Origin of the sequence: Agrobacterium fabrum str. C58, from assembly GCF_000092025.1 — a bacterium.
Lineage (GTDB): Bacteria > Pseudomonadota > Alphaproteobacteria > Rhizobiales > Rhizobiaceae > Agrobacterium > Agrobacterium fabrum.
The window spans coordinates 1418891-1531019 of sequence record NC_003062.2 but is presented as its reverse complement, the minus strand read 5'-3'; the positions used below and the strand labels follow the sequence as shown (position 1 = coordinate 1531019).

Below are 112129 nucleotides of genomic sequence, written 5' to 3'. Positions count from 1 at the left end.
ATGCGTCGTCAAAGGAGTCGCTGAGGAGATCACGATCGATTCGTCGTCTCAGAAAATCGGCCCAGCCGAATTCGGAGAAGGGAATAATGACTTTCGCGTAACCGCCGGCCATGCGCAGGGCTCCGGCAAGCGATCGAAAAGGATCATCCTCGAGATCGTGTATGTTTTTCGGGATGTCGCCGGATTGCCGCCGCAGGCCCTGAGCATCAAAGGGATAGATCAGGTTGCGATGGTCCATCACCGACCAGAACTCATCCTTGCCAAGGTGGGAAAACTTGGCAACCTCGCTTGTCAGCACATGTTCCACGCCCTCCTTGGAGAGTGCGAGAACGAGGTGATGGTGGTCGATGAGATAAGCCCTATCCTTGGGGCCGGCCACGACCGGAACGATGTGGTTTCCCAGAAAATCGTCTCCGTCTTTTTTCCTGGTTTCACGCCACTCCTTTCTTTTCAGTTCGACCTCGCGGAAGCCCACCGCGATCTGCGTCGGTCGTAACTTGTCGATGGCAATACGAGACAGACGAGGCTCATAAATATGCGTCATTTTTCCTCCTTGAGGCCGTCCATCGCGGCAACGGCATCGTCAACGCTGTAGTTTGCCCGACGCAAAAGATCGTCTCCGCCACCGGCGGCGACAACGTCGCGCACCGCATCGTGCATTGGGGCGTAGCGAATTCCGATGTTGCGCCCGCGCAGGCTGGCGTCGAATTCCAGCAGCGCCTCAAGGGCTGTCGTATCGAGTTCAAATGTCTCCTCGAGGCTGATGATGACGGCGTTGATGTCAGGGCTCGCGAGTATGCGGCGGGTGATTTCCGCGAATGTCGGCTCGGCATTTCCGAAGAAAAGCGGTTGCGCCGGGCGCAGGACGAGCATGCCGGCCGGCTCCGCGGCATCCGGATGCCGCTTCACATCCACGAAGTCGTGGCTCGCGCCGAGGCGGCCGAGCATCACGATGCGCGGGGAGGAAAGTCTTTGCAGGAATACGGCGAAAGACAGCACGATTGCTGCCAGCATTCCGTTGAGGACGCCAAGGAAAAGCACGCCGGCGGTTGCCGCCAGGGCAAGCACGAGGTCCTGTCGCAGCCGCCACAGCCTCAAAAACGGAGAGGGATCCAGCGCGTGAAGCAGCGCCACGATGATGATGGCGGAAAGCGCGGCATGCGGAATATAGGCAAACCAGTCGGCCGCGGCAAAGGTGAAGCCGGCAAGCCCGATCGCGGCGATGGCCGAGGCCATTCTCGTGCGCGGATTGGCCGCTTCGCTTGCAGCACCCGCGGAAAACCCGGCCCCGACGGGCATTCCCTGTAATGCGGCGCTTGCGACATTGGCAATACCAAGCGTTTTCAGTTCACGATTGGCATCCACGTCTTCCCCGTGCCGTAGCGACAGGCCCCGTATCGTTCCCCAGGATTCGGCAAACAGGATCAGCACCAGAGGCGGGGCGAAACGCGCCACATGCGCCAGTTCATCGAGCGAGAGCGTGGTGACACTTCCCCATATGCCGGACAGATCGATTGGGCCGACGACATCGACACCGCGTTGCTGCAAATCGAACATGACGGAGATGGGGATCGCCAGCGCTATGATGATGAGGCTTCCGGGAATCTGGGGATAACGTCTTGCGAAAAGCAGAAGGATAAGGGCGGCGATGCCGATCGACAGGCTGAACCCGTTCCACTGGCCGGGATTGGTCAATATCTGCAAGATCGCCTCGAATGTGCCGGCTCCCGCTTGCGGCATGCCGAAGATCGCGGGAAACTGTTTGAGCGAAATGAGGATCGCCAGTCCGAATGCAAAGCCGCGCAGCACGGGCCTCGAAATGATGCTCGACAGGGCGCCCAGCCGCAATGTGCCGGCGGCAAGGAAAAACAGCCCGACAAGAAACACCGCGACGGCGACCAGCAGCATCTTCTGTCCGGGCTGCGGCACGAGCGCGGCCAGCATGGCTGCAAGGATCGCGGCGGATGATGAGGTTGGCGAGATGATGGCGAAACGGCTCTGGCCAAGAAGGGCATAAACAAGACAACCTGCCATTGCCGCATATAATGCATGCTGGGGCGGAACGCCGGCGATGCCGGAATAAGCGATCGCCTCCGGTAACATCAGCCCGGCGACGGAAAGCCCTGCGAGAATATCCCGCCCGTTGTTACCCATGCCGCACCGTGATCCTCACCGGAGTTCTCGCGCCAAACACGACAATATCAGGATTAGCGTGAAGTCTCGATGGAAATCCAGTGGCTTGGCAGCGCGGATCGATGAGCTCCGGGGCCGGCGAAAGAGGTCGAGCCAAACGCAGGAGGTTTTTGTTCTTCCGCAATTCCTTTCATGAAGCCGAACCCTGTTTTGCCGGGGCTGCGACAGCTTGGCTTTCTTGATCTGGATCAAGGTGGCGCTGCCCTGCCGGTGGCAATGCTCCAACCGACGCAAAGGCGCGTTTGCGCTCTCCCAGGCGCATATCTGCCTTTCGTCGGTCGGCTTGCACGTTGGGGGAAACCAACAATGAATTACACGTTAGAAACCGCGATCGTGGCCCTCGGGGCCTTTCTCGCGTTGCTCGGGGCCGCTTTTGCCCATGACAGTCTTTTTGCCGCCCATATGTGGGTGCTGTTCTTTACACTTGTGGTCAGCACGGTGCTTCTGTTGCGCCGTGTTTCCTTCGCGCCTGTCGATCCGGCCGCGCGTGCTCGCCGCAACTCCGAATATTTCGATGAGGTGGTGAAATACGGCGTCATCGCCACCGTGTTCTGGGGTGTTGTCGGTTTTCTGGTCGGGGTGGTTGTGGCGTTGCAGCTCGCCTTTCCCGATCTCAATATTGCACCTTATTTCAATTTCGGCCGCATGAGGCCGCTGCACACCTCGGCGGTGATCTTCGCTTTCGGGGGAAATGCGCTGATCGCCACATCCTTCTACGTGGTGCAGAGAACGTGTCGCGCCCGCCTGTTCGGCGGCAATCTCGGCTGGTTCGTGTTCTGGGGCTATAATCTCTTCATTATCATGGCCGCCACCGGTTATCTACTGGGCATCACCCAGGGCCGTGAATATGCCGAGCCGGAATGGTATGTGGACATCTGGCTGACCATCGTCTGGGTCGCCTATCTCGCCACTTTCCTCGGCACCATCCTCACGCGCAAGGAGCCACATATCTATGTGGCCAACTGGTTCTATCTCAGCTTCATCGTCACGATTGCCATGCTGCATATCGTCAATAATCTGGCGGTGCCCGTGTCCTTCCTCGGGGTCAAGAGCTACTCGGCATTTTCGGGCGTGCAGGATGCGCTGACGCAATGGTGGTACGGCCATAACGCCGTCGGCTTCTTCCTTACCGCCGGCTTCCTCGGCATGATGTATTATTTCATTCCCAAGCAGGTGAACCGCCCGGTCTATTCCTATCGCCTGTCGATCATCCACTTCTGGGCGCTGATCTTCATGTATATCTGGGCCGGCCCGCACCATCTGCACTACACGGCGCTGCCCGACTGGGCGCAGACACTGGGCATGGTGTTCTCGATCATGCTGTGGATGCCCTCCTGGGGCGGGATGATCAACGGCCTGATGACGCTTTCGGGCGCATGGGACAAGATCCGTACAGACCCCATCGTGCGCATGATGGTGATGGCGGTGGCCTTCTACGGCATGGCGACCTTCGAAGGTCCGATGATGTCGATCAAGGCCGTCAACTCGCTCAGCCACTATACCGACTGGACCATCGGCCACGTTCATTCCGGCGCGCTCGGCTGGAACGGCATGATCACCTTCGGCGCGATCTATTACCTGACACCGAAACTGTGGGGCAGGGACCGTCTCTATAGCCTGCAACTGGTCAATTGGCACTTCTGGCTCGCCACGCTCGGCATCGTCGTCTACGCCGCCGTGATGTGGGTAGCCGGCATCCAGCAGGCCTTGATGTGGCGCGAATATGATAGCCAGGGCTTCCTCGTCTATTCCTTCGCGGAATCGGTCGCGGCACTGTTCCCCTATTACGTGATGCGTGCATTGGGCGGCCTGATGTTCCTCAGCGGCGCGCTGATCATGGCCTACAACGTCACCATGACCATCCTCGGTCATCAACGCGAGGAGGGCGCCAGCAAGGGCGCGGCTCCTTCGCTGCAGCCTGCTGAATAAGGAGGGGCCGATGTCCATACTCGATAAACACGGCGTCATCGAACGCAACGCCACTCTGCTTCTGGTCGGCTCGCTGCTGGTGGTGTCGATCGGCGGTATCGTTGAAATCGCACCGCTTTTTTATCTCGAAAACACCATTGAGAAGGTGGAGGGCATGCGACCCTACTCGCCGCTGGAACTGGCCGGGCGCAACATCTACATCCGCGAGGGATGTTATGTCTGCCACAGCCAGATGATCCGGCCGTTCCGCGACGAGGTGGAGCGTTACGGGCATTACAGCCTGGCGGCGGAATCCATGTACGACCACCCGTTCCAATGGGGTTCCAAGCGCACGGGGCCTGACCTCGCGCGTGTCGGTGACCGCTATTCGAATGAATGGCATGTGCAGCACCTGGCCAATCCGCGCTCGGTGGTGCCGGAATCGATCATGCCGTCCTATGCGTTCCTGAAGACCACGCCGCTCAAGATCACGGATGTCTCCATGGAGCTGAAGGCCAATCGCGCCGTCGGTGTGCCCTACAGCGACGAGATGATCGAGAAGTCCGCGACCGATCTTCACGCGCAGGCCGATCCTAACGCTGATACGAGCGAGCTACTTGAGCGTTATCCGAAGGCGAAGGTCGGCGATTTCGATGGCGATCCGGCCAAGCTTACCGAAATGGATGCACTGGTTGCCTATCTGCAGATGCTCGGCACGCTGGTCGATTTCTCGACCTATGACGATGCCGCCGGATACCGGTGAGGAGGCGACACGATGGAAACCTACACGGCCATGCGCCACTTCGCCGACAGCTGGGGCCTGCTTGCCATGACCCTGTTCTTCGCCGGCGTCGTCGTTTTCACCCTTCGCCCCGGCTCCAAAAAAGCCGCGGACGATGCCGCCAGCATTCCGCTCAGGGAGGACTAGGATATGTCCGAAAAACACATTGATGAGATCAGCGGCGTCGAAACCACCGGCCATGAATGGGACGGTATTCGCGAGTTGAACAATCCCATGCCGCGCTGGTGGGTCTGGACCTTCTATTTCACGATCCTCTGGGCCATCGGCTATACCATTGCCTATCCGGCATGGCCGCTGATCAATGGCGCAACCCAAGGATTGCTCGGCTGGAGCAGCCGCGGCGAGATCGCCGCCGAGATTGCGGATGCGAAACAGTCGCAGAGCGTTTATGTCGATAAAATCGCCAATTCGTCGCTTGCTGAAATCCAGGCGGATCCGACCCTGATGCAATTTGCCCTTTCCGGCGGCGCTGCCGCTTTCAAGGTCAATTGCATTCAGTGTCACGGTTCGGGCGCGGAAGGCGGGCAGGGTTATCCCAACCTCAATGACGACGACTGGATGTGGGGCGGCAGCGTCGATGATATTTATACGACGGTAAAGCACGGCATTCGTTTTGCCGACGATGCGGATACACGCGCTTCAGAAATGCCTGCTTTCGGCGACATTCTGAAATCGGATGAAATCCGCGCGGTCGCCGCCTATGTCGTTAGCCTCACCGGCACCCCATCCAACCCGGCGCTGGTGGAGCCCGGCAAGCAGCTCTTTGCCGACAATTGCGCCTCGTGCCACGGGGAAGACGCCAAGGGCAATCGCGAATTCGGCGCGCCCAATCTGGCCGACGCGATCTGGCTCAAAGCGCATGGGGAAGAGGGTATCGTTGCGCAGATCCGTTCGCCGAAGCACGGGGTCATGCCCGCCTGGGGCGAGCGTCTTGGCGATACGACTGTCAAACAGCTGGCGATCTTCGTGCATTCGCTTGGTGGGGGCGAATGAGGCAAGTAGAATGTAAAGAAGGGGCGCCGGCGAGGCGCCCTTTTCAGATCAGGCGTTTTCCGCCCGTCCGTCCGGATATTCGGCTGGTCCCTTCAACTCGATCTTGTTGCCGAAGGGATCACGGAAATAGAACGAATATCCCATTCCTCTCGCGCCGCCGTGAAAGGCTTCCTGTTCTATCGTGACGTTAAATTTCGCCAGATGTGCGCGAAGCGCGTCATGGTTCAGAGGACCGGTCGCTATGCAGATGTGATCGACATTACGTCCTCCGGCGACGGGCGGAGCAGCCTTTGTGCCACCGGGGTGCGTGACATCCCACAGAACGATCAAGGCGTTTCCGCACCAGACTTGTTCCATCCCCAGAGCAGGGTAGGAGTATCCATCCGTACACCCCAGTACGTTCCGGTAAAAATCGAGCGCCCGCGTCATGTCGTCGACGATGAAGACGACATGATCGATACCGACCAACGAAAAAGGCGGCGTTGTCAAAGTCATGGCGGGCTCCTGCCGATCAGTTTTTCGACCAGACGGCCAGTTCATATCCATCCGGATCGGTGAAATGGAAACGCCGGCCACCGGGAAAGGCGAAGATCGCGACGCTGATCTGGCCGCCGGCGGCTTCGATGCGCCGCTGCACGTCCTCGATATCGGCGGCGTAGAGAATAACGAGCGGTCCGCCCTTGGCCGAAACCGGCGCGGTGGTGGTGAAGCCGCCCGTTAGGCGGCCATCGGAAAACTCGCAATATTGCGGGCCGTAATCCTTGAAGGTCCAGCCGAACGCCCCGCCGTAAAATTCCTTGCTGCGCTCGATATCGGAGACATTGAATTCGACATAGTCGATGCGCCGTTCGTTGGTATTTTCTGTCATCATTTACTCCATCAATCCGCTTCAAGCAGGGATTTCAGCATTTCGAGATCGGCCGTGATCGCGCTCGCGTCCTGCTCGAAATCCTCATCCGTCATCCCTTCGAGTCGGAGCAGCGTGAAGCTGACCTCCGTGCCGCTGCCATTCGGGGTGACCCTTAGCGCGTTATAGACCTTCAGTCCGTCAGGCAATGTGACGACATGATCTATGACGCCAAATTCATTGTGGGGTGCGAAATTCACGCGAACCTCACCGAGCGGCCCGCCTTTCGCGATCCAGTCTTCGCCATCGGCTTCGAGGCCGCCTGCAAGGCCTGCGGCCCAGCGAGGCATGTTTCCTGGATTGGCGGCGAAGTCGTAGACCTCTGCCCACGGTTTTTCGACAGACAGATGAATGATTCTCGACTGCATGACAGGCATTTCATCCTCCCTTGGCGGCGCTTTCCCCGGACTGCGCCACTTTGTCGTCACTTGATGTAAGTCAAGGATGTTTCACCGCGGAGGTGGGAGAAAGCAAGGAGATAAAAATGGACTCCTATCATGAACATCTATCGCGCCGGACAGGATCGCCCGCAACAGCCCGTTGAAAGGCTGGAGGCGGAAGCCGTCAATTCCGCAAAAACGCGCAAACCGCTCTACGAAGCGCGCAAGAAGATTTTTCCCAAGCGCGCCGAGGGCCGGTTCCGGCGGTTCAAATGGCTGGTGATGCTGATCACGCTCGGCATTTATTATCTGACGCCGTTCCTGCGCTGGGACCGCGGGCCTTATGCGCCGGATCAGGCGGTGCTGATCGATATCGCCAACCGGCGCTTTTATTTCTTCTTCATTGAAATCTGGCCGCAGGAGTTCTTTTTCGTTGCGGGTCTGTTGGTCATGGCGGGGCTGGGGCTGTTTCTCGTGACCTCCGCCGTCGGGCGCGCATGGTGCGGGTATACCTGTCCGCAGACCGTCTGGGTCGACCTGTTTCTTGTCGTTGAACGGGCAATCGAGGGCGACAGGAACGCCCGCATGAAGCTGGATGCGGCACCCTTCACATTCGGCAAATTGCGCAAGCGGGTGTTGAAACATGCAATCTGGCTGGTGATCGGCGTTTTGACCGGTGGTGCCTGGATTTTCTATTTCGCCGATGCGCCGACGCTGGCGATGCAGTTCATGACCGGGCAGGCGCCGATGATCGCCTACTCGACCGTCGCCACGCTGACCGCCACCACCTATGTCTTCGGCGGGCTGATGCGGGAGCAGGTCTGCACCTATATGTGTCCCTGGCCGCGCATCCAGGCGGCGATGCTGGATGAGAATTCGCTTGTCGTCACCTATAATGACTGGCGCGGCGAACCGCGCTCGCGTCACGCCAAGAAGGCTGCGGCCGCCGGGGAGAGCATCGGCGATTGCGTCGATTGCAATGCCTGCGTCGCGGTCTGTCCCATGGGCATCGACATCAGGGACGGACAGCAGCTGGAATGCATTACCTGCGCACTGTGCATCGATGCCTGCGACGGGGTGATGGACAAGATCGGCAAGCCGCGCGGGCTGATCGCTTATGCGACGCTGTCGGAATATCAGTCCAACATGGCGCTGGCGACCGGCAACGGCGAATACGCCATCCGCCCCGCCAATGTGCGCGAGGAGGACGGCAGCTTCAGCAAGCGCGTCCGCCACTTCAACTGGCGCATCATCTTCCGGCCGCGCACGCTGCTTTATACGGCCATCTGGACGGCCGTCGGCATCGGCCTATTGGTTGCTCTGGTGACGCGTGAGCGGCTGGCGCTTAATGTCCTGCACGACCGTAATCCGCAATATGTGCTGGAATCGAATGGTTCGATCCGCAACGGCTACACCGTCCGCATCCTCAACATGGTGCCGCAGCCGCGCATAATGAACCTGACGATAGAAGGCCTTCCGAATGCAGTGATGAAGATAAACGGCATGCCGGACACGGCTGCGCGCGCCTTCGAGGTGACGGTGGAGCCGGATGAGGCGACGACGTTGAAGGTCTTCGTCACCCTGCCGGGCGAGGATGTCGCGCGGACGGCGGAAAATTTCGAATTCATCGTCAGCGATACGGCCGGCCACGAAACGGCCCGTTACGATGCGGTCTTCAATGCTCCGGGAGTGAAAAAATGACAGTGAACAATCAACGCGCTTCCGGGTTTGTTTTCACCGGCTGGCACATGCTCGGCGTGATGGTGCTGTTCTTCGGCACCGTCATTACCGTCAACATGATCATGGCCTGGAACGCGGTCCACAGCTGGAGCGGGCTTGTCGTGCCCAACACCTATGTGGCCAGCCAGCAGTTCAACGCCAAGGCGGAAGCCGCCAAGGCAAGGGCTGCAACCGGCATCAAGGGCCGGCTCGTGGTGGATGAAAAGACCGTGCGCTATGAGGTGTTTCATCCCGAAACCGGCCCCGTCGACACGGATACGGTGACGGCGCATTTCCGCCGGCCTGTTGGTGAGAGCCAGAATTTCGACATGGAGCTTACCCCGGTTTCGACGGGTGTCTTCACCGCTGCGCATGACATGTTGCCCGGTCAGTGGATCGTCGAGGTCACCGCCGTCAAGGAAGGCAGGATCATCGTGCATGAGGGCACGCGGATCGCCGTCATCAGGGGACGCAAATGAGCTGCTGCGCACCGGGAACGGAAGGTTCGCTGGAGCTCGGCGAACCGCTTAATCCGCCATCGTCGGAGGAGTTGCTGCTGGCGAGCCGCGATCTGGGGCAGGGGTTGCGCCAGACCGATCTTAGCGTGCCCGGTGTTTATTGCGGCGCCTGCATCACCACCATCGAGACCGCGCTCGGCCGTCTCGGCCAAGTGGAGCGGGCGCGGGTGAACCTGTCTTCGAAACGTGTGGCGGTTGTCTGGAAAGAAGAGGTCAATGGCGTCAGGACCGATCCCGCCGACATTGCCCGCGCCATCCTTGCGACGGGATATCGCATACATCTTTTCGCCAGCGGGCAGGATGCTTCATACGCCTTGCGCTCGCAGCTGATCAGGGCGGTGGCGCTGTGCGGCTTTGCTTCCGCCAATATCATGCTTCTGTCGGTCTCCGTCTGGTCGGGGGCGGATGCCGCGACGCGTGACATGTTCCACTGGATATCGGCGATGATCGCCGCGCCGGCGCTGATCTATGGCGGGCGTTTCTTTTACCAGTCGGCCTGGAACGCGCTGAAACACGGCCGCACCAACATGGATGTGCCGATTGCGCTCGCCATCACGCTCTCCTATGCCGTTTCGCTGTGGGAGACCATTCATCACGGCGAACATGCGTGGTTCGATGCGACCGTGTCGCTGCTGTTCTTCCTGCTGATCGGCCGCACGCTGGACCATATCATGCGCGACAAGGCGCGCTCCGCCATTGCCGGATTGGCCCGGCTTTCGCCGCGAGGGGCAACGGTGATCGATGCAGACGGGGTCCGGGACTACCGGCCGCTTGCGGATATCGAACCTGGAATGTCGATTGCGATTGCGGCGGGTGACCGGGTGGCGGTGGATGCCGTGGTGGTCTGCGGCAGCAGCGATCTCGACATGTCCATCGTCAATGGTGAAAGCGCGCCGCGCCGCGTCGTGGCCGGCGACAGCCTGCAGGCCGGCACGCTCAATCTCACCGGGTCGCTTGTCGCCCGGGTAACCGCGTCCGCAAAGGATTCTTTCCTGTCGGAAGTGATCGGGTTGATGGAGGCGGCCGAAGGCGGGCGCGCGCGTTACCGGCGTATCGCCGACCGTGCCGCGAGCTATTATTCGCCCGTGGTGCATCTTCTGGCGCTGGTGACGTTTCTCGGCTGGGGCATTTTCGGCGGTGACTGGAAACAGGCGATGCTGATCGCCATTGCTGTTCTCATCATAACCTGCCCCTGCGCGCTCGGCCTTGCTGTTCCAGTCGTGCAGGTGGTGGCCGCAGGAAGGCTTTTTCGGCGTGGCATCATGGTCAAGGAAGGCTCGGCCATGGAGCGTCTTTCGGAGATCGATACCGTGCTGTTCGACAAGACCGGGACCTTGACCGTCGGCAAGCCTAGGCTGGTCGAGACCGCAGATGTGAAGCCGGCCATCATGGCGATTGCGGCGGGGCTCGCTGCCCATTCGCGCCATCCTCTCTCGAAAGCCCTGCATGCCGCCTATAATGGTGCCTTGCCAGCCTATGAGGCGGTGCGGGAAATTCCGGGGTCGGGTGTCGAGGCCGAGACGGAAGCCGGCACTTACCGGCTCGGCAATCGCCGTTTCGCCTGCCCGGATGAGACACGGATCAACAATGGCGATGCGCGGTCGGAAGTGGTGCTGTCTCTCGACGGCCGGCATCTGGCGAGCTTCGGCTTCGAGGACAATCCGCGCGCGGGTGCTATTGCGGCATTGCGCAGCCTGTCTGTGCGGGGCCTTGCGCAGGAAATCGTCTCGGGTGACCGGGCCGCCGCCGTCAGTGCGATGGCGCAGCGGCTGGGGATCGGCAACTGGCGCGCGGACCTGTCGCCGAAGGACAAGGCGGCGCGCTGTGCCGCGCTTGCCGGCGAGGGGCACAGGGTGCTGATGGTCGGGGATGGTATCAACGACGCGCCAGCGCTTGCCGCCGCCCACGTATCTATGGCGCCCGCCACCGCCGCCGATATTGGCCGGCAGGCCGCCGATTTCGTGTTTATGCAGGAAGATCTCGATGCCGTACCTTTCGCGATCGAGACGTCGCAGCGAGCCGGCAACCTCATCCGGCAGAACTTTGCGCTTGCCATCGGCTACAATATCATCGCCGTACCGATTGCGATTGCCGGTTATGCGACGCCGATGATTGCGGCCATTGCCATGTCGACATCTTCGCTGATCGTCGTTGCCAATGCGCTGCGCCTTGCCGGTGCTGCTGACACTATTCTCCCTCAGAAGGAAGCGAAGTCGGGATTTACGGGCGAGGGGGCGCAACTGGCATGAACATGCTGATCTATCTCATTCCCGTCGCGCTGTTCCTGGGCGCGCTCGGGCTTTTCGCCTTCCTCTGGTCGGTGCGCTCAGGTCAATATGAGGATATGGACGGGGCGGCCTGGCGGGTAATAGAAGACGGCGATGACCGGCCTCGGCCACCATCTTGAGGGCAGGTGAGGTTGCTGCCTCGACCTGCCGCAAATATGCAAAGCTGACTTGCGTCATCAAAATTTAATCGTTTCAGTCGCCCCTAGCCTTGCCGTTTGCCTATTACAGTGCCACAACACGACCACCTAAAAGCAAGATGGAGGCACATCCGTGGAACAGGCAGAAATCGGTTTGATCGGTCTCGGCGTCATGGGCTCGAACCTGGCGTTGAACATCGCAGAAAAGGGCAACAAGATTGCCGTATTCAACCGAACCCCGGAAGTTACACGAAAATTCTACGCTGATGCGGGCGAACTGCAGGGTCAGATCATTCCCTGCGAAACCATCGAGGAATTCGTCGCCGCCATTCGTCCTCCGCGCCCGATCATCATCATGATCAAGGCAGGCGATCCGGTCGACCAGCAGATGGAAATCCTGAAACCGCATCTGGCCAACGGCGACATCATGATCGATGCCGGCAATGCCAACTTCCGCGATACGATCCGCCGTTTCGATAACCTCAAGGATAGCGGCCTGACCTTTATCGGCATGGGCGTTTCCGGCGGTGAAGAAGGTGCGCGCCATGGACCGTCGATCATGGTTGGCGGCACCGAGGATAGCTGGAAGCGCGTCGAAAAGGTTCTGACCTCCATTTCCGCCAAGTATAATGACGATCCGTGCGTGGCATGGCTCGGCAATGACGGTGCTGGTCATTTCGTCAAGACCATCCATAACGGCATCGAATATGCCGACATGCAGATGATTGCCGAAATCTACGGCATCCTGCGTGATGGCCTGAAAATGAGCGCCGTCGAGATCGCCGACGTGTTTGCCGAATGGAACAAGGGCCGCCTGAATTCCTACCTGATCGAAATCACCGAGAAGGTTCTGCGCGCTGCCGATCCGATCACCGGCAAGCCGATGGTCGATCTGATCCTCGACAAGGCCGGCCAGAAGGGCACAGGCAAGTGGTCGGTCATCGAAGCCCAGAACATGGGCGTCGCTGCAACCGCCATCGAGGCGGCCGTGGCTGCCCGTATCCTGTCGTCGCAGAAGGATGAGCGTGAAGCTGCCGAGAAGATCTTCGGCCTGCCGACCCTCGCAGCGGCCCCCGCCGACAAAAAGGCCTTCATCGCCGATCTGGAAAGCGCGCTTCTGGCCGCCAAGGTCGGTGCTTACGCCCAGGGCTTCGCCATCATGTCGGCTGCTTCGAAGGAGTTCAACTGGAACCTGCCGATGCCGACGATTGCCCGCATCTGGCGCGCCGGCTGCATCATCCGCTCGGAATTCCTTGATGAGATCACCTCGGCCTTTACCAAGGATCCGCATGTGGCCAACCTCATCGTGACGCCGGCCTTCTCCGCCATCGTCAAGGATACCGACGCGCCGCTGCGCCGTGTGGTGTCTTACGCCGTGCTCTCCGGTCTGCCGGTTTCGGCGCTTGCTTCGGCGCTCGGTTATTTCGACGCCTATCGCCGTGGTCGCGGCAGCGCCAACCTCATTCAGGCACAGCGCGATTTCTTCGGTGCACATGGTTTTGAACGCACCGATGGTGTGGACAAGCCGCACGGCCCATGGGGTAGCGGCGCCGATATTTTTTGATCGGCTGAAACGACAAACAAAAGGCCCGCGCAAGCGGGCCTTTTTCATTTCGGTTTATGGTTCAACTCAGCGGGCGGCGGCGAGGCCGACGATCAGGCCGCTGACGGCGTTGATGAGGAGGAACTGGTTGTCGACGCGGACCCAGCGCTGGTCGCGGCGCGGTTCTGCGAGGTGGTAACGGCGGTAGTCACGGCGGTCCACCATGTTGCGGCGCTCGCGGGCCGAAAGGCGTTGGCCGCGATCCCAGCGGTGCTTCTTGACGATGACCTTCTTGGTGGTGACCTGACGTTCGACGGTGACGCCGCGATGGCGGTCATCGTGGCGGCTCTGGGCCTGCGCCATCGGTGCTGCAAGAACGGTGGCTGCCAGAAGAATGGTGACGAACTTTTTCATGGAAGTTTCCTCTCGTGTTTCGATGAGGAGAACTTACGAATAAACGAATGAACGGAAACTGAATTTAAAATTACATTTATGTAATGGTTGTTAATGGTTAGGTTCGGACGTTAATCTTTCAGTTGCAGACATAAGTTCCGCTCTTGGAGTTTTAGACCGCCCGGCGGAGACCGGACGGTCTGTTTAATACGTCAGACGCGTTCGGCAGATTTTGCCCAGAGGTTGATATCCGCATCCTTGGCGTAACGGTCGATTTCGGCCAGCTCCTCGGTAGAGAACTCGGCATTATCGAGTGCTTTCACGCAGTCCTCGACCTGTTCGACACGGCTTGCGCCAATCAATGCTGAGGTAATGCGGCCGCCGCGCAGAACCCAGGCAATTGCCATCTGCGCCAGCGTCTGGCCACGCCGCTCGGCAATGCTGTTCAGCGCGCGGATGTTTTCGACATTGCGCTCGTTGAGGAAGGCCGGGTTGAGTGACTTGCTCTGTGAGGCACGGCTGCCATCCGGCACACCGCCCAGATATTTCGTCGTCAGCATGCCCTGCGCCAGCGGCGAAAAGACGATGGAGCCGATACCCAGTTCTTCCAGCGTATCGACAAGACCGTCTTCCTCGATCCAGCGGTTGATCATCGAATAGCTCGGCTGGTGGATGATGCAGGGCGTGCCGAGATCCTTCAGGATAGCGGCGGCCTCGCGGGTGCGCTTCGAGTTGTAGGAGGAGATGCCGACATAGAGCGCCTTGCCGGAGCGCACGATCTGGTCCAGCGCGCCGCAGGTTTCCTCAAGCGGTGTGTTAGGGTCGAAACGGTGGGAATAGAAGATATCGACGTAGTCCAGCCCCATGCGCTTAAGGCTCTGGTCGCAGGATGAGATCAGATATTTGCGGCTGCCCCATTCGCCATAAGGGCCGGGCCACATGTTGTAACCGGCCTTGGACGAGATGATCATTTCGTCACGGTAGCCTCTGAAATCCGTCTTCAGGATTTCACCGAAGGCGGTTTCGGCGCTACCGGGCGGTGGGCCGTAATTGTTGGCGAGATCGAAATGGGTGATACCGAGATCGAAGGCCCGGCGGCAAATAGCCTGTTTCGTCTGGTGCGGCGTGTCGTTGCCGAAATTGTGCCAGAGGCCGAGCGAAATCGCCGGCAGTTTCAGGCCGGTCTTGCCGCAATGATTGTATTTCATGGATGCGTATCGGTTTTCGGCCGGTTGCCAAACCATGGGTCTTCCTCCACTTGCTGATGACTGGCTGCCGGAGAACCCGGCAACCCTTTGAATCGATGAAAACAGGCGCGGGCGCCCCTGTCATTCCCAAGAGGGATGGTTATGCCTTTCTCCGCATGGTTTCAATGCCGGGATTGGGCGAGGATTGGCAGGTATGAAGATCGAAGATACGGAAATGCGGCTGGGGGCCTGCCCCCTTCGGGGTGAAGATGATGCGACGCGTTTCGCCCGCTGCAAGGTCGAAAAGGTTGTCGGAGTACCGTCCGGGCTGATCTGCCTCCAGCATGATGAAGAGCGCGAGACCGGCGGCGGTGACATCGATTTCGAATTGGCCGTTTTTCAGCGGGCCAACGGAAAATTCCAGGCCGGCGGGCTGAAGCTCCAGCGCCTTGTAGGTGTCGCGCACATGATGACCTTCGCCGGTCATGCCATTGGAGGCGATAAAGTTCCACGCGAGGATCGCGCCATCAGGCAGGCTGTCCATGTCGATATCGGTCAGCGTCGCAGCCTTGTCGCTCGTGCAAGTCCCATTGGCGGATTTCAGCGGCACACGGTTGCCGTCCATGGCGAGTGCGACGATGTTCATGTCGATCTCGACATCCTCCGCCGTGTCGTTGACCATGGAGAAAGTCACCCGGCGTCCATCTGCCGAAGGGATGGCCGACACCGCGACCGGCTGGAAGAAACGGCGGGCGGCATAGTGCAGTGCCTTCCAGCCGCCGCCATAATCGAGGCTCGACCATGAGGCGACCGGCCAGGTGTCGTTCAGCTGCCAGTAAAGCGTGCCCATGCAATGGGGTTTCAGCGACCGCCAGTAATCGACGGCGGTGCGGATCGCCAGCGCCTGCTGCACCTGGCTGAGGTAAACGAAGTTTTCGAAATCCCTGGGGAAGCGGAAATAGCGGAACATGGTGCCGGCAATGCGTTCATTGCCGCCGACATTCTTCTGGTGCAGCTCGATGACCGGGGAGGCGATGTTCATGTCCTTGTCCTCCGCATAGGTGCGGATGACGGGCATCGACGTATAGGACTGGAAACCGAATTCGGAGCAGAAACGCGGTTTCACCTGATGGTAATTGTCGAACGACTTGTTCTCGTGCCAGACGGACCAGTAATGCATGTCGCCGGAACCATCCGCGTGCCAGGCATCGCCATAATCCAGATAACCAGAGGCTGGGCTCGATGGCCACCAGAGCGCTTCGGGAGTGGCTTTTTTCAGTGCTTTTTCGATGGTGCGGTTCAACCGGTCGTAAGCAACAAGATAGCGGTCGCGATTGTTGCGGGATTCGTCGAACCAGGTCAGCGCACCCACCAGTTCGTTATCGCCGCACCAGAGCGCGATGGAGGGATGCGAGGAGAGGCGTTTCACCTGATAGTCGACCTCATGCTCGACATTGTCGAGAAAATCCTCGCTGCAGGGGTAAAGATTGCAGGCGAACATGAAGTCCTGCCAGACCAGCAGGCCAAGACGGTCGCAGAGATCGTAGAACCAGTCTTCCTCATAAAAGCCGCCGCCCCAGACGCGGATCATGTTCATGTTGGCCTCGACCGCGGAGCAGAGGAGATCTTCGGTCTTTTCGCGGCTGGTCAGCGAATAGAGCGCGTCGGCCGGAATCCAGTTGGCGCCGCGGCAGAAGATTTCCCGGCCATTGATGCGGAAGGCGAAGCGGCTGCCAGCCTCATCCTTGTCGGTCAGAAGCTCGATGGTTCGAAAGCCGATCTGGCGGGTGACGGTTTCATCCGGCAGTTCCACCGTGAGTTTGTAGAGCGTCTGCTCGCCACTGCCGGCCGGCCACCAGAGGTCTGGATTTTCAACGAAGAAGACGTGGCGTACCACCGTTTCGCCAGCGCCGACGCCGCACTCCAGCCGCAGCCTTTCGTCGCCCAGCGACAGATAGACCGGCAGGCTCGCCGGTCCCTCGGCAAACAGCGTGACGGCCACATGCAGCTCGACGCCGCCTTCGACATGGTGCTGCGAGCTGACGACGTGTTCGATGCGGGCGGTATCGAGGCGTTTCAGCAGGATTTTGCCGTAAAGGCCAAGCGGCGCAATCGCGATGTTCCAGTCCCAGCCGAAATGGCATTGCGGCTTGCGCAGCATGTTGCCATTGGCGATCGGCGAATTGCCGGGGTGATAGGGAATATAAAAGGGCTGCCGCGCCTGCCGCTCCGCGCCAGCCGTGATGTTGGAATGGAAATGGATTCGGATGGTGTTTTCACCCGGCCGCACGGCACGGGAAATATCGGGCCGGTAACGGCGGAAGCAATTGTCGGCGCTTAGGACCGGAACGTCGTTGACGAAGACGATGGCGACGGTGTCGAGATAATCGATATCGAGATACCAGCTCGCCTCAGCATCATCGAGGATGAAGGTCCTCTCGATGATCCAGTCCTGCTGTGCAACCCATTGAACGGCCTTCTCGTTGGCGCCGTGATAGGGGTCGGGAATGATGGCGGCATTTTTGAGCGCGGAGTGAATATCGCCCGGAATGGAAATCTCGGTGGCATGGTCTCCTTCCACTGAGGCCAAGTGCCAGAGCCCGGCCAGATCGATGACGGTTTCGGGCGTGGAGGAAGAAATCATGATCGGACCCTGCATAATATGAATTCAACGGAGATGGCCGGCATTATGATGCAGGCTTGTGTCAGAATATGGGGAGAATGGATGGGCGCAAAGCGGCCGCGACATGTTATCCGGCTTTGCGATTTCCTCCCTCCGGCAACGTTACCGTAAAACAATCGTTCCGTCATTCCCTTGAATGACCTCTTGGCGCCTCATTAATTTGGGGCGGTTGTTGAGTGGAATGGCGAAGTTTTATAGAGTAAATGTTTCATTATTTTATCTATTCATATTATGTACTTGAACGATGTCTTTTAATCTAGATTATTAAGAGGAGTTTCCGTCGATATACGCGGTTTTGAAGCACTGAGGAAAAGGCGGCGTCCGGAAATATTTTCGCGCTCTATATCGTTATAGTGGGATTGACGGATAAACGGAAAGGACCCGCCGTTTGCCGGCGACCTTTGCCTTTGCAACGGAGCAAAAGCTATCTATGATTAGCGTTCGGTAAAGTGTGGCGAAATGACATGAACGATACTGGCAAATCCGGCGGAGGCGATATGCCTTCGGCGATGGGCGGTCGCCCGACACTGAAGACCATTGCTTATATGACTGGCCTGGGCATCACCACGGTCTCTCGCGCGCTGAAGGATGCGCCTGACATCGGCGCCGAGACCAAGGAGCGCGTGCGGCTGATCGCCCGGCAGATCGGCTACCAGCCGAACCGCGCCGGCGTGCGGCTTCGTACCGGCAAGACCAATGTTATCGCACTGGTGCTGAGTGTCGACGAAGAGCTGATGGGTTTCACCAGCCAGATGGTGTTCGGCATCACCGAGGTTCTCTCCACCACGCAATATCATCTCGTTGTCACGCCCCATATCCACGCCAAGGATTCCATGGTGCCGATCCGTTACATTCTCGAGACGGGTTCGGCGGATGGGGTGATCATTTCCAAGATCGAGCCCAATGATCCGCGCGTCCGTTTCATGACCGAGCGCAACATGCCCTTCGTCACCCATGGGCGCTCGGATATGGGCATCGAACATGCCTTCCACGATTTCGACAATGAGGCCTACGCCTATGAAGCGGTCGAGCGGCTGGCGCAATGCGGGCGCAAGAGGATTGCCGTCATCGTGCCGCCGTCGCGCTTTTCGTTTCACGACCATGCCCGCAAGGGTTTCAATCGAGGGATAAGGGATTTCGGACTCACCGAATTTCCAATCGACGCCGTCACCATCGAGACGCCACTCGAAAAAATCCGGGATTTCGGCCAGAGGCTGATGCAGTCTTCCGATCGGCCCGACGGCATCGTCTCTATCAGCGGCAGCAGTACCATTGCGCTGGTGGCAGGGTTCGAAGCCGCCGGTGTGAAGATCGGCGAGGATGTCGATATCGTCTCGAAACAGTCCGCCGAATTCCTGAACTGGATCAAGCCGCAAATCCACACCGTCAACGAGGACATCAAGCTGGCGGGCAGGGAGCTTGCCAAGGCGTTGCTGGCCCGCATCAATGGTGAAGCTGCTGAAACGCTGCAGAGCATCAGCGGGCCGGTCTGGTCGTCGATGGCGCCCAAGCCATAGGAAATCCGGCGCTGTTTCCGATCAGGACAGGCAGTTCTTGAGCGAACCGGCAATGCCGCGCATCAGCTTGAAATAAAGATCGGGGCCGGGCGTGAGTGTCGCCGCTTCCGGATCGAGCGTCGCCGATTTCGCTGCCGTGCCTTCGGTGATGACCGAGACCAGTTTCGGCTCGAATTGCGGTTCGGCGAAAACGCAGGGTGCGCCCAGCTGGCGAACCTTCTCCTGCATCTGTTTGACGCGATCCGCGCCCGGCAGGGTTTCGGGGCTGACGGTGATCGATCCCGCGGTTTTCACGCCATAACGATGCTCGAAATATTGATAAGCATCGTGGAAAACGATGAAGGGCTTGTCCTTCACCGGTTTCACCGTCTCTACGACTTCGGCGTCGAGCGCATCGAGATCATCGATCAGCTTCTTGGTGTTGGCCTGATAGGTCGCGGCATTGCCGGCATCGGCCGCAATCAGAGCCGTTTCGATCGCCTGGGCCATTGCCTTGGCGTTGGCAGGGTCGAGCCAGAGATGCGTGTCATACGCGCCGTGCTCGTGCTCCTCGGAACCGGCATGGTCGTTTCCATGATCATGCGCACCTTCGTCTTCGGTGTGGCCCGCATGCGCCTCATGGCCTTCTTCACCATCATCGTGCGCCTCGAAGGGGCCGCCCTTTCGGAAGGGCAGTTTTTCGAGACCCTTGGCATCTTCTAGCTCCACCACGGTCGCCTTGCTGGCCAGCGCTTCCAGCGGCTTTTGCAGAAAGGCTTCCAGTCCGGGGCCGACCCAAAACACCACATCCGCCTTTTCGAGCTTGCGTGCATTGGAGGGCCGGAGATTATAAGTATGCGGCGAGGCCGCGCCGTCGACGATGAGCTGCGGTTCGCCCACACCCTTCATGATGGCTGCAACGAGGGAGTGGACAGGCTTGATCGAGACCACGACATCGGGCGCGGCGGTAGCGCCCGAAGCGACGGCTGCTAGTGCCGCCGACGCCATGAGCGGGATCAGGATCGATTTCATGAAATGCACTCCACTTGAACAAGTATAGTTATGTTATTACATTTATTGCGTAACTCTATAACGTATGCAATAGCGGTAGGCAACATCGCTGAACGGACAATCCCATGCTTCACTCAGCCCACAAGGGCAACGAAATACTGGTTTCCCTCGCCAATGCCGGCGTGCAGCGCAACGGCCGCTGGCTGGTGCGTGGCGTGGAGTTTTCCGTCAGCAAGGGCGAGATCGTCACGCTGATCGGCCCGAACGGCTCCGGCAAATCCACCAGCGCAAAAATGGCGATCGGTGTCGCGAAACCGAGCGAGGGCAAGGTCTCGCGCAAGGCCGGTCTGCGCGTGGGTTATGTGCCGCAGAAGCTTTCGGTGGATTGGACGATGCCACTTTCCGTGCGCCGGCTGATGACGCTAACCGGGCCGCTGCCTGCGCGGGAAATCGACGCGGCGCTGAATGCGACAGGCATCGCACATCTTGCCAATGCCGAGGTGCAGCATCTTTCCGGCGGCGAATTCCAGCGCGCACTTCTGGCCCGCGCCATTGCCCGCAAGCCCGATCTGCTGGTTCTCGACGAGCCCGTTCAGGGTGTCGATTTTTCCGGTGAGATCGCTCTCTACGATCTTATTAAAAATATCAGGAATTCAAATGATTGCGGCATTCTGTTAATCTCGCATGACCTGCATGTTGTGATGGCGGAAACCGATACCGTGATCTGCCTGAACGGCCATGTCTGCTGCCGCGGCACGCCGCAGGCGGTGAGCCAGAGCCCGGAATATATGCGGCTTTTCGGTGGCACGGCGGCCAAGGCGCTGGCGGTCTACAGCCACCATCACGACCACACCCATCTGCCCGATGGCCGGGTGCAGCATGCGGATGGAACGGTGACGGACCATTGCCATCCCGAGGACGGGCACCACCATGATGAGGATGGCGAATGCGGTTGCGGCCATGATCATGGGGAGCATGGGGACCATGCGCCCGACGGCCTTCGGCAGGGAGAACGCCATGTTTGACGATTTCTTCGTACGCGCCATGGTCGCCGGCATTGGCGTTGCGCTCACCGCCGGTCCTCTCGGCTGTTTCGTCGTCTGGCGGCGCATGGCCTATTTCGGTGATACCATGGCCCATTCGGCGCTACTCGGCGTGGCGCTCTCGCTGCTGTTGCAGCTCAATCTCATCGTCAGCGTTTTTCTGGTGGCGTCCGCGGTTTCGATCCTGCTGATTTTCCTGCAGCGGCGGCAGGCGCTTTCCTCCGATGCGCTGCTTGGCATCCTGTCCCATTCGGCGCTGGCGATCGGCCTTGTCATTGTCGCCTTCATGAGCTGGGTGCGTATCGATCTCGTCTCGTTCCTGTTCGGCGATATTCTTGCCGTCACCCGCAGCGATATCGCGCTGATCTGGGGCGGCGGGCTGGTGGTCATCGTTTCCATGGTCTTCTTGTGGCGGTCGCTGCTCGCTTCCACCGTCAATACCGAACTGGCGGAAGCCGAGGGGCTGAACCCGGAACGCTCGAAGCTGATCTTCACATTGTTGATGGCTCTGGTGATCGCAATCGCCATGAAAGTGGTCGGCATCATGCTCATCACCTCGCTGCTCATCATACCGGCCGCGACCGCGCGGCGTTTTTCCAGCACGCCGGAGGTGATGGCGGTTGTGGCCTCGCTGATCGGCGCTGTGGCCGTTGTCGGCGGCCTGTTCGGCTCGCTGACCTATGATACGCCGTCCGGCCCATCCATCGTGGTTGCCGCGGTGATCCTGTTCGTTATAAGCCTGTTGCCGGCGCCGGGTTTTTCCCGCTCCGCGGATGAAGGAGGCAAGCCATGAATGCGCAGACCCAGCAGAACCTCACCAAGAACCAGTCGCTGGTGATGAATGCCCTCTCAAACGCGCATCAGCCGCTCAGCGCCTATATGATCCTCGACAAGCTGCGCGACGATGGCTTCCGCGCGCCGTTACAGGTTTACCGGGCGCTGGAAAAGCTGGTGGAATTCGGTCTCGTGCACCGGCTGGAAAGCCTCAACGCCTTTGTTGCCTGCACACATACGCAGGCCGAATGCTGCTCGCAACACCATGGAAGCGTGGCTTTTGCCATCTGCGAATCCTGCGGGCAGGTGACGGAGTTTCACGACCATGAGATCGACCACCGTCTGGAGCGCTGGGTGAATGACAGCAAGTTCAAGGCGGAAAAGACCACCATCGAAATCCGCGGCCTCTGCGCCGCCTGCGCGGCATAACGCCAATTGTGAGGGGCGGGAGTCAGCGCCCGCCATCTATCATTATTCGATGATCGCCAGATCCGTCGAAAAACGTTTCCAGTTCTCGATGTATTTTTCCGCCGAGCGGCGAATGCCCGCCACGGTGTCCTCATCCAGCGTGCGGATGGCCCGCGCGGGTGAGCCGACAATCAGCGAATTATCCGGAAATTCCTTGCCCTCCGTCACCAGCGCGTTGGCGCCGACGAGGCAATTGTGGCCGATCTTTGCGCCGTTCAAAATCGTCGCACCCATGCCGATCAGCGAATTGTCGCCGATGCTGCAGCCGTGGACGATGGCGTGGTGGCCGATGGTGCACATGTCGCCGATAACAGCGGCAAAACCGGGATCGCTGTGCACCATCACACCCTCCTGAATATTGGTACCGCGCCCGACGCTGATCGGCTCGTTATCGCCGCGCAGCGTCGCGCCGAACCAGATGCCGACATCCTCGCCAAGCGTCACCGAACCGATGACATTGGCATCGGGAGCAATCCAGTAACGATCAGGGGCGGGGGTCTGTGGTACCCGGTCGGCAAGGCGGTAAAGCGGCATGGCGGTGTCCTCCCTTTGCGTTTCCTGCCGATCAGGCGATTTTGACCGAGAGCGTGCCGACACCATCGACGCCACACTCGATCCTGTCACCACGCACAATGGGGCCGACGCCCGCCGGCGTGCCGGTCATGATCACATCCCCGGCGGCAAGGGTGAACAGCTTGGAAAGCTCGGCAATCACTTCCGGCACCTTCCAGATCATCTGGGCGAGATCGCCCGTCTGCTTGCGTTCGCCGTTGACATCGAGCCAGATCGCGCCGGTAGCGGGATGGCCGATTTTATCGGCGGGAACGATGGCAGAGACTGGTGCGGAATGTTCAAACGCCTTGGCGCCTTCCCATGAGCGCCCCATTTTCTTCAACCCATCCTGCAGGTCGCGGCGGGTCATGTCGATGCCGACGGCGTAACCCCAGACGTGGTTCAGCGCTTCCGACGCCGGAATATCCGCGCCGCCGCTCTTCAGGACGACGACGCACTCGACTTCGTAATGCACGTTGGAGGATAGCGGCGGGTAGGGGAAATCATTACCTGCTGGCAGCAGATTGTCCGGGTTCTTCTGGAAATAAAAGGGCGGTTCACGCGAGGGATCGTGGCCCATCTCGATGGCGTGATCGGCATAATTGCGGCCGACGCAGTAGACCCGCCGCACGGGGAACATGTCGTCCGTGCCTTCGACGGGCAGCAGAACGGGTTTCGGAGCGGGGATGACGGTGGCGGCCATGGGGATTTCCTGTCGTCTCTTGAAGCTGCAAGTCTTGTCCCGCGATTCCGGGGCGATTTCCAGTTCAAAATGACCTTGCCTGCAAAACTGGCTTTTTACGGTCCTTTGTTGTAGAAGCCGGCGCAAAGAGGTTTATCCATGTACAGACAAGCGCTTGCCAGCGGCGAAAAAATCTTCGCCGTGGCCCCGATGATCGATTGGACCGATACGAGGTGCAGATTTCTGCATCGGCAACTGTCGAAGCGCGCTTTGCTGTTCACCGAGATGATCGTTGCCGACGCTATCATCCATGGCCAGCGCGAGAAGTTGCTCGGTTACCACCCGCAGGAACATCCCGTTGCGCTGCAGCTCGGCGGATCGAATCCCGCCAAGCTTGCCGAGGCGGTGCGGATTGCCGGTGACTACGGTTATGACGAGATCAATCTCAATGTCGGCTGTCCTTCGGACCGGGTGCAATCCGGCACCTTCGGCGCCTGCCTGATGCGCGAGCCTGAAGTGGTGGCGCAATGTATTTCGGCTATGAAAGCGGTTGCGGCTGTTCCGGTTACGGTCAAATGCCGCATCGGCGTTGATGACCAGGAGCCCGAAACGGTGCTGCCGGATTTTCTGGCGCGGGTCGTGGCGGCCGGTGCGGATGCGGTCTGGGTCCATGCGCGAAAAGCCTGGCTGCAGGGGCTTTCGCCGAAGGAAAACCGCGAGGTGCCGCCGCTTGATTACGATCTCGTCTACCGCATGAAGCGGGACAATCCTGACGTCTTCATCGGCATCAATGGTGGCATCGCCGATCTCGATCAGGCGGGTGAGCACCTGAAATACGTGGATGGCGTGATGCTCGGCAGGGCCGCCTATCACAACACCTCGATCCTTGCCGATGTCGATCATCGTATCCATGGCGAGGAAGCCCTCCAATATGACTGGATGGCTTTGCGGGACACGATGATGGCTTATGCTGCCGATTATATTGCCACAGGTGGACGTCTCAATCACGTTACCCGCCACATGGTCGGCCTGTTTCAGGGCATGCCGGGCGCGCGCCGTTTCCGGCAAATCCTCTCCAGCGATGCCACCAGGCCGGGAGCGGGGCCGGAGGTGATCGAGGCAGCTTTCGCCGCCATCGATTTCAACCCGATGAAAGAACTGGCCGGCTGAGACGCCTCAGACCGCTTTTTGCAGTTCCTGCGCACCCACGGGCGCATTGATCTTGCCGCCGGTGATGAAGAAGGCAAAGACGTCGCGCTGGGTCTTTTCGACCTTCCGCCCGGGCGCGGTCAGCGGCAGGTCATCAGGCACGCCGCCCGCCGCATAGGTCTTGAGCCGTTTGGCCCAGTCGCTGATCCCGGTCTGCGGATAACAGGTCTTGATATCGTCCTCGCCCTTCTGCAGACGGCAATAGACGAAGTCGGCGGTCACATCCGGCAGCATCGGATAATCGTGATGATCGGCGCAGACGACGGCGACCTTGTATTTGGCGATGAGATCGATGAATTCCGGTACCTGAAATGTCTCGTTGCGCACCTCGACCACATGCCGCAGGGAAATGCCGTCCTGTTTTTCCGGCAGCAGCGCCAGAAAAGCGCCGAAATCATCCGCATCGAATTTCTTCGTGGGCGCGAACTGCCAGAGGATCGGGCCAAGATGAGACCCGAGTTCCGTCAGACCCTGCGTCAGGAACTTCGTCATGGATTCACCGGCTTCGGCCAGAACCCTGCGATTGGTGACGAAGCGGCTCGCCTTTAGCGAGAAGATGAAGTCGTCGGGGACTTCGGAAGCCCACTTGGCGAAAGTTTCCGGCTTCTGACTGCTGTAATAGGTGCCGTTCACCTCTATTGCCGTCAATTGCCGGCTGGCATGTTCGAGCTGACGTTTCTTCGTCAGTTTTTCCGGATAAAACGTGCCTTCCCAGGGCTCGAAAGTCCAGCCGCCGATACCCGTGCGGATTGTTCCTGATGTCGACATATGCTGTTCCTCCACAGGCTTTTGGCCTTTTGAACCTTTGCCAAAGCTGCGGATTACTCCGCAGCCTCGCGTTTCCCGGCCGGCCGGCGGTCGAGAAGTTCCTTCAGGAAGTGGCCGGTATAAGAGCGCTCGACCTTGACGATGTCTTCCGGCGTGCCGGTTGCCACCACTTCGCCGCCGCCCGTGCCACCTTCGGGGCCGATATCGATGATCCAGTCGGCCGTCTTGATGACTTCGAGATTGTGTTCGATCACCACGACGGAATTGCCCTGTTCCACCAGCGCATGCAGCATTTCCAGTAGCTTGTTGACGTCGTGGAAATGCAGGCCCGTCGTCGGTTCGTCGAGGATATAGAGCGTACGGCCCGTCGAGCGCTTCGACAGTTCCTTGGCGAGTTTGACGCGCTGCGCTTCACCGCCTGAGAGCGTGTTGGCCTGCTGGCCGACCTTGATGTAACCGAGGCCGACATCGAACAGCGATTGCAGCTTGTCGCGGACCGCCGGCACCGCGGCGAAGAACTCCACGCCTTCTTCGACCGTCATGTCCAGCACGTCGGCGATGGATTTGCCCTTGAAGGTAACATCCAGTGTCTCGCGATTATAACGCTTGCCGTGGCAGACGTCGCAGGTGACATAAACGTCGGGCAGGAAGTGCATCTCGATCTTGATGACGCCGTCGCCCTGGCAGGCCTCACAGCGGCCGCCCTTGACGTTGAAGGAGAAACGGCCCGGCGCGTAACCCCGCGCCTTGGCTTCCGGCAGGCCGGCGAACCAGTCACGGATCGGCGTGAAGGCGCCGGTATAGGTGGCGGGATTGGAGCGCGGCGTGCGGCCGATCGGCGACTGGTCGATATCGATCACCTTGTCGATGAATTCGAAACCGTCGATGCGATCATGTTCGGCCGGGATTTCGCGCGCGCCCATCACCCGGCGCGCCGCCGATTTGTAAAGCGTCTCGATCAGGAAGGTGGACTTGCCACCACCTGATACGCCGGTTACCGCGGTGAAAACGCCGAGCGGCACGGCAGCCGTGACATTCTGGAGGTTGTTACCACGGGCGCCAAAAACCTTGATCTCGCGACCCTTTTTCGGCTTGCGGCGTTCGGCTGGCACGGCAACGCCGAGTTCGCCGGAGAGATATTTGCCGGTCAGTGACTTCGGATTGGCCATCACGTCCTGCGGCGTGCCTTCCGCGATCACCTGACCACCGTGAATGCCGGCGGCCGGACCGATATCGACCACATAATCCGCCGTCAGGATGGCGTCCTCGTCATGTTCGACAACGATGACGGTATTGCCGATATCGCGCAGGTGTTTCAGTGTCTCGAGCAGGCGGGCATTGTCACGCTGGTGCAGGCCGATCGAAGGCTCATCCAGAACGTAAAGAACGCCTGTCAGGCCCGAGCCGATTTGTGAGGCCAGACGGATGCGCTGGCTTTCGCCGCCGGACAGCGTGCCGGAATTGCGTGACAGGCTAAGATAATCCAGCCCGACGTCGTTGAGGAACCGCAGGCGTTCGCGGATTTCCTTGAGGATACGGACTGCGATTTCATTCTGCTTGGCGTTGAGATTTTCCGGCAGCACCTCGAACCAGTCGCGTGCCTTGCGGATCGACATCTGGGTGACTTCGCCGATATGCAGCTTGTTGATCTTGACGGCGAGCGCTTCCGGCTTCAGGCGATAACCGGCGCAGGCCGGGCAGGGGGCTGCCGACATGTAACGCTCGATTTCCTCCCGCGCCCAGGCGCTGTCGGTCTCTTTCCAGCGGCGCTCCAGATTGGGCACGATGCCTTCGAAGTTCTTCACCGTCTTGTAGGAGCGGGCGCCATCCTGATAGTTGAATTCGATCTTGTCGTCGGTACCCTGAAGAATGGCGTGCTGCGCCTCCTTGGAAAGATCCGTCCATTTGCTGGACAGTTTAAAACCGAAGGCCTTGCCGAGCGCTTCCAGCGTCTGGTTGTAATAGGGCGAGGAAGACTTTGCCCAGGGGGCGATGGCGCCGTCGCGCAGCGTGCGCGCCGGCTCCGGAACGATCAGGTTTTCATCCACCTTCTGCTGCGAGCCGAGGCCATCGCAGCTGGGGCAGGCGCCGAAGGGGTTGTTGAAGGAGAATAAACGCGGCTCGATTTCCGGGATGGTGAAGCCGGAAACGGGGCAGGCGAATTTTTCCGAAAACAGCACACGTTCGTGGGTCTCGTTAAGAGACTTGTTGGCAGAGCCGCCGGCGGCGGTGTCTTCAGGTGGCAACGGCTTGTCGGCGAATTCGGCGATAGCCAGCCCGTCTGCGAGCTTGAGGCAGGTTTCGAGACTGTCGGCGAGGCGCGCGGCCATATCCGGGCGCACCACCGCACGGTCGACCACCACGTCGATATCGTGTTTGTATTTCTTGTCGAGGGCAGGAACGTCGGCGATCTCGTAGAACTGGCCATCCACCTTGACGCGCTGGAAGCCCTTCTTCATCAGCTCGGCCAGTTCCTTCTTGTACTCGCCTTTACGGCCACGCACGATCGGCGCGAGGATATAAAGACGCGTACCTTCCTCGAAAGCGAGGATACGGTCGACCATCTGGCTGACTGTCTGGCTTTCGATCGGCAGGCCGGTAGCAGGTGAGTAGGGCACCCCGACACGCGCGAACAGCAAGCGCATATAGTCGTAAATCTCGGTGACCGTGCCAACCGTGGAGCGCGGATTGCGCGAGGTTGTCTTCTGCTCGATGGAAATGGCCGGAGACAGACCGTCAATCTGGTCGACATCCGGCTTCTGCATCATTTCCAGGAACTGGCGCGCATAGGCCGAAAGGCTTTCGACATAACGGCGCTGCCCCTCGGCATAGATCGTGTCGAAGGCAAGCGACGACTTGCCCGAGCCGGAAAGCCCGGTCATGACAATCAGCTTGTTGCGCGGTAGATCCAGATCGATGCCCTTGAGATTGTGCTCGCGGGCGCCACGGATGGAAATCGTCTTCAGTTCACTCATGACAAGGCTCGGACAAAAATAACACACTTGCTGGCAGCGCGTCCTTATGTAGTGACGCAGCCGGAGGTGTCGAGGTCTATTTCCTATCGGGCGCAGCTTTTCGGAATGCTTGACTCGAAATCTGCGATTTAATAGAACAAAAAAGGAACGAATTGCAAGCGCGAATGTCTGCTCCCACAGCTTAAGATTATTCTTTGTGGATAGTTCCCTGCCTGCGGTGCCCTTTGCGGGCGGTGGTGGTTATTGTGTGCGGGATTTTTTGAAATGCAATTGCCGGTCATGAAGGCTGGCGGACAGGATGACGAGATGGCTGGTAGCGTAAACAAGGTAATTCTGATCGGGAATGTCGGCGCCGATCCCGAAATCCGCCGGACGCAGGATGGCCGCCCCATCGCCAACCTGCGTATCGCCACCTCGGAAACCTGGCGCGACCGCAACAGCGGTGAGCGCAAGGAAAAGACCGAATGGCACACCGTCGTGGTTTTCAACGAAGGCCTGTGCAAGGTCGTCGAACAATATGTCAAGAAGGGCGCCAAGCTCTATATTGAAGGCCAGCTGCAGACGCGCAAATGGCAGGACCAGACCGGCAACGACCGCTACTCCACCGAAATCGTGCTGCAGGGCTTCAACTCCACGCTGACGATGCTCGACGGTCGCGGTGAAGGCGGTGGTGGTCGCAGCGGTGGCGGCGATTTCGGCGGTGGCAATGATTATGGCAGCGGCGGCGGTTACGACCAGCAGTCCTCGCCGCGCGGCGGCTCATCCCGTGGCGGCGGCCAGCCTTCCGGTGGCTTCTCCAACGATATGGATGACGATATTCCGTTCTGAGGCTGATACTGTCGACACTGCCGCAAGTCAGAATTTTGTGGTTTTTTCGATGTATTGATATCATCATCGGGCTGACAGGAGATTTGAGACATGGCGAACATGACCTTTTCCTTGCCAGACCCGATGAAAGACTGGATCGAAAGCCGTATCCAGAAGGGCGAATACGCCAGCGCCAGTGACTATGTGCGGGATCTCGTACGACGTGACTGGGCCCGGCGAGGGCAGGATTTCAGCATTGACGAGCTTCGCCAAATCGTTGCGGAGTCCCGCGCCAGTGGTGTCGGGTCCCGCAGCATGGATGATTTGTTCGCGGAAGCTGAACGTGTAGCGACAGCCCACGGTGTCATGCGTGAATAATTATCGGTTGAGCACGCAAGCCGAAAACGAAATTCTCGACATCTTCCTCTATGGTATTGAACGGTTCGGATTGAATCAGGCACGTCTGTACAAAGACGGCATGGAAAGCTGTTTCCAGTTGCTTGGCAATAATCCACGTATGGGACGTTCAGCCACGATTGTTGGAGAAGGCATACGTAGACACGAACATGGAAGCCATGTCATTTTTTATGAAACTGACGGTTCCGGCGTGCTCATTCTCACCATTGTCCATGGTCGGAGCATCCGCCGCTTAAAGCTTTGACGGCTTCCGACGGCAGGTTGTTCTTGGCTCCAAGGAAAGGCTCAGGCCGCCACCTTGTCCGCCAGCATCGCAACCATGACATCGGATTGCGACACGATTCCCACCATCTTTCCTTTCGCGTCGATGACCGGCAGGTAATGCAGACCTTCCTCAGCAAAACGGATGATGGCTTCCTCGATTGAAGTCTCCGGCAGCACGGTTTTCACCGGCGAGGTCATGATGTCCTTGACGGTATCGTTGGGGGCGCTTGCGCCAGACAGAATGAGGCGCAGCCGCTGCAGGAAGCCGATGGAGGGACGGCCGTTTCTCCAGCTCGCCTTTTCCAGGAAATCCGTCTGGGTGACGATGCCGACGATTTCGGCCTTGTCGTTGGTGACGGGCAGCGCCTTGAAATGGTGGTTATGCATCAGCGCATGGGCGTGGCGCAGGCTATCATCGGGGGCGACACCGATCACATCCCGGGACATGACACTGGCGCAATCGAGATGCAGCGCGCGGCGGCGGTAAGAGCGCAGTTCGGTCTTGCGCAGGATGGTCTCGAGCTCGTCCCGGTCGATATCGAGAACCTCGTCATATTCCTTCAGCACCTCGTCGAGATCGGTCGAAGAAAAACCGATCTTCTGGATGGGCGTGGGATCGGTCGTGCCGTGGGCGGCCTTTCCAGGCTTCAGGCCGTGTGGATAGGCGCGGCCGGTGGCATTGTTATAGAGGAGTGCCAGGGCCAAAAGGATCAGCGAGTTTCCGGCGACCGGCCAGAGCAGGAAGCCATAACCAAGGCTGTGCACGACGGGACCGCCGAGAACGGCCGTCAGCGCGACGGCACCGCTTGGCGGATGCAGGCAGCGCAGCGCCATCATCGCGGCGATCGCAAAGCTGATGGCGAGCGCGCTGGCGAGGAATGGATCCTGCACCAGCAGCGCCACGGTTACACCCACGAAAGCCGATACCAGATTGCCGCACAGGATCGACCAGGGCTGGGCCAGCGGGCTGGAGGGCACGGCGAATAAAAGCACGGCCGAGGCGCCCATCGGCGCGATCATGGCGGGCAGGGTGGGATCGAAACGCAGAGCAAAACTGCCGAGAAGGCCAGTCAGCAGAATGCCGAAAAAGGCGCCGGTCGCGGTGCGTAGCCTTTCCCTGTTGCTGACAGGTGCGGCATCCGGGATGAGGCGGCGCAGCGTGGAACGCATGATGACAACTTTCGAATTCGGAAAAGATGCGCGTCTTTTAGCCGAAATGGCAGCCGGATTTAAAGGACGGATTTTCCTGGGTTATCGCCGCATGCGGGATTTTGTTGCGCAGACATGCGATCATAGCGGAGATCAGAAATCGAAGGCCGACTTTATGCCGTCGACCACGAATTGTACCGAGAGTGCTGCCAACAGCACGCCGAGCAGCCGGGTGAGGATGGCGCGGCCGGTATTGCCGAGAAAACGGTCCATGCGTTCCGAGACGATCAGCGCGGCATAAACGAGGGCCATGGCGAAAGCGAGGATCAGGATGAGCACCACCATCTCGACGGTGGTTTTCATTGAGCCGGCAAGCAGCACGGTGGCGGAAATGGCGCCCGGCCCGGCGATTAGCGGCAGGGCCAGCGGAAAGACCGCCAGATTATGCAGATGATCCTTGGTGATGGCGATTTCCGAGGTCTTTTCCTTGCGCTCCTGGCGTTTCTCGAAAATCATCTCGAAGGAAATCCAGAACAGCAGAAGGCCACCGGCGATGCGGAAGGCACCGAGCGAAATGCCGAGCAGGTTGAGAATGGCGAGACCGAAGAGCGCGAAGACGGCGAGAATGCCAAAGGCGATGATGGAGCCGCGCAACGCTACCTGGCTGCGCTGATCGCGCGTCATGCCGACGGTGAGCGCCAGGAAAACGGGGGCGAGACCGGGCGGATCGAGCGTGACCAGAAGTGTGGTAAGCGCGTTGATGAGGGTTTCGCTGCTGGCCATTCTTTCCCCGTCTTATCTGTTTTTACGGCGAAGCCTACGCAACTCGCCGGAACATTGAAAGGGAGCGGCGGTGCTTTTGCCGGGCTAAATCGTGAAAAGCGGCGCTCGTCTTGCAAATGACGCAAAAGCCTGTTCAAAACTCGCCGGGAAATTGGCTTAACGTTGCTGTTTCCGCTATAAAAATCCATCCGATTCTTAACAGAGAATGTGATCCGTTTTGACTGACCAGAGCCCCCCCGGCGGCGGAAAACTTCCGCCAGGCATTGAACCGATTTCCATCATGGAGGAAATGCAGCGGTCGTATCTCGATTACGCCATGAGCGTCATCGTGTCCCGCGCGCTTCCCGATGTGCGAGACGGCCTGAAGCCGGTTCATCGCCGTATCCTCTACGGCATGTCCGAACTCGGCATCGACTGGAACAAGAAATACGTCAAATGCGCCCGCGTCACCGGTGACGTGATGGGTAAATTCCATCCGCACGGCAATTCGGCGATCTATGACGCGCTGGCGCGTATGGCGCAGGATTGGTCGCTGCGTCTGCCGCTGATTGACGGACAGGGCAATTTCGGCTCCATCGATGGCGATCCGCCGGCGGCCGAACGTTACACCGAATGCCGTCTCGAAAAGGCCGCGCATTCTCTGCTCGACGATCTCGACAAGGAAACGGTCGATTTCCGCGACAACTATGACGGCACGCTGCAGGAGCCGGTTGTCGTTCCCGCGAAGTTCCCGAACCTTCTGGTCAACGGGGCAGGCGGCATCGCGGTGGGCATGGCCACCAATATTCCGCCGCACAATCTGTCCGAGGTTATCGACGGCTGCGTCGCGCTGATTGAAAATCCGGCGATCGAACTGCCCGAGATGATGCAGATCATTCCCGGACCGGATTTTCCGACCGGCGCGCTGATCATGGGCCGTTCAGGCATCCGCTCGGCTTATGAGACCGGCCGTGGATCGGTCATCATGCGCGGCGTCGCCACCATCGAGCCGATGCGCGGCGACCGCGAACAGATCATCATCACCGAAGTTCCCTATCAGGTGAACAAGGCCTCGATGATCGAAAAGATGGCCGAGCTGGTCAAGGAAAAGCGCATCGAGGGCATTTCCGACCTGCGCGACGAGTCCGACCGCCAGGGTTATCGCGTCGTCATCGAACTGAAGCGCGATGCCAATGCCGAAGTCATCCTGAACCAGCTTTATCGCTACACGCCGCTGCAGACCTCCTTCGGCTGCAACATGGTGGCGCTGAACGGCGGCAAGCCGGAACAGATGACGCTGCTCGACATGCTGCGGGCCTTCGTTTCCTTCCGTGAAGACGTCGTCAGCCGCCGCACCAAGTATCTGCTGCGCAAGGCACGCGACCGCGCGCATGTCTTGGTCGGTCTGGCGATTTCGGTCGCCAATATCGACGAAGTCATCCGCGTCATCCGTCATGCTCCCGATCCGGCTTCGGCCCGCGAGCAGTTGATGACCCGGCGCTGGCCGGCGCAGGATGTGGAAAGCCTGATCCGTCTCATTGACGATCCGCGCCACCGCATCAACGAAGACGGCACCTACAATCTTTCCGAAGAGCAGGCGCGCGCCATTCTCGAATTGCGCCTTGCCCGCCTCACCGCGCTTGGCCGCGATGAGATCGGCGACGAGCTGAACAAGATCGGCGCTGAAATCAGCGAGTATCTGGACATTCTGTCGTCGCGCGTGCGTATCCAGCAGATCGTCAAGGACGAACTTGTTTCGATCCGCGACGAGTTCGGCACGCCGCGCCGGTCGCAGATCGTCGAGGGTGGTCCTGACATGGACGATGAAGACCTCATCGCCCGCGAGGATATGGTCGTTACCGTTTCGCATCTCGGTTACATCAAGCGCGTACCGCTGACCACCTACCGGGCGCAGCGCCGCGGCGGCAAGGGCCGTTCCGGCATGGCGACGCGCGACGAGGATTTCGTCAACCGTCTCTTTGTTGCCAATACCCATACGCCGGTGCTGTTTTTCTCCTCGCGTGGCATCGTCTACAAGGAAAAGGTCTGGCGCCTGCCGATCGGTACACCGCAATCCAAGGGCAAGGCCCTCATCAACATGCTGCCGCTGGAGCCCGGCGAACGCATCACCACCATCATGCCGTTGCCCGAGGATGAGACCGCCTGGGAAACGCTGGATGTGATGTTCTCGACGACGCGCGGTACGGTTCGCCGCAACAAGCTCGGCGATTTCGTTCAGGTCAACCGCAATGGCAAGATCGCCATGAAGCTGGACGAGGAGGGCGATGAAATCCTCTCCGTCGAAACCTGTACCGATCGTGACGACGTGTTGCTGACGACAGCGCTCGGCCAGTGCATCCGCTTCCCCGTGGACGATGTGCGCGTCTTTGCCGGCCGCAACTCCGTCGGCGTGCGTGGCATCAACATGGCTGAGGGCGACCGCATCATCTCCATGACCATCGTTGGCCATGTGGAAGCCGAACCGTGGGAACGTGCCGCCTACCTCAAGCGCTCGGCCACCGAGCGCCGTGCCGCTGGCGTGGACGAGGAAGATATCGCACTCGTCGGCGAGGAAGTGACGGAAGAGGGCGAACTCAGCGAAGAGCGTTATCAGGAGCTGAAGGCCCGCGAAGAATTCGTGCTGACGGTTTCCGTGAAGGGCTTCGGCAAACGTTCGTCTTCTTACGACTTCCGCACCTCGGGCCGTGGCGGCAAGGGCATCCGTGCCACCGATACCGCCAAGACCAACGAAATCGGCGAACTCGTCGCTGCCTTCCCGGTGGAAGAGGGCGACCAGATCATGCTGGTTTCCGATGGTGGTCAGCTCATTCGTGTGCCGGTCAACGGCATCCGCATCGCCAGCCGTGCCACCAAGGGCGTCACGATCTTCTCGACCGCCAAGGACGAGAAAGTGGTTTCCGTGGAGCGCATCAACGAGCCTGAGGGCGACGATGAGGCGGAGAACGGCAATGACGACGAGGCGGATGATAATCTGCCGGATGCGCCTGAAGCACCGGAGAGCGAGGCGTAAGCCGCCTCGTTTCTGCTTCGCCAATCAACAGAAAACCCCGCGGTGCTTGAGCGCCGCGGGGTTTTTCTTTGGGTCTTGCTTGCTGCGTCCGGTTCGTTACCGGATGCGGATATGGATTGGTGCGCGGCCCGAGCGGTGGGCGACATGAAGGTGGATTCGGGCTTCCGGCTGGTTGGCGCGCCAGGCGCGGGCACCGTGCGACAGAAGCAGGCTGACGAGATCACGCGTCTTTGCCTTGGAACGGTTGAGGCCGAGATCGGCGATACGCATTGCCGCCTCGTGAATGGGATGCAGAACCGACTGGCTGCCATGCCCGTTGCCAGACGCAATGTCCGAATAATTCTCGTTGACTGCCATCTTCGAAAGCCTCGCTACTCATTACACAATTCGAGGAGACAGGCGATGTTTCGACAATGAAGCACCGCCTGCGGAAACATCAGTTACTGGAGTGACGCCCAGCAGCTCACGCCTTTCTTTTTCAATACGTTACATGCATTTACCGCAGCGTTCTGGCCGTCAAAGCCGCCGAAACGGGCGCGGTAGATCTGGGAGCCGTCCTTGCTGAAGGCGACCGTGAAGGGTTTTGCGGAGCGCAGTGCCGCGCCGCCTTTTTCCTGTGCGTTCTGCAGCAGGCCACGGGCGGAGTTTTCGTCCGGCGATGCGCCGATCTGGATGACCCAGCCACCCTGCGGCGCCTCTGCCCTGGGTGAGACGGAAGGTGCGGCGGATGCGGATGCTGCCGTCGATGCCGTGACGATATTGTCCACCTTGGTCGAGTTGGTGATCAGCTTACGATCGGGAGCGACCGGTGCGCGAACGATCGGATCTTTGCCCTTCTGCCAGGTGGCGGCTTCCATGGCCTTGACGGCGGCATTGGAAGAAGAGCCTGCAAAGGCTGTGACGGGTGCTTCTTCGTAACGGGTCTGCGGAACGGGACCGGCGTTGGGCAGGCCGGAATCGGTTGCGGCGACTGCCACGGAAGGATAAGGCGCGGCTGCCGCCACGGTAACGGGTTCTTCGACCGGGCCAGAACGCGTCTGTGCGATCAGGTTGCTGTTGCCGCCGCGCGATGCCTGCGGCAGATAGGTTGCGACGAGCTTGCGCATGGTGGCATCACGGGCAGCGCTGGAGCGTCCGCCGAGAACGACGGCGACGATAGAGCGGCCATCGAGCTGCGCTGATGTCGCCAGATTGCTGCCGGCTGCGCGGGTGTAACCGGTCTTGATGCCATCCACGCCCTTCACGGTTCCGACGAGGCGATTGTGATTGCCAATCACCTGCTTGCCGAAATTGAAGGTTCGGGTGCTGAAATAACCGTAATATTGCGGAAAATGCTGGCGAAGCGCGATGCCGAGACGGGCCTGGTCGCGTGCCGTCGTCATCTGCGCCGTGTTGGGCAGGCCGTTGGCATTGCGATAGGTCGTGCGGGTCATGCCAAGTGCACGGGCCTTTGCCGTCATCATTCTGGCAAAACGGTCTTCCGAGCCGCCGAGATGTTCGCCGAGCGCGGTCGCCATATCGTTTGCGGACCGGGTAACGAGGGCAAGGATAGCCTGTTCCACGGTAACGCTGCCGCCGGCGCGCACGCCGAGCTTCGACGGCGGCTCCTTTGCGGCATTGGCCGAAACAGTCACCCTGGAATCAAGCGAAATGCGTCCGCTGTTGAGTGCCTCGAATGTCAGATAAAGCGTCATCATCTTCGTCAACGATGCCGGATAACGCAGACCGTCAGGATCCTCACCATACAGGACCTTGCCAGACTTTGCGTCGATGACGATACCCGCATATTTCGGGTCGGCCTTTGCGGTCTGAACGGATGTTGCGGCTATGAACGCCGCAGCAAGGGTCAACGCAACAAACCTCACGAAAGACGTTGCACCCGCTTTGCGCGAATGTGCTCCAGATAGACTTTTCAACACTGCTGAACTCTTCAATCGCATATTTCTGTTCCGCTCGGACACGCCCCGCCCGATGCTCCGGCAAGAAACTTTATCGGGATGGCGTTACCAAGTGGTTTATGAAAGGTATCCGCCTTCCATAAAATGCGACTTTTCGCACCCAATCTGTGCCGTGCCGTGTCACGGCTTTCCGTCTTTTACGAGGCGTTGCGCGATATAGGTTTTCACATCCGCATCAACCTTTTGCCATTGCGGCAGCAGATTGGCCGAGAAACGGTAAAACAGGCTGAGGTCCTGGCCAATATGGATATCCCTCTGACAGTCGCTGCCCGTTGCTTCCTGCGGTGGCTGCGGCAGGAGGCAGCGCGCCACAAAGGTATCGTCGTTTTCACGTTCGCCGGTCAGGATGACTTCCTTGCCATAGCCGGAATCGGCGCGCAGGCGATGCAGCAGGAGGCCGTGTTTCAGCGGCACCGGTTCGCCTTCGGTCAGTCGTGAATAGATCGGCCCAAAACGGCCGGACATATCTTCCGACATGGTGCTTTGCGAGAGCTGGACGAAGATCAGCCCCGCCGCCTGAGCAGGATCGTCGAAGATCGCGCGATTCGCGTCCTCATATCCTTTGAGGTCAGGCCAGGTGAGATAGAGGTCGACCCGTTCGCTTTCGCCGCCCTGTCTCTCTAAAGGGGTTCGCAGCGTGTTTTTGGCGAGTTTCAGCCGATCATCGCCGATGGTGATCGCCACCTCATCGGTATCGGTCACATGTCCCGCTTTGAGAATCCGCTCGCCATACCATTTGATGCCGACATTGAGGGCGGCGAGGATGATGAGAAGAATTCCGGCAATGAGGGCTGCGCAGCGCACGAGAGACGATGAAAGCAGGGGTCTTTGGTCGTGCATGGACTTCCATATTCGTTCCGGCCGCCGGATGATTTTCCAGACGGAAAATAGCCGTACAAAGCTTTAACCCGAGGCGGCCGGCATTGAAATGACGTTTTGCCGCTGCTACCTGATACCAACCAAACAAAGGACGGCAGATGGCAGCGCGCGACAGATATTCCCGAAAGCTCGAATGTTCCAAATGTGGTCATCAGGGTTTTGCCGAGGCGTCGGAATCGGATGACAAGAGTCGACGGGATGTGGATTTTCGCATCGATGACATGCCGAGGGGATTTCGCACGGAACGCGCTTCGGGCGATCCGACGGATTTCATGATCCGCTGCGCCCAATGTGGCAATATATTCCGCTTCCAGCAGAAAACCGCCTATGCGCCTGGAGGCGAACCGCGCGTGAAGGCCTGAACGGAAGGTGGTAGTATGACTTTACCCCAACAGCAGAGCGGTGACCCGCAAAGGCGCAAGCCAATCTGGCCCTGGATCGTGCTTCTGGTTCTGACGCTCTCGGCCATCTATTCCTATAATCGCGCCAGCGAGATCATTGCGGAATTCTCCGACACCCTGCCGCCGGCGCTTCTCAACCTGTTCGAGGATATTCTCCGGGGAGACGGCCGGCACGGCAATGGCGGACCGGGCATCGGCGTTTGAGGTGGGGACGTCATAGAGAGGCGCTGGCCTTTTGGCTGCCCTTCATCTTGCGTGACCATAAAAGAAAAAAGCCCCGCAAACGGGCGGGGCAGGTTGATCGCTCGGGGAAAGTTGGGCAATGCCCGGGAGCGATGGCTTGATATAAGTGACAATAGTGCTGACGCGATAGGCCATTTCCGTCCCAAACAGTACGCCTATGCATAAATTTCGCTCAATCTGCAGTTTTTTGAACGATGAGTTATGCAAATCTGTAAGACAACTTGACAGACTTTTGCTTTATTCTTTGCATTGCCTCGAATTGCACATATTCGCCTTTAACATAACGTGACATGAGCAAACGTATGGATAAATCGGGAATCCTCTTCGTGGCGCTTTTGCTGGTGCTTGTCGCAATCGTTCTCAGCCTGACACTGTTTGATTCAGCGCAGCAGGTACCGAATGTTCCTTCCGGGGAAGGCTCGCTGCTGCCTTCTGGAACCACGCCCGGACAATGATCCGCAAGGGGATCCTCGCAGGGAAAGTGCGGGGAGGCATCCGCTTGAAGTGGCGGGATTGACGGCCATTTTGAAAACGCTATAAAGCCTCACCACCGAAGGATGGGTGTCCGAGTGGTTTAAGGAACCGGTCTTGAAAACCGGCGTGCGTGAGAGCGTACCGTGGGTTCGAATCCCACCCCATCTGCCATTCCGCCAAAACAATTATGCCGACGCGATGACGCGGGGAATGATCCCGACGTGTCGTCAGGATTTGGGGTGGCCAAAAATCGTCACGACGAGAAACCCGCCTTACGGCGGGTTCCAGGCGGTGGTTGATCTCATCAGATTTCCGGGCAGCCCCGTTCGTTTGCGAATGTGATGCGATCCTGGCCTCGGCGCGTGAACCCTTCGACGACGACACGACCGGGAGTGACGCGCACGACTTCGGGATCGCGTAGTCCGGCCTCGCGGGCGGCAGCGCGCGCTTCGCGTTCGCTACAGCCGCGCATACGAGGAGAGCCACGGCGGTCCATGTCTCGGTCCCGATCACGATCGCGGATGACAGGGCGAACGCCATCCGGCCCGATTCTCAGCTCCATGTCCTGCGCCCCTGCGGGTACCGTTGCGGCGAAGGATGCGAAGGCGAGGCCGATTGCCAGGCCTGTGGTTTTCATAAACTTGATCATGTTTCCTCCCTCAGCCGAAACCGGCGGAAGCTCGTTTGTTTGCGGGGGGAAAACGCCGTCGTCATCCATTTGTTCCTTGCGTATAGGCTGGGAAGAGACGGCGGGGGCGGTTAGATCGCACCCCAGGAGCGGGCTGGAAGGATAGAAATCATTAACCACGTTCGTTACAATTTTATCGAATTTGCAGAAGTCGTTCGCATTTTCGCCACGTTATGCACAAGATTAAGCGACTGTTAGGTGCTTCGATGGCAGGGGCAAATCATCGAGGCAAGTGAGGGTGCGGTTCTCCAAGCCAGAAGCATGGGCCAATAAGCGTGGGGCAGACGATTTGAAATCTACGGTCAAAAAACTCGGCATCAGCACCAGATCGGGTGTGAAGTGGCTTGCAATTTCCGTGCTTTGCGCTGCGACAGCTTCGTGTTCCACAACCTCTGAGACAAAGCCTAAGCCCAAGCGCAGCAAGGAATATTTCTCGGAATCGGAATATGGCGTCAAAGCCAGCCCGCGTGTGGCCGATGGGAAGAGCATTCCCAAGGGCGGCGGACGAGAGTTGGTCGGCAATGCCTATACGGTCAAGGGCCGTCGTTATTTTCCGAAAGAAGAGCCGGGTTACAACAAGACCGGTCTCGCCTCCTGGTACGGTTCCGCCTTCCACGGCCGCCTGACGGCGAATGGCGAAGTTTACGATAAAGAACATCTTTCCGCCGCACATCCGACATTTCCCCTGCCGAGCTATGCGCGCATCACCAACATGGAAAATGGCTCTTCGGTGCTGGTACGCGTCAACGATCGCGGACCTTTTCATGAAGGTCGCCTGATCGACGTTTCCAGCAAGACCGCCGATCTTCTCGATATGAAGGCGACAGGTACGGCGAATGTGCGTGTGCAATATGCCGGCCGTGCCCCGCTCGACGGTCACGATATGCCCTATCTGATGGCCTCCTATATTCCGAAGGGTTCGCGCTCGCCGGGCGTGGCGCCGGAAGGGCAGATTGCAACGGGCGTGATGGTGGCTTCGGCCTCTCCGAATTTCGTGCCGGCGCCGGCGTCCAACCCGAATTATGGCGGCTCCACGCAGACGGCGCTGGTCGGCTCCAAGAAGAATGCCGCACTTCAGGCCATGCCGCTGGTGAATGGCGTCCAGCCGGCTTTCGAACAGTTTGTTATCCTGCCGGAAATCGGCCCATTCCTGGCCGAGCGGCCGGAGGGCAATTTCATGCGTGAGCCGGCAGCGCCCGGCGGAAATTATCTGCGCGTGCCGACGCCGTCTTCCAAATATTCGGCGGCCTATTCCGAAGAATCAGCTACGGTTTCCAAGTCCGTGCGCGCCTTCGATAGCGTGCTCGTCGACCGTGGTGCGCTCAACGAGCAATCGATACTCGCCCATGTGAAGCGTCAGCAGGCGAAGTCTCGCTGACGAATTGAGAGTAAGGCTGCCTTTCGCTTTCATGGCGTGCAGCCGGTTGCAGCACGCAGGACTGGGCGGTTTCATGCGCAAGGCCATACATCGCTCTTACCGGTCGGCCATCGTTGTGGCCGCCTTCGCATTTTTCAGTGCGGGTGCGGCGCAATCGCAGACAGCCCCTTTCATCGCCAAGGCTGAACAAGCCTATATGATCGATGCCGAAACCGGCACGGTGCTTCTTTCGCAAAATGAAGATCAGTCCTTTCCGCCAGCATCGCTTGCCAAGCTGATGACGGTGGAAGTGGTGCTTGATGCGCTCTCCAAAGGGCAGGTGACGCCGGAAACGGCCTATCCGGTCTCGGAATATGCCTGGCGCACGGGCGGCGCTCCCTCGCGCACCTCCACGATGTTTGCGGCCCTGAAATCCTCAGTCGGCATCAACGATCTGCTGACCGGCATCATCGTGCAGAATGCCAATGACGGCTGCATCATCGTGGCTGAAGGCATGGCCGGTTCGGATGCCGCTTTCGCCAAGCGCATGACAGCGCGGGCGGGCGAACTTGGCATGAATCGCAGCATATTTTCCAATTCCACGGGACTTCCCGATCCCGGCAACCAGACGACCGCCAGGGATATGGTGCGTCTGGCCCAGCATCTGCACGACACCTATCCCGATCGCTACGCGCTTTTCACCAAGCCCGATTTCGAGTGGAACCGGATTTTCCAGCGCAACAAGAACACGCTGCTGATGCCGGGCAGCGGCATAGATGGTCTCGGGCTCGGTTTTGCGGAGGGCAGCGGTTTTGCAGCTGTCGTTTCAGCCGAACGGGAAGGGCGCCGCGTCTATCTGGCGCTTGCAGGCATTGCCGATGACAAGACGCGACAGGAAGAAGCCCGCCGGGTGGTGGACTGGGGCCTGACGGCTTTCGAAAAACGCCATCTTTTCAGCAAGGATGAAGCCGTCGGCGCCGTCAGCGTTTATGGCGGCGATGTCTCGCATATCGATCTTTCACCGAAGGAAGATGTCAGCGTGCTGGTGCCGGTCAATAATCCGGATCGCATTTCCGGCCGCATCGTCTATCGCTGGCCGCTGAATGCGCCGCTGGATGTCGGCGCGAACGCTGGAACACTCAAGATATTTTCGGGCGAACGGCTGCTGCGTGAAGTGCCGCTTTATACGAAGACGGCGGTGGGCAAAGGTTCGCTCACACAGAATGCGACGGGCGCGCTGAAGGAATTGCTGCTCTTCTGGCTGTGACGGCCATTTTCGCTGCCTTATTCCTATGCTTTTGTTCAGGCACTGGTTTTTCTCAAAAGCGCTTCACACATTTCGCTTCGATGCTGTAAACAGGCATTTCGAATTTCAGGAAACCCGTGCAGGACGAGACATTGGCCGAAAAGACCGGATTGTTCATCAGCTTCGAGGGCGGCGAAGGCGCTGGCAAGTCGACGCAGATTCGCACGCTTGCCGAGGCGCTTCGCGGCCGTGGTTTCGAGGTGGTCGTCACGCGTGAGCCGGGTGGTTCGCCGGGCGCCGAGGCGGTCCGACACGTCATTCTGTCAGGTGCGGCCGAATCGTTCGGCGTGCGCATGGAGGCGATCCTGTTTGCGGCGGCGCGTAACGACCATGTCGAGGAGGTCATTCGCCCGGCGCTTGCGCGCGGCGAGATCGTGCTCTGCGACCGTTTCCTTGACTCCTCGCGTGTCTATCAGGGCACGACCGGCAATCTGGAGCCTGATTTCATTGAGACGCTGCAACGGATAGCCATTGATGGCGTTGTGCCCGAGTTGACGCTGATCTTCGATATCGCTGCCGAAAAGGGCCTGGCCCGCGCCAGAAAACGTGCAGATGAGGGAGCGACCCCCGACCGCTTCGAAAAAGAGGAAATCGAGACCCACGAGAAGCGGCGCGAGGCCTATCTGGATATTGCGCTGGCCGAACCGCGTCGCTGCCGTATCGTCAATGCTGACCAGCCGGAAGACAAGGTAACGGAAGACGTCATGTCATTCGTCGAGCCATTGCTCGAGCGTGCGGGAAACGCTGCGGACGCGGCGCATGAGTGAGGTTCAGGGCGTTCTCGACGGCGCGATTGCGCCGCAGCAGAACACGAGGCTTTTCGGGCATGAAGAGGCGGAGGCGTTCCTTGCGCAATCCTATCGCTCGGGCAAAGGCCATCACGCCATCCTGATCGAAGGACCGGAGGGCATCGGCAAGGCGACGCTCGCCTTCCGTTTCGCCAATCATGTGCTGACCCATCCCGATCCCGCATCCGCACCGGATTTCCTTGCTGACCCCGATCCGCAATCGCTCGTCAGCCGGCAGATCACTGCCGGTGCTTCCCATAATCTGCTGCATCTGACGCGTCCGGTGGATGAGAAGACCGGCCGCGTCAAATCCGCGATCACCGTGGATGAGGTGCGGCGGGCAGGGCATTTCTTTTCCCAGACCTCGGGCACCGGCAACTGGCGTATCGTCATCATCGACCCGGCCGACGATCTCAACCGCAATGCCGCGAATGCCATCCTGAAGATTCTGGAGGAGCCGCCGAAACGGGCGATGTTCCTCGTGCTTTCGCATGCACCGGGAAAATTGCTGCCGACTATCCGCTCGCGCTGCATGCCGCTACGGCTCCTGCCGCTTTCCGATGCGGCCATGGTCCAAGCGCTCGATCAACTCGACATCAGTCCTGAAGGCGAAAAGCGCGACGCCCTGCTTACGGCGTCCAAAGGCAGTGTCGCGCAGGCGTTGAAGCTGATGAATTACGGCGGTTCCGACATTGTCGAGGCCTTTGCCGAAGTCATGTCCGCCGAAGGGCCGGGGGCACGCAAGCGCATGCACAAGCTTGCCGAGGTTCTGGCGCAGAAGGACGGCGACATCGTTCTCGGATTCTTCATGGAACATGTGACGGAAGAATTGATGGAGCGGGCCCGGGCTGCGGCAATGGCGGGCGATATCGCGGCGGCGGAAAAACATGCGCGGCTTTCCTCGACGCTTTCGGAACGCATCACCGTGGCGCAGGCCTATAATCTCGACAAGAAGCAGATGGTGCTTTCCATTCTGGAAGATATCCGTTCGGTTTAGGCGCCGGGATATGAATCATACCCAAAATGGGGAAGTTGTTGTTTCGCTGCTGCGAACAATGGTTTAAGAGCGGTCTATCCAAAAAACAGCCTGTAAAGTCGATAGACCGTCATGACAGACAAGACACCGTTCTACATCACCACCGCGATCTCCTACCCCAACGGCAAGCCGCATATCGGCCATGCCTATGAGTTGATTGCGACGGACGCCATGGCACGTTTTCAGCGCCTGGACGGAATGGATGTTTTCTTCCTGACCGGCACGGACGAACACGGCCAGAAGATGCAGCAGACGGCAAGGGCGGAAGGCATTTCGCCGGAAGAGCTGGCGCAGCGCAATTCCGACCAGTTCCGTGAAATGGGCAAGCTGCTCAACGCCTCGAACGACGATTTCATCCGCACCACGGAAGAGCGTCACCACGAGACCTCGCGCAATATCTGGAACCTGATGGCCGATAGCGGCGACATCTACAAGGACAGCTATGCCGGCTGGTATTCCGTGCGCGACGAGGCCTATTACGCCGAGGACGAGACGGAAGTGCGCGCAGACGGTGTCCGTTACGGGCCGCAGGGCACACCGGTCGAATGGGTGGAAGAGGAAAGCTACTTCTTCAAGCTCTCCGAATATCAGGAAAAACTCCTGAAGCTCTACGAGGAGAACCCTGACTTCATCGGTCCGGCCGAGCGCCGCAACGAGATCATCTCGTTCGTCAAATCCGGTCTGAAGGACCTGTCGATTTCCCGCACCACCTTTGACTGGGGCATCAAGGTTCCCGACGATCCGAAGCACGTCATGTATGTCTGGGTCGATGCGCTGACCAACTACATTACCGCGACCGGCTACATCGAGGACAGGAACGGCCCGCGCGCCAAATATTGGCCTGCCGACGTGCACATCATCGGCAAGGACATCATCCGCTTCCACGCGGTCTACTGGCCGGCTTTCCTGATGAGCGCCAAGCTGCCGCTGCCCAAGCGGGTCTACGCGCACGGCTTCCTGCTCAACAAGGGCGAGAAGATGTCGAAGTCGCTCGGCAATGTCGTCGACCCTGCCAATCTGGTTGCCCATTTCGGCCTCGATCCGGTTCGTTATTTCTTCATGCGCGAAGTCTCTTTCGGCCAGGATGGCAGCTATAGCGAAGAGGGCATCGCCACCCGCATCAATGCCGATCTCGCCAATGGCATCGGCAATCTCGCCAGCCGTTCGCTGTCGATGATCGTCAAGAATTGCGACGGGCAGATCCCGACGCCCGGCGCATTCAACGATGACGACAAAGCGATGCTCGCTTCTGCCGACGGGCTGCTTGCGGTCTGCCGCGAGGAAATGGGCAAGCAGCTCATTCACCGCGCGCTTGCCGCCATCATCGCCGTCGTTTCGGAAACCGACCGTTATTTCGCGTCGCAGGAACCGTGGGCGCTGAAGAAGACCGATCCGGAGCGCATGGGCACCGTGCTTTACGTGACGGCCGAAGTGGTGCGCCAGATCGGCATCCTGCTGCAGCCCTTCATGCCTCAGTCCTGCGAGAAGCTGCTCGATCTCGTTGCGGCGCCTGCCGACGGCAGAGATTTCACGGCGCTCGGCGAAGCCGGTCGTCTGGCTCCAGGCACACCGCTCGAAGCGCCGAAGCCGGTCTTCCCGCGTTACGTTGCCCCGGAAGCGTGAAGGCGAGACCATGCTGATCGATACCCATTGCCATCTGGATTTTCCCGATTTCGAGGCGGAGCGCGACGATATCATCGCCCGTGCTCACGCCTCGGGTGTGAGCCAGATGGTGACGATCTCGACCCGGGTGCGCCGTCTGCCGGAGCTTTTGAAGATCGCGGACAAATATCCCTCGGTTTTCTGCTCGGTCGGCACACATCCGAACAATGCCGACGAGGAACTGGATATTTCCGCCGACGAGCTTGTGCGGCTGGCGGAAAGTCACGACAAGATCGTGGCGATCGGTGAGGCGGGTCTGGATTATTTCTACGACACGCAGAAGCCGGAGGACCAGAAGACCGGCCTTATTCGTCACATCGAGGCCGCAAGAAGAACGAAGCTACCGCTCGTCATCCACAGCCGCAGCGCCGATGACGATATGGCCGCTATCCTGCGCGCCGAAAGCGGGAAGGGCGCATTCCCCTTCATCCTGCACTGCTTTTCCGCCGGTCCGGAGCTGGCGAAAGCGGGCGTCGAGCTTGGCGGTTACGTGTCTTTTTCCGGCATCCTCACCTTCCCGAAGTCGCAGGATATCCGCGATATCGCCGCCACTGTGCCGCTGGACAGGCTGCTTGTTGAAACGGACGCGCCTTATCTTGCGCCGAAGCGCTGGCGTGGCAAACGCAACGAGCCGTCCTATGTGGTCAACACGGCGGAGGTTCTGGCCGAAGTGCATGGTGTTTCCTTCGAGCATATGGCCGAAATCACCACCGAAAACGCCTTTCGTTGCTTTTCCAAGATGACAAGGGTGTAGGTGTGGCAATCTACCGTCGCCGCTTCACGGTTCTCGGTTGCGCGTCGTCGCCCGGCGTGCCGCGCATCAACGGCGACTGGGGTGCCTGCGACCCTCAAAACCCCAGGAACAGGCGCACGCGCGCGGCCTTCATGGTGGAGCAGATCGGTCCGGATGGCGGCAAAACCACCGTCGTCATCGACACCGGCCCGGATTTCCGCGAGCAGATGATTGCCGCGAAGGTGCAAGCCGTCGATGCTGTGCTTTACACCCACGCCCACGCCGACCATCTGCACGGCATCGATGACCTGCGCATCTATTTCGCTCTCCAGAAAAGCCGTATTCCGATCTGGGCCGATCCCGTCACCATGGCGCGCATCCGCGACGGTTTTGCCTATTGCCTGGAGACGCCGGCGGGCAGCAACTATCCGCCGATCGTCAGGCCGCAGCTTATCGCCGATATCAACGACCCTGTTATCATCGACGGGGCAGGCGGGCCGATCCCCTTCAAGGTGCATATGCAGCAGCATGGCGACGTGCATTCGCTGGGTTTTCGCATCGGCGACGTTGCCTATTGCACCGATGTCAGCGATTTTCCGGCGGAAAGCCTGCCCAAGCTTACCGGCCTCGATGTGCTCGTCATCGATGCCTTGCAGTATCGATATCACCCCAGCCATCTTTCGCTGGAACAGGCGCTCGGCTGGATCGAGGCACTCGCACCCAAACGGGCGATCTTGACCCACATGCACATTCCGCTCGATTATGACACGGTGATGCGTGAGACGCCGGATCATGTTGAACCGGCTTACGACCAGATGCGTTTCGAGGTTGAGATCGAAGCGCCCTGAGCACGTCTCCTAAAACCGCATTCGGGTTTTGGACATGACGCGCTTTGAAACAACCAATTAAAGGCGCATGGCGCTTTGGCGCCGTCTGAAAAGGAACAGCATGTCGACCAAGCCTTTCCGTGCACCGAGTATGGCGAGCTTCTTCGACAATCTGCGCGCCAGCCGGCTGCGGGCCATGTTCCGGCGCGGCGAACTTGGTCTCGTCGCGCTCGCCGTTCTCATCGGCGTTGCGGCGGGCCTGTTGGTGGCGCTGATCGGGGCCTTGAGCACGGCGCTGCATATATTGGTCTTCGGTGTGGAGCGGCTGAGCAGCAGCGACCTGTCCGGTCGGATCGTGCTGTTCGGGCCAATAATCGGCGGCATGCTGCTTGGCCTCATCATCTTCATTCTGTCGAAGACCCGCAAGAAACCCATGATCGACCCGATCGAGGCGAATGCTCTACATGGCGGCCGCCTGTCGCTGACCGACAGCATCATCGTTTGCGTGCAGAACATCGTTTCCAATGGTTTCGGCGCGTCCGTCGGGCTTGAGGCCGGTTATACGCAGATCGCCAGCGGCGTCGCTTCCAAGATCGGCATCAAACTGAAACTGAGGCGAGGGGACATGCGCATCCTCGTCGGGTGTGGCGCCGCAGGTGCGATCGCCGCGGCCTTCAACGCGCCTCTCACCGGAGCCTTCTACGCCATCGAACTCATCATCGGCACCTATACCGTGGTGACGCTGGCGCCGCTCATCGTCTCTGCACTGGTGGCGACCACCGTCATCGGGCTTATCGGCGGGCATGGTCTGTCGATCGATATTGTCGATGCCAGCCGTGTAACGCCGGCGGATTATGTGCCCGCTATCTTCCTCGGTGTCGTCTGTGCCGCCATCGGCATCGTGCTGATGCAGGCGGTATCCTTCATCGAGGAAACGGCACGCAAAAGCGCCATTCCCGGCTGGCTGCGTCCCACGCTTGGCGGCGTGGCGGTGGGTGGGCTAGCGCTGATTTCGCCGCAGGTTCTCTCGAGCGGCCATGGTGCGCTGCATCTCAACATCGATGCCGAATTGACCATCTATGGGCTGGCCGGGCTGTTTATGCTGAAGGCGGCAGCCAGCGCCATTTCCATCGGCTCGAATTTCCGCGGCGGCCTGTTTTTCGCCTCACTGTTCATGGGCTCGCTGCTCGGCAAGATTTTCGCGCTCTGCGCACCCTATATCGGTTACGGCTCGACGGCTCCCATCGTTTATGCGGTGATCGGCATGAGTGCCTTTGCCGCCGCGATTATCGGTGGGCCGTTGACGATGACGTTTCTGGCGCTGGAATTGACCGGCGACTTCCAGATCACGGCGCTTGTGCTGGCCGCTGTCATCACTACCTCGCTGGTGGTGCGCACCACCTTCGGTTACTCGTTCGCCACCTGGCGTTTTCACCTGCGCGGCGAGAGCATTCGCAGCGCCCATGATATTGGCTGGATCCGCGATCTGACGGTGGGCAAGATGATGCGCGCCGACATCCGCAAAGCCAATGTCAGCATGGGGCTTCCGGCCTTCAAGGAGAAGTTCCCGCTCGGCTCGACGCAGCGGGTGATCATGACCCATGATGACGGGCGTTACGCCGGTATGGTGCTCGTGCCGGAAATCTATGCCGATCCGATGGACCGCGACCCCAGCAAAATCAGCCTCGAAACCTATCTGCACTACAAGAACGACATCTTGCTGCCGACCATGAATGCACGGCAGGCCGCGGCCGCCTTCGACGCGGCCGAAAGCGAAGCCCTGGTCGTCGTCAACGACAAGATCGAAAACCGGCCCGTCGGCTTGCTTACCGAGAGCCATACGCTGAGGCGTTATAGCGAAGAGCTTGATCTGAGGCGCCGGGAGGCTTCCGGAGAACTCTAAATTACATTAGGAATTTTCACCTATTTATTGATATATAGATGTTATTTCGTTTTTCTTCTGCAGATTTCTCCGAAAATTCCACAGATGCAACGCTTAATCGTTGACACGATAAATATATCCATTACTCTGGATATATGGATAACATTGGTGCAATAGCAGCGCTTAGCGCTCTCGCTCAAACGACCCGCTTGGAGACCTTCCGGCGTCTCGTGCAACACGAGCCCGAGGGTATTCCGGCCGGAGAACTCGCTCGTCTCATCCATGTTCCCCAGAACACGATGTCAGCGCATCTCGCCACGCTTGCGCGGGCAGGGCTGGTCAAAAGCGAACGGCAAAGCCGGTCGATCATCTATCGCGCCGACCTCGAGGGGCTGCGCGCGCTAACCCTATTTTTGCTGAAAGACTGCTGCGGCGGGGCGACCGAGCTTTGCGCTCCTTTGATTGCCGAACTCACGCCCTGCTGCTGCCAGGAGGCGGAGGCGTTATGAACTCCAGGAACAGGATCACGGCCTTCGTCAGCCTGCCGCTGCAATCCATCGATCGCATGGCGCTCGAAACGAGACTGCGCAGCATCGCCGCCATGGAAGGCAAAACCACGCCGCAGGAGAGCCCCGCCTGATGTCTGCTTTCGAACGTTATCTGACCGTCTGGGTGTTTCTGTGCACCGTCGTTGGTGTCGCGCTCGGCCATCTGATGCCCGGCCTCTTTCAGCTCATCGCCGCGGCCGAGATCGCCAAGGTGAATATTCCGGTCGCGGTTCTGATCTGGCTGATGATCATTCCGATGTTGCTGAAAATCGATTTCCGCTCTCTCTCGCAGGTCGGTGCATTCTGGCGTGGCATCGGCGTGACCCTGTTCATCAACTGGGCCGTCAAACCGTTCTCGATGGCGATGCTGGGGTGGTTTTTCCTCGGCTGGCTGTTTCGCCCTTATCTTCCGGCGGATCAGATCGATTCCTACATCGCCGGGTTGATCATCCTTGCCGCGGCCCCATGCACCGCCATGGTCTTCGTCTGGAGCAATCTCACCCGCGGTGAGCCGCTGTTCACGCTGTCGCAAGTCGCACTCAATGATGCGATCATGGTCGTGGCGTTTGCCCCGATCGTCGGTCTGTTGCTCGGCCTTTCGGCCATCACCGTTCCGTGGGATACGCTCATTCTCTCCGTGGTGCTTTATATTGTCGTGCCCGTCATCCTCGCGCAGATAATCAGGAGCCGGCTTATGGCGGCCGGCACGTCAGCGACGCTGGATCGTTTTCTCTCAACGTTGCAGCCGATCTCGCTGGTGGCGTTGCTTGCGACACTGATTCTTCTTTTTGCCTTTCAGGGTGAGCAGATCATCGCCCAGCCGGCCGTCATCGGCCTGCTCGCCATACCGATCCTGATTCAGGTCTATCTGAATTCCGGGCTCGCCTATCTTCTCAACCGGATGACCGGAGAAAGGCACTGCGTTGCTGGTCCATCGGCCCTGATCGGCGCCAGCAATTTTTTCGAACTTGCGGTCGCAGCCGCGATCAGCCTGTTCGGCCTTCAGTCGGGTGCAGCGCTGGCAACCGTCGTCGGCGTCCTCATCGAAGTCCCGATCATGCTTTCGGTCGTCTGGATCGTGAACCGCTCGAAGGACTGGTATGAGGCTGCGCCTGCCGTTTCCCGAACGACAATCACCGAAAGGCAATGAGTATGGATGTCACGATTTTTCACAATCCGTCGTGCGGGACGTCTCGCAATACGCTGGCGCTGATCCGGGCGGCGGGGATCGAGCCGACCGTGGCGGAGTACCTGCAGGAACCGCCGACGCGTGAAAGGCTCGCAAAAATAATTGCCGACGCGGGTCTGACAGTACGCGAAGCGATACGCGAGAAGGGGACTCCCTATGCCGAACGCGGCCTCGATAATCCGGCCCTAACCGATGATCAACTGCTCGATGCGATGATGGAAACCCCGATCCTCATCAACCGGCCGTTCGTCATCACACCGCTTGGCACCCGGCTTGCCCGTCCTTCGGAGGTCGTTCTGGATATTCTGCCCGAAACTTTCAAAGGGCCATTCTTTAAAGAGGATGGCGAGCAGGTCCTCGACAATGAAGGAAAGCGCATTGCGTGACACATTTCCCTCGCTGCAGGCGCAGCACCTGCACGGAATCGACGAGCAAGCTCTGCGCCCGGCATTTTCGACCCATAAGCCGCGCATCCTGATCCTATACGGGTCTCTGCGCGAGGTTTCCTATAGCCGCCTGCTTGCATTCGAAGCGGGTCGGTTGCTTGAACGGCTCGGTTGCGAGGTTCGGATATTCGACCCCAAGGGCCTGCCTTTGCCTGATGAAACACCGGCCAGCCATGCCAAGGTGCAGGAACTACGTGATCTCTCGCAATGGTCGGAAGGCCAGGTCTGGGTAAGCCCGGAACGCCACGGCGCGATGACCGGCATCATGAAGTCGCAAATCGACTGGATACCGCTGGCCGTCGGATCAGTCCGGCCGACACAGGGCAAGACACTCGCCGTCATGGAGGTTTCCGGCGGCAGCCAGTCCTTCAACGCCGTGAACCAGATGCGAATTCTCGGCCGGTGGATGCGGATGATCACCATTCCAAACCAGTCCTCGGTTGCCCGGGCATTTCAGGAATTCGATGAGGATGGCCGGATGAGACCTTCGTCCTATTACGACCGGGTCGTGGACGTCTGCGAGGAGCTGGTGAAATTCACATTGCTGACTCGTGATGCTTCCGCTTATCTCACGGACCGTTATAGTGAACGTAAGGAACAGGCAGCGGAACTGGAAAAGCGCGTTTCACTGAAATCGATCTAAGCGGTCAGTTGCGGTGTATGGAGTGCTCGAACGAACGATAATCGCGCAAATCCTAGGTTTCAGAGACAAATAAGTTCCATAATATATCTTATGCGATTATTGTTTGTAGCTGGGTACATTCTATTTTCAAGTGCGACATGCCAATGATTTCAATGGCTTCACTTTGGAGATTTTGGCATGTCCCGATGCTATACGCAGATCACCCTTGCCGATCGCCGCCGTCTTCATCATCTGGTGGCGGCAAAGGTTCCCGTTAACGAGATGGCGCGTCAGCTTGGCCGTCATCGCTCGACCATTTACCGTGAGATCAAGCGCAACACGTTTCATGACCGTGAACTGCCAGATTATGACGGCTACTACAGCACGGTTGCTCACGACATCTCCAGAGACCGTCGACGCCGATTGATAAAGCTGCGGCGCCATCCGGCTTTGCGCGCCGAGATCATCAACCAGTTGGAGGCCCGCTGGTCTCCGGAACAGATTGCCGGACGTCTGCAGTCGGACGGCTTCGGTCGTATTCGCGTATGCAAGGAGACAATCTACCGCTTCATCTACAGCAAGGAAGATTACGCGCTTGGTCTCTATCAGTATCTGCCTGAGGCTCGCCGCAAACGTCGCCCAATGCGTTCGAGGAAGCCGCGCGACGGTGCGTTTCCCTCTACCCACCGAATATCCGAAAGGCCTGATTTCATTGGAAATAGATCGAAGTTTGGACATTGGGAGGGAGACCTCCTCATCTTTGAACGCCCACTCGGCCATGCCAATGTCACCACGCTCGTGGAGCGCAAGAGCCGCTACACCGTTCTTATCAAGAACCCGAGCCGGCACTCGGGGCCAATCATGGATAAGATCGTCAGAGCGTTTTCGCTGTTGCCGGCATTCGCGCGTCAGAGCTTCACATTTGATCGGGGCACCGAGTTTGCCGGGTTCAGGGCTTTGGAGGAAGGGATCGGTGCGTGCAGCTGGTTTTGCGACCCAAGCGCGCCTTGGCAAAAAGGGACCGTCGAGAATACCAACAAGCGAATTCGACGCTTCCTGCCAGGCAGCACAGACCTGGCAGTCGTGTCACAGCGCGACCTTCTCCGCCTCACGCGTCATATCAACGATCAACCGCGCAAATGCCTTGGATACAGGACGCCGGCCGAGGTGTTCATAGCTCATTTGCAAGAAGGAGGGTGATCCCCTACCCTAAAGCGCAGGCATGGTGCACTTGGGTTAGCTTCTCCAATAGATTGCATCTCTGTGGCTGATCGGATGGCACCGATTTGACCATCTGTCGCCAATCACATGGATTAAATGCTTCCCTGCGGTGTTCTTCTGAGTGCGACCACGTACTCACAAAGGAACCTCCGCCGTGAAATACACCTATTCCCTCACTTTCCTGATGGCGGCATTGGCCTGCACTCCGGTGTCCGCCAGCCCGTTCTCGTCCGCTGCCGGACGCTATCGCATCGATCCCACCTCCCATATCGGGTTTTCAATCGACCAGGTTGCCGGTCCGGGAATCAAAGGCGCAATCCTCGACATATCAGGCCGGTTCGACATCGATCCGGATCAGCCGGCCAAGTCTTACGTGGAAATCAGCTTGAATCCGTCCAGCGTCAAGACGGGGCAAGAGCGGGTAGAAAACTTCCTGAAATCCAGCGCGGTTTTTAATATCGCCGCTTATCCGCAGATCGTGTTTCGCTCCAACCGGGTCATTCAGGACGGACCACGCAGCGCGGTTGTCGAAGGCATATTGACAGCCAGAGGCGTCTCTCGACCCGAGACCTTTCACGCGACATTCGTTGAACAGCAAAAGGGATCGGTTACCTTCCATGTGACAGGCAATGTCCCGCGCCTGCCCTATGGCATGGGCGTCGGTGTGCCGCTCTATTCGAATACGGTGGCGTTCGACATCGATCTGAAGGGCGTCAGATAAAAAGCCGCGGTCGCATCAAAAAATCAGCGCGGCGGGAATAAATTCCGCTGACCGGTGTTTTATCCAATATCGGGCACGGTGTCCGATCCGTTTCCTCAAAGGACTATCTCATGCGTGCACATCATTTCGTTCTGGCCGGCGCCATGGCGCTCGCCTCCACCGCCGCCCTTGCCGAGCCCTATGCCGGTGGCGCCGTGGTAGAAAAGGCGACGGCCAAGGGCACTATCCTCACCGACGCCAAAGGCATGACGCTCTATACATTCGACAATGACGGCGACGCCTCATCGGCCTGTTATGATGGCTGCGCGAAAAAATGGCCACCCCTCGCCGCCCTGAAAACCGACAAGGCGGATGGCGACTACAAACCGATCGCCCGCAAGGACGGCACGATGCAGTGGTCGCATGATGGAAAGCCGCTTTATCGCTGGCAGATGGACAAGAAGCCCGGAGACATTACAGGCGATGGCGTCGGCGGCGTTTGGCACGTTGCCAAGGAGTAACTCCAATGCCGGACTTTCTGGACGAGATGACAAGTTGCATACCAGCGCTCCGACGTTATGCGAATGCACTGACGCATGATCGCGACACGGCTGACGATCTCGTCCAGGACTGTCTGGAAAGAGCGATCCGCAAAAAGGCGTTGTGGCGACCGCAGGGGCCGTTGCGCCCTTGGCTGTATCGGGTGCTTGTCAATGTCTACCGCAACAATCTGCGCGGCAGTAAACGCCGGCCCCAGCAAATCCCGATCGACGATGTTACGGAACAACTGGTCGTGCCGGCGGCGCAGACGGGTCGGGTTGCGCTGGCGGAAATGGCCCGCGCCATCGAAAAACTGTCCGGCGAACACCGCGAGACCCTGCTCCTCGTCGTTGTCGAAGGCCTGACCTATGCGGAAGCCGCGAATATTCTTGAAATTCCCCTTGGCACACTGATGTCCCGTCTGGGACGAGCCCGAACGGCGCTTGCCCGCATGACCCAGGAAGACCAGCCAAATCTCAAGGTGATAAAATGACCGGCAACGAGCCACAGATAACCGAAGCCGATCTGCTCTCTTATGTCGACGGGCAGCTTGAAGACGACAGGCTCAATGCCGTTCGTGCCCACCTCACCTCCAATCCGGCCGACGCCCGCAAGGTCAAGATGTGGCAGCAGCAAAATGCGACGCTGACTGCTCTTTATCGCCCTCTCGACACCAATGTTGTACCCGATCGCCTCGATGTATTCCGCATTGAGCGACGCATGCGATCGGAACGGGCTGACTGGCGCAATAGGGCGGCAGCAGCCGTCATTGTTTTTGCCATCGGGCTGACAGGCGGCTGGTTAGGACGCAGGCTTGTATCCGATGTTGCCGAACCTGCTTCCATCGTGGCGGATGCAGCGCAGGCACATAAGCTTTTTGCGAGCGACGTTCTGCATCCGGTGGAGGTCCGCGCCGATAGCGAAGATGCTCAAAACCTGCCGAAATGGCTCTCCAAGCGGTTGGACCGTAAAATCAACATCCCGGATCTCACCCGTCACGGCCTCTCCCTCGTTGGTGGTCGTGTGCTGCCCGGTTCCGAAGGCCCTGCCGCCCAGCTTATGTACGAAGATAAGGGCGGGCAGCGTATCACGCTTTACATCGTTGCCGCGGTGGACTCGAGCGACAGCGCCATGCGGCGCTCCAGCGTCGGTTCGCTGGAAACGGTGTCATGGGACGACGAAATGATCCGATGCGCCCTCGTCGGCAACCTGCCGACGGACCGCATGGACGCCATCGCCAAAGACACCTATCAACAGCTGAGTTAACCGATGCAAGATTTTGGCGATAATTCAGGGAGAGCCCCGGCTGCTGGACGCAGCTGGCGCAACACGCCCTCATCCTTTGGGGTAGTGGCGATCGCATTCCATTGGACGATCGCTGTTCTTTTCGTAGCGCAGCTCGCATTGGGATATCTGATGAGCCGCGACAGCATCGACCCGGTCCTTCAGTTTAATTTTTTCCAGTATCACAAGTCGATCGGATTTCTGGTGCTGGCGCTGGCCGTGCCGCGTTGCCTCTGGTCGGTTTTCAGTAGGAAACCGCGGGCTGTCGATGGCGAAGGTCCGGTTTCGAGGTTCGCCGCGCGGGTCGCTCACTCGGCATTGCTGTTCCTGACCCTGGCGGTTCCCCTCGCCGGTTGGGCTGTCGCATCGACCTCTCCCTTGCAGATCCCCAGCTACGTCTTTGATCTTGTTGTCGTTCCGGGATTGCCCATGACGATCTCTGATCAAGCCGAGGCCTTCTGGAGTGACGTTCACGCCACCCTCGCCTATCTCGCGGCCGTCATCGTTCTTCTTCATGTGATAGCGGCGCTATGGCACCATTTCATCCGCAGAGATCCGACCCTTCGTCGCATGCTTCCCCTTCCGGACACCACGGATAACAGCCGCCGGGAAATCTCCTCCGGACAATAGGGAGACGGTCGACGAGTTGCACAAAAGCTGCAGGCGCAACCTGTTTCAGCCGCTCGATGCGCGGAGGACTCCCTTTCAGGACCATCATTTGTTATTTTCGCCCGCGAAGAGCATTGGCGCATCGAGGTAGACTTTGCCTAAGTAAATACCGGTCTCAATCCAGTTTCACCCGTATTGCGGATAGCCAGAGGCTGTCGGCGTATGATCATGTTCATCGGGTGGTGGCAAGAGACCGGTCTGGCATTGTTAAAATGTGCCTTGCACAGCCCTGCTGTCTCCGCTCTTCGCCCACCCAGGACATCGCCACGCCGTACCCGCAAGGGTTTTCTCCTGCACCATCTTGGTGGACTTCCAAACGGAAGACCAAGACACCATGTGCAACCTTCTTCGGGTCCAATGGACCATTACACCACGAACGGCGCCCCAGCCCTGGCTTGCCTGCAACGGATGCGGTGATCTCAGGGCATTTCAGGCCAGCGACAAGATCCGCCTCAATGCCAACGGCCGTAAACTCGATGCCTGGCTCATCTACAGATGCCTGATCTGTGACAAAAGCTGGAACCGGCCAATCTTCGAGCGGCAGAATGTCTGCGACATAAGCCCGCCTGTTCTGGAGGCGCTGCAGTGCAACGATCCGCAATGGATAAGAGCCGAAACCTTCAACCTCGAGGCGTTGAGACGCAAGTCGCAGCGTATCGACGAGTTTCCGGACTTCGATATCGAGAAAAGGATACGGGACGAACCCACCGACTGGGCCGCGGCCGAGATCGATCTCACGGTTCCGTTTCCGGCTAGCATACGTCTCGATCGCCTGCTGGCTTCCGAACTGGGGCTTTCACGCTCAATGCTGCAGAAGCTTCATGATGGTGGCCAGATACGGGCGCAATCCGACCTTTTGCGGCGGCGTCTCAGGAACGGCACACGGATTGTAATCGAGTGCGGCGACGGGCTTGATAGGGAGCGATTCTGGAAACCGGCGGTGAGAGGTCTCTGAGGGTAGCGCGAGGGTCTGTAGGTTCAGGCCCTCGCCTGCTCATCGAGCGGTTCAGCCATGCGCTGGAAGAGACCTTTTTCTATTTCATCGGGCTTGCGGAACGAAGAGGAATGGTAAAAAAATCGGCCGTCTAACGAGGGTATTCGGCGGAATGAAAAGCTCATCTTATATCGCACAGGTAGCTATTGCGGCGATGTTTGCCTCAACCCAATCAGCCAGTGCGGGGCCTGAAGATCACCATTGGTCGAAGGATCCGGCGAGCCATTGCGCATTCGTCGTGCCGGCTTCGATGACCGAGGGGCCGGCCTTCTGGACAGGCGCTTGTGTCGACGGAAAGGCGTCCGGAATCGGCATGCTCCGTCGCCGGGATGGCGGTCGCGCCGGGGCTGCTTTCCTTGGTAAAATGAGGAATGGTCTTCCTGAGATCGGTGTCGTCGATCTGGACGACGGGTATCGGGCGGGCAAGTTCAGCGACGGCGATATTGGTGGCGAGGCCGAGCTTGAGCCTCAGCTGCGGATAGATGCGTTTCGTATTGCAGCAGACGCCGCAAGGCAGGTTAGCGCCAAATACGCGGCAGAGAAGAATGAAGCCTCCGCTCAGCTCTATGGCACCATGGCGGAAACCCTTGAAGCTCAGATCGAATAGGTACCCCTGCACGGTGATGTCATCGACAGGCGCTGAAAAGCTCTGGCCATTTCAGGCAAAAACCTTAAGCTCCTGCGCCGGACACAAATTGCAGAGAACCACCAGATTTTCAGTTCAAATCATCAGGGAGAAAGCACACTATGAGCCTGCGTATCAACGATATCGCCCCCGACTTCACCGCCGAGACCACCCAGGGTCCGGTGCGTTTTCACGACTGGATCGGCGATGGCTGGGCAGTCCTGTTTTCCCATCCGAAAAACTTCACGCCCGTGTGCACGACGGAACTCGGCGCCATGGGCGGCCTGCAGCCGGAATTCGAAAAACGCGGCGTCAAGATCATCGGCATTTCGGTCGATCCGGTCGAAAGCCATGAAAAATGGAAAGCCGATATTCGCACCGCGACCGGCTTCAATGTCGATTATCCGCTGATCGGCGACAAGGACCTGAAGGTGGCGAAGCTCTATGACATGCTGCCGGCGGGTGCCGGCGACAGCTCCGAAGGCCGCACGCCTGCCGATAACGCCACCGTGCGCTCCGTCTTCGTCATCGGCCCCGACAAGAAGATCAAACTGGTCCTCACCTACCCGATGACCACCGGCCGCAATTTCGATGAAATTCTCCGCGCCATCGATTCCATCCAGCTCACCTCCAAACACCAGGTGGCGACGCCCGCCAACTGGAAGCAGGGAGAGGATGTCATCATCACCGCCGCCGTCTCCAATGAAGATGCGATTGCCCGTTTCGGCTCCTACGACACGGTTCTTCCGTATCTGCGCAAGACGAAGCAGCCCGGCTAAGCTGCTAACGAAAAACGGGGGCGGTGAACTATCATCGCCCCAGTCATCGCACTTCTCATGGCTTTATGATCCCGCCATGATAGTCAAGCCGGTACGTCTCGACATGTCCCCGGTAGATGCGCTCGACACCGGTGAAGGACTCGAATTCACCAGCATTCGTATCAACATAGATCAGATTTTCCACCGGATGGGTAAAGCCGCCGAGAAAGCGGCCTTCCCGATAGAGAGTGGAGAGCGACCGCTGAATGACCATACCGGCCGTCGTGCCGTCGATCATATCAGGCCTGAGAATACGGCCGTAATAACTCATCGCCCACACCGCGGTTCCCTGGTGCCAGACGACCTCCTGGCCGATGAAATCGGTTCCCCCGAAATAGCTGTCGACATAATGCCAGTCTCCTTCCCGATAACCGAGATCGTGCGATCCCTGACGCGTGGGGGTCGCAGATTTATCGCCGCCGCCGACATATGTTGCAGACTTGGCTTGCACGATAAACTCCTCCAACATTGACCCTCTCCACGATCTAGAACATAAAGTGAACATAGACGGTTTTCGCGATCATCGCAAGCATCCTGCCGCACGACGTCGAGCCGCTATTTCAGCGCTGACGGGCTTGGTAATTGCGGCGTTTGCCCTTAAAAGCATCGCAGGAATTATCCCAAAAGAGTGCTCATGCCGCAAAACCCGCAAATCTATGTCGACGCCGACGCGTGCCCCGTGAAACCGGAAATTCTGAAGGTGGCGGAGCGGCATGGTCTGGAAGTGACCTTTGTCGCCAATTCCGGCCTTCGTCCTTCGCGCGATCCGATGGTAAAAAACGTCATCGTATCTGCGGGTTTCGATGCGGCCGATGACTGGATTGCAGAGCGTGCCGCCGAAAACGATATCGTCATCACCGCCGATGTGCCGCTGGCCGGGCGTTGCGTTGCCAAGGGCGCACTGGTGACGGGACCGACGGGGCGCGTTTTCGATCCGTCGAATATCGGCATGGCGACGGCGATGCGTGATCTGGGTGCGCATCTGCGCGAAACCGGGGAAAGCAAGGGCTATAACGCGGCCTTCTCGCCGCGTGACCGCTCGGCCTTTCTGGAGACGCTTGACCGTTTCTGCCGCCGTGTCAAAAAATGACGCTGCAAACAGAAAGGTGTCGTCCATGACCCGCGCCAGTCCGAAAAGCCCGGCCAAGAGCCCCGTATGTCTCAAGAGCAACAGCTATCGCCGTCATCGGCCTTTCGTCATTGCCTTTCTCGTCTGGGCCCTCAGCCTTGGCCTGGCGCTGGCATTTGCGCCTTCCATCGCCATAGAGATCGCGGCGGTTCTGTTTTTCCTGACCTATCTGACGCTGGTCGCGTTCCGTCTGCCGCAGCTGACCGCGCAGCAGCTGAAAGCCCATGCCGACAGCGACGATCTGCCTGCGGTCGCCATCATCGCCGTCACGCTGCTTGCAGTCGGTGTTGCCGTGGTGTCGCTGTTTCAGGCGCTCAACCACACGGGTGAAACGGTCTGGACGCTGCTCATCGCCTTCGCCTCTGTTATCTTCGGCTGGCTGACGATCCACACCATGACCGCCCTGCACTACGCCCATCTTTACTGGCGTCCGGCCACGGTGGATGGCAAGCCTCAACATCGCGGCGGCATGGATTTTCCGGCGACGAAGGAACCCTGCGGTTACGACTTCCTCTATTTCGCCGTGGTGATCGGTATGACGGCGCAGACCTCGGATGTGGGGGTAACCACCACCGCCATGCGCAAGGTGACGCTGCTGCACTCCATCGTTTCTTTTTTCTTCAACACGGTTCTGGTCGCGGCGGCGGTCAATGCCGCGGTCTCGCTTGCGGGCTGAACCGAAATTTTCTTAAGGGAATGGCTTCATGAACATCATTTCGCAGAATACGGCCTTTGGCGGCATGCAGGGCGTTTTTTCGCACCAATCCGAAACGCTCAAAAGCGAGATGACCTTCGCAGTCTATGTGCCGCCGAAGGCGATCCATGAGCCCTGCCCGGTTGTCTGGTATCTCTCCGGCCTCACCTGCACCCATGCCAATGTCATGGAAAAGGGCGAATATCGCCGCATGGCGTCTGAACTGGGTTTGGTCGTCGTCTGCCCGGATACCAGCCCACGCGGCAATGACGTGCCGGATGAGCTGACCAACTGGCAGATGGGCAAGGGCGCCGGTTTTTATCTCGACGCCACCGAGGAGCCCTGGTCGGAGCATTACCAGATGTACAGCTATGTGACGGAAGAGCTGCCTGCCCTCATCGGCCAGCATTTTCGCGCCGATATGAGCCGCCAGTCCATTTTCGGCCATTCGATGGGCGGTCATGGTGCTATGACGATTGCGCTGAAAAACCCCGAGCGTTTCAAGAGCTGCTCGGCTTTTGCACCCATCGTTGCCCCCTCTTCGGCCGACTGGTCGGAACCGGCGCTGGAGAAATATCTCGGTGCTGACAGGGCCGCATGGCGTCGCTATGACGCCTGCTCGCTGGTCGAGGATGGCGCACGGTTTCCCGAGTTCCTGATCGACCAGGGCAAGGCCGATAGTTTCCTGGAAAAAGGCCTGCGCCCCTGGCTGTTCGAAGAGGCGATCAAGGGCACAGATATCGGCCTGACGCTGCGCATGCATGATCGTTACGACCACTCCTATTATTTCATCTCCACTTTCATGGATGACCATCTGAAGTGGCATGCGGAGCGGCTTGGCTAAGGCTGGAGAAACAGGCCGGCGGCGCCCTGTGAGCGCCGCCGTTTCCGTCTTGATCCGGCGTCACGGGATGCGGGCAATGACCTTTATCTCGAAATCGAAGCCGGCGAGCCAGTTGACGCCGATGGCGGTCCAGTTCGGATAAGGCGATTTGCTGAAAATCTCCTGCTTGACGGTCATGATCGTTCCGAACTGGTTTTCCGGGTCCGTATGGAACGTCGTGACGTCAACGATGTCGTCGAAGGTGCACCCCGCCGCCGCAAGTGTGGCCTTGAGATTTTCGAAGGCCAGCCGGACCTGCTGTTCAAAATCGGGTTCAGGCGTTCCATCGGCACGGCTGCCGACCTGGCCGGAAACGAAAAGAAGGTCGCCGGAGCGAATGGCGGCCGAATAGCCGTGTTCTTCGTAAAGCGCGTGCCTGTTGGCTGGGAAAATTGCTTCGCGTTCAGTCATCTAGCATCTCTCTTTGTGGCTTGAGTGGCCTTGACGAGCGAAGTGCTGCTTACAAAACTTCGAACGTCATTTGACATACGGTACGTATGCGAGATAGTGACGTACGCAGCGTATGTCAATTCAGATACGCAATGTATGTGAACTCCGTTGCATCGAGGTGCAATTTTTCAGAGCGTGAGATTTCCAGGATAAATGGGAGTGGGTGGATGTCCCCCTCCCGCCTTCCCTGCTGCTTATGGAAACAGGGCCGTTGCAAGCGTCGTCGGGCCGGGCCGGTTCAGCCTGAATTCGTGGATCACCCGTTCAGCAACACCATAGGCGAGTTCCTGTTCGATCGACTGATTGTCGAAGCTAACGACAGTGGCGGTGAATTTGGCCTCGGCGATGACTTCGCCCGTCGCTACGGCTGCGGCACGGACGATGACCTTGGCTGATGCCCGCTCTCCAAACAGGAAGGGCGCGCGTTTGACGGATGCAAGACGGATGGTCAGCACCACACGCGGTCTGGTCTCACCACGCGCCGTTATCTTGATCGCATTCTGGACCTGCGCATGGATGGACTGCATCAGTGCCGGCGCTACATCTGGGCGTGCAGCGACAAACGCGCCGCGCACATCATAAAGCAGCCGGTCGGTGTTTGTCGCTTCCGGTTCCAGCCTGAAAGACATCAGCACGAAAGACGCCAGCACAAGAATGCCAAGGCGTTTCAGCGTGGTGGTCATGATCAGCGGCTCCCCTTACGTGAGGTAGCCGTATGTTCCGTGATTAGAGTTAGAAAAGCGTTAAGAAGCGCTCTTCAGCGACTCCAGCACGTTGAGCGCGGCGCGCATGTCGATGAGCCTGACGGCGCGGCGTTCCAGCGCCTCCTCGTCCTCGCCCCATTGCTCGGCGGTCCAATCCTCGTCCAGATGGGCGAGTGCCCAGGCCTCTTCCAGCGTCAGTTCCCCTTCTGCCAATGCCAGTGCCAGAATGGCGGAGCCGGTCAGAGACGTCATGGTGTGCAGCGCGGCGAGCGCAATCGGCGTATCGTATTTCTTCAGCGTCACAGCGAAGGCCGCGATGGCCTCGCGCGGTTGGTCGCGATGCATGACACCTTCGACGAGGATAAAGCGGGCGCCAAGTACATTGGTGGCCCAGTCCAGAACCGGATCCCAATAGTCCGTCTGCCGCGCAACCAGCGCTTCCGGATCGCCGGCGCGATAGCAGAGGAGATCGGACGAGGAAAAACGGAGTATGTCCTCGAAAACCGCCTGTGTGTCGCTGGCGATGCCATCGATGGCGGTATTCACATGCCGCGATACCGGCATGACGACCGGGTTCACCACTTCCTTCTGAGCATCCCATTCGTCGCGGAGCAGGTCGGCCAGCGCCCGCGAGGGTGCGACCAGCGGCTTCTTGGCCGGCGTGCGCAGCGGCTTGCCGTCGAGGAGGATGGTGAAACCGCCCTCTTCCACGTCAGCAACGGTGACATCCTTGTAGAACCGCTTCGGCAATGGTTTCTGCATCTGGATCTGCGCGCGCAGGATCGGGTCGGGGTGGCTGAGGCCCTCTGAAAGGTCGTTCAGGAGATCACGCATGGCACATCCTCGTCAGTCGGATAGAAAAGGTCATTCGGTAATGTCGGCCGGAACATAGGCCGGAATGTCGTTCGGATGGTTGACCACCGCATCGGCGCCCGCCTTCCAGAGGTCTTCGACCGAGGCATAACCCCAGGCGACGCCGATGGCTTTTGCACCAGCCGCTTTCGCCATCTGCATGTCATAGATCGCGTCACCAATGACGATAGTATCGGCCGGAACCATGCCGGTTTCGTGGCAGCACTCCATCACCATTGCCGGGTGCGGCTTGGAGGGGCAGTCATCCGCCGTGCGCGAAACGATGAAATGATCGGCAAAGCCATGGGTTTCCAGAATTTGGGTGAGCCCACGCCGGCCCTTGCCGGTGACAGCGCCGATCAGCACGTCATCCCGCTTCGACAGCATATCGATCAAAGAGGCTATGCCATCGAAAAGCGGAGTTGCGTTTTCGAAACGTTCTCTCAGCGGATGATAGTTCTCTTTATAGCGCAGCGCCATGGCCGCCGCTTCGTCGTCCACATGGGCCCTGCCCAGCATGCGGGCGATGGCGATATCCAGCGTCAGCCCGATGATCGCCTTGGTCTCGGATATATCAGGCCGCGGTTTTCCAAAATCGGCAAAGGTCTCGGACATGACGGCATGGATCAGGCCGGCGCTGTCCACCAGTGTGCCGTCGCAATCGAAAAGGACGAGTTTCATCTGTTGTCAGTCTTCCCTATCGCCATCGGCCACGTCGAGGCCGAGCAGGTTCCAGGTCTGTACCATGTGCGGCGGCAAGGGTGCGCTGACGCGAAGCCGGCCGCCGTTCGGATGCGGTATGTCGATATGGCGGGCATGCAGGTGCAGTCGCTTCTGTACGCCGCCCGGGAAATCCCAGTTCGGATCGTCAATGTAATATTTGGGATCGCCGATAATCGGATGTCCCATATGCAGTGCGTGAACGCGAAGCTGGTGGGTGCGGCCGGTATAGGGTTCCATTTCCAGCCAGGCGAGGTTCTGCGCGGCGGTGTCGATGACACGGTAGTAGGAAATGGCGTGGTCGGCCCCCTCCTCGCCGTGTTTGGCGATACGCATGCGGTCACCGTCGGGGGTCTGTTCCTTGACCAGCCAGGTGGAAATCTTGTCCTGATGTTTGCGCGGCACGCCACGAACAAGCGCCCAATAGGTCTTTTTGGTGTCGCGCTCGCGGAAGGCGGCCGTCAGCTTCTGCGCGGCACCACGGGTGCGGGCAACCACCAGCACGCCTGACGTGTCACGGTCCAGACGGTGCACCAGACGCGGCTTTTCGCCCTTCGGGCTGGTCCATGCTTCCAGAAGACCGTCAATATGACGGTTGACGCCGGAACCACCCTGCACGGCAATGCCAGCGGGCTTGTTGAATACGAGGACCTTGTCATCTTCATGCAGCAGCATGCGTGCCAGAAGCTCGCCGTCTGCCGAATGTTTGAGATCCTTCGATCCGATCGGACCGGTCTTGGTCTTCATATCGGAATCGACCGGCGGCACACGCACCATCTGTCCCGGCTGCACTCGCGCATCCGTCTTCACCCGGCCGCCATCCACACGCACCTGGCCGGAGCGCAGCAGCTTTTGCAGCTGCCCGAAACCGAGCCCCGGATAGTGAATCTTGAACCAGCGATCGAGGCGCATACCGGCCTCGTCGGCCTCGACCTTGATATGCTCGATACCTGCCATGAAATTTCCAGTCTCTCTGTCTTGATCGCGCGCTCTGTTCGTCGGCGCGCCGTTTGGTTCAAGCCTTTAGAACAAGTTGCGGCCCAAGGCCAGCCCGGCGAAAACCGCAGCGATGGAAACCACAAGGCTTGCAAGGATGTAAAAGGCCGAAAGGCCGAGTGCACCACGCTCGAAAAGCGAAACCGCATCCAGCGAGAAGGACGAGAATGTGGTGAACCCGCCAAGCACGCCGGTGACGAGAAACAGACGCATTTCAATGGACGCGTTCAACCGCCGCGCCACAAGTTCGACCAGCAGACCGATCAGGAAAGACCCGACGATATTAACCGCGAGCGTTCCCCAGGGGAAATTCGGACCTGCCAGCCGCATGCTCCAGACGCCGACCAGATAACGGAATACGGAACCGATTGCGCCGCCTGTCGCGACAAGAGCGATATTGATCATGGAAATGATGTCTCCGGAGTTTGCCGGACCGGGCAGTCCAACGCATTTCTAGACCAAGGAAACCGCCGGCGAAACCCCTTCGCCGGGTGCCTTCATCCATTAAAATACGATTAAATTGCAGCGTCGCGATTTAGCCTTCCAACAAGATGCGGGTGCTAATATTCGGTTTTCAGGGTCGCAAAGATGGCCGGGGGTTGAATGACACAGGTTCTTTCTGTTTCTGCAAATACGGCAGCCTATGCGCTGGAAGCGGTAAAGCCATCGCAGCGCGTTCCGCGCAAAACGGAAATCGAAGACGCTATTCACGAGTTGGCGCGTAAGGCCGAACGCGGTGAAGATTTCCAGCTTCGCGGCATGATGACCGTGATCAAGCCACCGGCCCTGGCGCTTTATTTCCTCACCGCTGCCAGTCAGCGCCAGGAACCGCAGGCGACGCTGGAGCAGGCCGTCGAGGCATATGAGGAAAACAACTTCCCACAGAAGTCCAAAAATGATATTCTATATCAAAGCGATATATAGATATCTTAATTCTGTTTCTTATTTTCCATGCTTGCAAAGCCGACACCCGCGTTCAGTCTGGTGTCAGCTTTATTTTCTAGATATTTTTCGACCGAGTTCCGGAAAATCGTGATGGTAAGTGCCATCGCCTTTTCCATCACGGCGCTGAAAAACAAATACAATGTGTGAGACATCTTGCGGCTACCGGACCTGTCACGCGTTCCGGTAGCCGTTTTTCTTCCGTCAATTATGCTGATGATCGGTGCCGCCCTTGGCTGCGCCCGCGGAGAGCACGATCTCTACCTTGCCGGCCTTCTCAAAGACCAACGTCACCGGCACCTTGTCGCCTTCGGCAAAGGGTTTCTTCACATTGAAGAACATCATGTGCAGGCCGCCGGGCTTCAGTTCCACCGTTTGGCCGGCGGGAATGACGATACCCTCATCCAGCTTGCGCATTTTCATGACGTCGTTGACCATGGCCATCTCGTGGATTTCAGCGCGGCCGGCGGCTGAGGATTCGATACCGACCAGCTTGTCGTCGCTGTCGCCGGTGTTCTTGATGGTCACGTAACCGCCACCAACCGGTTGACCCGGCAGCATGGCCTTGGTCGCGCCATCAGACACTTCGAGGTTGCCGACCTTCACGACATCCATATCCATGCTCATGCCGGAATGATCATGCCCGCCCGGATGCGCCTTGGCAGCGACCTTGATGGTCGGCGCCGGGCTTTTCAGCGAATGCGGATCGACGCCAGCGGCTGCGACCTCATCCCAGGAGACCTTGCCCTTGTCGCCGCAGAGCTGCGTCACCTTGAAAGGCAGATCCTGCCCGACTTCGACGCCGGAGATTTTGCCCTGCACGGCGAAGGTGTCATAGAACTCGTCCGGCAGGTCGCCACCCTTCCAGCGGACCTCGACAGCCCCACTCGCGATGTCCTTGCCGTGGTTCTTGTAGGTCTTCTGGTACTCGCCCTTGATGATTTCCAGCTCCCAGCCGGCCTTGGGCTGCGGCTTGGCGGAAATGAAGCCTTCCGGCAGCTTGATCTGCACTTCCGTGGTGGCAAGCCCGCCATCGCAGCCATGCGGCACCTGGAGGGCGGCAACGATGGTGCTGTCCTGTTCGGCCGAGCCGTCCACGAATGTGGCGTGCGCAAAAGCCGGCGCGGTCGAAACCGATGCTACGAAGAGAGTGCAGGTGATGATCTTGGTGGTTTTCATTTGTCTGTCCCTGCGACTGCGCCCCCTGGGGCTCCGCAGCCGCTCCGTGCCACCGATAGGCGGCGATGATCCCGTAATGTGAAAAATCAGGAGGACAGGGCGGGCGGACCACGCGCGGACGGTTGTTGGATCGTCAGGACGGAGTGCACGCTCCATTCGGCGGACAGACGGTTGTCGAGCCAGGCGAATTCTTTCTTCAGCCAGCCTTCCATATCGGGCATCGGCAGAAGAATGGAAGATGCCAGCAGGCAGGCTTCGCAGAAGAGGATAGCGTCGCCCGAATGGGCCGGGCCGTCCTTGGTGTGGGAGGCATTCACCCCACCGACGTGGCCGAGGCAAATCTCGGCAAAGGTGCCATCCGGCAGCCGGTAGCTCTCGTCGAGGACGACCTGTGGGCTAACTGCAAGCGCCGGCTTGTGCGCAAAACCGAGCGACAACATCAGGGTCGCGCAGAAAATGCGAAGCATCTTCTCCATCCCTGTCAGCCGTCGTTTTCGATTTGCGTCCATGTCCTAGGCGATATCCCGCTTTCCTGCCGATTTCAAAGGGGAATTTTGCCGCAGGCTTGATCGTTGCAAGGGAACGATCGACGCGACGCGGCATTTTCCTTGCAAAGCCATTGTTTCAAAGGAGGCAGACATGCCAGCAAAATCGAAAGCCCAGCAGAAAGCGGCGGGTGCCGCGCTCGCCGCCAAACGCGGTGAAGTGAAAAAATCCAGTTTACAAGGCGCTTCAAAAAGCATGGAGAAGTCCATGACAGAAAAGGAACTTGAGGATTTTGCATCGACAAAACGCAAGGGCTTGCCGGAGAAAAAATCCGACTAGCTACGCCTCGTCGTTGGAGCCTCGGTCTGGTCGCTGAAACGCCTCGTTGCGTCCGTGAGAACCCCGCCAACCCGCTTTCTATGACGAAGGTCGGATGGGCACACAGACGCGGCCTCGAAACCGCTATACGGGACGGCTGAGATGACGATGGCGCAGATGGAGCAAGAATCTGTTCAGATGCGTCATTTGGTCCTTGCCAATAGCGGGGCTTCGAAGATAATGAGCGTCGCATCATCGTTGGGAGAAACCGCTTCATTGCGGTGCCGAAGGAGCAACCGCCCCGGAAACTCTCAGGCAAAAGGACCAGCGATGACGACGGAACTCTGGAGAGAAGCCACCTTGACTAAAGGACGGCTCGCCGAAGGGATAACAATCTCAGGCGACAAGGACAGAGGGGGCTCTTGAACCGGCGCTTTCGCGCCATGACCTGAGCCCGCGCGATTGTTCGCGTAACCCTGGAGGCGTCCTTGGACGATACCGCCGCGCTGAAAACCACGCCGCTGCATTCCCTGCACACATCGCTTGGCGCCCGTATGGTGCCTTTCGCCGGTTACGACATGCCTGTGCAATATCCGGCCGGCGTGCTGAAGGAACATCTTCAGACCCGCACCTCCGCCGGTCTGTTTGACGTGTCCCACATGGGCCAGGTGATCCTGAAGGCGAGGTCCGGCAACAATGAAGATGCCGCACGCGCGCTCGAAAAGCTGGTGCCGGTCGATATTTTCGGTCTCAAGGAAGGCCGCCAGCGCTACGGTTTCTTCACAGACGACAACGGCAACATTCTCGACGATCTGATGATCACCAATCGTGGCGATCATCTTTTCGTCGTCGTCAATGCTTCCTGCAAGGATGCCGATGTCGCCCATATGAAGGCGCATCTTTCCGATACCTGCGAGATCACTCTTCTCGTTGACCGCGCCCTGATCGCGCTGCAGGGACCGCGCGCCGAAGCGGTGCTTGCAGAACTGTGGGCTGGCGTTTCCGAGATGAAGTTCATGGACGTGCAGGGAGTACCGCTGCATGATGTGCCCTGCATCGTTTCCCGTTCCGGCTACTCCGGAGAAGACGGCTTTGAAATTTCGGTGCCCGCGGACAAGGCTGAGGAAATCGCCAAAGCCCTGCTCGAACATCCTGATTGCGAGCCGATCGGGCTTGGCGCGCGTGACAGCCTGCGCCTGGAAGCGGGCCTTTGTCTTTATGGTAACGATATCGACACCACGACCTCCCCCATCGAAGCCTCGCTCGAATGGGCGATCCAGAAGGCGCGCCGCGCCGGCGGTGAACGCGAAGGCGGTTTTCCGGGTGCAGAACGCATTCTCCGCGAGCTCAAGGACGGCACATCGCGCCGCCGTGTCGGTCTGAAGCCGGAAGGCAAGGCCCCGGTGCGCGGCCATTCGAAGCTTTTTGCGGATGCCGAAGGCGTGACGGAAATCGGCGAAGTGACGTCCGGCGGTTTCGGCCCCTCGGTCGAAGGCCCTGTCGCCATGGGATACGTGCCTGTTTCCTACGCGGCTCCCGGTACGGCGATCTTTGCGGAAGTGCGCGGCAAATATCTGCCCGTCACCGTCGCCGCCCTGCCCTTCATCAAGCCCACCTACAAACGCTAATCCTCATTCCATCTCCGGAGAGAACACGATGCTGAAATTTACCGCAGAACACGAATGGCTGAAGTTCGAAGGCGATATCGCCACCGTCGGCATCACCAGCCACGCCGCTGAACAGCTTGGCGATCTCGTTTTTGTCGAGCTGCCGGAAGTGGGCGCAACCTTCGCCAAGGATGGCGATGCTGCGACCGTGGAATCCGTCAAGGCGGCGTCCGACGTCTATTGTCCGCTGGATGGCGAAGTGGTCGAAATCAACCAGGCCATCGTTGATGACCCCTCGCTGGTCAATTCCGATCCGCAGGGTGCCGGCTGGTTCTTCAAGCTGAAGCTTTCCAATGCCGCGGATGCCGAGACACTGCTCGATGAAGCAGCCTACAAGGAGCTGATCGCGTAATGACGACGCCCACGGAATTCCATTTCACCGACTATCAGCCCTATGATTTCGCCAACCGGCGTCACATCGGGCCGTCGCCGTCGGAAATGGCGGAGATGCTGAAGGTCGTCGGCTATAAGAGCCTCGACGCCCTGATCGACGCCACCGTTCCCTCCTCCATCCGCCAGAAGGTGCCGCTCACTTGGGGTGCGGCGCTGACCGAACGCGAGGCGCTGGATCGTCTTCGCGAAACGGCCAACAAGAACCAAGTCCTGACCTCGCTGATCGGCCAGGGCTATTACGGCACCATCACACCGCCGGTCATCCAGCGCAATATTCTGGAAAACCCGGCCTGGTACACGGCCTATACGCCTTACCAGCCGGAAATCAGCCAGGGCCGTCTTGAGGCGCTGCTGAATTACCAGACCATGGTCTGCGATCTGACCGGTCTCGATGTCGCCAATGCATCGCTGCTTGATGAAGCGACGGCCGCCGCCGAAGCCATGGCCATGTGCCAGCGCGTTGCCAAGTCCAAGGCGACTGCCTTCTTCGTAGATGCCAATTGTCATCCGCAGACCATCGCGCTGATCGAGACCCGTGCGGCCCCGCTCGGCTGGAAGGTGATTATCGGCAACCCGTTCACCGATCTCGATCCGGTCGACGTGTTTGGCGCGATCTTCCAGTATCCCGGCACCCACGGCCATGTCAGCGATTTCACAGGCCTGATTTCCCGCCTGCATCAGACGGGTGCGATTGCCGCCGTCGCCGCCGATCTTCTGGCGCTGACGCTCTTGAAGTCTCCAGGCGAAATGGGTGCTGACATCGCCATCGGCACCTCGCAGCGTTTCGGCGTTCCGGTCGGTTACGGCGGTCCGCATGCTGCTTACATGTCCGTCAAAGACGCACATAAGCGCTCCATGCCCGGCCGTCTGGTCGGCGTCTCGGTCGACGCACGCGGAAACCGCGCCTATCGCCTGTCGTTGCAGACCCGCGAGCAACATATCCGCCGCGAGAAGGCGACGTCGAATATCTGCACCGCGCAGGTGCTGCTCGCCGTCATGGCCTCCATGTATGGCGTCTTCCACGGCCCGCAGGGCATCAAGGCGATTGCCCAGCAGACCCACCAGAAGGCCGTTTTGATGGCCAAGGGTCTGGAAAAGCTCGGCTACACCATCGAGCCGGAAACCTTCTTCGACACGATCACCGTCGAAGTCGGCCACATGCAGGGCGTCATCCTGCGCTCTGCCGTAGCGGAAGGTGTCAACCTGCGCAAGGTCGGCGCCACCAAGATCGGCATGAGCCTTGACGAGCGCACGCGCCCCGCGACGCTTGAGGCCGTCTGGCGTGCTTTCGGCGGCAATTTCTCGATTTCGGATTTCGAGCCGGACTATCGCCTGCCGAAGGATCTGCTGCGGACCAGCCAGTACATGACGCATCCGATCTTCCACATGAACCGTGCCGAAAGCGAGATGACACGTTACATCCGCCGTCTTTCGGATCGCGATCTGGCGCTCGACCGCTCGATGATCCCGCTTGGTTCCTGCACCATGAAACTGAACGCCACGGCGGAAATGCTGCCGATCACCTGGCCGGAATTTTCCGACATCCATCCCTTTGTGCCGGCCAATCAGGCGCTCGGTTACAAGGAGATGATCGATGATCTCTCGGAAAAGCTCTGCTCGGTGACCGGTTACGACGCCTTCTCCATGCAGCCGAATTCCGGCGCGCAAGGGGAATATGCGGGGCTTCTCACCATCCGCAACTATCATCTCGCCAATGGCGGCACGCATCGTGACGTCTGCCTCATTCCGACGTCGGCGCATGGCACCAACCCCGCCTCGGCGCAGATGGTCGGCATGAAAGTGGTGCCGGTGAAGGTGCGGGACAACGGTGACATCGATATCGATGATTTCCGTTTAAAAGCAGAGCAGTATGCGGAAAACCTCTCGTGCTGCATGATCACATATCCGTCGACCCACGGCGTGTTCGAAGAGACGGTTCGCGAAATCTGCGAGATCACCCACAAGCATGGCGGACAGGTCTATCTTGACGGCGCCAACATGAACGCCATGGTCGGCCTTGCCCGCCCGGGCGACATCGGCTCCGACGTCAGCCACCTCAACCTGCACAAGACCTTCTGCATTCCGCATGGCGGCGGCGGCCCGGGCATGGGCCCGATCGGCGTCAAGGCGCATCTGGCTCCCTTCCTTCCCGGCCATCCGACGACGGACGGTCGTGAGGGTGCGGTGTCTGCAGCCCCCTTCGGTTCGCCTTCCATCCTGCCGATCTCCTGGAGCTACTGCCTGATGATGGGCGGCGAAGGGCTGACGCAGGCGACCAAGGTGGCGATCCTCAACGCCAACTATATCGCCGAACGGCTGAAGGGCGCTTACGACGTGCTCTACAAGTCCGAGACCGGTCGCGTGGCGCATGAGTGCATCATCGACACACGACCGCTCGCGGATAGCTGCGGCGTGACGGTGGACGATGTTGCAAAACGCCTCATCGACTGCGGTTTCCATGCGCCGACCATGAGCTGGCCGGTGGCCGGCACGCTGATGATCGAGCCGACCGAATCCGAAACCAAAGCGGAAATCGACCGTTTCTGCGATGCCATGCTGGCGATCCGCGAGGAAGCCCGCGACATCGAGGAAGGCCGTGCGGACAAGAATAACAACCCGCTGAAGAACGCGCCGCACACGGTGGAAGACCTGGTCGGTGAATGGGATCGTCCCTATAGCCGCGAAAAGGGCTGCTTCCCGCCCGGCGCCTTCCGCATCGACAAATACTGGTCGCCGGTCAACCGCATCGACAATGTCTATGGCGACCGCAACCTGATCTGCACCTGCCCGCCGATGGAGGCTTATGCCGAGGCCGCAGAATAAGGCATCGCTGCAAACCAACATGCAAAGGCCCGGAGCGATCCGGGCCTTTTTCGTTACGGATAGTTTTGCGACCGCGCAGTCGTCTCTCTCACACGATTGATCTGCACACGTTGCATGCTAAACAGGGCGACGCGGTTAAGGGGATGAAATGGGAATGCGTCTGATTTGCCTGAATGGTTGGGGCGGAAAGCTTCATGACAAGCTCGTTCCCTATATTGCCTCATCCGACCCCGATATTTTATGCCTTCAGGAGGTGGTGCACACGCCGGCAGCTACGCAGGACTGGTTGAGCTATCGCGATCATGGCGTCGAGTTGCCGCAGCGGGCGAACTTCTTTCGCGATGTCGCCGAGGCCTTGCCGGACCATGTGGCGATATTCTGTCCCGCGGCGCAGGGCGACCTCTGGCAGGGCGAGACACGATACCCTTCCCAATTTGGCCTCGCGACCTTTGTTCGCAAATCCATCGCCATCATAGCGCAGGCGCAGGGTTTCGTGCACGGCGTCTTTTCGGCTGACGGATATGGCAATCATCCGCGATCACGCACAGCCCACGCCATCAGGGTTTTCGATTTTACGACCGGTCAGCCCGTCGTCATTGCCCATATGCATGGGCTGCGCGACCTCGAAGGCAAACATGATATCCCTGCCCGGCTGCACCAGGCAAAACGTCTTGTGCAATTCGTCAAGAATATCGCGGAGGATGGCGACCGGGTCATCGTCTGTGGCGATTTCAACGTTCTGCCTGATAGCAGGACCTTCGCCGTGTTGAATGAGCTTGATCTTGTCGAGCTCGTTACGACCCGCGGTTTCACCGATACCCGCACCTCGCATTATGCCAAACCGAACAGATATGCGGATTACCTGTTGGTCAATCCGGCCGTCAAGGTCAGTCAATTCGACGTCGTAAGACAGCCGGAAGTCTCGGATCATTGCCCCTTGCTGCTTGAATTCAGCTGAAGAGCCGGACGCGGCACTGGGGCCGCTTGTCAGCGCACCAGCCGGATGTCGCTCGTCACCACCGTCTTGCCGGTCCTGCCGTCCTTATCGGTGGTGCGCAGCCGCAGGCCGTTGGCTCCGACCTTTTCAATGGTCATGGCGGCAATGCGGTCGCCGTTGATGTCGCGGTTCCATCGCACCGTCAGGTTGATTGCGTTTCCTTGCCTTGTGCCGGAAAGCGCGGATGGCCGGCCGGAAGGGCCGGTATAGGCACCACTATAGCGTCCGCCCTTCTCCGAGAGATCGGCCGCTATTGCACGCTTGACCACGAGAAGGCCCCGGCAAGTACCGGACATGTTGAGCGACGATGCTCCCGCATTGGAATTCAGCGTGCAACTCACATTGATCGGCGGTGTGCCGATGCGGGTAATCACTGTTCCCTTGCCCGCCCATGTGCCTTTCAGCGACGAGAGGAATGCGCGTTCATCCGCATGTGCTGGCTGCGTGCCGAGCAGTCCGGCCGAAAATAAAAGTGCAAAAGCCTTGGTCTTCATGGCGAGTATCCATTTTTTCCACGAAGACTAACTCACCAGTACCGTTAAACGTTCCTCCAGCCAATTCTGTAGCGATCAAAAATATCCAGAGATTTATGTTTATGTCGTGCCTATGCAACCAAACGCGGGCACAGATGTTTCTCGCCAGCCTCGATCGATTTCCCATTCCCTTCTGCATATTTTTCGGAGCATATTTCATGACGACTATCGGCGTTTCGGCACCGCATGGCGGCCTTCCTTCCGGTGGATTGCCGCGCAGCGGCGGCATCTCAGACCGCACGCTTTTTGCCCTTGCAGCGCTGAATTTTTTCCTCGCCGATGCCCGTGACGGCCTCGGGCCGTTTCTGGATGCATTTCTGGCGACACAGGGCTGGTCTTCGCTTTCGCTGGGCATGATCGCCACGGTCGGCGGCCTCGTCGGCCTGCTTGCGACGCCACTATGCGGTGCGCTGGTGGATGGCACGACGTGGAAGAGGATGCTGATTGCCATCCCCGTCGTTCTCGTGACCATCGGTGCGCTGATCACGCTGATTTTTCCGGATGCGTGGATCGTCTGGACCGGACAGATCATGACGGCTGTGGTCGGCGCCGTGGTCGGTCCTGCACTTGCCGGCCTCACACTCGGCCTGGTTGGCGAGCGCCTGTTTTCCAACCAGATTTCACGCAACGAATTCTGGAACCATGGCGGTAATTTCGCGTCGCTTTTCGCGACTTATGTGGTCGTCACCTTCTTCGGCATGAACGGGATCATCGGCCTGATGCTGCTGACCGCTGCCGGCGCCCTGGTCGCAACGGCGGCCATTGATCCTGCAAGGATAGACCACAAGGTTGCGCGTGGCCTTGCCGAAGACAAGGGAGAGCCCGGGCCATCCGGCATCAACGTGTTGCTGCACGAGCGAGGTCTGATCTTTCTCGCCATCATCCTGCTTGTCTTCCACTTCGGCAACGCGCCGATGGGCCGATTGATCGCGCAGGATTTCGCCATCGAACTGCAAACGCCCTTCCGCACCACAGCCATCATCACCGGTGTCGCACAGTTCGCCATGATTTTCGTCGCCGCCATGGCACCCTGGCTGATACGCCGTTTCGGTCTTTCGACCGTGTTTATCGTTGCGCTCGCCGCCCTGCCAATACGCGGTCTTCTCGCCTCGGCCTTTACGGATTTCTGGGTCATCTTTCCGGTACAGTTTCTTGACGGCGTTGGCGCCGGCCTGCTCGGCATCGTCACGCCCGTCGCGGTGGAAAGAATCCTGAAGGGCACCGGCCGTTTTAATGTCGGCCTTGCCAGCGTCATGATGGTCCAGGGCATTGGTGCATCACTCAGCAATGTCGTTGCAGGCTGGCTGGTGACGAAGGGCGGTTATTCGCTGTCGCATCTTGTCGGCGGCGGCATCGCGGCGATCGCCATCGGACTTTTCCTACTCTATCGCAACGAAATCGCGCCGAAACAGGATGATGATGGCGCTTCTCGATAGCGGCATGTTGAAGTGCGCAAACAAAAAGGAGGCCTGACGGCCTCCTGAAATCTTGTAGTCTGTCAGGCGTTCAGCCGACGAAAGCGCGTTCGATCACGAATTCGGCGGGCTTGTTGTTGGCGCCTTCATTAAGGCCGGCCTTTTCAAGCAACTCCTTGGTGTCCTTCAACATTGCCGAGGAACCGCAGATCATGCCGCGATCGATAGCGGGATCGAGTGCCGGCACACCGAGATCGGCAAACAGCTTGCCGTTTTCGATCAGCGTGGTGATGCGGCCCTTGAAGGGGTAATCCTCGCGGGTGACAGTCGCATAATGCTTGAGCTTGTCGCCGACGATCTCGTTCAGAAATTCGTGATTGCGGATTTCCTCAACCAGATCGAAACCGTATTTCAGCTCGGCGACGTCACGGCAGGTGTGGGTGAGGATGACCTCTTCGAACTTCTCATAAGTCTCGGGGTCGCGGATCAGGCTTGCGAAAGGCGCAATGCCTGTGCCGGTCGAGAACATGTAGAGCCGCCTGCCGGGTGTCAGGGCATCCAGAACCAGCGTGCCTGTCGGCTTCTTGCGCATCAGCACGGTATCGCCGGGCTTGATTGCCTGAAGACGCGAGGTCAGCGGGCCATCAGGAACCTTGATCGAGAAGAATTCCAGTTCCTCGTCCCAGGCCGGGCTGGCGATGGAATAAGCGCGATAGATCGGCTTTTCACCGACCATCAGGCCGATCATGGCGAACTCGCCGGAACGGAAACGGAAGCCGGCTGGACGCGTCATGCGGAAACGGAACAGGTGATCCGTATAGTGCTCCACCGACAAAACCGTCTCGGCGTAAACACCATCAGGTATCTTGATCGCGAAATCTTCCGTCTTGGCTGGCGCGTTCATTTCAGGTTCCGTCCATTCATTCGATAAGCGACATTCTTCGACCGGGCAATTATACCATTTTTGTCGCGGTTTGAAGGCATGAGAATATCAATACTGCCATGCGCGCAGAAAATATGCATCCAAAACTCATATTTCCGCACAACGCGTCATTGGGCCGCACGGCGACGCCAGCTATAGGCCTCACCACCGGTGGCGGGAAGGGCGGTCGGCTGGTAGTAGACCGTGATTTCCGGCAGGCGATTTTCGGAAAGGCGGCGGATTGCCGTCTCGTTCGTCACGGCAAAGCTGGTAAAACCGGTGCGCAGCATCAGCGGCACCTGATCGATCAAAACATCGCCGACCGCCCTCACCTCGCCCGCAAAACCAAGGCGGCTGCGCAAGAGCGAAGCGTGGCTGAAACCACGCCCGTCATTGAAGGCCGGAAAGCTTACGGCGACAAGGTCGATACGGTCGAGATAAGGCTCGAGCCTGTTAACGTCGTCAGCCGGCGAAATCAGCACGCCGAGGCCAATATCGTTGCTTTCGGCGGCGCGGACAAGGAAATCGGCAAGTGGAAGCACGGGCTTCTGCTCGCCCGTTGCCTTCACCTCTTCCGTTTCGATCACCCATGGATCGTTTTCCGCAAAGCCGTCGCGGGTCCAGATTTTCGTCATATCCATTTCCTCAGGCGGCTTCGGCGGCGGAACCGTAGAGCGCGTCCTTGAACGGCTGCGGTCCGACGCGGCGATAGGCTTCGAGGAAGGTTTCTTCCTTCGAAAGGCGCAAGCCCAGATAAGTGTCGACAATGGTTTCCACCGCGTCGGTCACTTTTTCCGGCTCGAAACCGCGGCCAATGATTTCACCAATCGAGGTGTTTTCATCACCCGATCCGCCAAGCGTGATCTGGTAGAGTTCGGCACCCTTCTTCTCCACGCCCAGAAGGCCGATATGGCCGACATGGTGGTGGCCGCAGGCGTTGATGCAGCCGGAAATCTTGATCTTCAGCTCGCCGATCTCGGCCTGACGTTCGGGCGCGCCGAAACGGGTGGAGATCTCCTGCGCCACCGGAATGGAGCGGGCATTGGCAAGCGCGCAATAGTCCAGCCCGGGACAGGCAATGATATCGGTGATCAGCCCGGCATTGGCAGTCGCCAGTCCCGCGCCCACGAGCGCACGATAGACCGGCTCGAGATCGGCCAGCGCCACATGCGGCAGGATGATGTTCTGCTCGTGACTGATGCGGATTTCGTCAAAGGCATATTCGGCGGCGATGTCGGCGACGAGTTCCATCTGCTCGTCGGTCGCGTCGCCCGGAATGCCGCCGATCGGCTTCAGCGAAATCGTCACCATGCCGTAGTCCGGGTGCTTGTGCGGCGCGACGTTCTGCTCGACAAAACGGGCAAAACCTTCATCCGCACGCTTCCAGCGCGCCAGGCTTTCCCAGCCTTCAGGGCGGTCTTTCAGCGCCGGCGGGGCGAAATAGGCGGTGATGGCGGCAATATCGGCATCCGGCAGCTTCAATTCGGTGTTTTTCAGCTCCGCGAATTCAACCTCGACCTGGCGGGCCAGTTCTTCTGCGCCGGTTTCATGTACGAGAATCTTGATGCGCGCCTTGTATTTGTTGTCGCGGCGGCCGTGCAGGTTATAAACGCGCATGACGGCCGTGGTATAGGACAGCAGGTCCTCTTCCGGCAGGAAGTCGCGAATCTTCTTGGCGATCATCGGCGTACGGCCCTGCCCGCCGCCGACGTAAACGGCAAAACCGATCTCACCCTTGTCGTTCTTTTTCAGATGCAGGCCGATATCGTGGACCTGAATGGCGGCGCGGTCGCGCTCGGCACCCGTCACCGCGATCTTGAACTTGCGCGGCAGGAACGAGAATTCCGGATGCACGGAAGACCATTGACGCAGGATTTCCGCATAGGGACGCGGATCGGCGACTTCGTCTGCGGCAGCACCCGCGAAATGATCGGCGGTCACGTTGCGAATGCAGTTACCCGACGTCTGCAGTGCGTGCATTTCCACGCTTGCCAGTTCAGAGAGGATATCCGGCGTGTCCGAGAGGCGCGGCCAGTTGTACTGGATGTTCTGGCGGGTGGTGAAATGGCCATAACCCCGGTCATATTTGCGGGCGATATGGGCAAGCATCCGCATCTGTTGCGAATTCAGCGTACCGTAGGGAATGGCGACGCGCAGCATGTAGGCGTGGAGCTGAAGATAGACACCATTCATCAGGCGCAGCGGCTTGAATGCGTCCTCGGCCAACTCGCCCGATAACCGGCGCTCGACCTGATCGCGAAACTGCGCCACGCGGCCTTCAACAAATGCGTGATCGAATTCGTCGTAACGGTACATATTCTTCCTCAGACTGCGATAAATGCTGCATCGGCCGGCTTGTAGCCGGTGGCATAGTGCATGGTGGGGCCGGCGGCGCGGATGCGCTCGCGAAGCCGCGTCGGCCAGAGCTTGCCGTTCTCTTCCACGACATCGACGACATTGACGTCAACGACCTTGTTGGCGGAAAAATCGCGCTTGCCAATTTCCTCGAACGAGGCCACCGCCTCCGCATGGCGAGCGACGATTGCATCCTGCAGATTCTCGGTCCATTCGCCATTGGCGTCAAGCCAGACGGCAATACCGTCGCTCAGGCGATTGGCGGTCAAAACCTTGTCAACCATTCACATACTCCCGTTTGAGGCTCGCCGGCTTGGCTGCAAGCGCAAGCGCCTCGGATCTGTCGAAATTAGCGCCCGCCACCGCATCGCCGATGATGACCATGACCGGGCCGATCAGTTCATCACGATATTCGAGGTCGGGCAAATCGTTTAATGTGCCGTGCAGCAGGCGGCGATCCGCGCGGCTGGCATTTTCGATGACGGCGACGGTGGTTTCGACGCCAAGTCCCGCATCAATCAGCCGCTTGGCCACCGAAGCGGCAACACTGCGGCCCATATAGACGGCAATGGTGGCCCCGGAGACGGCAAGTCGTGCCCAATCAGGCAGAACGTCGCCCATCAGGTCGTGACCAGTGGTGAAAATCAGCGAAGAGGCGACACCGCGCAGCGTCAGTGGTAATTCGAAATCCGCAGCCGCGGCAAAGGCGGAGGTGATGCCCGGCACGATTTCATAAGCGACACCAGCCTCGCGCAGCGCTGCCATTTCCTCGCCCGCGCGGCCGTAGACCAGCGGATCACCGGATTTGAGCCGCACGACTCGCTTTCCTTCCAGGCCTAGACGCACCAGCAGGCGGTTGATATCATTTTGCGACTTGCTGTGGCAGCCCTTGCGCTTGCCGACAGAGAGCCTTTCAGCATCGCGGCGGCCCATATCGACAATCGCCTGCGGCACCAGGGCGTCGTAGACGATCACGTCGGCTTCCATCAACACGCGCTGCGCGCGCAGCGTCAGCAGATCTTCTGCACCTGGACCGGCGCCAACAAGCCAGACGCGACCTTCGCTGCGTTCCGGCGATTGCAGCAGGCGATCTGCGGCATGACGGGCGGAAGAGGTATCACCGAGAGCAACGGCATCCGCAACCGCGCCCGAAAAGAACCGGCGCCAGAAATTGCGCCGCAACGCGCCCTTCGGCACGTTCTCCTCGGCCGCATCACGATATTGCACCGCAAGACGTGCGAGCTTGCCGAGCGACGGCGACAGCATCTGGTCGATACGCGCGCGGATCATCTGGGCAAGAACCGGCCCTGCCCCTTCCGTGCCAATGGCAATGGCAACTGGCGCGCGGGCAACGAGTGCAGGCGTGAAGAAGTCGCAGAATTCGGGCTGATCCACCGCATTGGCGGGGATTTTCTTCGTGCGCGCTACAGAGACGATTTCGCGATCCAGCGCTTCATCGCCTGTTGCGGCGAACACCAGGGTGGCGTCGTCAACCAACGGGCTGGCGAAGGCCAGAGCACGGTGATCGATACTGTTTTCGCTGATGTAACGCGCAAAATCCGCTTCCGGGTGATCGGCATAGGCAACGATATGCGCGTTGGTATTGGCGAGCAGCCTCACCTTCGCGAAGGCTTCATCGCCATTTCCGAAAACAGCGACCTGCCGTCCCTCGACCCGGAAGAAAGCGGGGAAGGTTGAAAGGCGGTCGCCAGCAGCAGAAAAATCATGTTCGTTGTGCATTGGACATATATCCCGCATCGCGGCACAAGATTGAAGAAACAGAAATTCAAGCCTCTTCGACACCTGGATTTTTATTTCTCGAACACCCCGGTTTTGGAGGAAAACAAACCGGCAAGGATTTTTCGAGCCTTGGCGGAGCTTTGGAATCCTTCGGAATCCCTTGACAAAGCGGGTGCCCGCGCCGAACAAGGAATGACAATCACCTGTCGATTTTCCCATGCGAAGACCGCTTTCCTCAAAGCGGAACGAAGGATCAGACCCTTGACCAGCCAGTCGCTCGCCGCCCGCCTCCTCGATGTTATCGAACACGAAATCCTGCCCCTGACGGCTCGCGGCGTCAGCCTCGGCAACAAGGTTTTCGGAGCGGCGATCCTGCGCAAATCAGATCTGTCGCTCGTCGTTGCCGAGACCAATAATGAGCTGGAGAATCCGCTCTGGCATGGTGAAGTGCATACGCTGAAGCGATTTTACGAGCTGGGCGAAAAGCCGAATACCAAGGACCTGATTTTCCTCTCCACCCACGAACCCTGCACCATGTGCATGTCGGCCATCACCTGGGCCGGCTTCGATAATTTCTATTCCTTCTTCAGCCACGAGGATTCGCGCGACGCTTTCGCGATCCCGCACGACCTGAAAATCCTCAAGGAAGTTTTCGGGCTGGAGCCGGGCGGATATCGCCGCAGCAACGCCTTCTGGAATTCTTTCTTCGTCGCCGATCTGGTGGAGAGCGAAGACGATCCGTTGAAAACCACGCTGAAGGCCCAGACGGCCCGCATCAAGGCCGCTTATGATGATCTCTCCACCACCTATCAATCATCCAAGAGCGACAACGATATTCCGCTGAATTAAGCATTTCCAGGGAAAACTGCGTAGCGGTTTTCCGCCCGGACAATGCGTAATATTAAAAATGAAGGTTTAGACACGATGGAAGCCTCGAAGGATATTTCCCGCCTGATCGAGATCATGGAAGCCCTGCGCCAGCCGGAAACCGGCTGCCCCTGGGATGTCGTGCAGACCTTCGAGACGATCAAGCCCTATACGATCGAAGAGGCCTACGAGGTTGCCGACGCGATCGAGCGCAAGGATATGGACGATCTTTGCGATGAGCTGGGCGATCTGCTGTTGCAGGTGGTTTTCCATGCCCGCATTGCCGAGGAACGGGGTGAATTCACCTTTGGTGATGTGGTGCACGCCGTCACCTCGAAGATGATCCGCCGCCATCCGCATGTCTTCGACGTCTCCGATGCCGACACGCCTGACAGCGTCAAGCTGCAATGGGACCAGATCAAGGCCGAGGAGAAGCGTGAAAGGGCAGAGCGCCGTGCACGCCGGGGCATCACCGAAGATTTCAAGGCAGGGTTTCTGGGCGGCGTGCAGCGTAGCCAGCCGGCTCTGACCGAGGCGCTCAAGTTGCAGGAACAGGCTGCGCGCGTCGGTTTTGACTGGTCGGACCCGGCTCCCATCCTCGACAAGATCGAGGAGGAAATCGCCGAACTTCGCGAGGCGCTGGCGGAGGGAAAGCCGGAGAAAGTCTCTGACGAACTCGGCGATCTGATTTTTGCGCTGGTCAATATCGGCCGCCACGTTAAAGCCGATCCGGAAGATGCGCTACGTGGCACCAATACGAAATTCCGCAGGCGTTTCAATCACATCGAGACGTCGCTCAGCGACAATGGCGAGACGTTGAAAGAGGCGAGCCTCGAGAGGATGGAAGATTTGTGGCAGGCGGCGAAACGGATCGAGCGTTCGCTTGATACGGTTTCTTCCTGACCACTCGGGACATGCATCAAAAGCAGGAGCGCTCAGCGCTTCGAGGATTGTGTGTAGATGCGAAGGCCCTACTCCGTCATGCTCGGGCCTGTCCCGGGCATCTGCTGCCTATCGATTTTGAATACCGTAGCGGATCCTCGGGACAAGCCCGAGGATGACGTCGCATCTGACGGAATTTGTACCTTCAAGAAGCGCTCAGCGTTCCCAGTCTTCCCGCTCGCGACCAGCCGTCTTTCCAAGCTTCCGTTCGAGTTCCACAGCCTGCGCTTCCGACAGGCGCACATCCAGCGCAACCGATCCGTCTTCGTGATCTTCACGATTGTCGACGATGGAATTGCTGTAGACCCAGGAGATCAGCGGCAATTGCTCGACAGAAAGCACCACGGTCGTTTCCGTCAGCACACCGGACAGGCGTTTTGAAATCTCTTCCATCAGGGCATCGACGCCCTCGCCCGTGATGGCCGAAACGGCGCGGATATCTGAGCGGCCTTCGGCGCGCTGCATGATGGCGTCGTGTGCTTCGGGCTCCAGACGGTCGACCTTGTTCCAGACCTCGATGATGCGCTTTTCGGCTTCCTTCTCGTCAATGCCGAGGTCGCCAAGAATGCGCAGCACATCAGCAGACTGGGCGGCATTGTCCGGATCGGACATGTCACGCACGTGCAGAACAAGATCGGCTTCCAGCACCTCTTCCAGCGTTGCGCGGAAAGCGGCGACGAGATGCGTCGGCAGGTCGGAAATAAAGCCCACCGTATCCGACAGGATGACGGTTCGGCCATGCGGCAGTTTCATACGGCGCAGGGTCGGGTCGAGTGTAGCGAACAGCATGTCTTCGGCCAGAACACCCGCACCCGTGATGCGGTTGAACAGCGTGGATTTGCCAGCATTGGTATAGCCAACAAGTGCCACGATCGGATGCGGCACTTTGCGGCGCTTGGCGCGGTGAAGCTGGCGGGTGCGCACCACCTGCTCCAGCTCCTTCTCGAGCTTGACGATGCGATCCTGCAGCAATCGTCTGTCGGCCTCGATCTGGGTTTCACCCGGGCCACCCATGAAGCCTGCACCACCGCGCTGGCGTTCAAGGTGGGTCCAGCTTCTGACGAGGCGGCCCTTCTGGTAGTTCAGATGCGCAAGATCGACCTGCAGCGTGCCTTCCTTGGTGGAGGCGCGGCGGCCGAAGATTTCAAGGATCAGACCGGTGCGGTCGATAACCTTGGCGTTCCACTGCTTTTCGAGATTGCGCTGCTGCACCGGGGTGAGCGGATGATCGACAATCACCAGGCCGGAATTGGTTTCATCCAAGAGATGACCGATTTCCTCGATCTTGCCGGTTCCGAACAGGGTTGCGGGACGCGGCTGGTTGACGGGAACGACGAGCCCCTGGGTCACCTCGAGATCGATGGCAAGCGCCAGACCCTTCGCTTCCTCAAGCTTGGCTTCGACGGAACGGCCGGGAGCAGCCGGGGCTGATGCCGCGTCACGATTTTCGCGCTGCTGCTTGAGGAAGGGTACAAGAACGACCGCGCGCATGTCGTCGCGGCGTTTTTCCTGCTCCGGAATGATCGATTCGCTCGAGGTGTCGCGTGTTGAAATGGGTTCGGCCTTATCCAGAAAGAATGTAAAGAATGTTACGGCCGACCGCATCCGCGCGGGCGGCCATGGAGATTAACCTGACGGAACCGGAAATGTTCCGATTCAGGTCAGTCTCTGTCGAAGATACCGTTAAAGGAGCCTGATCAGGCAGCGCCTTCTTCGCTCTCGAACATCTGCATCGGCTGGCCGGGCATGATGGTGGAGATTGCATGCTTGTAGACCAGCTGCGAGTGACCATCGCGACGCAGAAGCACGCAGAAATTGTCGAAGGAGGTAACAACGCCCGTCAGCTTGACGCCGTTGATCAGGAAAATCGTGAGCGAAATCTTCTGCTTACGAACGGTATTGAGGAAGAGATCCTGAAGGTTTTGAGAACGTTCCGCCATGGCGCCGCTTCTTTCTTTATTGCCGGCAGGGATACCGGAAAATAATCAATCAATAATAAGCCGGCCGAGTCTTGTCCCCCGCTTGGCCGACCTCAAACTCTGGTATCAAATCATGTTCCGTTCCGCAACGGCGAAAACAGCCAAATGAGTACGAGTATTGACCCGCTTTTTCGATTCGGGACAGTCAAAAATATTGTATCGAAACACGGAAAAGTTGTTCCACGTCCCGCACGGCATCGGCGGAAGCAAACAGCACGACGCGATCCTTCGCCTTGATCTTCGTGCTGCCATCCGGACGGATCACCACACCGTCGCGATAGATCGCGCCAATGCGCACGCCGTCGGGCATATCGATATCACGGAAAGACTGGCCGACCAGCGGCGATGTTTCAAGCGCTTCCGCCTCGATTACCTCAGCCGAACCGCGCTGAACGGCATAAACCGAGCGGATACGGCCTTTGCGTACATGTTGCAGCACGCGGGAGATCGTGACCGCCCGGGGGTTGATATAGGCATCGAGTCCGAGCGAGCGGGCGACATCATGGAAAGAGGTACTGTTCAGCAGCGCCAGGTTCGATTTGCAGCCGAGCTGCTTGGCGATGACGGCGGCCAGAATATTGGTCTGGTCGTTATTGGTGAGCGTGACGATCAGATCGGCATCCTGGATATCCGCCTGCATCAGAATTTTCTGGTCGAGGGCCGAGCCATGCATGACGATGGTATGGCTCAGCTGTTCGGATGCGGCAATCGCCCTGTCGCGATCGGCCTCGATGATCTTCACCCGCGTTTTCGACTGCATTTCCTCGATTTTATGCGCGACGAAATGGCCGATATTACCGGCGCCTGCAATGACGATGCGCTGCGCCTCCTGCTCTTCATGGCCAAAGAGGCTCAAGGTGCGGCGTGCATGCTGGCGTTGACAGATGACATAGGCGAGGTCGCCCACGCGCAATTGCTCCGACGAATGCGCCACTTTGAGAATGCCGTCACGATAGACACCCACCACCGTGGCTATGAGGTCCGGAAACAGGCTCGAAAGCTGCTGCAGCGGCGTGTTGATAACGGGGCAATCTTCCATGCATTCGATGGCAAGCATGTAGATCGTATCTTCGGCAAAGCGCACCACATCGGTAGCACCCGGAAAGGCGATGCGCCGCAGCACCATCTTGCCGACTTCTACTTCCGGGGAAATCGTCACATCGATGGACATGTTCTCGCGGCTGAAGAGATCGGCATATTCCGGCTTCATATAGCTCTGGTCGCGGATACGGGCAATCTTGGTCGGCACGCTGAAGAGTGCGTGCGCCACTTCGCAGGCGACGATATTGATCTCGTCATGCAATGTCACCGCGATGATCATGTCGGCCTGATCCGCACCGGCCTTGGCCAGCATGTCGGGATGGGCGCCGTGGCCGACATAACCGCGCACATCCAGCGTCTCGGTAATGGCGGTAATCAGCGGCGCGGCCGTATCGATGACCGATACTTCGTTATCCTCCCGCGACAATTGTTCGGCGATGCCGTAACCCACCTGCCCTGCGCCGCAAATGATGACTTTCATGCTGTCTCTCTGACGGAATAATCGGTTGCGACGAGGTGCCTTGGTTCCTTATACGCCGAGAGATTTCAGTTTGCGATGCAGCGCCGACCGTTCCATGCCGACAAATTCCGCCGTGCGCGAAATATTGCCACCGAAGCGGTTGATCTGAGCCATCAGATAGTCCCGTTCGAACATTTCACGGGCTTCACGCAGCGGCAGGGTCATGATGTGCTGATCGCCCTGCGCAGAGATCTTCGGCAGCATGTCGCCAATATCGGAAGGCAGCATGTCGGCCGAGATCGGCGCTTCGCCACCTTCCGGACGGGCGAGAATCATCAGCCGCTCGATATTGTTGCGCAGCTGGCGGATATTGCCCGGCCAGTCATGCGTCTGGAGCACGGCCATGGCGTCATCACCGATCTTGCGCGGGCGGATGCCGGCCTGTTCGGAAATCTGCCGCATGAACATGTCGACGAGGAAAGGAATATCCTCGCGCCGTTCGGAGAGCGCCGGCACCTTCACCGGCACCACGGCGAGACGATGGTAGAGATCCTCCCGGAACTGGCCTTCAGCGATCAGGCTTTCGAGGTGATGGGCGGTGGAGGAAATGATCCGCACATCCACCTTCACCCGCTTGCCGCCGCCGACACGCTCGAACTGCTGATCGACCAGCACGCGCAGGATCTTGTTTTGTGTCTCGCGCGGCATTTCACCGACTTCATCGAGATAAAGTACGCCGCGATGGGCTTCTTCCAGAGCCCCTACCTTGCGTGGCTGTCCGGGCAAGCCTTCCGTGCCGAACAGCGCAATTTCCATACGGTCGGGGGTGATCGTTGCAGCGTTCAGCGCCACAAAAGGTCCGGTAGCGCGCGAGGATTTCTTGTGCACCATGCGCGCCACCAGTTCCTTGCCGGAACCGGAGGGGCCGAGGATCATGATGCGGCTATTGGTGGGGGCAACCCTGTCAATGGTCTGGCGAAGTTGCGAAACCGCGAGCGACGCGCCGACGAGTTCAACCGCATCACCGGTACGCTTCTTGAGTTCCTGGACCTCGCGCTTCAGCTTGGAATTTTCCAGCGCGCGTTCTGCAATCAGGATCAGACGATCGGCCTTGAACGGCTTTTCGATGAAATCGAAGGCCCCGCGCTTGATGGCGTTGACGGCGGTTTCGATATTGCCGTGACCGGAAATCATGACGACAGGAATTTCGGGGTGGCGGCTCTTGATCTCGTCCAGTAGTGCCAAACCGTCGAGCTTCGATCCCTGCATCCAGATGTCGAGAAAGATCAGACGCGGCACACGCTCGGAAATGGCGGCCAGCGCGCTGTCGCTGTCGAAGGCCATACGCGTCTCGTGGCCCTCATCGGACAGGATGCCCGCTACGATTTCGCGAATGTCCGCCTCGTCATCCACGACCAAAATATCAGACGCCATATGCTGCTTCCTTGTTATTTTCGCCGCCGACCGCCTCGATATAGGGCAGCAGCACTCGGATCATGGCGCCATGGCCATGGTCGAATTCGGCAGGGGCATCGTGAAGTTCCAGATACCCGCCATGTTCTTCAATGATCTTCTTGACGATGGCCAGACCAAGGCCCGTGCCCTTGTCCCGCATCGTCATATAGGGTTCGAGAATGCGATGACGGTTCTCGACGGGAAGGCCGCGGCCATTGTCGATAATGTCAGCCACGAAACGCGAATTGGCCTCATCAAAAGAGGCGCGCACCAGGATTTTACCCGGCCGCTTTTCGCCTTCCACCGCTTCGATCGCTTCCGTCGCATTCTTGATGAGATTGCCGAAGGCCTGTCCCAGCATGCGGGCATCGAACATGCCCTCCAGCGGGATATCGCCGAACTCCGTTGAGAATTTCGTGTCGGCGGCGCTGATTTCCCGGAGGAAGGCCGCGTCCTTGAGGATCGACCGCAGGTCCGACTTTTCCTTCGTCGGCTTTGGCATACGCGCAAAGGCCGAGAATTCATCCACCATGCGGCCGATATCACCGACCTGCCGGACAATGGTGTCCGTACACTGATCGAAGATGGCGCGATCGTTTTCGTCGATCTGCTTGCCGAAACGGCGCTTGATGCGCTCTGCGGAAAGCTGGATCGGCGTCAGCGGGTTCTTGATTTCATGGGCAATACGCCGTGCCACATCCGACCATGCGGTGGAGCGCTGGGCGATGACGAGATCGGTAATGTCGTCGAGGGTGATGACATAGCTGTCGCGGCCGTCGCGGGCATCCTCGCGGGTGACCTGCACATTCAGCGTGCGTTCCTTGCCCCGTCGCATGATATTGATCTGCTTGCGGAAGTTGCCGCGCGCCCAGGTGTTCGCCTCGGTCACGACCTGATCAATCTCAGGTGCGATCTCGGAAAGCTGCGCGCCGAGCAGCTGGTCGAAATTCAGCGCCAGGAATTCCTCGCCGGACGGGTTGACGATGGTGATCCTGCGGTTCTCATCAATGCCGATGACAGCGGCGGTCACACCCGACAGCACGGCTTCGATGAAGCGGCGGCGGTCGTCGATATCGTCCTTGGCCTCGATGATCTGCTCCTGCTGGCTGCGCAGTTCCGAGACCATCTTGTTGAAGGTACGCGACAGGCGCCCGACGTCGCCATCGACAGCGCGCACGGGAACCAGCACATGCATGTTGCCCGTGGCGACACTGTCGGCGGCGCTGATGAGAAGACGAATCGGGCGGACGATCCGGTCGGCCACCGCGATTGCCGTCCAGATGGCGACCAGAAGCACGATCAGCGCAAAACCGAGATAGAGGATCGCAAAGGCGATCTGCAGCGGCGCGCGGCCCGCCTCCATATTCTTGTATTCCGCACGGTTCTCTTCCATCAGCCGCATCGCGGTCATGACCTTCGGATCGACCGCACGCACCGTATAAAGGAAGGTGCCGCTGATGCCTTCGAGCTTGATGATGGCGCCAACAAGGTTGGTAATACCGGGCGGGATAAGGGTCGGTTGACCGGCGGCTGCTTTCTCGAGCGCGTCGTGCGGAATAGCGGGAAGCGGTTTTTCCGTCTTGATATCGGCCTGGGCAACCGCGTCGCCATCCTCCTGCACCAGAAACGCGCCGAGCAGGCCGCGGCCCTTGGCCTGACGCGTCATCAGATCGACGAAGCCGGTACGATCAAGATAAAAAAGTGCGCGATTGCGATCGAGGTCGGTGGCCATCGATAGGGTCTGGCCCTGAAGATAACCGGCGTTTTCCATCATATAGGCTTGAGCGATATTGCCCGACGACTCGACGATCGACTGGGTGCGGATCGAAAACCAGCGGTCGAGACCGACATTCAGCGTCAGACTGGCGAAGATGGCGACAAGGACAGCGGGCGTGATCGCGACGATGGAGAAAAGCACGACGATGCGAACATGCAGTCGTGCCGCCGCCCTGCCCTTTTTACGCGCCTTCAGCAGCCGGTTGATTTCGCGGCCGATAAGGAAGATCAGGCCGATCACCAAGATCGAATTGATCACCACCGAGGCGATGACGACATTGGTCGTCGGCGCAATCGGCGTCACGCCCATAAGCACGAAGAGGGTGATGATAGCACAGACAAGGGCAACGCCGGCGAGCACCAGCCCCGGCAGGGCAAATGACATCCTGCGATCGGCAACCACCATTCCCGCTGCCTCGTCGGCAACGTCGTGTTCGGCGGCGGGTTTCCGCATGCATTACTCCCAATTGCTGGCCAGCCAGCACCACAGTCCTGAAGTCAGGCAAGACTCCCCCATCAGGCGAATCTATATCCTTCCTAGTGTTTTCCAAGCAACACAATGTGGCGAAAATGCAACGACAACTGTGGCCTTGTCAACATTGTCAGCTGGGGCGGGAACTACGATAGACGGAAACGCCGAGCTCGCGGATTTTCTTGCGCAACGTATTGCGGTTGAGGCCAAGAAGATCGGCGGCCTTGATCTGGTTGCCGCGGGTTGCCGTCAGAGCCGCGAGAATCAGCGGATATTCGAGTTCGCGCAGCACGCGGTCGTAAAGGCCGGGCGGCGGCAGGCCATCGCCGAAGCTGGCGAAATAATCCCGCATGTTCTCCTCGACAGCCTGCGAAATGGTGAGCGAACCGGTGCGAACCGCCATCTTGTCCAACGGGCTATCGGGAACATCCGACTGTAATTCCTGCTCGATGATTTCGCGGGTGATGACTTCCTGCGGATAAAGCGCCATCAGGCGGCGGATCAGGTTTTCCAACTCGCGGACGTTGCCCGGCCAGGCATAGGCCTTCATGACTTCCAGCGCCTCCGTCTCGAAACGCTTGCCCTCCAGCCCTTCTTTCTCACCCGTCTGGATGAAATGGCGGACGAGATCAGGAATATCCTCGGCACGATCGCGCAGCGGCGGCAGGCGCAACGGCACGACGTTGAGGCGATAATAAAGGTCCTCGCGGAAGAGGCCCTGATTGATCGACTGTTTCAGGTCCTTGTTGGTGGCGGCAACGATGCGGACATCGGTGCGGATCGGCGTGCGCCCGCCCACGGTCGTATATTCGCCCTGCTGCAACACACGCAGCAGACGCGTCTGGGCATCCATCGGCATGTCGCCGATTTCATCTAGGAACAGTGTGCCACCCTCGGCCTGCTCGAAACGGCCGGTGGAACGGTTCTGTGCGCCGGTGAAGGCGCCCTTCTCATGGCCGAACAGTTCCGATTCGATCAGGTCGCGCGGGATGGCGGCCATATTGATGGCGACAAAGGGACCGTTGCGGCGCTTGCCGTAATCATGCAGCGCCCGCGCCACCAGCTCCTTGCCGGTACCGGATTCACCCGTGATCATCAGCGTCAGATCGGTCTGCATCAGGCGCGCGAGAACGCGGTAGATTTCCTGCATCGCTGCGGAGCGGCCGACGAGCGGCATGCCGTCCTGCATGTCGTCATCGAGCTTGGCGGGCTTGCGCTTCGGCTCGGAGAGCGCGCGGCCGATGATGGCGATCAGTTCCGTCAGGTCGAAGGGCTTGGGCAGATAATCATAAGCGCCCTTTTCCGAAGCCTTGATGGCCGTCATGAAGGTGTTCTGCGCGCTCATGACGAGAACCGGCAGGTCCGGGCGGGCCTTCTTGATGCGCGGCAGAAGGTCGAAGGCGTTTTCATCCGGCATCACAACATCGGTCACGACGAGATCGCCCTCACCCGCCGACACCCAGCGCCAAAGCGTTGCGGCATTGGAGGTGATGCGCACGTCATAACCGGCACGGCTGAGCGCCTGGTTCAGCACCGTGCGGATTGCGGCATCATCATCGGCGACGAGGATCGTAGCTGTCATCTGTCATTTCCTGTCGTGTTCGGCAAAGAGCTGTCGTCAAGCGCCACTTCCGGCGAGACGGGCATCAATACGCGGAAAGTCGTGCGGTGGTTCTGGCTGTCGCATTCGACAATGCCGCCATGGGCGCCAATCAGCTTGGCGACAAGCGCCAGGCCGAGGCCCGAACCATTGGTCTTGGTGGTGATGAAGGGATCGAAGAGATGCGGCAGAAGATCGGAAGGGACCCCCGGTCCATTATCATGCACGCAGAATTCAAGCGGCAGCGAGATGCGCTCGCGGCTACCGGCAACCGAAAGCCGAATACCGGGGCGATAGGCGGTCGTCAGCACAACCTCACCATCCGGCTGATTGGCGACTGCCTCGGCTGCATTCTTCACCAGATTGAGGAAGACCTGCACCAGTTGATCGCGATTGGCATAGACCGCCGGCAGCGAGGGATCATAATTCTCCGATATCTTGATGTTGCGGGCAAAACCGGCCTTGGCAATCGCCTTCACGTGATCAAGCACGGAGTGGATATTGACCGGCACGCGGTCGACCGGCCGCTCGTCGGAAAAGATTTCCATACGATCGACCAATGACACGATGCGGTCAGTCTCGTCGCAGATAAGCCTGGTAAGGGCGCGGTCCTCATCAGGCACCGACATTTCCAGCAACTGGGCCGCGCCACGAATACCGGACAGCGGATTCTTGATCTCATGCGCCAGCATCGAGGCAAGGCCGGTAACCGAGCGGGCGGCGGCGCGATGGGTCAGTTGACGGTCGATCTTGTCGGCCATCGACCGTTCCTGGAAGACGACGACAACCGACCCCGGTTCACTGACGACGGGCGCAACGTAGAGATCAACCAGCTTGTCCTGACCGAGGCGTGGCGAACTCAGATCGACGCGATATTCGTTGACCGGCGCACGGCGCTCCCGCACCTGATCGATCAGCGCCAGAAGCGGGCTGCCGAAGGGAATGAAAGTGGAGACGCGATAACGGGCAAGATGGGAGGCGCTCGCCCCGAAAAAGGCTTCGGCTTCCCAATTGGCGAATGAAATGAAACCTTCGCCATCCACCAGAATGACCGGGTTCTGCACTGCGTTCAGAACCGCCATGGCGAGCTGGTTCGCATCTGCCGGGCTGTGTTTATCGGCGCTCATGCGGCCTTCCTTGCGGCTTCTTCGCCCGCATTTTCGCTCAGGGCGGAGCGAAGCAGATCCGCCACCTCCCCCGTGTCACGCGATGTCATGATTTGAGCCTTTTCCGGCGTGGCGATGTCGGGAGCGGAACGGTCGAGATACCAGCCCAGATGTTTACGGGCATGCCGCAGACCGGCTTCCCTTCCATAAAATTCCAGCATCATCTCGTAATGTTCAACGGCGATAGTGGGAATATCGGCGCGTTGCGGCGCTGAATGTCCGGCGAGCACAGCCGGCAGCCAAGGCTGCCCCTGCGCGCCGCGGCCGACCATGACGGCATCCGCACCGGAGCGACGCAGGATTTCGCGCGCATCCTCGGCCGTTTCCACGTCACCATTGGCGATCAGCGGCACGGAAATCACCTCGCGCACGGCGCGGATGGCGTCCCAATCCGCCCGTCCTTCATAAAACTGCATGCGGGTACGACCATGAATGGTGATGAGCTGCACGCCTGCCGCCTCGGCACGGCGGGCAATTTCCGGCGCGTTGATGCTGTTTTCGTCCCAGCCGAGCCGCATCTTCAGCGTTACCGGCACATCAACCGCGCCAACCGTCGCCTCGATCAGCGACAGGGCATGATCGGGATCGCGCATCAAAGCCGAGCCGGAATAACCGCCCGTCACCTTCTTGGCCGGACAACCCATATTGATGTCGATGATGCCAGCACCGTTGTCAGCAGCAATCTTCGCGGCCTCGGCCATAAAATGCGCTTCGCGCCCGGCAAGCTGCACCATATGCGGAACCATGCCGGCATTTTTCAGCCGTGCCCAGGATTCGCCCCTGTTAGCGACGAGTTCGCGGCTGGCGACCATTTCCGTCACGACCAGACCTGCGCCGTAACGCCAGGCCAGCTGCCGGAAAGGCAGATCCGTCACACCTGACATGGGCGCCAGCACCGCACGATTACGGATCGTGACTGAGCCGATGCTGAACGGTTCTGACAACTCCGGAAGAGGCAAATGATGATCTTTCATGCAGAAGGGCTATTTGCATTATTTTTAGACAGTGTTTGTGCGGTTGCCAAGCACTTTTAGAGGGTTGCACCTTTTATTTGCTGGGCGGCTGCCTGCCTGTTTTGCTGTCGGCAGCAATTTGTGCAGGTTCAAAGGCGCGATGACGATCGATCCTGCGACATGCAGGGGCGGATGCGCGTCTTATCGGGCTGGCCATCCGGGTTTTGAAACGCTAGAGCAGGACTGTCAACCGCTAAGGGTTGCACACAAAGCATATGACCAATGCAGGAAAGTACTATGAAATTCGGCATCGTCATCGTCGCCGCCGGACGCGGTGAAAGAGCAGGCTCACCCGAGGAAGGGCCCAAGCAATATCGCCCGATCGGCGGCAGGGCCGTGATCGAGCACACATTGGCGACCTTCCTGCGCTGGAACGACGCCTGCCCGATCGTGGTCGTCAGCCATGCCGACGATGCGGCCCTGCTGTCACCGATCCTTGCGCGGCTTGATGCCGGCGAGCGGATCACCACAGTCACGGGCGGCGCCACACGTCAGCAATCGGTACTGGCCGGGCTTGAGGCACTCTCCTCGCACGGCCTTACCCATGTGATGATCCATGATGCCGTGCGGCCTTTCGTCGCCGCGGACATGCTGGAGCGTATCGCCGCGCTGCACCGGGCGGGCGCGGGTGGCGTTCTGCCTGCCCTGCCCGTCACCGATACGCTGAAGCGCGGCCTGGAGGATCGCGTTGTGGAGACGGTTTCCCGGCAGGGACTGTATGCGGCGCAGACACCGCAAAGTTTCAGCTACAGCGACATTCTTGACGCGCATCGTGCCGCCGCTGCTTCAGGCAAAACGGATTTCACCGATGACGCGTCGATTGCCGAATGGACGGGACTGACCGTGACGCTGACCGAAGGTTCGGTCGACAATGTGAAGCTCACTCTCAAGCGGGATATCGCCATGGCTGACGAAAAGCTCTCCCACGCCTTGCCCGATGTGCGCACCGGCAATGGTTACGACGTGCACCAGCTGGAGGCCGGCGACGGCGTGACGCTCTGCGGCATCTTCATCGAGCACGATCAGCGACTGAAAGGCCATTCGGATGCTGATGTGGCGCTACATGCGCTGACGGATGCCCTGCTCGCCACCTGCGGTGCCGGTGATATCGGCGATCATTTCCCGCCTTCCGACCCGCAATGGAAGGGTGCGGCCTCGCGCATCTTCCTTGAACATGCGGCCAAGGTCGTGCGCGACAATGGCGGCACGATCATGAATGCCGATGTCTCGCTGATCGCCGAAGCGCCACGCATCGGTCCACATCGCCAAGCCATGCGGGAAGCACTTTCGGACATGCTCGGCATTGCGCTGGAGCGCTGCTCGGTGAAGGCGACAACCAATGAGACGATCGGTTTCGTCGGCCGCCGGGAAGGCATCGCGGCCATCGCCACCGCCACCGTCGTCTACCAAGGCAGACCGCTATGAGCCTTTTCCCCGGAGACATCGAAGAACTGGCACGGCGAATCATCACCGATTTCACCCCCCTTGGTCTGATGGTCTCGACGGCGGAAAGCTGCACCGGAGGACTGATCGCCGGCGCGCTGACGGAGATTGCCGGTTCCTCCGCCGTCGTCGACCGTGGTTTTGTCACCTATACCAATGACGCCAAGAGAGACATGCTGGGAGTTGGCACCGAGACTCTGACAACATTTGGTGCGGTCTCCCGGCAGACCGCGCTGCAGATGGCGCATGGCGCCCTCTACCGCTCGCGCGCGAATTTCGCCGTGGCAGTGACCGGCATTGCTGGCCCGGGTGGCGGCTCAGCCGAAAAACCGGTGGGGCTTGTGCATCTGGCCACCAAGGCTCGCAACGGCAACGTCCTGCATCACGAAATGCGTTACGGAGATATCGGCCGTACTGAAATCCGGCTTGCGACGGTCAGGACCGCGCTTGAGATGCTAATTGCCCTCAATCAGGCCGGGTCGGTGTAAATTTTGTCGGCACGGGTCTCGAAGGCTTCCGCAAACATGCGGAACGCCCGGTCGAACATCGAGCCCATCACCGCGCCAAGCAGGCGGTTCTTGAATTCATAATCGATGAAGAAATGAATCGTCGTGCCACCATTTTCGGCGGCTTCGAAACGCCAGCGATTGTCGAGATACCTGAAGGGGCCGTCGATATATTTCACGTCAATGGCGCGCTCGGCCGGGTTCAATAGGACCTGCGTGGTGAAGGTCTCGCGAATGGCCTTGTAACCGACTGTCATATCGGCCACCAGCAGCACCTTGCCATCCCGTTCCTTGCGCGAGCGGACGGAGAGCGCCTCGCAAAGCGGTAGAAACTGCGGATATTTCTCCACATCGGCGACGAGGTCGTACATGCGGTCGGGCGAGTGTTTAACAAGGCGATGCGTTTCGAACTGTGGCATGAACGGCAGTTAATCCTCGACAACAAGAAGATCAAGAAGGCGGCGGATCTGTTTTCGGCTTTTCAGCTGGAATATCGGCACGTTGGGGCCATGAAGCGCAAAACTCTCTTCGAAGACCGGAGTATGGCGGCGTTCGAAATTCCAGATATAACGCAGGAAATCGAGGTCTATTCTTTCAGGGCATCCTGCCGCCATTTCGGGCCGGGCCTTGCCATAACCCTTCACGATCCGGCTGACGGCACCCCACAGGCAAAGCCAGCGCGGCATACGGACCCAGAGGACGATATCCGTTCTTGGCAAACGCAAATCGAAGGATGATGGATTGCTGCCATCCATCAACCATCGGTCTTCAGTGACGACGGCCGCGATCCTCTGACGCTGTTCTTCGCGCGGGCGCAACTGCCAGCCGGGCAACCAGAAAATGTCGCGGTCCATGGAAATATAGCGAAGCCCGAAGGCGGCTGCGAGTTTTTGCGACAGTGTCGATTTTCCACCGCCGGAGCAGCCGACGACCATGATGCGGCGTGCCGACGCTATAATCGCAGCGGCATCCTTGACGTTTTCCAGATAGTTCGGCATCGAATAAACCTCATCCTCGTCGCCGTGGATTATCCAATAAAGCGGGCAATATTCTGCAACGGCACGACGCCAGCGTCCGACGTTACGGAAATTTAACTATTGCAACCCCCTCGCAGGGATTGCTATTTATTTGCGACTAATATTACACCCATGGGATGCAACGGCGCTGGAACCTCCCATTTTCACCGCGCTTATTCATCCTTGGGTTCACACCCGATACATAACCGCTTTGAGCCACTGAGTGAGCCGATGGACGATTTTTCCAACATCATCAACCTTCTCGAATCCGCCAAGCAACTCGCATCGATGAACGAAATGCCGATGCTTGCCTATCTCATCGACGTCGCCAAATGCGAGGCGAGAGAGAACAAGCCGGTTTTGCGAAAGCGCAAACGCGGCGAATCGACCGTCAAGCAAGACTGTTAATTGCCGTTTCCCATAACCGAGCGATAAAGCCGGCTGGCCCAATCTTCAAGACGATGTCATAATCATGCAATGAATCCGGCCGCTTTTTCGAGGCGGCCATTTCTTTGCACACTGGAAACGACAGCGTCATGACAGTCGCATCGGCAGATATCAGAACCTACCGGCAGGAAAGACCCAGGGAACGGCATGGCTTCGTGCAGATCGTTCTTCCGGTCTCCGGCCACCTGCGGATCGATGTGGCCGGACGGCAGGATGAACTCTCCACCGGGCGTGGTGTCTTCATCCATCGCGATGCGCCGCACACGCAGGAAGCGACTGACATCAACCATTCGCTGGTGGTCGATATCGATGAAAGTGTCGTTTCCGAACGCACGCTCGAAAAGTTTGCCCGCACACCCTTTCTCGATATTGCCCCCGACACACGGCAATTGATCACTTATATGCGCGGCGTCATCGGAACGGATGGACGCCGCGACGATGTCACCGGCCTGTGGGCGCCGCTTCTTGTCGACAGCCTCGCCAATGAAAGAGCCGATATCCGCAAGCGCCTGCGCTGGCTTGGCGCGGTCGTCGGGGCGGAGCCGTTCTTCCCCTGGACCATCGACATGCTGGCGGCCTGCGCGTCGATCAGCGAAAGCCGCCTTCATGCGCTGTTTATCGAGGAATTCGGTCTCTCGCCTCACCGCTGGCTGGTCGGGCTGCGCATGGACAAGGTCTGCACGCTGCTTAGAGAATCCAGCCTGCCGATTGCGGAAATCGCGCTCCGGTCCGGTTTTTCCGACCAGACGGCGCTGACGCGCGCACTGCGCAATGCGGTGGGTGAAACGCCGGCCGCCTATCGCCGGAACCGCGGCATTCACTAGACGTGAGCTTTCAGGAGGTCGTCCGTTTATAGCGGATTGAGATGCGTGGGGCTTTACCCCCCTCTGCCCTGCCGGGCATCTCCCCCTCAAGGGGGGAGATCGGCAGGAGGCGCTATCTCCACTTCATTCTCAAGCTTCCAGATGAGCGAGACCTTGCCGCAGATCGATCTCCCCCCTTGAGGGGGAGATGCCCGGCAGGGCAGAGGGGGGTAAGCCACACCCACCCTCAAATCCGCTATAAGCGGACAACCCTTTGAAAACCAACAATCAGAGCGGCGAACAAGTCCTCAGGAGTTTTTGTCAAGACAGCCGCAAAGGGCTGTGGCACATCGCGGACAAGGTGAATGCGGATGTGACATGACATGAACAACAGGACAGGTCTCGGTGTTTTTTACGGCATGCTGGCGGGCGCGCTCTGGGGCGGCATATTCCTCGCACCGAAACTCGTGCCGGATTTTTCCGCGCTGCAACTATCGACGGCGCGTTATCTGACCTACGGGCTGATTTCCCTCATCATCATCGGGCCGCGCCTCAAGCGCGTCTCAGCTCATTTCGGTGCGCGCGAATGGATCGCGCTCGGCTGGCTGAGCATGATCGGCAACATCGCCTATTACGTCTTCATCTCGACAGCGGTGAAGCTGAGCGGCGTCGCTTTCACTTCGATCATCATCGGTTTCCTGCCGGTCGCCGTCACCATCATCGGCAGCCGTGATCATGGCGCAGTGTCGCTGAAGCGGCTCTGGCCATCGCTCGCCTTCGGCGCAATCGGCATTGTCGGTATTTCCTGGCAATCGCTGACGGAAAACGATGCGGGGCTGGATGTCTCGCGTCTCATCGGGCTCGCCTCTGCGCTCGGTGCACTGGCCTCCTGGACGGCGTTCGCGGTCGGCAATGCCCGCTGGCTTTCCCGACTTCACGATGTCAGCGCCGATGACTGGAATATGATGACGGGTGTCGTGACCGGTGGGCTTGCCCTGCTGCTCGCCATTCCGGCCTTCGGCTTTGGCGGAGAAAGCCATAGTTCAGGTGACTGGCTGCATTTCGCCGCCATCGCCGCCGGGCTCGGTTTCACCGCCTCCATTCTCGGCAATGCATTCTGGAACCGCATGAGCCGCATGCTGCCGCTCACCATGGTTGGGCAGATGATCCTGTTCGAGACGCTGTTTGCGCTGCTTTATGGTTTTCTTTGGGAAGGGCACGGGCCGACCTTTGTAGAGATCGTCGCAATCTGCTCGGTGGTGCTGAGCGTCGTCTTGTGTATGAGGGCGCACCGGCCCGAGAAAGTTGTTGTGTAAGTGGGATGAAGGCCGGGAACAGGCGGTTGACCTATTTCACAAGCCGCACCCTCCCACTCACGTCATCCTCGGGCCTGTCCCGAGGATCCAATCACGTTCGTACAATCGATAGATCGCAGATGCTCGGGATAAGCACGAGCACGACGGTGGAGAGAGCATATCGCCCGATCCAGCACTATGTTGCCGAACCCTTGTCCTTACTCAGCAGCAGCCAGCAGCTTCTTCTCGCGGGCCGCACGCAGGCGCTCAAAATCGTCGCCGGCATGGTGGGAAGAACGCGTCAGCGGGCTGGAAGAGACCATCAGGAAGCCCTTGGCATAGGCCACAGTCTCGTAGGACTTGAATTCTTCCGGTGTGACGAAGGCCTCAACCTTGTGGTGTTTGCGGGTCGGCTGCAGATATTGGCCGATGGTCAGGAAATCCACGTCGGCGCTGCGCAGATCGTCCATCAGCTGCAGCACTTCGTTGCGCTCTTCACCCAAGCCGACCATGATGCCGGACTTGGTGAACATGGTGGGGTCCAGTTCCTTGACACGCTGCAAGAGACGCACGGAATGGAAATAACGCGCGCCCGGACGAACCGTGAGGTAATTGCCCGGAACAGTTTCCATGTTGTGGTTGAAGACATCAGGCTTGGCGGCGACGACGCGCTCCAGCGCGCCGGGCTTCTTCAGGAAGTCGGGGGTGAGGATTTCGATGGTCGTCGTCGGAGACGCGGCACGGATCGCCCAGATGACCTTCTCGAAATGTTCAGCACCGCCGTCGGCGAGATCGTCACGGTCAACCGAGGTGATAACGACATGTGAAAGGCCCATCTGCTTGACGGCCTTGGCGACGTTTTCGGGCTCGTCCATGTCAAGCGCATTGGGCTTGCCGGTCGCGACGTTACAGAAGGCGCAGGCACGGGTGCAGATTTCACCCATGATCATGAAGGTCGCGTGTTTCTTTTCCCAGCACTCGCCGATATTCGGACAGCCGGCTTCCTCGCACACCGTTACCAGCTTGTGGCTGCGCACCAGTTCGCGCGTCTCGTGATAACCCTTGGAAGTCGGCGCCTTGACGCGGATCCATTCCGGCTTGCGCATGACCTCGGTATCGGGCCGATGCGCCTTTTCCGGGTGGCGGATGCGCTTTTCGTCGGACGACGTCCTGTCGAGAATAGTGACCATTAAAAACCTGCTTCCATCGCCTGTAGCGATCTAAACACCTGTTGGCCGGATGCTTTAGAACAATTCCAGAAAAAGCGTAAGCCCCTTCCGGTCATGCGGCCCGTTAGCGCCGCACCAGCTTTGCCACAAACAGCAACAGGCTGGCGCCGAGGAAAGACGTGACGAAATAACCGAGCCTGCTGTCCTGCACAAAGACATCGAGGGTGCGAAGGACGGCGACGGCGACAACCGAACCGACAATGCCCAGAATGATGTTCATGAAGATGCCGAAGCGCATATCCATGAGTTTACCCGCAAGCCAGCCGGCGAGACCGCCGATGATGATTGCCGCAATCCAGCCTACACTTTCCATTCCCACGCTCCCTGAAAGAACAGTTCCCTTGAGGAACCGGCGTTGAGACATATGGGACACCCGGCAAGGTTAGACAATGCCGGGCATCACGGGACACTTATGCGTTCAGCACACGTCCGTAAGCGTCGAGCACGCTTTCCTTCATTGATTCCGAAATGGTCGGATGCGGGAAGATCGTGTGCATCAAATCTTCTTCCGTCGTCTCGAGGTTCATGGCAACGACGAAGCCCTGAATGAGTTCGGTCACTTCCGCACCGACCATATGGGCACCGAGCAGTTCGCCGGTCTTCTTGTCGAAGATGGTCTTGACCATGCCCTGGTCTTCACCGAGCGCAACCGCCTTGCCGTTCGCCGCAAAGGAGAAACGGCCGACGCGGATGTCGCGGCCCTGTTCCTTGGCCTTGGCTTCGGTCAAACCAACCGAGGCGACCTGCGGGTTGCAATAGGTGCAGCCGGGGATCTTGAGCTTGTCCATCGGATGGACATTCGGCAGACCAGCGATCTTTTCAACGCAGATGACGGCCTCGTGCTCGGCCTTATGGGCGAGCAGCGGCGGGCCGGCGACATCGCCGATGGCGTAAATACCAGGCACGTTGGTTTTGCCGTAACCGTCAATGATGATGAAACCGCGATCGGTCTTCACGCCGGCGGCCTCAAGGCCGATGCCTTCGACATTCGCCACGACGCCGACAGCCGAAATCATCCGGTCAGCGATGATCTTCTCGGACGAACCGTCCTTCTTCTCCAACGTCGCGGTAACGGAATTCGCGGCCTTCTCGACCTTGGAAACCTTGGTCTCCAGATGAATCTTGATACCCTGCTTTTCCAGCTGCTTCTTGGCAAAGGCAGAGATTTCCGCATCTTCGACCGGCATGACCTGGCTCATGATCTCGACGACGGTAACATCGACGCCCATGGTGCGGTAGAAGCTGGCGAATTCGATGCCGATGGCGCCCGAACCCATGACGAGCAGCGACTTCGGCAGCTCTTCCGGCTTCATCGCCTCGAAATAGGTCCAGATCAGCTTGCCGTCCGGCTCGATGCCCGGAAGCGCGCGCGGGCGGGCGCCTGTTGCGACGATGATGTGCTTGGCGGTGTAAGTGCCCTCGCCCAGCGTGTTCTTCGGAACCGGACCCTGCGGCTGAACCACCGGCTTGGTGGACTTGCCGACAACGATTTCGCCGGGCTTGGTGATTTTCGCTTCACCCCAGATGATATCGACCTTGTTCTTCTTGAACAGGAAACCGACGCCGTTGTTCATGCGCGCAGCAATGCCGCGCGAGCGCGCCACGATTGCCTTCACGTCAGGCTTGATCGAACCTTCCAGCGTCAGGCCGTAATCCTTGGCGTGGGTGGCGGTGTGCATGACATCGGCGGTGCGCAGCAGGGCCTTGGTAGGAATGCAGCCCCAGTTGGAGCAGATGCCCGCCAGATGTTCGCGCTCGACGACGGCAACCTTCATGCCGAGCTGGGCTGCGCGGATCGCGGCAATATAACCGCCCGGTCCCGAACCGATGATGATGACGTCATAAGATTGAGCCATTGGAAATCCTGCCTTGTCTTGTTCGGATGATGGTAAACCGTCCCGAAACGAGAATGAGTGTCAAAGTCCGAGCATCATGCGGACGACGGGCTCCAGCCCGCGGCCGATGGCCCGTGTGTTTTCAGCATCGAGATGAACGCCGTCCACCGGCGTCGTGCGGGCAACCGACCCGGCATCGAAAAAGCCGCAATCGAGTTCATCGGCAAGGTCCCTGTAGACGGAAGCCAGCATCGCCGATTCGTCGATAGCATCACGAAAGATCGCGCCCATGAACGGATTGGCCGTTTCGCATAGTTGCGGCGGCGCGACGATCAGAACGTCAGGTGCTTCCCAGTCCGACACCTGCCAGACGTGGTTGCGCGTGAGTTTCACCAGCCGCTCGACACCCTTCATGGCGACAATGGCCGAACCATGGATCGCCGGCTTCATGTCGTTGGTGCCGAGCATGATGATAACCATATCCAGCGGCGCGTGGCTATGCAGCAGCGTCGGCAAAAGCCTTGCGCCATTGCGGTCGCAATCGCCGGTGTGGTCGTCATAAGCGGTGGTGCGACCGCCCAGACCCTCGTGGATCACATGCACGTCGGAACCGAGCGCCTTCTGCAAGACGCTCGGCCAAAGATCGTCATGGCTGTGCCGGCCACCCGTTTCCGCATTTGATCCCCATGTGAGAGAATCGCCAAAGCAGAGGACCGACTTCACCATATTATTCTCCGATCAAACCAGCATGCCCATCGGGTTTTCGATGTAGCGCTTGAACGCGCCGATCAGTTCGGCTCCGAGCGCGCCATCGACGCAGCGATGGTCGGTGGAAAGCGTGACCGTCATGACGTTGGCGATCTTGATCTCGCCGTTCTTCACGACGGCACGCTGTTCGCCCGCACCGACAGCCAGAATGGTGGCGTGCGGCGGGTTGATGACGGCGGAGAAGCTTTTCACGCCCATCATGCCCATGTTGGACACGGCAGTCGTACCGCCCTGATATTCCTCGGGCTTCAGCTTGCGCTCTTTCGCGCGCTTGCCGTAGTCCTTCATCTCGTTGGAGATGGTGGAGAGCGACTTTTCTTCCGCTTTGCGGATGATCGGCGTGATCAGGCCACCCGGAATGGAAACGGCAACGCCGACATCCGCGTGCTTGTGCTTGACCATGGCGCTTTCCGTCCAGGAGACGTTGGCGTCAGGAACGTCACGCAGCGCCAGCGCCAGCGCCTTGATGACCATGTCGTTGACCGACAGCTTGTAGACCGGCTTGCCGTCCTTTTCGGGAGCAGCGGCGTTGAGCTGGGCGCGCAGCGCCAGAAGCGTATCCAGTTCGCAATCCACGGAAACGTAGAAATGCGGAACCGTCTGCTTGGATTCGACCAGACGCTTGGCGATGACCTTGCGCATGCCGTCATGCGGCACAAGCTCGTAGGAGCCCTGTTCGAACAGCTTGAGAACGGCTTCGTCGGACTGGCCCTTGGCGAGTGCCGGGGCCGGTGCGCCTGCGGATGCAGCAGCGGCGGGAGCAGCCTTTGCACCGCCGGAAGCGGCAGCCTTTTCCACATCGGTCTTGACGATACGGCCATGCGGGCCGGAACCGGAGACGGCCGAAAGGTCGAGACCGGCTTCCTTGGCAAGACGGCGGGCAAGTGGCGATGCGAAAATGCGCTCGCCGGACTTGGCAACCGGGGCCGGTGTGGAAGATGCGGCCGCCTGATCGGCTACCGGCTTTTCAGCCTTGACTGGAGCAGCTTCTTCCTTCGGCGCTTCAGCCTTTGCGGCTTCCGGCTTGGGAGCTTCCGCCTTGGCAGGAACGGCATCGCCGCCCTTCGCCGCCTCGGCCACATCTTCTCCTTCTGCTGCGAGGATCGCGATCAGGGCGTTGACCTTGACGGCTTCGGTGCCGGCCGGAACAACCAGCTTGGCGACGGTGCCTTCATCGACGGCTTCCACTTCCATGGTCGCCTTGTCGGTCTCGATCTCGGCGATCACGTCACCGGGGGCGACCTTGTCGCCTTCCTTGACCAGCCACTTGGTCAGATTGCCCTCTTCCATCGTCGGGGAAAGGGCAGGCATGGTAATGTTGATAGGCATGACTAGTCCCCCCAAACGAGATTATATTGTTCCAGCTCTTCAGGATGCTCCGCCAGCCGATCCAGCTGCGATGGCGAGACTTCGATATATCCGGCGACATCGTTCAGCCATTCGCTCACGGCGCCGATGACGCCGATATACTCGCGCGGGACACCGGCAATCACATCGCCTTCACCGTCATTGATAACAGCCCAAAAGACAACGCGCTCGAACTGAGGAGCCGCCTTGGAACCTAGAACACGATACCAATTTTCAGTTGCGGGGAGGATTTGTTTTATTTTACTCAAATTCACCTCCCCTTACTTGTAGCAGACGGTTTTGACAGCCTGAACGACTTCGTCAACATTCGGCAGAGCCAACTTTTCGAGGTTTGCCGCGTAAGGCATCGGAACGTCCTTGCCGGCAATCGTGAGGATCGGCGCATCGAGATAGTCGAAGGCGGCGCGCATGACCTGGTTGGCGATGAAGTCACCGACCGATGACTGCGGGAAACCTTCCTCGACGGTCACCAGACGGCCGGTCTTCTTGACCGATTCGATGACGGTGGGCAGGTCCATCGGACGGATGGTGCGCAGATCGATCAGTTCGACGTCGATGCCGAGCTTCTCGAGTTCCGCAACCGCCTTGATCGCATAGGTCATGCCGATACCGAAGGAAACGATGGTCGCATCCTTGCCCTTGCGGTGAATGCGCGCCTTGCCGATCGGCAGCACGAAATCATCGAGCTTCGGCACTTCGAAGCTCTGGCCATAGAGAATTTCATTCTCAAGGAAGATGACGGGGTTCGGATCGCGGATAGCCGCCTTCAAGAGACCCTTCGCGTCGGCTGCCGTGTAAGGCATGACCACCTTGAGGCCCGGAATATGGCTGTACCATGCGGCGTAACATTGCGAATGCTGCGCGCCAACGCGGGCAGCAGCACCCGAGGGACCACGGAACACCATCGGTGCACCCATCTGGCCACCCGACATGTAAAGCGTCTTTGCCGCCGAGTTGACGATCTGGTCAATCGCCTGCATGGCGAAATTGAAGGTCATGAATTCGACGATGGGCTTGAGGCCCGTCATCGCAGCGCCGACGCCGATACCGGCAAAACCGTGCTCGGTGATCGGGGTATCGATGACGCGGCGCTCGCCGAACTCCTGCAACAGGCCTTGGGTGATCTTGTAGGCGCCCTGATATTCGGCGACTTCTTCACCCATGACGAAGACTTTTTCGTCGGCGCGCATTTCTTCGGCCATGGCGTCACGCAGCGCTTCACGCACCGTCGTCATCACCATTTCCGTGCCTTCAGGAATATCGGGATCGGCAGCAACTTCGATCTTGGGTGCTGCCGGAACCTTAGCGGCTTCCTTGGCAGCGCTCGGCTCTTCGGCCGCTTCGCGGGTCTTGCCGCCGGCGGCGTCCGAACCGGAATTTGCAGCTTCTGCCTTCGGTTCTTCCTTCTTGGCAGAGGAAGAGATGTCGTCGGCGCTTTCGCCTTCCTGGATCAGAACGGCGATCGGCGTATTGACCTTGACGCCTTCGGTGCCGGCGTCGATCAGCAGCTTGCCGATCACGCCCTCGTCCACGGCTTCCACTTCCATGGTCGCCTTGTCGGTCTCGATCTCGGCAATCACGTCGCCGGAGGTGACCTTGTCGCCTTCCTTTTTAAGCCATTTGGAAAGCGTGCCTTCCTCCATGGTCGGGGAAAGGGCGGGCATAAGAATTTCTACAGGCATGGGTTTCCCTTTCCCGATCAGAGCAGAATGTCGGTGTAGAGCTCGGATACATCCGGCTCGGGGTCGTTCTGGGCGAAGTCGGCGCTGTCGGCGACGATATCACGGACATCCTTGTCGATGGCCTTCAATTCGTCTTCGCTTGCCCAACCATGGTCCAGAAGCCGTGCCTTGACCTGTTCGATCGGGTCATGTTCGGAGCGCATCTTCTGCACTTCATCCTTGGAGCGGTATTTCGCCGGGTCCGACATGGAGTGGCCACGGTAACGGTAGGTCAGCATTTCCAGAATGATCGGGCCCTTGCCGGAACGGCAATGCTCCAGCGCCTGGTCAGCGGCAGCCTTCACGGCGCGCACATCCATGCCATCCACCTGAACGCCGGGGATGCCGAAGGACTGGCCGCGCAGCGAGTAGTTCGACTGGGCGGTGGCGCGGGCGGTCGAGGTGCCCATGGCGTAACGGTTATTCTCGACGATATAGATGATCGGCAACTTCCAGAGAGCAGCCATGTTGAAGCTCTCGTAGACCTGGCCCTGGTTGGCGGCGCCGTCACCAAAATAGGTCACGGAGACATTGTCATTGCCGCGATAGCGGTTGGCGAAGGCGAGACCGGTTCCAAGCGAAACCTGCGCACCAACGATGCCGTGGCCGCCGTAAAAATGCTTCTCCTTGGAGAACATGTGCATGGAGCCGCCCTTGCCTTTCGACAGGCCGCCCTTGCGACCGGTCAACTCGGCCATGACGCCACGCGCGCTCATGCCCAAAGCAAGCATGTGGCCATGGTCACGGTAAGCGGTGATGACCTGATCGCCTTCCTTCTGTGACATCTGCATGCCGACAACAACGGCTTCCTGGCCGATGTAGAGGTGACAGAAACCACCTATAAAGCCCATACCGTAAAGCTGGCCTGCCTTTTCCTCGAAACGGCGGATCAAAAGCATTTCACGATAGGCGTGAAGCTCTTCGTCCTTCGAAAAGTCCGGGCTGTTCTTACCGGTGAATTCGGTTGCAGCCTTTGCCGTTGTCTTGCGGCCGGATACGGTCGCTGGTTTTCGCGGCGCCATTCATCCCTCCCTGAGTTGCCGTTTGAATGGATAGATTGGCGCGTACCATATGCAAGAAAATGCCATGCAGCAATGCTTTAAACGCATGGCACATATTCACGCTAAGATGCTGTGAATAAATAAAAAATGTTAAATTAACTTGATTTAGGTTAATTAGAAATATGTGTTCATGATGACGATTTCGTCGGTGCGGGACATATTCAGCTGGTAACGGGAAATCTCGTCGATCATGTCGCGTTCAAGCGAACCGTCGCTCAGCAATTCCACCTGCCGCTCCAGCGCCACGCGCGCCTGCGTCAGCTTTGCAAGCTCAGCCGTTCTGGTCAAACGCTGCCGCTCCAACCGCTCCGTCGCCTGCAGGCCGAAGTCGCCATGGATGGAATGATACCCGAAATAGGAAAGAAAAGCGATCGTGATGGCCGGAACGATCAAACGGCCGAATCGTCTTTTTTTATGATGTCTGGTCCACATGCCGGAGAAAAGCCCTAAAACGCACAACGTGATTCTGAGACTAAGCCGGATTGTTTAACTATCCGTTGACCTTAAATTCCAATCGGCAGATCGGCATGAAAAAGCCCGCCGGAGGGCGGGCTTAGGGTGGCGATGGTACCGTCAAACTCTCCTTCGTCATGCTAGAGCCTGTCCCGAGCATCTGCAACGTATCGAAATTGAGGAGACGTTGGCAGATCCTCGGCACAAGGCCGAGGATGACGTCGAATGTGTTGCTGGGCCTGATACCAATCCCGTCACGGGCAGTAACGACCTCCCACAAAATCCTGGCGAATTACCCGCGCAGGATCGAACGGCCGGCGTAGGCAGCCTGCGGACCCAGCATTTCCTCAATGCGGATCAGCTGGTTGTACTTTGCGAGCCGGTCAGAACGGGCAAGCGAACCGGTCTTGATCTGACCGCAGTTGGTGGCGACAGCGAGATCGGCGATGGTAGAATCTTCCGTCTCGCCAGAGCGGTGCGACATGACGGCGGTGTAACCGGCCTTGTGTGCCGTTTCGACTGCATCCAGCGTCTCGGAAAGCGAACCGATCTGGTTAACCTTGACGAGAATGGAGTTGGCGACGCCCATCTTGATGCCGTCGCGAAGACGCGCGGAGTTGGTGACGAAGAGATCGTCGCCGACGAGCTGGCATTTGTTGCCGACGAGATCAGTCAGCGTCTTCCAGCCTTCCCAGTCATCTTCGGCCATGCCGTCTTCAACCGAGATGATCGGGTATTTATTGACAAGCTCGGCCAGATATTCGGCCATGGCGCCGGGCTCCAGCGTGCGGCCTTCACCTTCCAGAACGTACTTACCGTCCTTAAAGAACTCGGTCGATGCGCAGTCGAGGCCGACATACATGTCTTCGCCCGGACGGTAGCCAGCCTTTTCGATCGACTTCATGATGAAATCGAGGGCTGCCGGCGCGCTCTCGAGGCCCGGTGCAAAACCGCCCTCATCACCGACATTGGTGTTGTGGCCCTGTGCGGACAGTTCTTTTTTCAGCGTGTGGAACACTTCCGAACCCATACGCACGGCTTCGCGGATGTTTTCCGCGCCAACCGGCAGGATCATGAATTCCTGGAAGTCGATGGGGTTATCGGCATGCGCGCCGCCGTTGATGATGTTCATCATCGGAACCGGAAGCAGATGGGCGTTCGGACCGCCAACATAACGGTAAAGCGGCAGGCCGGAGGCTTCAGCCGCAGCCTTGGCGATGGCAAGCGAGACGCCGAGGATGGCGTTGGCGCCGAGGCGCGACTTGTTCGGCGTGCCGTCAAGCGCGATCATCATCTGATCGATCTGGATCTGGTTTTCAGCGTCGAAACCGCCGATGGCGTCGAAGATTTCGGTATTGACGGCTTCGACCGCCTTTTCCACGCCCTTGCCGAGATAACGCTTGCCGCCATCGCGCAGCTCAACCGCCTCATGCGCGCCAGTGGAGGCGCCGGACGGAACGGCCGCACGGCCCATGGAGCCGTCTTCGAGGTAAACATCGACTTCAACGGTCGGATTGCCGCGGCTGTCGAGAATTTCGCGCGCGATGATATCGGTAATGGCAGTCATGGTCTCTCCCTTGGGAATGGAACAGATATTTTCCGTCGCCTGTCTTAGACGATGACGAAGAAATTACAATGACGGCGGGCGGCAGAAACGGAGCGCCCGCCATTAAAATCGATTGGCACAAACCGAACGCACTGTGTCAGGCTTTGGTGATGGCGTCGAAGGCCAGAAGCTTTTCCAACAGTTTCGGCATGTCTTTCAGGTGGACCATGTTGGGGCCATCGGAAGGCGCATTGTCCGGGTCCTCGTGGGTCTCGATGAAGAGACCGGCTACGCCGACGGCCACCGCCGCCCGCGCCAAAGTCTCGACGAATTCGCGCTGGCCGCCGGTGGAACCGCCCTGCCCGCCCGGCTGCTGCACCGAATGGGTGGCGTCGAAAATGACGGGCGCACCGAGTGAAGCCATGATCGGTAGCGAACGCATGTCGGAGACGAGCGTATTGTAACCGAACGACGCGCCGCGTTCGCACAGCAGCACATTCGGGTTGCCGCTTTCATTCAGCTTGGCCAGCACGTTCTTCATGTCCCAGGGCGCCAGGAACTGGCCTTTTTTGACGTTGATGACGCGGCCGGTTTTGGCGGCGGCAACGAGAAGATCGGTCTGCCGGCTGAGGAAGGCCGGGATCTGCAGCACATCCACCACTTCGGACACGATGGCGCATTGTTCCTCGGTGTGAATATCGCTCAGAACCGGAAAGCCGAATTCCTTCTTGAGATCAGCGAAAATCTCCATCGCGCTGTCAAGACCGATGCCACGCTTGCCGGAAAGCGAGGTGCGGTTGGCCTTGTCGAAGGAGGATTTGTAAACGAGGCCGATGCCCAGACTATCGCACAGTTCCTTGAGCACGCCGGCAATCATGAAGGCATGGTCGCGGCTTTCCATCTGGCAGGGGCCGGCAATCAGCGAAAAACGCTCGGTATTGCAGAAGGAGACCTTGCTGGCACCATCGCCGGCGGTGACTTTGAGATTGTTCGTAACGCTCATCATATTTCCTCGAAGGCGAAGGCGACGCCCTGACCGGGTGCTGCGGGCACCACCAGCCGGCCGCCCGCTTCCATGCTGGAGACGCCATTAGCAGCAAGTACTGCCGCTGTCACGGCAAGATCGGTGACGGAGAAGACGATGCCTGCGCCGCGCAGCCCACCATCACCCCGATTTGAAGTATTCAGGTCAAGGTCGGCGACGGCCGGCTTTTCGGTCAATCTGATCCTGGCATTGCCGGTTGCGAAAACCATATCTCCGCCCGGGGACATCGCGGATTTACAGCCAAAGACCGTTTCGATCAGGCGAGCCGCCTTCGCATCTCCGCCGGAAAACAGGACGATTTCGAAGAGCCCTGTGACAGCGTTGGCATGCCGCTCCAGCTCAGTGCGGTCTCCCGGCAAGGCCTTCAGCCGCTGGCAGCCGAACAGGAAAAAATCCGCCGCCGCCCCGCTTGCCGCAAAAGCCAGCCGGAATGCCGCTTCGCTGCGGGAACCATCCGGCATCTGCACCGGCCGCGAAAACTCAAAAAGATCACCGGCGGACAGGCCCGCCGCGACGAACCGTTCGTGATCAACGAAAGCATCCCCACTCCTGGCAACGAGAGCCGAGAAACCTTCCGGACCACAGCTTTCGCGAAAGGCTCGGTCCCTGCCGGTGAATACGTCACCTCTGTTAGCGGACTCACCATATTTAGCCGGGTCATTAACTGCGAGAGGCTCCAGATAGGTGCCATCGGCAAGGAACACACAGGCATTCGCCGTGCCGAAGGGATGAACCGCCAAAGGCGCAACGGTGAAGCCGAGATTTGCAAGCCGCGCGGTGGCGATGTCGATCTGTGCAACCGGCAATACGAGATGATCTACGTGGTTAGGACTCAATGGAAAGGCCCTTCGTCAGGAGGAGGCATTGTCTGGCACCAGAAAAGCACGCGGAAAACTGCGAGGCAAACCGTTGGCCGGAGGAGACGTGTTATTTCGTGGCCGGGTATCGACTGCATAATTCTGTCTGATGGTACAATTGTTGACTTGTAAACAATCTATTTGTAGATTTTCTGAACAGATTGTCGGGTTTGATGGCGCCTCATGCGAACGATATGATGACGCCGGTCGCGCTCTTTTTGAGACATGCGGCAAATTTGGCGAAGCATGAAACGGAAACATCATGGACCACCTCCCCCGCAAGACGATGGACGTCAATATCGACCGGCTGGAGACAGCGCTTGGATTTCTCATCCGCCTGGCGCAGCTCAAGACCTACGATGATTTCTTCACCGCACTTGGTGAATCCGGCATGCGGCCGGGCGAATTCTCAGTGCTTTTCGTCATCATGCACAATCCCGGCATTCGCCAGACGGCGCTCGGCCAGCGGCTGATGATCAAGCGCGCCCATATGACCAAGCTGATCCGCGCCTTCGAAGACAGGAACCTCGTGACCCGCCGCGTTCCGGATGATGACCGCCGGGCCATCGAGCTGACATTGACGGCTGAAGGCGTGGCGCATGTGCGCAAGGAAAGCGAATGGTTCTTTTCGCATGAGGCAACGCTCGGCGCAGGCCTGACCAATGCCGAGCACGATCAGTTCATTGTCCTGCTGCATAAATTTCTAGGTATGAATTTGGGAGGAACAGGCCGTGAATATTGATGAACTTATTGCCATCGATGTGCATACCCATGCGGAGGAGCCCTGCTGTGGCCCGCGCGACGATGGTTACGATGAA

117 protein-coding genes, 1 tRNA gene, 1 pseudogene and 1 riboswitch (2 of these 120 cut by a window edge) are annotated in these 112129 nt (G+C 59.1%); of the genes and pseudogenes, 63 read left to right on the top strand and 56 right to left on the bottom strand.

The annotated features are described in order from the left end of the window. Together ATU_RS07600 and ATU_RS07595 are read right to left on the bottom strand one after the other, a co-directional pair. On the bottom strand, nt 1-544 hold the 5' portion of the coding sequence (locus ATU_RS07600; RefSeq protein WP_010971698.1) for a ParB-like protein. 74 nt of this gene lie to the left of the window's left edge; 544 of the gene's 618 nt are visible here — the first part of the coding sequence; its start codon is at nt 542-544; its stop codon lies off the left edge, out of view. Continuing rightward, the gene (locus ATU_RS07595) at nt 541-2154 is read right to left on the bottom strand and encodes a SulP family inorganic anion transporter (protein ID WP_010971697.1); all 1614 of its coding nucleotides are present in this window, start codon (nt 2152-2154) and stop codon (nt 541-543) included. Before ATU_RS07595 ends, ATU_RS07600 begins: the two co-directional genes overlap by 4 nt. A gap of 345 nt (nt 2155-2499) precedes the next feature. Between ATU_RS07595 and ccoN the strand changes: the two genes are divergently transcribed. Genes ccoN through ccoP form a run of 4 tightly spaced genes read left to right on the top strand, consistent with a single transcriptional unit; the run spans nt 2500 to nt 5896 of the window. Then, nucleotides 2500-4122 (top strand): cytochrome-c oxidase, cbb3-type subunit I, encoded by a 1623-nt coding sequence (ccoN, locus tag ATU_RS07590; RefSeq protein ID WP_006316285.1) that lies wholly within the window; start codon nt 2500-2502, stop codon nt 4120-4122. A gap of 10 nt (nt 4123-4132) precedes the next feature. Then, nucleotides 4133-4864 carry a cytochrome-c oxidase, cbb3-type subunit II gene (ccoO, locus tag ATU_RS07585; protein ID WP_010971696.1) on the top strand — a complete coding sequence of 244 codons (732 nt, stop codon included), beginning with the start codon at nt 4133-4135 and terminating at the stop codon, nt 4862-4864. Between the two features lie 12 nt (nt 4865-4876). Continuing rightward, complete coding sequence (locus ATU_RS07580) at nt 4877-5029, top strand: CcoQ/FixQ family Cbb3-type cytochrome c oxidase assembly chaperone (protein ID WP_006316283.1); 153 nt, start codon at nt 4877-4879, stop codon at nt 5027-5029. A 3-nt stretch (nt 5030-5032) separates the two neighbouring features. Further along, a complete protein-coding gene (gene ccoP / locus ATU_RS07575) occupies nt 5033-5896 on the top strand; it encodes a cytochrome-c oxidase, cbb3-type subunit III (RefSeq protein WP_006316282.1) in 864 nt (287 codons plus the stop codon). A 48-nt stretch (nt 5897-5944) separates the two neighbouring features. Here the strand turns inward: ccoP and ATU_RS07570 are convergent, their stop codons facing one another. From ATU_RS07570 to ATU_RS07560, 3 genes are read right to left on the bottom strand one after another with little or no spacing between them, the layout of a single operon-like run. Continuing rightward, nucleotides 5945-6391 carry a VOC family protein gene (locus ATU_RS07570; protein WP_006316281.1) on the bottom strand — a complete coding sequence of 149 codons (447 nt, stop codon included), beginning with the start codon at nt 6389-6391 and terminating at the stop codon, nt 5945-5947. A 16-nt stretch (nt 6392-6407) separates the two neighbouring features. Further along, nucleotides 6408-6764, bottom strand: coding sequence for a VOC family protein (locus ATU_RS07565; protein WP_010971695.1), 357 nt, complete (start codon nt 6762-6764; stop codon nt 6408-6410). Nucleotides 6765-6775: 11 nt separating this feature from the next. Beyond that, on the bottom strand, nt 6776-7180 hold the full coding sequence (locus ATU_RS07560) for an SRPBCC family protein (protein WP_006316279.1): 405 nt from the start codon (nt 7178-7180) through the stop codon (nt 6776-6778). 120 nt (nt 7181-7300) lie between these two features. On the opposite strand from ATU_RS07560, the gene ccoG reads away from it, so the two are divergent. From ccoG to gndA, 5 genes are all read left to right on the top strand, one after another. After that, the gene (gene ccoG, locus ATU_RS07555) at nt 7301-8884 is read left to right on the top strand and encodes a cytochrome c oxidase accessory protein CcoG (RefSeq protein WP_010971694.1); all 1584 of its coding nucleotides are present in this window, start codon (nt 7301-7303) and stop codon (nt 8882-8884) included. Continuing rightward, complete coding sequence (locus tag ATU_RS07550) at nt 8881-9381, top strand: FixH family protein (RefSeq protein WP_010971693.1); 501 nt, start codon at nt 8881-8883, stop codon at nt 9379-9381. Before ccoG ends, ATU_RS07550 begins: the two co-directional genes overlap by 4 nt. Next, nucleotides 9378-11669: a cation-translocating P-type ATPase gene (locus ATU_RS07545; RefSeq protein WP_010971692.1), complete on the top strand. Its 2292-nt coding sequence runs from the start codon at nt 9378-9380 to the stop codon at nt 11667-11669. Before ATU_RS07550 ends, ATU_RS07545 begins: the two co-directional genes overlap by 4 nt. Further along, nucleotides 11666-11827, top strand: coding sequence for a cbb3-type cytochrome oxidase assembly protein CcoS (ccoS, locus tag ATU_RS07540; RefSeq protein WP_006316272.1), 162 nt, complete (start codon nt 11666-11668; stop codon nt 11825-11827). The genes ATU_RS07545 and ccoS overlap by 4 nt, the downstream gene beginning before the upstream one ends. Before the next feature lie 151 nt (nt 11828-11978). Next, nucleotides 11979-13409 carry an NADP-dependent phosphogluconate dehydrogenase gene (gene gndA / locus ATU_RS07535; protein ID WP_006316261.1) on the top strand — a complete coding sequence of 477 codons (1431 nt, stop codon included), beginning with the start codon at nt 11979-11981 and terminating at the stop codon, nt 13407-13409. Nucleotides 13410-13475: 66 nt separating this feature from the next. Here gndA and ATU_RS07530 read toward each other — a convergent pair whose 3' ends face one another. The 3 genes from ATU_RS07530 to ATU_RS07520 form a co-directional block, all read right to left on the bottom strand. Next, the gene (locus ATU_RS07530; protein WP_003525025.1) at nt 13476-13802 is read right to left on the bottom strand and encodes an RcnB family protein; all 327 of its coding nucleotides are present in this window, start codon (nt 13800-13802) and stop codon (nt 13476-13478) included. A gap of 191 nt (nt 13803-13993) precedes the next feature. Next, the gene (gene mgrA, locus ATU_RS07525; protein ID WP_010971691.1) at nt 13994-15025 is read right to left on the bottom strand and encodes an L-glyceraldehyde 3-phosphate reductase; all 1032 of its coding nucleotides are present in this window, start codon (nt 15023-15025) and stop codon (nt 13994-13996) included. A 103-nt stretch (nt 15026-15128) separates the two neighbouring features. After that, nucleotides 15129-17627 (bottom strand): beta-mannosidase, encoded by a 2499-nt coding sequence (locus tag ATU_RS07520; protein ID WP_035258817.1) that lies wholly within the window; start codon nt 17625-17627, stop codon nt 15129-15131. A gap of 488 nt (nt 17628-18115) precedes the next feature. On the opposite strand from ATU_RS07520, the gene ATU_RS07515 reads away from it, so the two are divergent. After that, nucleotides 18116-19168, top strand: a complete 1053-nt coding sequence (locus ATU_RS07515) for a LacI family transcriptional regulator (RefSeq protein ID WP_006316256.1) — start codon at nt 18116-18118, stop codon at nt 19166-19168. A gap of 21 nt (nt 19169-19189) precedes the next feature. On the opposite strand, the gene znuA is transcribed toward ATU_RS07515, so the two are convergent. Further along, nucleotides 19190-20179: a zinc ABC transporter substrate-binding protein ZnuA gene (gene znuA, locus ATU_RS07510; protein ID WP_010971688.1), complete on the bottom strand. Its 990-nt coding sequence runs from the start codon at nt 20177-20179 to the stop codon at nt 19190-19192. 104 nt (nt 20180-20283) lie between these two features. Between znuA and znuC the strand changes: the two genes are divergently transcribed. The 3 genes from znuC to zur are packed head-to-tail and all read left to right on the top strand — an operon-like array spanning nt 20284 to nt 22404. After that, nucleotides 20284-21183: a zinc ABC transporter ATP-binding protein ZnuC gene (znuC, locus tag ATU_RS07505; protein WP_010971687.1), complete on the top strand. Its 900-nt coding sequence runs from the start codon at nt 20284-20286 to the stop codon at nt 21181-21183. Further along, nucleotides 21176-21994, top strand: a complete 819-nt coding sequence (gene znuB / locus ATU_RS07500; RefSeq protein ID WP_010971686.1) for a zinc ABC transporter permease subunit ZnuB — start codon at nt 21176-21178, stop codon at nt 21992-21994. Before znuC ends, znuB begins: the two co-directional genes overlap by 8 nt. Continuing rightward, nucleotides 21991-22404, top strand: a complete 414-nt coding sequence (zur, locus tag ATU_RS07495) for a zinc uptake transcriptional repressor Zur (protein WP_010971685.1) — start codon at nt 21991-21993, stop codon at nt 22402-22404. Before znuB ends, zur begins: the two co-directional genes overlap by 4 nt. 42 nt (nt 22405-22446) lie before the next feature. Here the strand turns inward: zur and ATU_RS07490 are convergent, their stop codons facing one another. Beyond that, a complete protein-coding gene (locus tag ATU_RS07490; protein ID WP_010971684.1) occupies nt 22447-22977 on the bottom strand; it encodes a gamma carbonic anhydrase family protein in 531 nt (176 codons plus the stop codon). A 31-nt stretch (nt 22978-23008) separates the two neighbouring features. Then, nucleotides 23009-23698, bottom strand: coding sequence for a fumarylacetoacetate hydrolase family protein (locus ATU_RS07485; protein WP_010971683.1), 690 nt, complete (start codon nt 23696-23698; stop codon nt 23009-23011). 138 nt (nt 23699-23836) lie between these two features. Between ATU_RS07485 and dusA the strand changes: the two genes are divergently transcribed. Next, complete coding sequence (dusA, locus tag ATU_RS07480; RefSeq protein ID WP_010971682.1) at nt 23837-24847, top strand: tRNA dihydrouridine(20/20a) synthase DusA; 1011 nt, start codon at nt 23837-23839, stop codon at nt 24845-24847. A gap of 6 nt (nt 24848-24853) precedes the next feature. Here the strand turns inward: dusA and ATU_RS07475 are convergent, their stop codons facing one another. Both ATU_RS07475 and uvrA read right to left on the bottom strand, forming a co-directional pair. After that, the gene (locus tag ATU_RS07475) at nt 24854-25654 is read right to left on the bottom strand and encodes a DUF72 domain-containing protein (RefSeq protein WP_010971681.1); all 801 of its coding nucleotides are present in this window, start codon (nt 25652-25654) and stop codon (nt 24854-24856) included. Between the two features lie 53 nt (nt 25655-25707). Next, on the bottom strand, nt 25708-28629 hold the full coding sequence (gene uvrA, locus ATU_RS07470) for an excinuclease ABC subunit UvrA (RefSeq protein WP_010971680.1): 2922 nt from the start codon (nt 28627-28629) through the stop codon (nt 25708-25710). A gap of 264 nt (nt 28630-28893) precedes the next feature. Between uvrA and ATU_RS07465 the strand changes: the two genes are divergently transcribed. The 3 genes from ATU_RS07465 (at nt 28894) to ATU_RS07455 (ending at nt 30097) form a co-directional block, all read left to right on the top strand. Then, nucleotides 28894-29457: a single-stranded DNA-binding protein gene (locus ATU_RS07465; RefSeq protein WP_046033543.1), complete on the top strand. Its 564-nt coding sequence runs from the start codon at nt 28894-28896 to the stop codon at nt 29455-29457. Nucleotides 29458-29547: 90 nt separating this feature from the next. Further along, nucleotides 29548-29814 carry a type II toxin-antitoxin system ParD family antitoxin gene (locus ATU_RS07460; protein ID WP_010971678.1) on the top strand — a complete coding sequence of 89 codons (267 nt, stop codon included), beginning with the start codon at nt 29548-29550 and terminating at the stop codon, nt 29812-29814. Then, nucleotides 29807-30097 carry a type II toxin-antitoxin system RelE/ParE family toxin gene (locus ATU_RS07455; protein WP_010971677.1) on the top strand — a complete coding sequence of 97 codons (291 nt, stop codon included), beginning with the start codon at nt 29807-29809 and terminating at the stop codon, nt 30095-30097. The genes ATU_RS07460 and ATU_RS07455 overlap by 8 nt, the downstream gene beginning before the upstream one ends. A 41-nt stretch (nt 30098-30138) precedes the next feature. Here the strand turns inward: ATU_RS07455 and ATU_RS07450 are convergent, their stop codons facing one another. Beyond that, nucleotides 30139-31287, bottom strand: a complete 1149-nt coding sequence (locus ATU_RS07450) for a CBS domain-containing protein (protein ID WP_010971676.1) — start codon at nt 31285-31287, stop codon at nt 30139-30141. 132 nt (nt 31288-31419) lie between these two features. Beyond that, nucleotides 31420-32049 carry a MarC family protein gene (locus ATU_RS07445; protein WP_006316239.1) on the bottom strand — a complete coding sequence of 210 codons (630 nt, stop codon included), beginning with the start codon at nt 32047-32049 and terminating at the stop codon, nt 31420-31422. Between the two features lie 217 nt (nt 32050-32266). Here ATU_RS07445 and gyrA point away from each other — a divergent pair, with 217 nt between their 5' ends. Beyond that, on the top strand, nt 32267-35059 hold the full coding sequence (gene gyrA, locus ATU_RS07440) for a DNA gyrase subunit A (protein WP_035258824.1): 2793 nt from the start codon (nt 32267-32269) through the stop codon (nt 35057-35059). A gap of 96 nt (nt 35060-35155) precedes the next feature. Here gyrA and ATU_RS07435 read toward each other — a convergent pair whose 3' ends face one another. From ATU_RS07435 to ATU_RS07425, 3 genes are all read right to left on the bottom strand, one after another. Next, the gene (locus ATU_RS07435; RefSeq protein WP_006316234.1) at nt 35156-35416 is read right to left on the bottom strand and encodes a hypothetical protein; all 261 of its coding nucleotides are present in this window, start codon (nt 35414-35416) and stop codon (nt 35156-35158) included. Between the two features lie 83 nt (nt 35417-35499). Next, nucleotides 35500-36999, bottom strand: a complete 1500-nt coding sequence (locus ATU_RS07430; RefSeq protein WP_010971674.1) for a D-alanyl-D-alanine carboxypeptidase family protein — start codon at nt 36997-36999, stop codon at nt 35500-35502. Between the two features lie 138 nt (nt 37000-37137). Then, nucleotides 37138-37857 (bottom strand): hypothetical protein, encoded by a 720-nt coding sequence (locus ATU_RS07425; RefSeq protein ID WP_010972621.1) that lies wholly within the window; start codon nt 37855-37857, stop codon nt 37138-37140. Nucleotides 37858-37994: 137 nt separating this feature from the next. Between ATU_RS07425 and ATU_RS07420 the strand changes: the two genes are divergently transcribed. The 4 genes from ATU_RS07420 to ATU_RS07405 all read left to right on the top strand — a co-directional run bounded on the left by ATU_RS07420 (nt 37995) and on the right by ATU_RS07405 (nt 39185). Then, entirely contained in the window at nt 37995-38258 is a 264-nt protein-coding gene (locus ATU_RS07420) for a hypothetical protein (RefSeq protein WP_035258829.1), read from the top strand. 15 nt (nt 38259-38273) lie between these two features. After that, nucleotides 38274-38501 carry a hypothetical protein gene (locus tag ATU_RS07415; protein WP_006316230.1) on the top strand — a complete coding sequence of 76 codons (228 nt, stop codon included), beginning with the start codon at nt 38274-38276 and terminating at the stop codon, nt 38499-38501. Between the two features lie 329 nt (nt 38502-38830). Further along, nucleotides 38831-38995: a hypothetical protein gene (locus tag ATU_RS07410; RefSeq protein ID WP_010972605.1), complete on the top strand. Its 165-nt coding sequence runs from the start codon at nt 38831-38833 to the stop codon at nt 38993-38995. A 100-nt stretch (nt 38996-39095) separates the two neighbouring features. Next, nucleotides 39096-39185 (top strand) — tRNA-Ser (locus ATU_RS07405). Between the two features lie 133 nt (nt 39186-39318). Here the strand turns inward: ATU_RS07405 and ATU_RS07400 are convergent. Next, on the bottom strand, nt 39319-39663 hold the full coding sequence (locus ATU_RS07400) for a hypothetical protein (protein WP_010971673.1): 345 nt from the start codon (nt 39661-39663) through the stop codon (nt 39319-39321). Between the two features lie 328 nt (nt 39664-39991). Between ATU_RS07400 and ATU_RS07395 the strand changes: the two genes are divergently transcribed. The 22 genes and pseudogenes from ATU_RS07395 to ATU_RS07290 all read left to right on the top strand — a co-directional run bounded on the left by ATU_RS07395 (nt 39992) and on the right by ATU_RS07290 (nt 58910). After that, complete coding sequence (locus tag ATU_RS07395) at nt 39992-41080, top strand: septal ring lytic transglycosylase RlpA family protein (protein ID WP_006316227.1); 1089 nt, start codon at nt 39992-39994, stop codon at nt 41078-41080. Nucleotides 41081-41153: 73 nt separating this feature from the next. Next, nucleotides 41154-42326 (top strand): D-alanyl-D-alanine carboxypeptidase family protein, encoded by a 1173-nt coding sequence (locus tag ATU_RS07390; protein WP_010971671.1) that lies wholly within the window; start codon nt 41154-41156, stop codon nt 42324-42326. Between the two features lie 131 nt (nt 42327-42457). Then, nucleotides 42458-43132: a dTMP kinase gene (gene tmk / locus ATU_RS07385; protein WP_035216759.1), complete on the top strand. Its 675-nt coding sequence runs from the start codon at nt 42458-42460 to the stop codon at nt 43130-43132. Continuing rightward, on the top strand, nt 43125-44150 hold the full coding sequence (locus ATU_RS07380) for a DNA polymerase III subunit delta' (protein WP_010971669.1): 1026 nt from the start codon (nt 43125-43127) through the stop codon (nt 44148-44150). Before tmk ends, ATU_RS07380 begins: the two co-directional genes overlap by 8 nt. A gap of 111 nt (nt 44151-44261) precedes the next feature. Further along, nucleotides 44262-45812 (top strand): methionine--tRNA ligase, encoded by a 1551-nt coding sequence (gene metG, locus ATU_RS07375; RefSeq protein WP_010971668.1) that lies wholly within the window; start codon nt 44262-44264, stop codon nt 45810-45812. Nucleotides 45813-45822: 10 nt separating this feature from the next. Next, entirely contained in the window at nt 45823-46605 is a 783-nt protein-coding gene (locus ATU_RS07370) for a TatD family hydrolase (RefSeq protein WP_006316213.1), read from the top strand. A 2-nt stretch (nt 46606-46607) separates the two neighbouring features. Then, nucleotides 46608-47432: an MBL fold metallo-hydrolase gene (locus ATU_RS07365; protein WP_010971667.1), complete on the top strand. Its 825-nt coding sequence runs from the start codon at nt 46608-46610 to the stop codon at nt 47430-47432. A 100-nt stretch (nt 47433-47532) separates the two neighbouring features. Further along, nucleotides 47533-49314, top strand: coding sequence for a chloride channel protein (locus tag ATU_RS07360; protein ID WP_010971666.1), 1782 nt, complete (start codon nt 47533-47535; stop codon nt 49312-49314). 134 nt (nt 49315-49448) lie between these two features. Continuing rightward, nucleotides 49449-49802 (top strand): ArsR/SmtB family transcription factor, encoded by a 354-nt coding sequence (locus ATU_RS07355; RefSeq protein WP_010971665.1) that lies wholly within the window; start codon nt 49449-49451, stop codon nt 49800-49802. Nucleotides 49803-49807: 5 nt separating this feature from the next. Further along, nucleotides 49808-49933, top strand: a pseudogene (locus ATU_RS07350) (arsenate reductase ArsC); the annotation flags it as partial. After that, entirely contained in the window at nt 49933-50991 is a 1059-nt protein-coding gene (arsB, locus tag ATU_RS07345) for an ACR3 family arsenite efflux transporter (RefSeq protein ID WP_010971664.1), read from the top strand. The pseudogene ATU_RS07350 and the gene arsB, both read left to right, overlap by 1 nt. Before the next feature lie 2 nt (nt 50992-50993). After that, nucleotides 50994-51416 (top strand): arsenate reductase (glutaredoxin), encoded by a 423-nt coding sequence (arsC, locus tag ATU_RS07340; RefSeq protein WP_010971663.1) that lies wholly within the window; start codon nt 50994-50996, stop codon nt 51414-51416. Further along, nucleotides 51394-52119 (top strand): arsenical resistance protein ArsH, encoded by a 726-nt coding sequence (arsH, locus tag ATU_RS07335; RefSeq protein ID WP_035258840.1) that lies wholly within the window; start codon nt 51394-51396, stop codon nt 52117-52119. The genes arsC and arsH overlap by 23 nt, the downstream gene beginning before the upstream one ends. Nucleotides 52120-52296: 177 nt before the next feature. Further along, nucleotides 52297-53298, top strand: coding sequence for an IS30 family transposase (locus tag ATU_RS07330; RefSeq protein WP_010971661.1), 1002 nt, complete (start codon nt 52297-52299; stop codon nt 53296-53298). Nucleotides 53299-53473: 175 nt separating this feature from the next. Beyond that, the gene (locus ATU_RS07325) at nt 53474-54040 is read left to right on the top strand and encodes a YceI family protein (protein WP_010971660.1); all 567 of its coding nucleotides are present in this window, start codon (nt 53474-53476) and stop codon (nt 54038-54040) included. 110 nt (nt 54041-54150) lie between these two features. Next, a complete protein-coding gene (locus tag ATU_RS07320; RefSeq protein ID WP_010971659.1) occupies nt 54151-54540 on the top strand; it encodes a COG4315 family predicted lipoprotein in 390 nt (129 codons plus the stop codon). Nucleotides 54541-54545: 5 nt separating this feature from the next. Further along, nucleotides 54546-55052, top strand: coding sequence for a sigma-70 family RNA polymerase sigma factor (locus tag ATU_RS07315; RefSeq protein ID WP_010971658.1), 507 nt, complete (start codon nt 54546-54548; stop codon nt 55050-55052). After that, entirely contained in the window at nt 55049-55825 is a 777-nt protein-coding gene (locus ATU_RS07310) for an anti-sigma factor family protein (RefSeq protein WP_010971657.1), read from the top strand. Before ATU_RS07315 ends, ATU_RS07310 begins: the two co-directional genes overlap by 4 nt. A 3-nt stretch (nt 55826-55828) precedes the next feature. Continuing rightward, complete coding sequence (locus ATU_RS07305) at nt 55829-56473, top strand: cytochrome b (protein WP_010971656.1); 645 nt, start codon at nt 55829-55831, stop codon at nt 56471-56473. A 373-nt stretch (nt 56474-56846) separates the two neighbouring features. Then, a complete protein-coding gene (locus ATU_RS07300; protein ID WP_010971655.1) occupies nt 56847-57467 on the top strand; it encodes a DUF1062 domain-containing protein in 621 nt (206 codons plus the stop codon). A gap of 151 nt (nt 57468-57618) precedes the next feature. Then, a complete protein-coding gene (locus tag ATU_RS07295; RefSeq protein WP_010971654.1) occupies nt 57619-58113 on the top strand; it encodes a hypothetical protein in 495 nt (164 codons plus the stop codon). 140 nt (nt 58114-58253) lie between these two features. Then, complete coding sequence (locus tag ATU_RS07290; protein ID WP_006315319.1) at nt 58254-58910, top strand: peroxiredoxin; 657 nt, start codon at nt 58254-58256, stop codon at nt 58908-58910. A 55-nt stretch (nt 58911-58965) separates the two neighbouring features. On the opposite strand, the gene ATU_RS07285 is transcribed toward ATU_RS07290, so the two are convergent. Next, complete coding sequence (locus tag ATU_RS07285; protein WP_010972658.1) at nt 58966-59418, bottom strand: DUF5680 domain-containing protein; 453 nt, start codon at nt 59416-59418, stop codon at nt 58966-58968. A gap of 165 nt (nt 59419-59583) precedes the next feature. Between ATU_RS07285 and ATU_RS07280 the strand changes: the two genes are divergently transcribed. The 3 genes from ATU_RS07280 to fghA are packed head-to-tail and all read left to right on the top strand — an operon-like array spanning nt 59584 to nt 61616. Further along, the gene (locus ATU_RS07280) at nt 59584-60039 is read left to right on the top strand and encodes a YaiI/YqxD family protein (protein WP_035256644.1); all 456 of its coding nucleotides are present in this window, start codon (nt 59584-59586) and stop codon (nt 60037-60039) included. 25 nt (nt 60040-60064) lie between these two features. Continuing rightward, nucleotides 60065-60754, top strand: coding sequence for a DUF1345 domain-containing protein (locus ATU_RS07275; RefSeq protein ID WP_010971652.1), 690 nt, complete (start codon nt 60065-60067; stop codon nt 60752-60754). A 28-nt stretch (nt 60755-60782) separates the two neighbouring features. Next, nucleotides 60783-61616: an S-formylglutathione hydrolase gene (gene fghA, locus ATU_RS07270; RefSeq protein ID WP_010971651.1), complete on the top strand. Its 834-nt coding sequence runs from the start codon at nt 60783-60785 to the stop codon at nt 61614-61616. A 60-nt stretch (nt 61617-61676) separates the two neighbouring features. Here fghA and ATU_RS07265 read toward each other — a convergent pair whose 3' ends face one another. The 6 genes from ATU_RS07265 to crcB form a co-directional block, all read right to left on the bottom strand. Further along, nucleotides 61677-62066 (bottom strand): RidA family protein, encoded by a 390-nt coding sequence (locus ATU_RS07265; RefSeq protein ID WP_006315324.1) that lies wholly within the window; start codon nt 62064-62066, stop codon nt 61677-61679. Nucleotides 62067-62299: 233 nt separating this feature from the next. Continuing rightward, nucleotides 62300-62788 (bottom strand): hypothetical protein, encoded by a 489-nt coding sequence (locus ATU_RS07260; protein WP_010971650.1) that lies wholly within the window; start codon nt 62786-62788, stop codon nt 62300-62302. Nucleotides 62789-62848: 60 nt separating this feature from the next. Beyond that, nucleotides 62849-63643, bottom strand: coding sequence for an ATP12 family chaperone protein (locus ATU_RS07255; protein WP_010971649.1), 795 nt, complete (start codon nt 63641-63643; stop codon nt 62849-62851). Nucleotides 63644-63673: 30 nt separating this feature from the next. Further along, nucleotides 63674-64342, bottom strand: a complete 669-nt coding sequence (locus ATU_RS07250; protein WP_010971648.1) for an HAD family hydrolase — start codon at nt 64340-64342, stop codon at nt 63674-63676. A gap of 6 nt (nt 64343-64348) precedes the next feature. Beyond that, complete coding sequence (locus ATU_RS07245) at nt 64349-65338, bottom strand: RluA family pseudouridine synthase (protein ID WP_010971647.1); 990 nt, start codon at nt 65336-65338, stop codon at nt 64349-64351. 66 nt (nt 65339-65404) lie between these two features. Then, nucleotides 65405-65782, bottom strand: a complete 378-nt coding sequence (crcB, locus tag ATU_RS07240) for a fluoride efflux transporter CrcB (RefSeq protein ID WP_010971646.1) — start codon at nt 65780-65782, stop codon at nt 65405-65407. 198 nt (nt 65783-65980) lie between these two features. On the opposite strand from crcB, the gene ATU_RS07235 reads away from it, so the two are divergent. Next, entirely contained in the window at nt 65981-66301 is a 321-nt protein-coding gene (locus ATU_RS07235) for a hypothetical protein (protein ID WP_010971645.1), read from the top strand. Between the two features lie 222 nt (nt 66302-66523). On the opposite strand, the gene ATU_RS07230 is transcribed toward ATU_RS07235, so the two are convergent. Then, nucleotides 66524-67498 (bottom strand): copper chaperone PCu(A)C domain-containing protein, encoded by a 975-nt coding sequence (locus tag ATU_RS07230; protein ID WP_010971644.1) that lies wholly within the window; start codon nt 67496-67498, stop codon nt 66524-66526. Between the two features lie 86 nt (nt 67499-67584). Then, nucleotides 67585-67965 (bottom strand): hypothetical protein, encoded by a 381-nt coding sequence (locus tag ATU_RS07225; protein WP_010971643.1) that lies wholly within the window; start codon nt 67963-67965, stop codon nt 67585-67587. A gap of 172 nt (nt 67966-68137) precedes the next feature. Here ATU_RS07225 and ATU_RS07220 point away from each other — a divergent pair, with 172 nt between their 5' ends. The 5 genes from ATU_RS07220 to ATU_RS07200 all read left to right on the top strand — a co-directional run bounded on the left by ATU_RS07220 (nt 68138) and on the right by ATU_RS07200 (nt 74143). Then, on the top strand, nt 68138-68323 hold the full coding sequence (locus ATU_RS07220) for a DUF3008 family protein (RefSeq protein WP_006315333.1): 186 nt from the start codon (nt 68138-68140) through the stop codon (nt 68321-68323). 228 nt (nt 68324-68551) lie between these two features. Next, a riboswitch (glycine riboswitch) is annotated at nt 68552-68639 on the top strand. Nucleotides 68640-68790: 151 nt separating this feature from the next. After that, nucleotides 68791-69930: a glycine cleavage system aminomethyltransferase GcvT gene (gene gcvT / locus ATU_RS07215; protein ID WP_035256640.1), complete on the top strand. Its 1140-nt coding sequence runs from the start codon at nt 68791-68793 to the stop codon at nt 69928-69930. Between the two features lie 28 nt (nt 69931-69958). Continuing rightward, nucleotides 69959-70321, top strand: a complete 363-nt coding sequence (gcvH, locus tag ATU_RS07210) for a glycine cleavage system protein GcvH (RefSeq protein ID WP_010971640.1) — start codon at nt 69959-69961, stop codon at nt 70319-70321. Then, complete coding sequence (gene gcvP, locus ATU_RS07205) at nt 70321-73185, top strand: aminomethyl-transferring glycine dehydrogenase (protein ID WP_010971639.1); 2865 nt, start codon at nt 70321-70323, stop codon at nt 73183-73185. The genes gcvH and gcvP overlap by 1 nt, the downstream gene beginning before the upstream one ends. A gap of 154 nt (nt 73186-73339) precedes the next feature. Then, nucleotides 73340-74143: an endonuclease/exonuclease/phosphatase family protein gene (locus tag ATU_RS07200; protein WP_035256635.1), complete on the top strand. Its 804-nt coding sequence runs from the start codon at nt 73340-73342 to the stop codon at nt 74141-74143. Between the two features lie 29 nt (nt 74144-74172). Here the strand turns inward: ATU_RS07200 and ATU_RS07195 are convergent, their stop codons facing one another. Further along, nucleotides 74173-74676, bottom strand: coding sequence for a hypothetical protein (locus ATU_RS07195; RefSeq protein WP_010971637.1), 504 nt, complete (start codon nt 74674-74676; stop codon nt 74173-74175). Nucleotides 74677-74810: 134 nt separating this feature from the next. Between ATU_RS07195 and ATU_RS07190 the strand changes: the two genes are divergently transcribed. After that, nucleotides 74811-76151, top strand: coding sequence for an MFS transporter (locus ATU_RS07190; RefSeq protein ID WP_035256633.1), 1341 nt, complete (start codon nt 74811-74813; stop codon nt 76149-76151). Between the two features lie 70 nt (nt 76152-76221). Here ATU_RS07190 and ATU_RS07185 read toward each other — a convergent pair whose 3' ends face one another. The 5 genes from ATU_RS07185 to cysG all read right to left on the bottom strand — a co-directional run bounded on the left by ATU_RS07185 (nt 76222) and on the right by cysG (nt 81147). Continuing rightward, nucleotides 76222-77034: a ferredoxin--NADP reductase gene (locus tag ATU_RS07185; protein ID WP_010971635.1), complete on the bottom strand. Its 813-nt coding sequence runs from the start codon at nt 77032-77034 to the stop codon at nt 76222-76224. Nucleotides 77035-77180: 146 nt separating this feature from the next. Beyond that, on the bottom strand, nt 77181-77687 hold the full coding sequence (locus tag ATU_RS07180; RefSeq protein WP_010971634.1) for a DUF934 domain-containing protein: 507 nt from the start codon (nt 77685-77687) through the stop codon (nt 77181-77183). Between the two features lie 10 nt (nt 77688-77697). Then, entirely contained in the window at nt 77698-79368 is a 1671-nt protein-coding gene (locus tag ATU_RS07175) for a nitrite/sulfite reductase (RefSeq protein WP_006315345.1), read from the bottom strand. Nucleotides 79369-79376: 8 nt separating this feature from the next. After that, complete coding sequence (locus ATU_RS07170; protein WP_006315350.1) at nt 79377-79691, bottom strand: DUF2849 domain-containing protein; 315 nt, start codon at nt 79689-79691, stop codon at nt 79377-79379. Beyond that, entirely contained in the window at nt 79684-81147 is a 1464-nt protein-coding gene (cysG, locus tag ATU_RS07165; RefSeq protein WP_010971633.1) for a siroheme synthase CysG, read from the bottom strand. Before cysG ends, ATU_RS07170 begins: the two co-directional genes overlap by 8 nt. A gap of 261 nt (nt 81148-81408) precedes the next feature. Between cysG and ATU_RS07160 the strand changes: the two genes are divergently transcribed. Beyond that, nucleotides 81409-81996 carry a deaminase gene (locus ATU_RS07160; RefSeq protein WP_010971632.1) on the top strand — a complete coding sequence of 196 codons (588 nt, stop codon included), beginning with the start codon at nt 81409-81411 and terminating at the stop codon, nt 81994-81996. A gap of 75 nt (nt 81997-82071) precedes the next feature. After that, entirely contained in the window at nt 82072-82917 is an 846-nt protein-coding gene (mazG, locus tag ATU_RS07155; RefSeq protein WP_010971631.1) for a nucleoside triphosphate pyrophosphohydrolase, read from the top strand. A gap of 195 nt (nt 82918-83112) precedes the next feature. Here mazG and hflX read toward each other — a convergent pair whose 3' ends face one another. The 8 genes from hflX to dusB all read right to left on the bottom strand — a co-directional run bounded on the left by hflX (nt 83113) and on the right by dusB (nt 93879). Continuing rightward, nucleotides 83113-84561, bottom strand: coding sequence for a GTPase HflX (hflX, locus tag ATU_RS07150; RefSeq protein ID WP_169539077.1), 1449 nt, complete (start codon nt 84559-84561; stop codon nt 83113-83115). 92 nt (nt 84562-84653) lie between these two features. After that, the gene (gene hfq, locus ATU_RS07145) at nt 84654-84896 is read right to left on the bottom strand and encodes an RNA chaperone Hfq (protein ID WP_003496145.1); all 243 of its coding nucleotides are present in this window, start codon (nt 84894-84896) and stop codon (nt 84654-84656) included. A 184-nt stretch (nt 84897-85080) separates the two neighbouring features. Continuing rightward, complete coding sequence (trkA, locus tag ATU_RS07140) at nt 85081-86457, bottom strand: Trk system potassium transporter TrkA (RefSeq protein WP_010971629.1); 1377 nt, start codon at nt 86455-86457, stop codon at nt 85081-85083. Between the two features lie 48 nt (nt 86458-86505). Further along, the gene (gene ntrX, locus ATU_RS07135) at nt 86506-87870 is read right to left on the bottom strand and encodes a nitrogen assimilation response regulator NtrX (protein ID WP_006315356.1); all 1365 of its coding nucleotides are present in this window, start codon (nt 87868-87870) and stop codon (nt 86506-86508) included. Continuing rightward, the gene (locus ATU_RS07130) at nt 87860-90121 is read right to left on the bottom strand and encodes a sensor histidine kinase NtrY-like (protein WP_010971628.1); all 2262 of its coding nucleotides are present in this window, start codon (nt 90119-90121) and stop codon (nt 87860-87862) included. Before ATU_RS07130 ends, ntrX begins: the two co-directional genes overlap by 11 nt. Before the next feature lie 148 nt (nt 90122-90269). Then, entirely contained in the window at nt 90270-91721 is a 1452-nt protein-coding gene (gene ntrC / locus ATU_RS07125; protein ID WP_004441656.1) for a nitrogen regulation protein NR(I), read from the bottom strand. Further along, entirely contained in the window at nt 91718-92866 is a 1149-nt protein-coding gene (locus ATU_RS07120) for a two-component system sensor histidine kinase NtrB (protein ID WP_006315358.1), read from the bottom strand. The genes ntrC and ATU_RS07120 overlap by 4 nt, the downstream gene beginning before the upstream one ends. Then, nucleotides 92863-93879: a tRNA dihydrouridine synthase DusB gene (dusB, locus tag ATU_RS07115; RefSeq protein ID WP_010971627.1), complete on the bottom strand. Its 1017-nt coding sequence runs from the start codon at nt 93877-93879 to the stop codon at nt 92863-92865. The genes ATU_RS07120 and dusB overlap by 4 nt, the downstream gene beginning before the upstream one ends. Nucleotides 93880-94155: 276 nt before the next feature. On the opposite strand from dusB, the gene ATU_RS07110 reads away from it, so the two are divergent. Next, nucleotides 94156-95343, top strand: coding sequence for a bifunctional 2-C-methyl-D-erythritol 4-phosphate cytidylyltransferase/2-C-methyl-D-erythritol 2,4-cyclodiphosphate synthase (locus ATU_RS07110; RefSeq protein WP_010971626.1), 1188 nt, complete (start codon nt 94156-94158; stop codon nt 95341-95343). Then, nucleotides 95340-95849, top strand: coding sequence for a CinA family protein (locus ATU_RS07105; protein WP_010971625.1), 510 nt, complete (start codon nt 95340-95342; stop codon nt 95847-95849). The genes ATU_RS07110 and ATU_RS07105 overlap by 4 nt, the downstream gene beginning before the upstream one ends. Here ATU_RS07105 and ATU_RS07100 read toward each other — a convergent pair. Then, nucleotides 95831-96286 carry a type II toxin-antitoxin system RatA family toxin gene (locus ATU_RS07100; protein ID WP_006315362.1) on the bottom strand — a complete coding sequence of 152 codons (456 nt, stop codon included), beginning with the start codon at nt 96284-96286 and terminating at the stop codon, nt 95831-95833. The two genes, ATU_RS07105 and ATU_RS07100, sit on opposite strands and share 19 nt — an antisense overlap. A 9-nt stretch (nt 96287-96295) precedes the next feature. Further along, a complete protein-coding gene (locus tag ATU_RS07095) occupies nt 96296-96865 on the bottom strand; it encodes a P-loop NTPase family protein (protein ID WP_010971624.1) in 570 nt (189 codons plus the stop codon). 249 nt (nt 96866-97114) lie between these two features. Here ATU_RS07095 and ATU_RS26540 point away from each other — a divergent pair, with 249 nt between their 5' ends. The 3 genes from ATU_RS26540 to ATU_RS07085 all read left to right on the top strand — a co-directional run bounded on the left by ATU_RS26540 (nt 97115) and on the right by ATU_RS07085 (nt 99449). Continuing rightward, nucleotides 97115-97291 carry a hypothetical protein gene (locus ATU_RS26540; RefSeq protein WP_162854806.1) on the top strand — a complete coding sequence of 59 codons (177 nt, stop codon included), beginning with the start codon at nt 97115-97117 and terminating at the stop codon, nt 97289-97291. A 128-nt stretch (nt 97292-97419) separates the two neighbouring features. Further along, complete coding sequence (locus tag ATU_RS07090; protein ID WP_010971622.1) at nt 97420-98154, top strand: helix-turn-helix transcriptional regulator; 735 nt, start codon at nt 97420-97422, stop codon at nt 98152-98154. A 362-nt stretch (nt 98155-98516) separates the two neighbouring features. Beyond that, complete coding sequence (locus tag ATU_RS07085; RefSeq protein WP_010971621.1) at nt 98517-99449, top strand: DMT family transporter; 933 nt, start codon at nt 98517-98519, stop codon at nt 99447-99449. Between the two features lie 197 nt (nt 99450-99646). Here ATU_RS07085 and lipA read toward each other — a convergent pair whose 3' ends face one another. The 12 genes from lipA to ATU_RS07025 form a co-directional block, all read right to left on the bottom strand. After that, the gene (lipA, locus tag ATU_RS07080; RefSeq protein ID WP_010971620.1) at nt 99647-100618 is read right to left on the bottom strand and encodes a lipoyl synthase; all 972 of its coding nucleotides are present in this window, start codon (nt 100616-100618) and stop codon (nt 99647-99649) included. Nucleotides 100619-100721: 103 nt separating this feature from the next. Further along, nucleotides 100722-100970, bottom strand: coding sequence for a GlsB/YeaQ/YmgE family stress response membrane protein (locus tag ATU_RS07075; RefSeq protein ID WP_006312479.1), 249 nt, complete (start codon nt 100968-100970; stop codon nt 100722-100724). Between the two features lie 97 nt (nt 100971-101067). After that, nucleotides 101068-102513, bottom strand: coding sequence for a dihydrolipoyl dehydrogenase (lpdA, locus tag ATU_RS07070; RefSeq protein WP_006312480.1), 1446 nt, complete (start codon nt 102511-102513; stop codon nt 101068-101070). Nucleotides 102514-102573: 60 nt separating this feature from the next. Then, complete coding sequence (locus ATU_RS07065; protein ID WP_006312481.1) at nt 102574-103218, bottom strand: SGNH/GDSL hydrolase family protein; 645 nt, start codon at nt 103216-103218, stop codon at nt 102574-102576. Between the two features lie 12 nt (nt 103219-103230). Then, the gene (locus tag ATU_RS07060; protein WP_035256626.1) at nt 103231-104589 is read right to left on the bottom strand and encodes a pyruvate dehydrogenase complex dihydrolipoamide acetyltransferase; all 1359 of its coding nucleotides are present in this window, start codon (nt 104587-104589) and stop codon (nt 103231-103233) included. A 2-nt stretch (nt 104590-104591) separates the two neighbouring features. Next, nucleotides 104592-104876 carry a hypothetical protein gene (locus ATU_RS07055; protein WP_162180301.1) on the bottom strand — a complete coding sequence of 95 codons (285 nt, stop codon included), beginning with the start codon at nt 104874-104876 and terminating at the stop codon, nt 104592-104594. A gap of 12 nt (nt 104877-104888) precedes the next feature. Further along, nucleotides 104889-106310, bottom strand: coding sequence for a pyruvate dehydrogenase complex E1 component subunit beta (locus ATU_RS07050; protein WP_006312484.1), 1422 nt, complete (start codon nt 106308-106310; stop codon nt 104889-104891). Between the two features lie 17 nt (nt 106311-106327). After that, nucleotides 106328-107371 (bottom strand): pyruvate dehydrogenase (acetyl-transferring) E1 component subunit alpha, encoded by a 1044-nt coding sequence (pdhA, locus tag ATU_RS07045; RefSeq protein WP_035256624.1) that lies wholly within the window; start codon nt 107369-107371, stop codon nt 106328-106330. A 153-nt stretch (nt 107372-107524) separates the two neighbouring features. After that, nucleotides 107525-107842, bottom strand: coding sequence for an FtsB family cell division protein (locus ATU_RS07040; RefSeq protein WP_010971616.1), 318 nt, complete (start codon nt 107840-107842; stop codon nt 107525-107527). 313 nt (nt 107843-108155) lie between these two features. Next, on the bottom strand, nt 108156-109430 hold the full coding sequence (eno, locus tag ATU_RS07035) for a phosphopyruvate hydratase (protein WP_006312487.1): 1275 nt from the start codon (nt 109428-109430) through the stop codon (nt 108156-108158). A 136-nt stretch (nt 109431-109566) separates the two neighbouring features. Then, on the bottom strand, nt 109567-110412 hold the full coding sequence (gene kdsA / locus ATU_RS07030; protein WP_010971614.1) for a 3-deoxy-8-phosphooctulonate synthase: 846 nt from the start codon (nt 110410-110412) through the stop codon (nt 109567-109569). Continuing rightward, entirely contained in the window at nt 110412-111290 is an 879-nt protein-coding gene (locus tag ATU_RS07025) for a VOC family protein (RefSeq protein ID WP_010971613.1), read from the bottom strand. The genes kdsA and ATU_RS07025 overlap by 1 nt, the downstream gene beginning before the upstream one ends. 283 nt (nt 111291-111573) lie before the next feature. Between ATU_RS07025 and ATU_RS07020 the strand changes: the two genes are divergently transcribed. Continuing rightward, on the top strand, nt 111574-112053 hold the full coding sequence (locus tag ATU_RS07020) for a MarR family winged helix-turn-helix transcriptional regulator (protein WP_035256618.1): 480 nt from the start codon (nt 111574-111576) through the stop codon (nt 112051-112053). Further along, nucleotides 112043-112129, top strand: the 5' portion of a protein-coding gene (locus ATU_RS07015) for a 4-hydroxyphenyl-beta-ketoacyl-CoA hydrolase (RefSeq protein WP_010971611.1). 789 nt of this gene lie beyond the right edge of the window; the window shows 87 of its 876 coding nt (coding positions 1-87); the start codon lies at nt 112043-112045; the stop codon falls past the right edge of the window. The genes ATU_RS07020 and ATU_RS07015 overlap by 11 nt, the downstream gene beginning before the upstream one ends.

Excerpts from the sequence above, each read along its gene's own strand:
- ATU_RS07105 (WP_010971625.1), top strand. The coding sequence starts at position 95,340 with ATGAGCCTTTTCCCCGGAGACATCGAAGAACTGGCACGGCGAATCATC.
- cysG (WP_010971633.1), bottom strand. The coding sequence starts at position 81,147 with ATGCACAACGAACATGATTTTTCTGCTGCTGGCGACCGCCTTTCAACC.
- ATU_RS07200 (WP_035256635.1), top strand. The coding sequence starts at position 73,340 with ATGCGTCTGATTTGCCTGAATGGTTGGGGCGGAAAGCTTCATGACAAG.
- znuB (WP_010971686.1), top strand. The coding sequence starts at position 21,176 with ATGTTTGACGATTTCTTCGTACGCGCCATGGTCGCCGGCATTGGCGTT.
- ATU_RS07485 (WP_010971683.1), bottom strand. The coding sequence starts at position 23,698 with ATGGCCGCCACCGTCATCCCCGCTCCGAAACCCGTTCTGCTGCCCGTC.
- ATU_RS07580 (WP_006316283.1), top strand. The coding sequence starts at position 4,877 with ATGGAAACCTACACGGCCATGCGCCACTTCGCCGACAGCTGGGGCCTG.
- ATU_RS07460 (WP_010971678.1), top strand. The coding sequence starts at position 29,548 with ATGGCGAACATGACCTTTTCCTTGCCAGACCCGATGAAAGACTGGATC.
- ATU_RS07465 (WP_046033543.1), top strand. The coding sequence starts at position 28,894 with ATGCAATTGCCGGTCATGAAGGCTGGCGGACAGGATGACGAGATGGCT.
- ATU_RS07225 (WP_010971643.1), bottom strand. The coding sequence starts at position 67,965 with ATGCTTCGCATTTTCTGCGCGACCCTGATGTTGTCGCTCGGTTTTGCG.
- ATU_RS07280 (WP_035256644.1), top strand. The coding sequence starts at position 59,584 with ATGCCGCAAAACCCGCAAATCTATGTCGACGCCGACGCGTGCCCCGTG.
- dusA (WP_010971682.1), top strand. The coding sequence starts at position 23,837 with ATGTACAGACAAGCGCTTGCCAGCGGCGAAAAAATCTTCGCCGTGGCC.
- ccoS (WP_006316272.1), top strand. The coding sequence starts at position 11,666 with ATGAACATGCTGATCTATCTCATTCCCGTCGCGCTGTTCCTGGGCGCG.
- ATU_RS07075 (WP_006312479.1), bottom strand. The coding sequence starts at position 100,970 with ATGGAAAGTGTAGGCTGGATTGCGGCAATCATCATCGGCGGTCTCGCC.
- ATU_RS07265 (WP_006315324.1), bottom strand. The coding sequence starts at position 62,066 with ATGACTGAACGCGAAGCAATTTTCCCAGCCAACAGGCACGCGCTTTAC.
- ATU_RS07230 (WP_010971644.1), bottom strand. The coding sequence starts at position 67,498 with ATGAAAACCACCAAGATCATCACCTGCACTCTCTTCGTAGCATCGGTT.
- metG (WP_010971668.1), top strand. The coding sequence starts at position 44,262 with ATGACAGACAAGACACCGTTCTACATCACCACCGCGATCTCCTACCCC.
- ccoN (WP_006316285.1), top strand. The coding sequence starts at position 2,500 with ATGAATTACACGTTAGAAACCGCGATCGTGGCCCTCGGGGCCTTTCTC.
- ATU_RS07435 (WP_006316234.1), bottom strand. The coding sequence starts at position 35,416 with ATGGCAGTCAACGAGAATTATTCGGACATTGCGTCTGGCAACGGGCAT.
- eno (WP_006312487.1), bottom strand. The coding sequence starts at position 109,430 with ATGACTGCCATTACCGATATCATCGCGCGCGAAATTCTCGACAGCCGC.
- uvrA (WP_010971680.1), bottom strand. The coding sequence starts at position 28,629 with ATGAGTGAACTGAAGACGATTTCCATCCGTGGCGCCCGCGAGCACAAT.
- ATU_RS07020 (WP_035256618.1), top strand. The coding sequence starts at position 111,574 with ATGGACCACCTCCCCCGCAAGACGATGGACGTCAATATCGACCGGCTG.
- ATU_RS07130 (WP_010971628.1), bottom strand. The coding sequence starts at position 90,121 with ATGCGGAAACCCGCCGCCGAACACGACGTTGCCGACGAGGCAGCGGGA.
- dusB (WP_010971627.1), bottom strand. The coding sequence starts at position 93,879 with ATGAAAGATCATCATTTGCCTCTTCCGGAGTTGTCAGAACCGTTCAGC.
- ATU_RS07095 (WP_010971624.1), bottom strand. The coding sequence starts at position 96,865 with ATGCCGAACTATCTGGAAAACGTCAAGGATGCCGCTGCGATTATAGCG.
- ATU_RS07295 (WP_010971654.1), top strand. The coding sequence starts at position 57,619 with ATGAAAAGCTCATCTTATATCGCACAGGTAGCTATTGCGGCGATGTTT.
- ATU_RS07530 (WP_003525025.1), bottom strand. The coding sequence starts at position 13,802 with ATGAAAAAGTTCGTCACCATTCTTCTGGCAGCCACCGTTCTTGCAGCA.
- ATU_RS07565 (WP_010971695.1), bottom strand. The coding sequence starts at position 6,764 with ATGACAGAAAATACCAACGAACGGCGCATCGACTATGTCGAATTCAAT.
- ntrX (WP_006315356.1), bottom strand. The coding sequence starts at position 87,870 with ATGGCGTCTGATATTTTGGTCGTGGATGACGAGGCGGACATTCGCGAA.
- ATU_RS07220 (WP_006315333.1), top strand. The coding sequence starts at position 68,138 with ATGCCAGCAAAATCGAAAGCCCAGCAGAAAGCGGCGGGTGCCGCGCTC.
- ATU_RS07520 (WP_035258817.1), bottom strand. The coding sequence starts at position 17,627 with ATGCAGGGTCCGATCATGATTTCTTCCTCCACGCCCGAAACCGTCATC.
- arsB (WP_010971664.1), top strand. The coding sequence starts at position 49,933 with ATGTCTGCTTTCGAACGTTATCTGACCGTCTGGGTGTTTCTGTGCACC.
- mazG (WP_010971631.1), top strand. The coding sequence starts at position 82,072 with ATGGAAGCCTCGAAGGATATTTCCCGCCTGATCGAGATCATGGAAGCC.
- ATU_RS07450 (WP_010971676.1), bottom strand. The coding sequence starts at position 31,287 with ATGCGTTCCACGCTGCGCCGCCTCATCCCGGATGCCGCACCTGTCAGC.
- ATU_RS07040 (WP_010971616.1), bottom strand. The coding sequence starts at position 107,842 with ATGTGGACCAGACATCATAAAAAAAGACGATTCGGCCGTTTGATCGTT.
- hflX (WP_169539077.1), bottom strand. The coding sequence starts at position 84,561 with ATGCGGTCGGCCGTAACATTCTTTACATTCTTTCTGGATAAGGCCGAA.
- gcvH (WP_010971640.1), top strand. The coding sequence starts at position 69,959 with ATGCTGAAATTTACCGCAGAACACGAATGGCTGAAGTTCGAAGGCGAT.
- ATU_RS07490 (WP_010971684.1), bottom strand. The coding sequence starts at position 22,977 with ATGCCGCTTTACCGCCTTGCCGACCGGGTACCACAGACCCCCGCCCCT.
- ATU_RS07245 (WP_010971647.1), bottom strand. The coding sequence starts at position 65,338 with ATGGCAGGTATCGAGCATATCAAGGTCGAGGCCGACGAGGCCGGTATG.
- zur (WP_010971685.1), top strand. The coding sequence starts at position 21,991 with ATGAATGCGCAGACCCAGCAGAACCTCACCAAGAACCAGTCGCTGGTG.
- ATU_RS07235 (WP_010971645.1), top strand. The coding sequence starts at position 65,981 with ATGACACAGGTTCTTTCTGTTTCTGCAAATACGGCAGCCTATGCGCTG.
- pdhA (WP_035256624.1), bottom strand. The coding sequence starts at position 107,371 with ATGGCGCCGCGAAAACCAGCGACCGTATCCGGCCGCAAGACAACGGCA.
- ATU_RS07250 (WP_010971648.1), bottom strand. The coding sequence starts at position 64,342 with ATGAAACTCGTCCTTTTCGATTGCGACGGCACACTGGTGGACAGCGCC.
- trkA (WP_010971629.1), bottom strand. The coding sequence starts at position 86,457 with ATGAAAGTCATCATTTGCGGCGCAGGGCAGGTGGGTTACGGCATCGCC.
- gcvP (WP_010971639.1), top strand. The coding sequence starts at position 70,321 with ATGACGACGCCCACGGAATTCCATTTCACCGACTATCAGCCCTATGAT.
- ATU_RS07275 (WP_010971652.1), top strand. The coding sequence starts at position 60,065 with ATGACCCGCGCCAGTCCGAAAAGCCCGGCCAAGAGCCCCGTATGTCTC.
- ATU_RS07595 (WP_010971697.1), bottom strand. The coding sequence starts at position 2,154 with ATGGGTAACAACGGGCGGGATATTCTCGCAGGGCTTTCCGTCGCCGGG.
- ATU_RS07310 (WP_010971657.1), top strand. The coding sequence starts at position 55,049 with ATGACCGGCAACGAGCCACAGATAACCGAAGCCGATCTGCTCTCTTAT.
- ATU_RS26540 (WP_162854806.1), top strand. The coding sequence starts at position 97,115 with ATGGACGATTTTTCCAACATCATCAACCTTCTCGAATCCGCCAAGCAA.
- kdsA (WP_010971614.1), bottom strand. The coding sequence starts at position 110,412 with ATGAGCGTTACGAACAATCTCAAAGTCACCGCCGGCGATGGTGCCAGC.
- ATU_RS07570 (WP_006316281.1), bottom strand. The coding sequence starts at position 6,391 with ATGACTTTGACAACGCCGCCTTTTTCGTTGGTCGGTATCGATCATGTC.
- ATU_RS07190 (WP_035256633.1), top strand. The coding sequence starts at position 74,811 with ATGTTTCTCGCCAGCCTCGATCGATTTCCCATTCCCTTCTGCATATTT.
- ATU_RS07185 (WP_010971635.1), bottom strand. The coding sequence starts at position 77,034 with ATGAACGCGCCAGCCAAGACGGAAGATTTCGCGATCAAGATACCTGAT.
- lipA (WP_010971620.1), bottom strand. The coding sequence starts at position 100,618 with ATGGTCACTATTCTCGACAGGACGTCGTCCGACGAAAAGCGCATCCGC.
- ATU_RS07550 (WP_010971693.1), top strand. The coding sequence starts at position 8,881 with ATGACAGTGAACAATCAACGCGCTTCCGGGTTTGTTTTCACCGGCTGG.
- ATU_RS07355 (WP_010971665.1), top strand. The coding sequence starts at position 49,449 with ATGGATAACATTGGTGCAATAGCAGCGCTTAGCGCTCTCGCTCAAACG.
- ATU_RS07315 (WP_010971658.1), top strand. The coding sequence starts at position 54,546 with ATGCCGGACTTTCTGGACGAGATGACAAGTTGCATACCAGCGCTCCGA.
- mgrA (WP_010971691.1), bottom strand. The coding sequence starts at position 15,025 with ATGGTTTGGCAACCGGCCGAAAACCGATACGCATCCATGAAATACAAT.
- znuA (WP_010971688.1), bottom strand. The coding sequence starts at position 20,179 with ATGAAATCGATCCTGATCCCGCTCATGGCGTCGGCGGCACTAGCAGCC.
- ATU_RS07360 (WP_010971666.1), top strand. The coding sequence starts at position 47,533 with ATGTCGACCAAGCCTTTCCGTGCACCGAGTATGGCGAGCTTCTTCGAC.
- ATU_RS07330 (WP_010971661.1), top strand. The coding sequence starts at position 52,297 with ATGTCCCGATGCTATACGCAGATCACCCTTGCCGATCGCCGCCGTCTT.
- ATU_RS07085 (WP_010971621.1), top strand. The coding sequence starts at position 98,517 with ATGAACAACAGGACAGGTCTCGGTGTTTTTTACGGCATGCTGGCGGGC.
- ATU_RS07305 (WP_010971656.1), top strand. The coding sequence starts at position 55,829 with ATGCAAGATTTTGGCGATAATTCAGGGAGAGCCCCGGCTGCTGGACGC.
- ccoP (WP_006316282.1), top strand. The coding sequence starts at position 5,033 with ATGTCCGAAAAACACATTGATGAGATCAGCGGCGTCGAAACCACCGGC.
- ATU_RS07545 (WP_010971692.1), top strand. The coding sequence starts at position 9,378 with ATGAGCTGCTGCGCACCGGGAACGGAAGGTTCGCTGGAGCTCGGCGAA.
- ATU_RS07390 (WP_010971671.1), top strand. The coding sequence starts at position 41,154 with ATGCGCAAGGCCATACATCGCTCTTACCGGTCGGCCATCGTTGTGGCC.
- ATU_RS07285 (WP_010972658.1), bottom strand. The coding sequence starts at position 59,418 with ATGTTGGAGGAGTTTATCGTGCAAGCCAAGTCTGCAACATATGTCGGC.
- ATU_RS07420 (WP_035258829.1), top strand. The coding sequence starts at position 37,995 with ATGGCAGCGCGCGACAGATATTCCCGAAAGCTCGAATGTTCCAAATGT.
- ATU_RS07515 (WP_006316256.1), top strand. The coding sequence starts at position 18,116 with ATGAACGATACTGGCAAATCCGGCGGAGGCGATATGCCTTCGGCGATG.
- ATU_RS07050 (WP_006312484.1), bottom strand. The coding sequence starts at position 106,310 with ATGCCTGTAGAAATTCTTATGCCCGCCCTTTCCCCGACCATGGAGGAA.
- arsC (WP_010971663.1), top strand. The coding sequence starts at position 50,994 with ATGGATGTCACGATTTTTCACAATCCGTCGTGCGGGACGTCTCGCAAT.
- arsH (WP_035258840.1), top strand. The coding sequence starts at position 51,394 with ATGAAGGAAAGCGCATTGCGTGACACATTTCCCTCGCTGCAGGCGCAG.
- fghA (WP_010971651.1), top strand. The coding sequence starts at position 60,783 with ATGAACATCATTTCGCAGAATACGGCCTTTGGCGGCATGCAGGGCGTT.
- crcB (WP_010971646.1), bottom strand. The coding sequence starts at position 65,782 with ATGATCAATATCGCTCTTGTCGCGACAGGCGGCGCAATCGGTTCCGTA.
- ATU_RS07560 (WP_006316279.1), bottom strand. The coding sequence starts at position 7,180 with ATGCCTGTCATGCAGTCGAGAATCATTCATCTGTCTGTCGAAAAACCG.
- ATU_RS07430 (WP_010971674.1), bottom strand. The coding sequence starts at position 36,999 with ATGCGATTGAAGAGTTCAGCAGTGTTGAAAAGTCTATCTGGAGCACAT.
- ATU_RS07100 (WP_006315362.1), bottom strand. The coding sequence starts at position 96,286 with ATGCCACAGTTCGAAACGCATCGCCTTGTTAAACACTCGCCCGACCGC.
- ATU_RS07255 (WP_010971649.1), bottom strand. The coding sequence starts at position 63,643 with ATGCGTGATCTCCTGAACGACCTTTCAGAGGGCCTCAGCCACCCCGAC.
- ATU_RS07120 (WP_006315358.1), bottom strand. The coding sequence starts at position 92,866 with ATGAGCGCCGATAAACACAGCCCGGCAGATGCGAACCAGCTCGCCATG.
- ATU_RS07260 (WP_010971650.1), bottom strand. The coding sequence starts at position 62,788 with ATGACCACCACGCTGAAACGCCTTGGCATTCTTGTGCTGGCGTCTTTC.
- lpdA (WP_006312480.1), bottom strand. The coding sequence starts at position 102,513 with ATGGCTCAATCTTATGACGTCATCATCATCGGTTCGGGACCGGGCGGT.
- ATU_RS07410 (WP_010972605.1), top strand. The coding sequence starts at position 38,831 with ATGAGCAAACGTATGGATAAATCGGGAATCCTCTTCGTGGCGCTTTTG.
- ATU_RS07170 (WP_006315350.1), bottom strand. The coding sequence starts at position 79,691 with ATGGTTGACAAGGTTTTGACCGCCAATCGCCTGAGCGACGGTATTGCC.
- ATU_RS07065 (WP_006312481.1), bottom strand. The coding sequence starts at position 103,218 with ATGGTGAAGTCGGTCCTCTGCTTTGGCGATTCTCTCACATGGGGATCA.
- ccoO (WP_010971696.1), top strand. The coding sequence starts at position 4,133 with ATGTCCATACTCGATAAACACGGCGTCATCGAACGCAACGCCACTCTG.
- ATU_RS07380 (WP_010971669.1), top strand. The coding sequence starts at position 43,125 with ATGAGTGAGGTTCAGGGCGTTCTCGACGGCGCGATTGCGCCGCAGCAG.
- ATU_RS07320 (WP_010971659.1), top strand. The coding sequence starts at position 54,151 with ATGCGTGCACATCATTTCGTTCTGGCCGGCGCCATGGCGCTCGCCTCC.
- ccoG (WP_010971694.1), top strand. The coding sequence starts at position 7,301 with ATGAACATCTATCGCGCCGGACAGGATCGCCCGCAACAGCCCGTTGAA.
- ATU_RS07445 (WP_006316239.1), bottom strand. The coding sequence starts at position 32,049 with ATGGCCAGCAGCGAAACCCTCATCAACGCGCTTACCACACTTCTGGTC.
- ATU_RS07370 (WP_006316213.1), top strand. The coding sequence starts at position 45,823 with ATGCTGATCGATACCCATTGCCATCTGGATTTTCCCGATTTCGAGGCG.
- ATU_RS07290 (WP_006315319.1), top strand. The coding sequence starts at position 58,254 with ATGAGCCTGCGTATCAACGATATCGCCCCCGACTTCACCGCCGAGACC.
- ATU_RS07195 (WP_010971637.1), bottom strand. The coding sequence starts at position 74,676 with ATGAAGACCAAGGCTTTTGCACTTTTATTTTCGGCCGGACTGCTCGGC.
- znuC (WP_010971687.1), top strand. The coding sequence starts at position 20,284 with ATGCTTCACTCAGCCCACAAGGGCAACGAAATACTGGTTTCCCTCGCC.
- ATU_RS07090 (WP_010971622.1), top strand. The coding sequence starts at position 97,420 with ATGACAGTCGCATCGGCAGATATCAGAACCTACCGGCAGGAAAGACCC.
- ntrC (WP_004441656.1), bottom strand. The coding sequence starts at position 91,721 with ATGACAGCTACGATCCTCGTCGCCGATGATGATGCCGCAATCCGCACG.
- ATU_RS07400 (WP_010971673.1), bottom strand. The coding sequence starts at position 39,663 with ATGATCAAGTTTATGAAAACCACAGGCCTGGCAATCGGCCTCGCCTTC.
- ATU_RS07425 (WP_010972621.1), bottom strand. The coding sequence starts at position 37,857 with ATGCACGACCAAAGACCCCTGCTTTCATCGTCTCTCGTGCGCTGCGCA.
- ATU_RS07300 (WP_010971655.1), top strand. The coding sequence starts at position 56,847 with ATGTGCAACCTTCTTCGGGTCCAATGGACCATTACACCACGAACGGCG.
- ATU_RS07175 (WP_006315345.1), bottom strand. The coding sequence starts at position 79,368 with ATGTACCGTTACGACGAATTCGATCACGCATTTGTTGAAGGCCGCGTG.
- ATU_RS07180 (WP_010971634.1), bottom strand. The coding sequence starts at position 77,687 with ATGACGAAAATCTGGACCCGCGACGGCTTTGCGGAAAACGATCCATGG.
- hfq (WP_003496145.1), bottom strand. The coding sequence starts at position 84,896 with ATGGCGGAACGTTCTCAAAACCTTCAGGATCTCTTCCTCAATACCGTT.
- ATU_RS07415 (WP_006316230.1), top strand. The coding sequence starts at position 38,274 with ATGACTTTACCCCAACAGCAGAGCGGTGACCCGCAAAGGCGCAAGCCA.
- ATU_RS07475 (WP_010971681.1), bottom strand. The coding sequence starts at position 25,654 with ATGTCGACATCAGGAACAATCCGCACGGGTATCGGCGGCTGGACTTTC.
- ATU_RS07110 (WP_010971626.1), top strand. The coding sequence starts at position 94,156 with ATGAAATTCGGCATCGTCATCGTCGCCGCCGGACGCGGTGAAAGAGCA.
- ATU_RS07060 (WP_035256626.1), bottom strand. The coding sequence starts at position 104,589 with ATGCCTATCAACATTACCATGCCTGCCCTTTCCCCGACGATGGAAGAG.